This window comes from Gordonia sp. NPDC062954, from assembly GCF_044543825.1.
GTDB lineage: Bacteria > Actinomycetota > Actinomycetes > Mycobacteriales > Mycobacteriaceae > Gordonia > Gordonia tangerina.
Genome location: NZ_JBITWL010000025.1, coordinates 1 through 83,617, shown reverse-complemented (window position 1 = coordinate 83,617; position 83,617 = coordinate 1). Strand labels below are relative to the sequence as shown.

The following is an 83,617-nucleotide window of genomic DNA, read 5'->3' as shown; positions in this document are numbered from 1 at the left end:
CGAATCAGCGACAGTCTTCTCGGTCACCGTCCACCCGTCAGCACGCAGATCCGCATGCAGGCGCGGTGACCCGTGCAGGCCGCGGGCCTTGTCGAACGCCACCGCCACGGCCCGGTCGATGGTGTCCCGGCGATAGTCGCGGGTGGTGTGCAAACCCGTTGCCGCACCCGGCGATTGGGTCCGCTTATGCCATTTGTAGAACCACGCCTCGCTGACCCCGAGCAGCCGGCAGGACACCGCGTGTGGCACCCGATAGCTGGTCCTCTGGTCGGCGATAAAGCGTGCCACGCTCACTTCGTCGCCTCCTTCACCCACAGGACCACTGATCGCTTGAGGACATCACGCTCCATGCGCAGCTCGGCGACCTCGTCACGCAACCGTTTGAGCTCAGCAGCGTCATCAACGGTCAGCTCGCCGCGGCCCTCCCGCTCGGCGCGCGCCCGGTTGACCCAGTTACCCAAGGTGCCCTCGTTGACCCCCAGGTCTCGAGCGACCTGGGCGATCGGCTTACCTGTCTCCTCGACGATCCGGACCGCCCCATCACGAAACTCCCGGTCGTACTTCTTCCGCTTCTCTGGCATCGTGCTCCTCATTATCGATGCCTCTACGGTTCGGGGGGAACCTCACATGTCGCCCAGGAGGTCGGCGATGTCGGCCAGCCCGGTGATCATCCGTTCGCCGTCGAGTAGTCCCACCGCCCAGACGCACACCAGCACCAGGACGCCGACGACGCCCATGGCGGCGCTGTTGCGCCCCCAGCCAATCCACACCCGACGGGAGATGTCCCGGTACTGTTCTTCCCGCCGTTCCTCGACGGGGTCCGGCAAAGTGTCGGCGGTCACTGGTAGTCCGCCAGGTCGATGTCCAGCAGGGGCGCGAGGTCGCGCACCGCGTCGTAGTCTTTATCGGTCACAGGTCCGAAACCGGCGGCCTCGAACGCCTCGAGCACGGCGTCGTCGTCGAGTTCTAAAAACGCCGCCCGCACCTTGTCCTTGAAGTCCTCGGGCAGATTCGTCTGCATAGTCCACGGGTAGTTGTAGTAGGGCTCGGACTCCTGGACGGTCACGACCACCTCAGGGTCAATGGTCCCGTCTCGGACCATGCGCTCGTAGATGGGCAGGCTCATGCCGCCCGCGTCGGCGTTGCCGTTCTGCACTGCCAGCGCCACCGCGTCGTGGGCGCCGACGTGCTGTTCTTCGTAGTCGCCGTCGTCGACGCGCAGGTCCGCTTCCTCGGCGAGCATGGCCTTGGGTATCAGGTGGCTGGAGGTGCTGGCCGGGTCTCCCCACGCGACGGTCTTGCCAGCGACGTCGTCGAGTGTGGTGATGCCGGAGTCGGCATTGGCGAGAAACACCCCTTGGTAGGTGGGGGCAGCGCCTTCTTCCTCCTGCAGCGCGGCGAAGGGCTCGATGTCGGCCTGCTCCTGGGCGAGCACGTAGGACAATGGCCCGAAGTAGGCCAGGTCCAACCGGCCGCGGGTCATCGCCTCGATCATCGAGGAGTAGTCGGTGGTGACGATGAGTTCGACCTCGACGCCCAACTCGTCCTCTAGGTATTCCTTGAGCGGTTCGTTGTCCTGGATCACTTGAGACGCGTTCTCGTCGGGCAGCAGGGCCACGCGGAGGGTCTCAGGCACCTCGCCGGCGGCAGGCTCGGAGGTGGAGCCGGAGCCGCAGCCGGTGAGAACAAGCGCGAAAGAGATCAGCGCCGCCAGGGCGGCAACTGTGGAACGGGCTGGTCTGGTCATTGTGAAGAACTCCAGGATCTGGTGAATGTGATTCGGGTGATGCGAACAGCTTCCGGTCAGCGGACACCAGCAGCGAGGTGGCCGGTGACAGTACTGGTGACGGCGTCGCCGTCGGATTCCCCGTTGGGTTCCTCAGTGACGCCTTCGTAGATGAGTCGGATGGCGTCATCGGTGACATCGGACGCGGGGCTGTCATGCACGATCTCGCCGTGTGCGAGGCCGACGATGCGGTCGGCGTGCTCAAGGGCCAGGTCGACCTGGTGGAGGCTGGCGACGAGTGTGATGCCGTTGTCGTGACAGACACGGCGCAACAGCGCCATCACTCGGCCTGCGGTGGCCGGGTCGAGGCTGGCAACCGGTTCGTCGGCGAGGATCAGCTGCGGCTGTTGGGCGAGTGCGCGGGCGATGCCGACGCGCTGCTGCATGCCGCCGCTGAGATTGTCGACCCGGGTGAGCGCGTTGTCGAGCAGACCCACCTGGTCGAGCGCCTCGAGGGCGATGCGCTCGTCGGCGCGACCAGCGGGCAGGAGACCGTGCCAGAAACTGTGGTAGCCGACTCGGCCGAGCAGCACGTTGCGCAGCGCGGTGTACCGCGGGACCAAATGGTGGTGCTGGAAAACCATGCCAGTGCGCCGGCGATGCCGTCGTAATGCACGGCGCGAGTCCAGTGCCGGGAGACCGGCGGCACGCACAGTCCCGGTGGTGGGCTGCACGAGCAAATTTATGCACCGCAGCAGCGTCGACTTGCCGGCTCCCGAAGGACCGAGCAGCACGGTCACCTGCCCGGCCTCGATCGTCAGGTCGGTTCGGCGCAGCGCCTGCACGCCCCCCTTGTAGGTCTTGCTCACCTCGACGAGCTCGATCATGGAAACCCCTCTATAGGACTTGGTCGAACACCCCGAAACCTATAGAGGACTTACGAACGGGCGATTAGGGTTGAGAGAACGGTGAGTGAACCCCGTCCGACCATCCGATGCCGGTGAACGGCCGATGGCTTCCGCGTTCATGCGACGGCCATAGGGCCCTGTCAGAATGTGTCGTCATGACCTTTGGGAACTCGTGTTGGACGCCGACAGATTTTGTGATCGGCCACGTCACAGCGGTGCTGCCCCATCGGGTGGTGGATAACGCAAGAGTGGTGGTGCGCGAGGGTCGGATCGCCGAGGTGGGCCCACACCCGCCGGGTGCCGGCTGCACCCTGGACGCCCACGGCGCCCACTTGCTGCCGGGCCTGGTCGATGTCCACACCGACATCCTCGCGCGGGAGACCCGGCCGCGACCGGGCGTCGTCCTAGACCCTGCCTTCGCACTGATGTCGGCGGGCGGCCGTCTACGCGCGGCAGGTATCACGACCGCCTTCCATGGCCTTGCGTTCCAGGAGCGCTCCATCGTGGGAACGACGATCGGTTCCCCCGCTGCGGCAGAATTGTCCGATTCGCTGCGTCACGCTGACGACACCCAGGTCGACCACCAAGTCTTGCACCGGTTGGACGCCCGCTGCGAGTACGGCCGGACGCTGCTCGCAACGGAGCTGGCCGCATTCGACGACTCCGCGGATTCTGAAACGCGTCGGAGCATCACCACACCGAATGATCCCCCACACGCACGGGTACCGATCGTCTCTCACGAGGACCACACACCGGGGCAGGGGCAGTTCGCCGACCCCACGACCATGCAGCGGTGGCTGATCACCAACGAGGGCATGGCCGAGGCTGCTGCGGTCGACCACGTCGACCGGTGGCGTTGCACCCGCGCCGAACGTCTCGCCGTGCGCGACCGCACCCTCACGTGGCTGGGCGACCTGGCCCGGACCGGACACATCCGGCTCTTCGGCCACGACCTGGCCACCCCGGAAGACGTCGCGGCTGCCGCCGACCGCGGCTGCACCGTGGCGGAGTTCCCAACGACCCTGGACGCCGCCCGTGCCGCCCGCGACCGAGGCATGCTCGTCGTTGCTGGCGCCCCGAACGTCGTCCGTGGCGGCTCCCACACCGGGAACGTCTCGGCAGCCGAGCTCGTCGTCGCCGGTGTGGCCGACTCCCTGGCCAGCGACTACCTTCCCTCCTCGATGCTCCCAGCCGCAGTGCGACTTGTGCGCGACGGTGTCCTCTCACTCCCGCACGCCGTGCGGCTGATCACCTCAGGCCCGGCCGCCTGTGTCGGTCTCAACGACCGTGGCGTGCTGACCGAAGGCTTCCGAGCCGACCTGGTCCTGACCGACCTCAGCAAGACGTGGCCCGTCGCCCACGTCATTTCGACTCAGTCGCATACCGCTGCCCGCGAGTAGCTCGGATTCAGCGGCAGTAGGCCACGAGGACTGTCACCGCTTCGGCTGTCTCACACCAGTCCGACGGAGGTGAGCACCGATGACCTGATGCAACTCCCCGCCTGACCGCAAGCGAAGGATCAGAAACGAGTTACACCACCACACGGGGCTTGACCGGACTCTCGACTGACCACGGCGTCGAGGGGAGCGAACCTTCCTCGGACGTCACACCGAAAATGACCGCACACGCAGTCCGCGCTGTCAGCGGCAATCGGTCGCCCACTGACCAGCAAGCATGACGGAATATGACATTATCGGCGGAAGTGGACTACTGGACCATGAAGGGTCCAGCTAGCGGGTCTTGAAGGTCATATGTTCCTGCCCTAACGGAAGCGCCAGCGGTTTCTAGTCGATACTTGAGATCGAGCCGACTGTCCCACTTTCCGTCGAGCTTGATCCAGTTGAACCCGGCGATATCTGAAATTTCCCTGGACGGCCCGCTCTTGACAAATATCGTGCGCTCGGGGGCCATGGCGAATGACATTCCAGCTTCCAGAAGTACGTTCGGTCGAGCTTGACCTTGAGGGGTTCGATCCGGATCTCCGGTCTCGGAGAATTCGTCCTTAACTCGGGCGAGGTCGTCTGGGGAGAAAATTACGATCGTGGCTGAGGCATGCAGCATTCCGGCACGGACAATATCGTAAGTGTGCGGTTGGGGTTCCCCGGTCAGTTTTACTGCCTCTGACCACGAGATGTCATGAAGCCCCAGAAACAATAGATATGTTCTAAGGGCAACAAGCGGACGTGCGTCTCGGCCGTGAACTATAAATATCTTGGCGGGATCTCTATTCTCAATTGGCGTGTCAGGGGACTGTATGGCTGTAACCGGCTTAGAGACTGCGGAGCGCTCATTTTCAAGGGCGCCGTTGGATGCACGAAGGTCGTCAACGTCCCGACCATCTGGCAGGGTGTACCCGCTCTCGGTGAGCGATATGCCTCGAGGGTCCAGTACGCGCTTGCGCAAGTTGGCGTATGAAGGATTGCTGTCGGATGTGTCAGCGTAGCTGTTTTCTACGTATAGGAAGTTTAGAAGCTCAATAAGGAGTAGATCAGTGTTCGGACCGTTAAAGATGTGCTGCACTATCTTGTTGCTTCGTTCTCCTTTATTTCCCTCGGTTGTAATGCCAAGTGGCCCCTCGAACGTGTCAATTCCAGAATGGGTTGTGCCCTCGCTTAGGCTGGAAGCGAAGTAGCGGGAATCGGCGCGTTTAAATGTCGCGGAAGGCATCGAGCGATGTTACCGCAGTGGGAGGGGTGAGGCAGGCAGGTGATCCGGCCGTGAACGGGCAACGTCCTGGTGGGGTACACCCGTGCGGGACGATGCGCCGCCGGCAGTCGCTGCTGTGTCACAGGGTCTAGTTTGATACTTATGAAACGTTCTCCCGGGGGGTCTAGGATCTATTGATACAGATTCCGGGCGAAAGGGTCCCCTCATGGCTGATCGGATCGGGACGTTGCTGAATCGTTCGGGTGGCGAGGAGGTGCTCATCGTCAGCCGCGGGAAGGTGCGGACTCGGTTCCGTCGTCGGGATGAGTTGGGTTGGAACTTTCGGGTGGAGTCGACGGACTCGGAGAACGTCATCGAGGTAACGCCAAAGCCGAAGCCAGATCCGAAGCCGGCTCGCCGATCTTCGCATGCGCGTGGGCAGCGGGTGGCGTACGTGCGGGTGTCAGCCGCGGATCAGAACGAGGCGCGTCAGCTCGAGGCGGTGGGGGAGTGCGACCGGGTCTATATCGAGAAACAGTCGGCACGCTCGCGCGCTGATCGCGTAAAGCTCGAAGAGTGCATCAGGTATCTGCGGGACGGTGATGAGCTGGTTGTCGCGTCGATGGACCGACTCGCTCGTTCCCTGGTTGATCTCAAGCAGATCGTCGGCGAGGTCACCGCGAAGGGTGCGAGTGTGCGGTTCGTCCACGAGCGGGCCACCTACGCTGCCGGTGCCCAGGATCCTCGAGCCGACCTGATGCTCTCGCTGCTCGGGGCGTTCGCAGAGTTCGAGCGGGCCATCATTCGCGAACGCCAGGCCGAGGGTATCGCCATCGCCAAGGCGAAGGGCAAGTACAAGGGACGCAAACGCGTCCTGACTGAGGAGCAGATCGACAAGGCCCTTGCCCGTATCGAGGCGGGGGAGGGGCCGTCAGCTATCGCCCGGGATCTCGGGGTGGGTCGATCCACGCTCTACCGCGCACTCCAGCGAGTAAGGAAGTAGGCGCCGCCGACACGTCGCGTTAGCCCGCCCACTGCGCGACGAAGCTGGTGCGACACCCTTACATGACACCGAAGTCGTAGCCCTTGCGTCGAGATGCCGCGTTCGGAGATCCCCGCTACGGCATGGACGACGAGGGTTCGAGCACGCGTCAGTGAGTTCCGGTTGGAATGAGCTCCACCGTCTCGTTCGGCGCGACCTAGTGCGCGCCCGGGTGACCACCACTCGCCAGTGAGACCGCCGCGAAACGTCCGTAGACCACCGCCACCGCCACTTACCCGCGAAAGTCACAATCACAACCCTGCATAGCCACAGGATTTCACGCCAGCCACCACACCGGGCTCCTGCCACGAGGATTGTGCAGCAGTCTCCTAGTAAGCGGGGTGGTCCAGCTCGTCGAGCACGCGCTGGGCGATGCGGTAGGCCGCGTTGGCATCGGGCACGCCGCAGTAGATCGCCGTCTGGAGCAGCAACTCTTTGATCTCGTCGTTGGTCAGCCCATTGGTACGCGCGGCCCGCACGTGCATGGCCAGCTCCTCGTGATGGCCGCGGGCCACCAGGGCGGTCAGCGTGATGAGTGAGCGGCTGCGCCGGTCAAGACCCGGACGCGTCCACACCGACCCCCAGGCGTACTGGGTGATGAAATCCTGGAAGTCGGCGGTCAGATCGGTGATCGCCGCGGTCGCGCGGTCGACATGGGCGTCGCCCAGGACCGCCCGGCGCACCGCCATGCCGGCGTCGCGCACCCCGGCGACGGTCGTGGGAGCGGCAACCGCCTGCCCCGCGTTCGCGTGATCGCGGATGAGTTGGCCGACCTCGGACGGTTGCTCGGCCGGGGGCAGGTGCGCGACGCCGTCGAGGACGACGAGCCGCCCGTTCCGGACTCCGGAGGCGATAGCCGCGAGATCGGCCGGCGGAGTGGGGACGTCGAGCAGACCCGACACCGCCAGCACTCGCGGTTCGATCTCGCCGAGGCGGTCACGGACGTCGAAGCCCGCCAGCGCCTCGCACACCAGCGCATAGCCCTCGTCGTCGGCGTCCCGCAGGTCGTGCAGCAGGGCTGCGCCGATCTCCGGCTCCCGCTCCAGGAATCCGGGTGCGAACCAACGCTGGGCCGACCCTTCGATCATCGACGGGGTGCCCGACGCGCGCACGGACGTGGCCCGTGTCCGCCAGGCATCCGGCTCGCCGATCCGTGCGCCCGTCGACAGCAGGACAGCGGAGTCGATGCGCGCGGGTGCGTCCAGCAGCAGCTGCAGCCCGACGGCGCCTCCCACCGAGTCGCCCGCGTAGGTGAAAGTGCTGGCGAACGTGTCGCGCTGGGCCACCACGTCGTCGACCATCTCGAGGACACCGGCGGCCAGCTCGGCCATCGTGAACGGCTCGGCCGAACCGACATTGGATCCGTGCCCGGGCAGGTCCCACGCGAGGACCTCGAAGCGATCGGTGAGGCCGGCGGCGCAGCGCGCCCACAGTGACTGAGCCGACGTGCCCAACGAGGGCCCGAGGACGAGCAGGGGCATGGCGGGTGAACCGCCGAGCTGGACGGCTGTGATGCGAGGGACGGTCACTCGTTCTCCTCCAAGAAGGTCTGGGCCCGCTCCACGGCGCCCACGATGAGGTCCTCGGAGAACCCGCGGTAGGTGGTCGGGTCGGAATCGGCGGTCTTGTCCAGCAGCCCGGCGATCGTGCGGCGCTCGGCCAGCACGCTGTCGGTCGACCGGTCGAGCGTCGCGCGCATGCGCTCGGCGTCCACGTGCAGACCTTGCAGCAGCTCGGTGGTCTGGGACGCGGCGACGACGCTGCGTCGACCGAGCATGTGCAGGGTCGACCACTCGACGTGCCACGCGCCGTCCGGGCGCTGGTCGCCCGCGGTGGCGGAGGCGAGGTGCATCGTCGCGGCCAGAGCGGGGGCTCCCAGGGCTGCGCGGCGCACCAGTACGGAAAGAATCGGGTTGTTCTTGTGCGGCATCGTCGACGAGCCACCGCGGCCCTCGGCCGTCGGCTCGGCCAGCTCGCCGATCTCGGTCCGCGCCAGCGTCGCGACATCGGTCGCGACGTGTCCCCAGGCGTCCGTGCACGAGACCAGCGCGTCGGACGTCCGGGTGACCGTCGCCCGCGAGGTGTGCCACGGGCGGAGTTCCCGTAGCCCCAGGGCCGCGGCGGTGCTGGCGACCAGGTCGGCGCTGGTCCCCTGGGGATCCTCGTGCCCCCGCAGGTTCGCCAGCTCGGTGGCCGCCGACAGAGTGCCGACCGCCCCGCCGAGCTGCACCGGCAGGAGGGAGCGGGCGTCCTGGACCAGATCGGCGGCGTCGACCAGGCCGTCGAGCCAGCCTGCGGCGACGGCGCCGAACGTCGTGGGGACGGCGTGCTGGGTCAGGGTGCGACCGACCATCGGCGTGTCGGCGTGCTGCGCGGCGAGACGGGCGAGAGCGGTCACCTGGGCGCGCAGCTCGCCGATCAGCCGTTCGAGCGCATCGCGCAGCGCGAGCATGAGGGCGGTGTCGAGGACATCCTGGCTGGTGAGCCCGCGGTGAAGCCAGGTGGCGGCGGGCTGCGGCGCTCGCGAGCGGAGCAGCCCGACGAGCGGGACGACGGGGTTGCCGCTGCCCTCGGCTGCCGCCGCGATGTGCGGCAGATCGTCGGCGGTGACGAGCGGGGCGAGGTCGGTGGCGGCGGCGGACGGCGCGAGCCCGGAGGCCACGAGAGCGTCCAGCCACGCGGACTCCACCCTGACCATGGCGGCGAGCAACGCCTCAGCACTCATCAGGTCGCCGGCGCGCTCGTCGCCGGGCCAGAACAGGTCGGTCATGGCGTTCAGTGTGCCGCCCCGTGGCCCGGGAACGTCAGGAAGACGGTCTCGCCCTGGCCCTGCAGACGGATGTCGAACGCATGTCCCTGCGCATCGGCCTCCGCGACCAGCGTCGCGCGACGGTCCGGCTCGAGGCTGCTGAGAAGGGGGTCCGCAGCGAGGGCGGCCTCGTGTCCCGGCAGATATGCGCGTGTGAAGAGCCGATCGAGCAGGCCACGCGCGAACACCGTGAGCGCGAAGAACGGTGCGCCCCCGTCGACCCCACCCGGCGCGATCGTCGAGAACGAGTAGTGGCCGGCGTTGTCGGTCGACGACCGGCCCCAGCCCGTGAACGTCCAACCGTCGCGGCGCAACGAGCCCGGCTGCTGGACGATCGCGCCGGACGCGTCCGCCTGCCAGAGCTCGACCAGCGCGTCGGGGACCGGCGCACCAGAACCGTCGAGCACGCGGCCGTGGAACCGGATCGCACCCGGGCTGCTCGCAGGCACCAGTTCGGAGTCGCCGTCATAGGGGAGTGCGTAGTGGAAGAACGGGCCCACCGTCTGGCCGGGCGTGGGGTGCAGGCGGGGGCTCATGCGTGGTCCTTGTCGTCGTTGTTCTCGGTCCAGGTGCGGTGGGCGCCGGTGAGCACGATGTCCCACCGGTAGCCGGTCGACCACTCGGGTCGCGTCAGGTCATGGTCGTAGCGGGCGACGAGGCGGTCACGGGAGCCCTGGTCGGTGATCGACTGGTAGATCGGGTCCAGCGCGAACAGGGGATCGCCCGGGAAGTACATCTGCGTGACGATGCGCTGGGTGAACTCGGTGCCAAACAGGGAGAAGTGCACGTGGGCGGGACGCCACGCATTGCGGTGGTTCCGCCACGGGTACGGACCCGGTTTGATCGTCTGGAATGAGTAGCTACCGTCCGCACCGGTCAGGCACCGCCCGGCGCCGGTGAAGTTCGGGTCGAGCGGCGCAGGGTGCTGATCACGCTGGTGGATGTAGCGTCCTCCGGCGTTGGCCTGCCAGATCTCGACCAGCTGGCCCGCGACCGGGCGTCCGTCGCCGTCCACGACCCGGCCGGAGATCGTGATGCGCTCGCCGATCGGCTCGCCCGAGCGCTGAATCGTCAGATCGGCCTCGAGTGGATCGACGTCCCGGTGGCTGAAGCACGGAGACCACAACTCGACGCCTTCCGGATCGACCTGGTGCAGATCCTTGGTCGGATGCCGCAGGAGGCTGCTGCGGTACGGGGAGTAGTCGAGGCGGGGCCGGATAGCGGACGGGTCGGTGCCGGCGGACAGGTCGGCGATCTCGGCGCTGATCTCGGCTTGGGTCGATAGGTCAGGAGTGCTCACCAGCCCGACGGTAGGTGGCCGGGGCGTACGCTTCGAGCTATATCGTTCACTGAGTGAAAGGGGGGCGACGATGGCCGGCAACACCTCCGACCCGGGAGCCAGTGTCGCCTCGCGCCTGCTGACCGTTCTCGGCGCCTTTGACGATGAGCACCGGGCGATGACGCTGAGCCAGATTGCGCGTCGGGCGGGTCTACCGCTGCCGACCACTCACCGATTGGTGGCCGAACTGGCCACCTGGGGCGGCTTGGTGCGGCGGCCGACCGGCGAGTACGTGGTGGGTCGCCGGATCTGGGAGCTCGCACTACTGGCGCCGACCCAGACCGGCCTGCGCCAGATCGCCGAGCCGTTCCTCCACGACGTGTACGGCGCGACGCTGGCCACCGTGCACCTCGCGGTGCGCGAGGGCGCCGAGGTGTTGTACCTCGACCGGCTGTCCGGCACGGCGTCCGTCCCGATCGTCAGCACCGTCGGCTCCCGACTGCCGCTGCACTGCACGGCGGTTGGGAAGGTGCTGCTCGCGCACGCGCCCGACGACGTGCTCGCCGAGACGCTCGGGTCATTGACCCGAATGACGCCGTACACGGTGACCCAGCCCGGGCTCCTGCGCCAGCAGCTGGCCCGGGTGCGGCGCAACGGGTACGCGACAACGGCCGAGGAGATGTCCCTCGGGGCGTGCTCGGTGGCCGTCCCCGTGCTTCGAGACACCGCGGTCGTCGCATCCCTCGGACTGGTGGTTCCCCGCTTGACGAGGGACAGGACCCGCCTCGTCGGAGTCCTCCAGGCCGCGGCGTTCGGTATCGGCCGGGAACTGGCGTCAGGCGGGTGATGGGAAGAAGATCTGACGCGGGCCAGAGGGGAGACAGGGGCCGACGCTGACCCATCTAGACCGATGTCCGGCGAAGTCGTACTTGAGGCATGAGAATTCAAAAAATCGAACCCCACGGAATCCGGGGCACACCAATGTGCCCATCAAACCCGGGGCACACCAATGTGCCCATCAAACCCGGGGCACTTCAGAAGCGGTATTGCTCGCACCACAGCCTTGACCTGGAAGGGCAGGAATGCCAGCCATGAACTTTTTACCGCCCTGCCCACGGGTGCGTAAGCGCAGCGTGCCGGAGATGGATGCGGCATCGGATGCCCCGGTGGCAGGTCACAGCGCGTGAGACATCCGGGCCGTGGATTCGCCGCTTTGGCTGTGGCCGTACTGGTGACTGTCTTAACAAACATGCCGGTGTTTCTCCTTGGGGCGCTGGCCACGGAGATCACCGCAACAATCCGCGTCCCGGCCTACGGGATCGGCCTGGCGGTAGGGGTCTACTGGGCTGCGGCCGCCCTCACCTCCGCGTGCACCGGTGTGATTGGTCGTGTGCTCAGCGAGAAAGGCATGGGCATCGCCGCCTTGCTTCTGGCGGTCGTGAGCCTGACCGGCAGCGCGTCCTGGATCTCTGCGTGGCCGTGGCTAATTGTATGGGCATCCCTGGGGGGACTCGGGAACGGTCTCGGGCACCCTTCCTCCAACCACTTGCTCGTCACGCACATCCCAGCCGCCTCGTGCGGGCTGGCCTTCGGGGTGAAACAGGCCGCGGTCCCTGTGACGGGGTTGGTCGCCGGCGTTTCGATCCCGTTGGTTGCGTTGACTCTGGGATGGTCCATGGCCTTCCTGCTGATGGCTGTACTGGGCATGCTCGTACTGGTCCCCGTGGCCCGGACCCGGACCATGCCGGTCGTTATGGGTACGACCCGGCCGGCGGGGCAATGGGATACCCAGATGCGTTCGGCGTTGGTGCTGATGGCCGCGATGACGATGTTCGCGGGCGGTGCCGTTACGTCCGCCGTGGCCTTTGCCGTGATCGGCGCGCTGGAGCGGGGGATTGCAGTCGGCCCGGCTGGTGTGATTCTGGCCGTCGGCAGCGCCTTAGGAGCCGCGACCCGTATCGTCATTGGCGGAGTCGTCGATCGAGGCGGCGTGTCAGCACTTTCTCTGATCCAGACAGCACTCATCGTCTGCGCCGTCGGGCTTTCACTCATGGCGATCCCCACCACCTGGAGCTACGTGGTAGGTGTCCTGCTAGCGGTGGGCCTGGGGTGGGGGTGGCCAGGTCTGGTGCACTTCCTCATCTCGCACATGGCGCCTGGGGCCACCGCAGCGGCCACCGGCATTGTCCAGACCGGCACGTACATCGGCAATACCATCGGCCCCGTGCTCACCGGGGTGGCCCTTAGCCCCGCTGATTCACGGGCCGGTGTGACTGCTGCTGTCGGGTGACGGCGGGATCGATTTCGTGGGTGGGCGTGCGTGTGTGCCGGCTGGCGCTGCCGGTGGGCGGGTCCCCGGGTGGTGATGTCGTGGGCGGGCATGTGAGGTCAGGCTGGTTTGGGGATCGCGGCGATCGTGTTGAACACAGCGACGATCGCGACGGCCCAGGGCCATGTTTCCGGGATCTTCACTTTTCGCCGTCGGCCGCTGCGGACCAGCCGGGCTGCCACGTGAAGGAAGCGGTAGCGCAGTGCCTTGGGCTCGCACAACGCCAGGACTGCGGCCTCGCCGGTGCAAGCGAGCATCCGCGTCCAGGCAACGAGGTCCGCTGCGATCATCACCGCGACGAGCCAGGCCTGGTTGAGCGCGAACCCCCGCGAAGGTAGCCGCCCGAGCCCGGTGTCCTTGGCGTGGCGTATCCGGTCCTCGACCCGGGCGTGAGCCCGATGCCTGGCCTCGAGGAATTGCAGCTGACCCGTGGCGGTGGTGTTGGTGACAAAAGCCTGGTAGCGCCATCCATCGATCTCCTCGAACATCGACAACTGAGCACCCGGATGGGGCCGCTCGCGGCGCACGATCACCCGCATCCCGTCTGGCCACTTGGCGAGCATCCGTTGGGAGAGGAATCCGGTCAGCTCCGCGATGTCGGCCCCGTCACGAATGTCCCCGTTGGGGTTGAGCGCTGGTCCCCACGCGGCTTCGGGGCAGGTCGCGATGGCCCGGCGAATCGGGGCAGTGATGGAGAAGCCGACCGAGTACTCCACCTGTCGACCACGGACGCGGTTCTGCTCGGTGATCCAGTCGATCAGGTCGTGGGAGGCGCCGGCACCGTCGGAGCGGATCAGCAGATCACGCCGATGACTGGCGGGGATCTGCGCGATTGCCTGGCCCAGGACGTCGATGTGGTCGGCGGCGGTGTTGGACCCGGCGTTGCCTGGGCGCAAGCTCGCGGCGAGGAACTCTTCTGTGTTGTCGCACCACACGCCGATCGGGTGGTACCCGAACGTGCGCTTATACGTCGGCGCAGCAAGCTCCTTCTCGCTGTGAGTGACCACAATGGTGGCGTCCACATCGAGCACGACCGTCGATCCCAGATCCCGCCCCGCACACGCCGATGCGGGCACTCCGCCGGGCAGGTGGGACCACACGTGCCGCCGCGTGCGAGCCCGCGCCACCTGGATCTTCTTGCGCTTGCCGGCAGTGACCTCATCGAGCGTGCGCCACACCGTCGGCGCCGACGCCACTGGGCCCAGGGCGCCGGACTGGTGGCGCAGGACGCCGATGTCGGAGATGGACTCGCCGCCATCGGCGAGCATCACCGCGGTATCGATCAACACCCGGCCGCGATCGTGGATCGGGATGAACCGGCGGCGAGCCATGGCCCCTGACAGCTCGGCGGTCAGACCGACCTGATCAGCCAGAAGTCGAGGCACGATAGCCCCGGCATGCGAGACCACCCCGACACCATCTGCGGGTAAACGACGGTGCACGCAAAGCACTCGTCGACTTCACCTGGCCCGACATCGAGATCGCACGCAGTCTGGACGAAGCCGTGCGAACCACGAAGCCCGATGCGTGGGTCGGTAATCCGCTCAAGGAGAAGGTTGTGAAGCGTGCGCTGCGCCGGACCCTGCCCGACGAGTACAGCGATGACAAACTCGACGAGGTGTTCAACCTAGTGAAGGCTCGCGATGAGTACCGCTAGCGCATACCTCAGCATCCGGGGCATCGATGTCGACGTGATCTACAAAGACATCAAGAACCTCCACATCGGCGTCTACCCACCCCTCGGCCGTGTCCGCGTCGCTGCCCCGAAGCGGCTCGACGATGATCAGGTGCGTCTGGCCGTCATCCAGCGGCTTCCGTGGATCAAGCGGCAGCGCGAACAACTCAAGGCCGCACCCCGTCAGACCGAACGCGAGATGACGACAGGTGAGAGCCACTACATATGGGGTGTTCGTAAGCGTCTGAAGGTTGTTGAACGGCCAGGTCGTGCGCACTTCGAACCAGAAGGTGATCGCCTCGTCCTCTACGTTCCACCTGAGACGGATGCTGAAAAGCGGCGCAACTACCTCGACCAGTGGTACCGCGAACAGCTGCGGCATGCCCTACCTGATCTGATCACTACCTGGGAGAACAAGCTCGGCGTGACCGTCCCCAAGTGGTCGATCCGACGCATGAAGACCAAGTGGGGGTCATGCAACCGCGAAACCAGGCACATATGGTTCAACGTCGAACTTGCCAAGAAACACCCGGATTGCCTCGAGTACATCGTCGTCCACGAGATGACGCACTACTTTGAGCGGAACCATGGGGAGCGGTTCACGACGTTGATGGACCAGCATCTGCCGGACTGGCGGAGTCGTCGAGACCAATTGAATGCTGCACCGCTTGGTACAGAGGAGTGGACAGAGTAGATGCGGCTCACGAAGGCAGAATTTAGCGGCTTCGGGAGATTGGCCGATGCACAGATCAATCTAGACCACAAGGTCGTCGCCATCGTCGGTCCAAACGAGGCTGGCAAGACGACCCTATTGAAGGCCCTCGCCTACATAGACAACGACGAGTCGCTTACCGTGGCTCAACGATCACGCGGCCTGCTGGGTGATGTCGCCGATGATCATGTGGTGGTCAGGATCCAATATCGGCTGAACGAAGAAGATCAGGCTGCTGTCGAGCATCTCGACCTGAATGACAAGCCGACTGAACTCTGGCTCTCCAAAACCGCTGGACCCAGCGACACCCGTACAACAGTTGTGCCAGCCCCTCGTAAGAATCTCGCACCTCTGGTGTCTGCCTTAGAGGCACTGAAGACCGCAGCGACAGACGCTGCAATTGCTGATCTGAAGCCCGCCGAGCGAGAGGAGGGCGAAGAGGTTGACGAGCGACGTGAGTCCTTCACAGACCGCATGAGTGCAGCGCTAGACGTGCTACGCGCTAGTGATGAACACGACGCGGAGAAGCAGGCGAGTGAGCTTGCACCAACTGCTTGGATCGAGGAGTTTGGGGAGTACGGCCTAGATGGCGATATCCGGGCGGCCTTCGAACAAGTTCAGGCGTGGATTGCTAAAACTGATCCCGCTGATGAAGTTGCCCGGGTTCTCTACAATCGCTCGCCGGACATTCTGGCATTCTCTGAGGACGATCGGCTGCTGGCATCCAACTACGAACTGACTCCGGAAAGCGTGAGCGACCCGCCGGCGGCATTGCGCAACATCTCCACGATGGCCGAGCTTTCACTCGAGGAGCTCTGGAAAACAATCAATAACGGAGATGAAGGTGCTCGCGAAACACTGATTGAGGATGCCAACCACACTCTCCTAGCCAAGTTCACGCAGGTCTGGAATCAGTCGAAGATCTCCGCTCACCTCAAGATCAACGGCGTGAGTCTGGAGATCCGCATCAAGCAGGATGGACGAACGATCACGCAGTTCCACGAACGGAGCGCGGGCGTTCAGATGTTCGTGGCATTGGTCGCATTCCTTACCGTCAAAGGTCAGGCTGTGCCGCCGATCCTATTAATCGACGAGGCTGAGACTCACCTGCACATCGATGCGCAGGCCGACCTTGTGAATGAATTCATGACACAGACCCGGGCCGCAAAAATCATCTACACGACCCACTCACCGGCCTGCTTGCCGCCTGATCTAGGAACTAACATCCGCGCTGTCGTGCCCGACCCTCAGAATGGTCAGCGGAGTCTGATCGAGGCAAGCTTCTGGACGAAGGGGGTGGGGTACTCACCATTGATGCTAGCGATGGGCGCAGGCGCTGCCGCTTTCTCAGCGGCACGCAAGGTCGTGCTTGCGGAGGGCGCGACCGAAATGCTGATGTTGCCGTCGCTGATCAAGAAGGCGATCGATGTCGAGGACCTCGAATATCAAGTGGCTCCCGGACTATCTGAAGTTCCCGTCTCCATGTATCCCGAACTCGACCTTGAAGGAGCTCGGGTCGCCTTTCTGGTCGACGGCGACAAAGGTGGCGAGGAACTACGTAAGGCCCTCGTCGAAGCTGGCGTTGCCGAGAATCGCATCATTACCCTCGGAGCCCTGACTCTTGAGAACCTGCTCGACCCAGTCGCCTACAAACGGGTAATTGTCGATCTGGTAAATGAGGCTTCTGACAAAGAGCGCGTGACAGTAGCTGATGTCCCGGACTTTCCGAACGATGAGACCTTGCTTTGGCCAAATGTCATCAGCGAATGGGCCACGGCAAATAACCACACGGTGCCCGGTAAGCGGGTTATCGCTAGTAGGTTGGTCGAGGAGGGGCTTGCAATTCCAAGTACGGAGGGAAGTGTGATTTTGAAGGCTGTGCACGATGCGCTAAGCCGGGCGCTCGATGGAAATGGCGCGTAAACACAGCCATGGCAACAGTTGATCAACAGATCCAGAGCGCCGCAAGTGCGATTTCTTCCAACATCACTGCGCTGAGCCATGATCGCGCGCTCCTAGCCCAGAACATCCTGAGTCAACTCCGCAACCTCGTCGAGGGAGTCGCGGTCAAGCTCCACGCCGGGCGAGGTGACGGCGAGTTTCAATACACAGCCGTAGACGCAGCTATGTCTCACGTCGGTTCGAGAGGGCAACTGAACTTCGTATCGCGGTTCCACAAGCTGCTGCAGATCAGCGCGTCCCACTACACCATGGGCGGTGATCCGTCTGAGCGTCTAATGCTCAAGTACTTCGACTATCTGCTGCGCACCCGTGAACTGGTCGACACCCAGCTTGGTCTCAAGATCTTGGACAATCTCGAAGACTTCCCAGTCGATCTGGACCCGTCGTTGCGGGAGTATCACCAGAAAATTGCGGAACGAATCAAGGTAGCTCAGGTGGGTTGTTCGAGCCAGGGTCGCAAGGACCGCTATTACATCCACTCGGTGCGGCCGTTCTACACCGGCGGCCGCATCTACTACGAGGTCACTTTCTACAACGCGGTCAACAGAGTCAGCAAGTTCGACCGCATCATCGGGTTCACCGACATCGACATCACGGACAAGTATGCCGCGAACCTTGTCCTCGAAAGCGACTCGATCCAGGTACTTGGCGAGACTATGCCGATCACGCTCATCCAGGAGTGGGAGGTGTCGATCCGACCCTGCGAGTTTGATAACTTCGCGCGAATCCTTGATCTGCCTGTGAAGATGTCCACGGGTAGTTCTGAGTACCGAAACTTGATGCAGTACCTGACACGGACGGCCTCGAGTCTGCTCGACATCGTTGACATGCCGGGTGCCACCTACGGGGCTCTGAAGTCCTGGGCGACCAAGCGGTCGAAGCAACCGCAGATCTTCCCGATGCTCGACCGGGTGCGCCAGCTGAATGAGGCGAACGCGCCCGGGATCAACGTGCTGCGCTATCTGATGCTGCGCATGAATAACCAAGTCATCAAGCTGCAGTATGCCTACGACGAGTGCAACGGTTTGTCGAATCTCTGCCTAGAACACGGCTGTCGCCCGTTCGACCGCATGCCTTTCTGCACTTCCTTGTATCGGCACAACCCTCGGTTCGCGGACGTCGTCGCGAGTCTGGAAATGACTGGTCGGATGGACGAACTCCTGGCCCGCCGCGTCAAGCGGAATGTCGAGGACCGAGGCCTCCTCTATACCTCCGAGTCCGAGCTGAAGGATATGGGTGATGTCGACCGGCTGATCGCGACCTACAACGGGAAGATCTACTACAGGCATACCGGTCGCAGGCTCGTGAAGGACAAGGGGCACATCTTCATCAAAGAGTATGAGGACGGCACGGTCTCCATCATCGAGGAACTTCAGAGGCACGCCGCCACCGGCGTGCCCGGACACGACAGTGCGGCACGACAGTGGCTAGCCCAGACCACGACGGCGACCGATGATCCACTCAAGGCCGACGCACTCGAGAGGTTGTTCGTCGACTCTCAAGTGGCGTTGATCTACGGCGCTGCGGGCACCGGAAAATCCACGATAGTCAGCCTCATCGCCCACTACTTCAACACTAAAGAGAAGCTTTTTCTCGCGCACACCAACCCCGCGGTCGACAACCTCAAGCGGCGCGTAAGCGCGCAGAACTCAACGTTCAGCACCATCAGCGGACACATTCATCGCGGGGACGCTACGAACTACGACGTGCTGGTAATCGACGAGTGCAGCACCGTTAGCAACGCCGACCTCCTCAAGGTGCTCGAGCGGACGTCGTTCAAGCTCCTCGTGCTGGTCGGCGATGTCTACCAGATCGAGTCGATCCAGTTCGGGAACTGGTTCTCCCTGGCGCGCTCGTTCATCCCGGCAACCGCCGTGTTCGAACTGACCACGCCGTTCCGGACCACGAATACCGATCTGCTTGACCTTTGGTCAACGGTGCGCGAACTGAAGCCCGACATCGCTGAGACCCTGGCTCGAAACGGATACTCGACGGTGCTTGACCAGAGCCTATTCACGAGACGCCACAGTGATGAGATCGTGCTGTGTTTGAACTACGACGGGCTCTACGGGATCAATAATGTCAACCGCTTCCTGCAGAGTAGCAATCCTGGCGCCGCGACCGTCTGGGGCGCATCGACCTTCAAGGTCGGCGACCCGGTGCTCTTCAATGAGACCGATCGCTTCCGCCCTACGATTTACAACAACCTCAAGGGCACGATCGTCGATATCCAGACCTTCCCCGAACGGCTTCAGTTCGATGTTTCATTGGACACACCGGTGTCCGCGCTCGACGTCGACGGCGTCAACCTGCGCTATGTCAAGGACTCGATCGTGCAGTTTGACGTCTACGAACGCGGCACCGGCGATGATGACGACGATTCAGCGGAGGGTTCGATCCCATTTCAAGTCGCCTACGCGGTGTCGATCCACAAGGCACAGGGCCTGGAGTACGACTCGGTGAAGGTTGTGATCACCGATGCCAACGAGGACGACATCTCGCACAACATCTTCTACACAGCCATCACTAGAGCACGCCAGAATTTGAGCATCTTCTGGACGCCTGAGACAGAGCACGCAGTTCTGGGTAATCTCAGCCGTGTCGCCAACAAGAAGGACATCGCGCTACTGAAGAAGCGTCGCGGGCTGGCTCAGGTCCCGTAGTAGTGACGTGCCTCAATTCAGTACCGGGCTCCGTGTGGCCGGACTATGGCACCGCAGTCTTTGAGGATGTTCAAGACAGTTGTGCGTCCTATCCCAACCTCTGCGGCAACCGCTCGGCTCGTCATGCCTTTCTCGTAAAGCTGCACGACGTCGCGCCGCATCTGCTTAGTGATTCGCGATCGGAGGCGTTTGCGGGTCGATTGTGCCTGGTCAGGGTGTCGGTCGGTGGAAGTTGGGGTGTTGACCTTGGCACCGGCAAGGACTACCACTCGAGAAGGCTCCGGAAGTGTGCTTCCGGAGCCTTCTCGCATGTCTGGGGCACCCGAGAGTCATCAGTCCCGGTAGTCGTGAAGGTAGTGGCCGACCTCGACGGTGGTGTTGTCGGGAACCAGGGCGTCGTGGTGCAACCGCTTGGTCATGACCGTCAGGATCGTCGTCGCAGCCAGGAGGAGGCCGAGTGCGGCAACTCCGGTCACCGCTGCGCCGGTCGTCGCCTCGGCGAGCAGGACGATCCAGATGCCGCCCGCGGCGAAGCCGAGAAGCATGAACAAGTAGGCGAGAACTGCGACCTCGTGATAGCCGTGGTCGGTGTGATGGAGGGTGAACATCGCCATCATCTCCTTTGTGGGAATCCCTTCCGCTCCACTTCCGATAATACCCCTAGGGGTATGAAGTGAACTGTGTTCTGAGACACGTGGCCGGCGGCAGTGACGTGGCTCGGCGCGCATGTCCAGTCGCCGGTCGGGACGCGATTTTCACCCGCGGCGGGAGATGTGTACAGTGGGGTCAGCAACGCGGGGTGGAGCAGCTCGGTAGCTCGCTGGGCTCATAACCCAGAGGTCGCAGGTTCAAATCCTGTCCCCGCTACCATCACGAGAACCCCTGCCGGACAAAGCCTGGCAGGGTTCTTTGTTGTTCGGGTCCGCGGGCTGCAGGCGCCCACGGTGTCAGCGCACCGGCATTCCGCGACGGGGCGTCATCGCGACGAACCACGCCTCGTTGACGCCGAGCACCACGATGAGGCTCAACAACAGCCCTTCGAGTTCGATCGGGGTGAGCGCAAGATTCACCGCGTCGGCGAACCCCGGCCAGACGGCCACCACCACAACGGCGAGATACAGCGGCACACCGGCGCAGACGAAGATCCACGGCAGCACCCGCGCGTCGGTGCGCAGCGCGAACTGGTGGGCCAGCATGGTGATGCCGACAGCGCCCAGGATTCCGGCCACGGTGAACGCCGCTCGCCACACATCGGCGATCTCGGGAGCCACCTGCGCCAGCAGCGACACGGCGGCCGGGATCACGAACTGCAGGGACACCAGATAGGCCATGCGGCGTCCGGCTCTCGTTCCTCCGCCGAGGTCGTCGCGGTCCTTGATCGCCACCCACCACAGCCCGAGCAGGGTGAAATTCGTCGCGGCGACGACCCCGTAGAACGCGGACTGGTCCATGTCCTGACGATAGTCGCCCGGGGGGCTCCGCGTAACCCTGTTTGTACTGCTCACACCATGTTTTTCCGCTATCGGTGGTGCGGTTGGGCGGGGTCAGTCGGAGTGTTCGAGCACTGCCTTGAGCCGGCGCAGATCCTTGGTGTTCGCCCGGCGCATCGCACACGCCATGAACGGGGCGGCGACGGCTCCGAAGCCGGTGGGCTGCCCGCGGTTGCGCAGCGACATCCGCGTCGACTCGGTGTCCAGCCGCTCCCACTCGTAGGTGGTCTCCATCTCGAACGGGCCGTCACTGGTCCGCATCACGAACCGATGCTCGGGCACCATCTCCACGACGTCGTAGGTGTATTCGAGTCGGCGGCCCAGGAAGTGGGCGACGAACGCGATCTGTGAGCCGACCGCCAATGGCGGCGGTGTGCGCATCCGCGACGACTCGATGTTGGCGTACCAGTGCGTGGCGTTCGCCGGATCCTGGGCGTAGGTCGCGACGTCGGCGACCGGCCGTCGGATGGTGATGTGGGTGATGACGTCGACCATGCGCACCTACCTGCTTTCGCGCCGCGTAACCATCAGGCCAACACCATCATGGCAGTGCGCCCGCGGTGTCAGACGTGGATCGCCACGACCGAGTAAACACCGTCGTCGGGCAGGATGGCATCCATGACTCGGACCGAGCGCTTCACCTTCACCGGATCGTCGGGTACGCAATTGGCTGCGCGGCTCGACCGGCCGGAGGACGAGCCCCGCGCCTACGCATTGTTCGCACACTGCTTCACCTGTTCCAAGGACGTGATGGCCGCGTCCCGGATCAGTCGACGCCTGGTGGAGCGAGGTTTCGGGGTGCTGCGGTTCGACTTCACCGGCCTGGGGGCCAGCGACGGGGAGTTCGCGAACACCACGTTCACCTCCAATGTCGAAGACCTCGTCCTCGCGTCGGAGGCGCTCGGCGCCCGCCACGCGGCGCCGCGGCTGCTGATCGGGCACAGCTTCGGTGGGGCGGCCGCGTTGGCCGCGGCCCCGCGTCTGCCCGACATCACCGCCGTCGTCACGATCGCGGCCCCGTTCAACCCGGGGCAGATCCGGCATGTCTTCTCCGACGACGCGCTGCGGCGGATCCGTGAGCAGGGCAAAGCCGAGGTGACCCTGGCCGGGCGGACCTTCACCGTGGGTGCCGATATCCTCGCCGACGCCGATGAACAGCACCTCGAGAAGATCCTGCCCGAACTCGGCCGCGCATTACTGGTGATGCATGCGCCACTCGACAAGGTCGTCGACATCGACAACGCGCGTCGCATCTACACCGCCGCCCGCCATCCGAAGAGCTTCGTCGCGCTCGACGGTGCCGACCATCTGCTCAGCAAACACGCGGACGCCGAGTACGCCGCCGACGTGTTGGCCGCGTGGGCATCCCGATACCTTCCCGCGGTCGTGGCACCCGAATCCGAACCGCCACCCGGCGGGACCGTGCTCGTCGAGGAATCCGACCGCGGGCATCTCACCCAGAGCATTCAGGCCGGGCGGCACTTCTGGGTCGCCGACGAACCGCTCGGGGTGGGCGACGACCTCGGTCCGAATCCCTATGACCTGCTGTTGTCTGCGGTGGGCGCGTGCACGTCGATGACGCTGCGCATGTACGCCGAACGCAAGGGTCTGCCGCTGGAACATGTGGCGGTCCAGTTGCGGCATCGTCGAAGCCACTCGAAGGACTGCGTCGACGCACAGGGTCGTCCCTGTCGGATCGAGTTCGTCGATCGCGAGATCCGCCTGACCGGCCCGCTCGACGACGACCAGATCCGGCGCATGGGTGAGATCGCCGACCGATGCCCGGTGCACCGCACCGTCACCGGCCAGCTCGAGGTACACACCAGCGTCACGATGGCGGACTCGGCGATCCGGTGACTCTGTTGAGTGCGACCATGGTGGGGTGCAGATAACCACCGAGCAGCAGTTGCGCGAGATCGTCGGACACCCGCATCAGAAGGTGATCGACAAGGTTCGGCCCGCCCTGCATCGGGTGCATGTCGAGTGGCTGGCGGCGTGTCCGATGGTGTTTCTGGCCACCTCCGATGCCTCCGGACGGATGGACGTCTCACCGAAAGGGGACCCAGCCGGCAAGATCGTGCACGTCCTCGACGAACACCGCGTCGCGCTGCCCGAACGGCCCGGTAACCGCCGCGTCGACGGGTATCTGAACGTGCTGCAGAATCCGCACGTGGGTCTGGTCGCGCTGATCCCGGGACGGGGAGACACGTTGCGGATCAACGGGACCGCCCGCATCGTCGACGATGGAGACTACTTCGACGCGCTCACCGTCAAGGGAGTGCGTCCGCTGCTGGCGCTGGAAGTCGACGTCGAGGAAGTGTTCTTCCACTGTGCCAAGGCATTTCTCCGCTCCGACCTGTGGCGCCCGGAGACCTGGGAACCCGACGCCGTGCCGAGTACGGCCAAGCTCACCAAGGCGCTGATGCCCGAACTCGACGAGGCCGAACTCGAGAAGGCCTACGCCGAACCCGAGTTCCGCAAGTGGCTGTACTGAGTTCAGCGTAAGGCCGCGTCGAGTGCCGCCTCGAGATGGTCGCTCGGCGACATCGGGAGGGTGTGATGGGTGCCGGCCGGCAACGTGACCACTGCCGCAGTCGGTAGCGCAGCGCGGACATTCGTCGCGACCTGGGCGACATCGTGCACCCGGCTGTCGGGGGCGAGGAGCACAGAGACCCGGTGGGCGTCGAGTGCCCGGAGATCCTGTGGTCGGGGTCGGCGGGGGATGACGGGCCGGGCCGACGGAAATGATCCGACGCCGGTGGTCGTCACGGTGAGCCAATCGGGGTCGAGGTCGGCGCCCTGGGTTTCCCACACCAGTAACCGACGCTGCCGGTCGGCGTCGGGTCGGAGCAGGACGGGCAAGGCCCGGATCAGATAGGCCGCCGACATTCCGGCGAAGCATGAGTTCGGGTCGAGCAGCACCAGACGCCGGACCCGGTGGGGACGCCGAAGTGCATACGCCAGTGCGATCATCGCGCCGTAGGAGTGCGCGACCACGTCGACGGTGGGCGCTGCGCTGTCGTCGAGTACCTCGTCGATCCAGTCACAGAGGTCGTCGGTGCTGCGGAACCGGTCGCCGGTGCTCCGACTCCGCCCGGGCTCACCGATGATGTCGGGCGCGATCACCCGATGGCCGCCGGCGAGGTGGCCGGCCAACGCGGTCCACGCCATCGAGGTGGCGCCACCCCCGTGCAGAAGCAGGAGCGCAGGTGCATCGGCTGCGCCGGTTGTCCTCGGCTGCCCGGCTGTCGTCACGTGCGTGGTGCCGAACCGACCCTCGGTCTCGCTCGTCGTCGTGTCGTCCGGCCAGCGCCGCAAGAGGCGCGCATAGGCATCGTCAAATGCGGCGCCGGCTGCAGACGCGGAAAAGTCCGCGACGGTTTTCGCCTTCGGTTGAGCCATGCGTTGTCCTCCCTGAGGTAGCTTGTTCATCAAGATAATCGCTGATCAAGAGAAACGGTAGGTGGGAGGGTGCCCGATCGATCGACTCCCGACCGGGTCGCAGACTCCGATCTCGAGCTCGTCCACGCCATCCGCGAGCTCACCGTCGCACTCGACCTGGAGGGGGCTGCCTTCGCGGCGGAGCGTGCGATGCACCCGACCGATGTGCGTGCACTCATCGCGTTGCTGGATCGGGAGCGCGAAGGTGGGGTGGCCACCCCCGGGTGGCTGGGGGACCGGTTGCGGCTGAACTCGGCGTCGGTGACCGCCCTCGTCGACCGGATGTCGGCGCGGCGGGAGGGAGTGGGACCGCTCGTCGAGCGGCATCGGGACCCGGTCGATCGGCGCCGGGTGATTCTGCGGGTCACCGACGACGCCCGCGCAATGGGATGGGAGTTCTTCGGCCCGCTCATCGGTCGCGTGATGGGTGTGGTGGCGGACCTCTCTGTCGAACACCGACAGGTGGTCCGGGCATTTCTGCGCGAGGTCACCGAAGCGGTCAGAACGGAGCCCGGCGACGATCGCCACCTTCCGTCGCAGCGCAGCGACCGCTGACCGCGCACTCGGCAATCCAACGTCGTGGCAACGACCACATCGATAGGGTCGTAGTCGACCACGGCACGGTTACGGCGGCCGACAACTCGGAGAGGGATGCGACGGCGATGGGGCATTACAGCGACGCGTTCGCGCGGGCACGCGACGATCAGGACGGCTTCTGGCTCGACGCCGCACAGGCAGTCGAGTGGGTGAACCCACCGACCCGCGCCCTCGACGACTCGGACGCACCGTTCTACCGGTGGTATCCCGATGCCACCCTCAACACCTCCTACAACGCGCTCGATCGGCATGTCGCGGCCGGGCACGGCGACCGCACCGCGATGATCTGGGACTCGGCGATGGTGGGGACGGTGCGTACCTATAGCTATGCCGAGCTCCTCGACGAGGTGTCGCGGTTTGCCGGAGTGCTCGCGGCCAGCGGCGTCGCGGCGGGCAATCGCGTGGTGATCTATCTGCCAATGATCCCCGAGGCGGCCATTGCGATGCTCGCCTGCGCGCGCGTGGGTGCGGTGCATTCGGTGGTGTTCGGCGGATTCGCCGCACCCGAGCTGGCAGCACGCATCGACGACGCCGAACCCGTCGCCATCGTGACGGCGTCGGGCGGCCTGGAACCCGGACGCACGGTCGAGTACCTACCGATGGTGGCCAAGGCCCTCGAACTCTGCGCCTCGCCACCGGCGACGGTGATCGTCAAGGACCGCGAGGAGGTCGCGGGCAGCGCGGCCGACCACGACGGCTGGCTGGACTGGGACGCCCAGATGGCCGATGCCGAACCGACGGGCCCGACAACGGTGGCGGCGACCGACCCGCTCTACATCCTGTACACGTCGGGCACCACCGGAAAACCGAAGGGCGTGGTCCGCGACAACGGGGGCCACGCGGTCGCGCTGACCTGGTCGATGCGCAACATCTACGACATCGGTGCCGGCGACGTGTGGTGGACCGCATCCGATGTGGGCTGGGTGGTCGGGCACTCCTACATCGTGTACGGGCCGCTGCTGGTCGGTGCGACGACCGTGATGTACGAGGGCAAGCCGGTCGGCACCCCGGACGCCGGCGCATTCTGGCGGGTCATCGCCGACCACCAGGTCGCCGCACTGTTCACCGCGCCCACTGCGATCCGGGCCATCCGCAAGGCCGATCCGGACGCCGCCGAACTCGCCAAGTACGACACCTCCACGCTGCGGACGCTGTTCGCTGCCGGGGAGCGTCTGGACCCGGACACCTTCGAGTGGGCCACCGCGACCCTCGGGGTCCCGGTGGTCGACCACTGGTGGCAGACCGAAACCGGGTGGGCGATCGCCGCGAACCTGCGTGGCCTGGAGCCGATGCCGATCAAGGCCGGATCGCCGACGGTGCCCGTGCCCGGTTATCGGGTCGGCATCGTCGACGCCGGTGGGACGAAGCTGGGGCCCGGGGCGGAAGGCAACATCGTCATCGAACTACCGCTACCGCCGGGAACCCTGGCCGGCCTGTGGCACGACGAGGAACGATTCCACAAGTCTTATCTCGCCGCGTTCGACGGGTACTACCTCACCGGTGATTCCGGGTACGTCGACGCCGATGGCTACGTCTTTGTCCTCGGTCGCTCCGACGACGTCATCAACGTTGCCGGACACCGATTGTCGACCGGCAGCATCGAAGCGGTCGTCGCCTCGCATCCGGCCGTGGCCGAATGCGCCGTCATCGGCATCCACGACGACCTCAAGGGGCAACGGCCCAGCGGATATGTCGTACTCAAGGCCGGCGTCGAGATCGAATCCGACACCCTACGCAGCGAGCTGGTCGCCATGGTGCGCAACGAGATCGGGGCCGTCGCAACCTTCCGGGACGTGACCGTGGTGCCCGCCCTGCCGAAGACCCGCTCGGGCAAGATCCTGCGCAAGACGATGCGTCAGATCGCCGACCACGAGGAGTACACCGTGCCGTCGACGATCGAGGACCCCGACGTCTTGGCCGATCTCGCCAAGCAACTCGGCGGCTGAGCCGCGATTCAGGGCGCGAGACGACAGCAGCGTTCTCGGTACCTGTGCGACGTCGGTCAGAACCAGTTGGGTCGATCGGGCGGATGACTGGCGGTGGACGGTAGGGTGTCGGTCGGGTGATGGATCTCGCCCGGACCCGATCGTCGTGGACGACGGGCCCGAACCGCCGCCGCCGGCTGATAGTTCCTGGTCCGACAGACGGATGGGGCTGATGCATGGGTTCTGATCACATCTCGGGTGACACTTCACCCAACGAACTGCCGGCCGACACGCACGCCGAGTTACCAACAGATCCGGACACCGTTCGACCGCTGCATCTGCGGCCGACGGCGATTCTCTGGGTTCTGCTCGGCGGTGCCTGCGGAACGGGATTGCGCTACTGGGTCGAAGACCTGTTGCCCCACCACGACACCGGATGGCCATGGGGGACGTTCGCGGTCAACCTGATCGGGGCGTTCGCGCTCGGGGCCCTCCTCGAGGGGCTGGCGCGGTCCGGTGAGGACGCCGGTTGGCGTCGCCGGTGGCGGCTGCTGCTGGGCACGGGGTTCTGTGGCTCCTTCACCACCTACAGCAGCTTCGCATTGGAGATGTCGCTGCTGTCGCATCGCGGAGCGGTTCCACTGGCGATGGGATACGGACTGGCGAGCGTCGTCGCCGGCATCGTGTGCGCCTGGGCGGGAATCGCGGTGGCCGGAGTGGCACTGCGTCGACAGACAGGGGAGGTGTCGTGATCGTCCTGGCCGTGATGGCCGCCGGGGCGCTGGGCGCGGGTGCGCGATTCGTCCTCGACGGCGCGGTCAAGAGCCGGCGGGCGACGACCTTTCCGTGGGCGACCCTGGCGATCAACGTCAGCGGCTCGTTCCTGCTGGGGCTGATCGCCGGCGCCGTCATGTTCGGCACCCTCGATTCGGATGCGCAAGCGGTGGTCGGTACCGGATTCTGTGGTGGATTCACGACTTTCAGCACGGCGAGCTTCGAAACCGTTCGGCTGGCGGAGAAACGGCGGTCGCTGTCGGCCGCCGCCAACGCCCTGGCCTCGGTCGTGGGCAGCGCAGTGGCATGCGCCGCGGGTCTGGTACTGGCGTGGGCGGTGTGATCACCGCGGCGAGTGAGAGGGATGGCGATGAGCGACGATGACGTCGACTACGGACTGCGGCCCGGGGATGTGCCGCTGCGCAGACGAATCCGAGGGCCCGCCGCGAGGCGTCCCGCGCAGGCGAGTCTGGTGATCGGGTGGGACCGGTCGCCGACCAGCACGGCTGCCGTGCGCTATGCGGTGGATCTGGCCCGTAGGCTCGATGCACATGTCCATGTGGTGCATGTGGTCGACATCGACGACACACCGATCGATCCGGACGCCCCGGACTGGGGTGATCAGCTGCGGGCGACGTTGATGTCCGACGCCGCCGAGGCCAAGGATTTGCTCGACGGTCTCGCAGCGTCGTGGACATACCACAGTGGTCACGGCGACCCGGCGCAGCTGCTGGCCACCGTTGCCGATCGCTACAGCGCGCTGATGGTCGTCATCGGGAGCCCACGCGGCGGATTGCTGTCATATCTGGATTCCCTGGTGGGGCAGTCGGTGTCGCAGCAGCTGATCGGTAACCGGAAGACGCCGCTGTTGGTGGTGCCCGCCGATGTCGAATCGTGACGAACGAGCGAGCAGGTGGCGCGCTCGGACCAGTTGTGGCGCAGGTGGTCTCGATACGCCCTCTCGCCTAGCGGCTCGAGGACTACTCGACCAGCGGAGTGAGGGTCCTCGTCCGGCGGAGGGGGCCTCGACCGGCGCAGGGGGCCTCGTCCGGCGGAGGGGGCCTCGACCGGCCGAGCGAGGGGGCCTCGACCAGCTGAGTGAGGGGCCTCGACCGGCCGAGCGAGGGGGCCTCGACCAGCTGAGTGAGGGGCTTCGACCGGCGGAGGGGGGCCTCGACCGGCGGAGTGAGGGGGCCTCAACTGCCGGAGGGAAGGCTACTCGACCACCGGAGGGCGGCCCGGGACGTTCGTCGTTACTTCAGCTCGGCGCTGCTCTTGTTGAGCACGCGACGGGCGATGATGAGCTGCTGGATCTGCTGGGTGCCCTCGAAGATGTCGAGGATCTTCGAGTCGCGAGCCCACTTCTCCACCAGCAGCCGCTCCGAATAGCCCAGTGTGCCGGTCAGTTCCACCACTTTGTTGGTGATGTCGGTGCCGGTGCGCCCGGCCTTGGCCTTGGACATCGATGCCTCGAGCGAATTCGGTTCTTTGTTGTCGGCCATCCAGGCAGCCCGCATCGTGTGCAGGTATGCGGCCTCGAAATCCGACTCCATCCGAATGAACTCGGCAGCGGCGGCGTGCTGATCGGCGGCAGGGCGGTCGTAGTCAATCTGCACGCCGGCCTCCTCCAGGATGCGACGCAGCTCCTCGAGGGCCGCACGCGCGACGCCGACCGCCATACCCGCGACCATCGGCCGCGTGTTGTCGAAGGTCTGCATGACACCGCCGAAGCCCTTCTTGGTGTCGACCTCCGGTGAGCCGAGCAGGTTGTCCTTGGGGATGCGGCAGTTCTCGAACCGGATCACCGCGGTATCCGAGACTCGGATACCGAGTTTGTGTTCGAGGCGCACCACCTCGACGCCCGGGTGCTCGCGCGGTACGACGAAGCTCTTGATGGCTGCACGTCCGAGGCTCTTGTCGACCGAGGCCCACACCACGATGTGGGTGGCGCGGGATCCGGCGGTGACGAAGATCTTCTCTCCGTTGAGTACGTACTCGTCGCCGTCGAGGGTGGCCGTGGTCGACACGGCTGCGGAGTCGGAACCGAAGCTCGGCTCGGTGATGGCCATGGCGGCCCACACCTTGCCGAAGCTCTTGAGCTGTTCATCTGTGGCCACGGCGGCGATCGCGGCGTTGCCCAGGCCCTGATACGGGATGGTCAGCATCAGGCCGACATCGCCCCACGATGTCTCCATCGTGTTGATGACCGACTGCATGTTGCCGCCGTTGACCACCGCACCTTCGGGGCGGGGCTTGTCCGACTTCTGCTGGCTGCGTCCGCCGTCGGCGCCTGCGCCTGCCTGGCCTGCCTCGGCAAGGCCGTCGTAGAGGCTGGCCAAGGTGTCGAGCTCGACCGGGTAATCGTGCTCGCGCAGATCGTATTTCCGCGAGATCGGACGGAAGATCTCCGCCGCGGCCTGATGGGCCTGATCGATCGTCGCGTTCAGTTTCTTGGGGAGTTCGAGATTGATGCTCATAGTGGTTTCCTCACCGAATCCGTCGCGCCCTTACAGGACGACGATGCCCTCGCCGATGCCGGCGCCCCGCAGGTCGCGGTACCAGCGTTCCACCGGGTGCTCCTTGGTGAAGCCGTGACCGCCCAGGAGCTGGACGCCGTCGAGTCCGATCTGCAGACCCTTGTCGATCGTCAGCTTGCGGGCCAGTGCCGCCTCGCGGGCGAACGACAGGCCCTGCTCGGCGCGGGCGGCGCCACGCAGGGTGACCAGACGGATCGAATCGACCTCGGTGGCGATGTTGGCCACCATGAAGGCGACGGCCTGCCGGTTGGAGATCGGCTCGCCGAATGCCTCGCGCTCGTTCACGTAGGGGATCACGTAGTCGAGTACTGCCTTCGCGGTGCCGGCGGCCAACGCCGACCAGCCCAGACGCGACAGCCGCACCACATCGCGGTAGGCCGAGAACGCGGCCTCACCGTCGGCCCCACCCAGCAGCGCGGACTCGGGGACGGCCACATCCTGCAACAGCAGTCGACCCATGCCGGCCGCACGCACACCCATTCCCGGGTCGGCTTCGACGATCAGGCCCTTGGTGCCGGACTCGACGATGAACAGCGCCGGACGACCGTCGAGCTGTGCACCCACGATGAACAGTTCCGATGACCCGGCCGCCGGGACGAATGACTTGACGCCGTTGAGGCGGTACCCGCTGGGTACGCGGGTGGCCTTGGTGCCCAGGTCGAAGGCGTCGAACAACGGCTTCGGTTCGGCGATCACGACCGACGACTGCGGTACGTCCTCACCGGCGAAGTCGGGCAGGTAGGTGCGCTGCTGCTCGTCGGTGCCGAAATTCGTCAGTGTGGTGGCCACACCGCTCGGCGCGAGCAGCGGCAGTGCCAGCCCCATGTCGCCGTAGGCCATCGCCTCGGACACCAGTGCGTTGGTGACCACGCCGCGCTCGGCGGCGGCGCCCTCGAACTCCTCGGGCACGTTGATCATGGTGATGCCGAGCTCTGCCGAACGCTTGAGGATGTCCTCGGGCGCCGCGGCTGCGTTGTCGGCGTCGTACGCGGCCGGTCGCAGGATCTCGGTGGCGAACTCCCGAACGGTCTCGGCGATCATCTGCTGCTCGTCGTCGGGGGTGAGGTTGAAGTACCCCTTCGGCGAGGTGGTCAGCCGCTTGGCCTGACCCGATCCGCCCTGCGCCGCCTGGAACGCGCGGTTGGCCGCGCCCAGCGTCTGGAAGCCGGTCTTGGTGCCCTGGTAGGCGATACGGTTGAGGGGCTCGCGGATCTTGTACTTCTCGGCGAACTCCGACCCGGTGACCGTCGTCAGCACGCGCATTGCGGTGCCGATGAAATTGCGTGGATGCGGGTTCTTTCCGACGGCGGACGTATCGCGGGGTTCGGTATGCCGCGCTTCGGTTTGTGAGGTCATGGTTCACCAGCCTGTTCTCGGGCGGTCGGGGTCGTGCCGGGTGTGGCGTCGGCCCCTATCTTACTCGATAGTAAGTACAGACCTTACTCCTCGGTAAGTAACTTGTCACGCACTACTCTGGTCGGGTGACTGTTCGCCCCGGCTGTTCATCCCCCGGGTATCGTTTCGCGCCCCCACTGCCGCAGGGGGACGAAGCGATACCCGGGGGACGAACTGAGGCCGGCGGGGGTCGGGGGACCGCCGTCGCGGTTGCGGCGGTCGGGGTCGCGGCGATGGGGGCAGCCGTCGCGGTGTCGCCGACGACTCTGTCGAGCGGTCCGGGAGTGTGTCCCTTCGCGCATCTGACCGGTCTGCCGTGTCCGGGCTGCGGGCTGACCCGCAGCTGGGTGGCCCTCGGACACGGAGACGTCGTCGGAGCGATCGGGTTCAACTGGTTCGGGCCGCTGTCCATGGCAGTGGCGGTGATCGTCACCGCCATCGCGCTGTGGACGGCACTCACCGGCGGTGGTGCTCTGCGGCGGGTGCAGCACGTACTGACCGGCCGGATTGCGATGTCGGTGCTCGTGGTGTGGCTGGGCTATGGACTTGTGCGAATACTCGATGCCGGATTCGGTTGGGGTCTCTTCCCTCTCGTGGTGTGACTCTGCTCGTGGTGTGACACCGACCCGCCGCGGTGACGTGACGTCGGTTGCGCAGGAGAGCAGAGTGGGATGCATGCAGATCACACACTTCGGTCATTCGTGCGTCCTGGTGGAGATCGACGACACCAAGATCCTCTTCGACCCGGGCAACTTCTCCCACGGCTTCGAGGGACTCACCGACCTCGACGCCGTCTTCATCACCCACCAACACCCCGATCATTGCGACGTCAACCGGCTGCCCGACCTGATCGCGGCCAACCCGCAGGCGGTGCGCTTCGCCGATCCGCAGACGGCCACCCAGCTCAACGAGGACAACGTCGCCGGTCCGTGGACCATCGCCAACGCCGGTTCGCACACTCAGGTCGGCCCGGTAACAGCGCGGTTCACCGGCGGTCGGCACGCAGTGATCCATCCGGAGATCCCGGTGGTCGACAACGTCGCCTACGTACTCGACACCAAGTCGATGACCGGCCGCTTCATGCATCCCGGCGACTCGTTCTACATCCCGTTCGAGAAGATCGACGTCCTCGCCCTGCCGTCCGCGGCGCCGTGGATGAAACTCAGCGAATCAGTCGACTACCTGCGTGCCATGGCCCCGCGGGTCGCGGTTCCTATCCACCAGGCCATCCTGTCCGACGCCGGTTCGGGCGTGCACTACGGCCGGCTCGCGGACATGAAGGCGGCTTCCACCGACTTCGTCGTCCTCGACGAGGAGTCGGCAACCGAACTCTGATTCGGTTGCTCCGCCCCCCCGGATCTCAGCTCGGCGGTGCGAAGAACTCGAGGGCGATGTTGTCGGGGTCGCGGAACGAGATCCCCGATCCGTAGTGCGCGTGCTTGATGCCGCTGTGGGCGATCCCGAGCTCGTCGAGCCGCCGTGTCCAGGTCTCGAGATCGTCTGCCGTCACGGTGAACGCGACATGGTCGAGGCCGGGGCGGCGTTCGTCGAATGCACCGCCCGGATCCGCCGATGTGTGCGTGTGCAGCCCGAAGAGCATGCCGCCGTCGAGGGCGAACACCGTGTGGTGGAAGTCGCCAGACTCCTCGTCTTCGTCGAGTACGGGGTCTGCGCCGAACAGCGCCGCGTACCACCGGGTGCTGTTCGCGAGGTCGGTCACTGTGACCGCCACATGCGCGAGTGCGGGAAAAGCCATGGCGCCACTCCTTTGTGTTGCGCTGCTCTGTGCATCTCTCCCGACGTTAGGCCGCGAGTGCGGCGCGCAGAACTCCCCGAACGGACAGGATCACCCGTATGCGCTATCGGGTCGTCGGCCGCAGCGCTTCCACTACCGCGCCGTGCAACGGGCCGTTGGTGGCCACGGCGCTGCCCCCGGACGGGCCGTCGGCGCCCTCGAGTGAGGTGAAGCGTCCACCCGCCTCCCGCACGATGATGTCGAGTGCGGCGAGGTCCCACAGCGAGACCTCGGGTTCGGCCGCGACGTCGACGGCGCCCTCGGCGACCAGGCAGTAGTTGTAGAAGTCGCCGTACCCGCGAACCCGCCAGACGCGGTCGGTGAGTGCGATGAACTCATCGCGTATCCCTCGCTCGGCCCACCCGGACAGGCTCGAGAACGCCAGGCTCGCCGACGACAGTTCCGAGACCGCCGACACCGACAGCCGGCGCGGGAACTCTTGCCCGTCGAACACCGTGAACGCGCCCAGCCCTTCCGCAGCCCACCAACGTCGTCGCAGCGCGGGAGCCGAGACCACCCCGACCCGGGGTCGGCCGTCGATGAGCAGCGCGATGAGGGTGGCCCACACCGGCACGCCGCGGACGAAGTTCTTGGTGCCGTCGATGGGGTCCACCACCCACTGCCGACCGCGCAGCACCGTGTCGCCGCCGAACTCCTCGCCGAGGACCGCGTCGTCGGCGCGACGTGCAGCGAGGCGTTGCCGCACCATCGTCTCGCAGGCCAGATCGGCGTCGGAAACCGGCGTCAGATCGGGTTTGTCGTCCACCCGCAAGTCAATCGCCCCGAAGCGTTGCATTGTCAACGCATCCGCCGAATCGGCCAACGACAACGCGAGCTCGAGATCGTCGGGGAGCCCGTGGCCGGTGGCAGCGCTGTCGTGTGGCATGCCGGTAGGGTAGCGCCACCCGGCTGCCGACCACCCAGCCGTGGACCACTCACTGCGGACCCGGCGAACGTCCGATTTGCCCGACGCCGCCCGGTAGGCTGACGCACATGTTGCTTGCGGTCGGTTTCACGGTGGTCATCGCGGCGGTTCTGGTGGCGCTCGTTGTGCAGTGGCAGCGTGGCCGCAGCCCGCAAGGGCTGTCGGGTGCGCGCGCGGCGCAGTTCGTGCAGGGCACCTTCACGGTCACCGGCGTGAGTGAGCGTCCGGACCAAGGGGACGCCAAAGGTGAGCGGTTCTGCACCGTGTCCGGCACGATCGTAGGTCCGCAGACCGAGCCCGCCGAGGTCTACGGGACGCTGGTGCTCGGTGACGCGGATCCGTGGCCGCAGATCGGTGCGGACCTACCAGTGGTGTACAAGCCCGGCAAGGCGACCTCGTCGTGGCGGTTCGGCGAACTGCCCCCCGCCGATCCGGCGCAGGACCCGGGTCCGATGCCGAACGCCTGAGCGGTTCGGGACAGATCGAGGGCGGGGGGCAGCCCGGCCGGGTTTCGCGACGGTAGTCTTGATGACCGTGCATCCCGACGTAACCGCAGACCTCGAATCCATCGGCACCATCTTGACCACGGTCGAGAAGGTGCTCGACCTCGACGAGCTGCGCCGTCGGATCGACGAGCTGGAGATGCAGGCCTCCGATCCAGACCTGTGGAACGACCAGGACCACGCGCAGCGGGTGACCAGCGAGCTCTCGCACGCCCAGACGGAGTATCGACGGGTCACCGAGTTGCGTCAGCGGCTCGACGACCTGCCGGTGCACTACGAGCTGGCGGAGGCCGAGGAGGGTGACGACCAGACCGCCGCGCTGGCCGATGCGGACGCCGAGCGGGCGTCACTGAAGGCCGACGTCGAGGCCATGGAGGTCAAGACAATGCTGGCCGGCGAGTACGACCAACGTGACGCGTTGGTCAACATCCGATCTGGTGCCGGTGGCGTCGACGCGGCGGACTGGGCGCAGATGCTGATGCGGATGTACATCCGCTGGGCCGAGAAGCACAACTACGGAGTGGAGGTCTACGACACCTCCTACGCCGAAGAAGCCGGCATCAAGAGCGCCACCTTCACGGTGAAGGCGCCGTACATGTATGGCACGCTCTCGGTGGAGCAGGGCACCCACCGGCTGGTGCGCATCAGCCCGTTCGACAACCAGGGCCGCCGGCAGACGTCATTCGCCGAGGTCGAGGTGCTCCCCGTGGTCGAGACGACCGACCACATCGACGTCGACGAGAACGACGTGAAGGTCGACGTGTATCGCTCCTCGGGCCCCGGTGGTCAGTCTGTCAACACCACCGACTCCGCGGTCCGGCTGACCCACATACCCACCGGCATCGTCGTAACCTGTCAGAACGAGAAGAGTCAGCTGCAGAACAAGGCGTCGGCCATGCGCGTGCTGCAGGCCAAACTTCTCGAACGTAAGCGCCAGGAGGAGCGCGCAGAACTCGATGCGCTCAAGGGCGACGGTGGCTCGAGCTGGGGGAATCAGATGCGTTCGTACGTGTTGCATCCGTATCAGATGGTGAAGGACCTGCGCACCAACGTGGAGGACAACAACCCCACCGCCATCCTCGACGGGGAGATCGACAAGTTCATCGAAGCCGGTATCCGCTGGCGTATGGCTGCTGCCGACGCCTGACATGGCGGCCGTTGTGACGCCGTTGGCATTCGCTCCCGGCGCAACCGAAGCGGTGCTCGGGCGCTTCTATGTCTGGGCAGCCACCGACGGTCTGGAGATCCTCATCTGGATTCTCGGTGGACTGCTCGTCATCCGGTGCATCCGGTGGGGTGCCGACGGCTATGCCGCCCGGCTCAAGACCCAATTTGACTCCAGTGACCTCATCGTCCAGACCGAGGACGCCAAACATCGGCGCGCACTGGTGGATGTGGTGGCGTGGACGCTCATCGTGATCGTCGCGATCATCGTGATCGTGCGCATCATGGTGATCTTCGGGGTACCCATCACCGGCCTGGCGGGACCGGGTGCCGTGCTCGGTGCGGCGCTGGGCTTCGGTGCGCAGCGCATCGTGCAGGACATCCTCGCCGGATTCTTCGTCGTCGCCGAGAAGCAGTACGGGTACGGCGACGTGGTGGTTCTCACCGTGTCGGCCAACGGTCAGGCCGAGGGCACGGTCGAGGATGTCACGCTGCGCGTCACCAAACTGCGTACCTCCGAGGGTGAGGTCATCACGGTGCCCAACGGGCAGATCGTCAAGGCCACCAACCTGTCCAAGGATTGGGCGCGCGCCGTGGTCGACGTGCCCGTGCCGGCCGACGCGGACATCGCGATGGTCAACGAGGTCCTCGACCGCGTCGGAGATGCATTCTACGAGCAACCACGCTGGCACGATCTCCTGCTCGACTCGCCGTCACCGCTCGGCGTCATCGACCTCGAACTCGACTCGATCACGGTCCGGATGGTCGCCCGCACGCTACCCGGCAAACAGTTCGACGTCAGCCGGGCGTTGCGCATTGACATCGTGCGCGCGCTGGCAAGCGAGGGCATCACCGTCGCACCCGTGGGTGTCCAGGCCGGCGGCGGACCGCCCGCGACGATGGCCGACGAGGCCGGCAAGGGGCGTGATCGCAATGGCTGATCGGCCCGACGACGAATCCGAGAAAGAGCCCGCGACGCGCGACGGTGCGGGGACCGATCCGGGAGGCAAGCGAGATGGCGCCGACGAGCCCCGCCCCATCATCCCGGAACGCTTCCGGGACTGGGGACACGTCTACAAGACCCGCCTGCGAACGAGCACCGCGGTTCTGCTGATCGCGTTCCTCGGCTCGAGCATCCTGTACGGCTACACCTCGCAGCGCTACGGGGTGGTCCAGCCGCCCGCTGCACCGGCCCGCACGTCGGTGTCCACCACCGTCACCCCTGAGCCGAGCTGGTCCTCGACCCCGTCGAGTACCTCGCTCACCACCACCACCACCACGACAACCGACTCGGTGGACGGCCCCGATGGTGACACAGAGCCCGAACCGGGCTCGGGCACCGGCGATACGGGGACCCAGACGCGCAGCACCGTGCCGGGACTACCCGGTGTGGTGATCCCGAATTTCGGCCGCACGCCGGAGACCACTACAGTTCCGCAGCGCTGACCAGCCGCGACCTGGCCGCGCCGAACCTGAGCGGAGAACTCAGCGGCCGTGGCTACACTGGCTTCTCGTGATCAAGCTGGAGAACGTCACGATGAAGTACAAGGCGTCCAGTCGGCCCGCCTTGACCGACCTCACCCTCGAGGTCGACAAGGGGGAGTTCGCCTTTTTGATCGGTCCGTCGGGTTCGGGAAAGTCGACCTTCTTCCGGTTGCTCCTGAAAGAGGACAAGCCCACCTCGGGCGAGGTGTACGTGGGAGATTTCCACGTCAACACGCTCAAGGGGCGGATGGTGCCCAAGCTGCGACAATCAATCGGCTGCGTCTTCCAGGACTTCCGACTGCTGCAACAGAAGTCGGTGGCCGACAATGTCGCGTTCGCGTTGGAGGTGATCGGCAAGTCACCGTCGACGACTCGGCGCATCGTCCCAGAGGTCCTCGACTACGTCGGACTGTCCGGCAAAGCCGACCGCATGCCCAACGAGCTGTCCGGCGGTGAGATGCAGCGTGTCGCGATCGCGCGGGCCATCGTCAATCGGCCGTTGCTGCTGCTCGCCGACGAACCGACCGGAAACCTCGATCCGGAGACCAGTGAGGAGATCGTCGACGTCCTCGACCGGGTGAACCGGCGTGGCACGACGGTGATCATGGCGACCCACGACCGGCATATCGTCGACGCCATGCGCCGACGGGTGCTCGAGTTCGACAACGGCCACCTGGTCCGCAACGATCCGCAAGGGGTGTACGGCATCGGCTGACCGCCGCTGCCGCGCCCGGCCCCGTGCGCGGCAATGCCCGCACCTCGACTCTCGCACCATCGACTTCGGTAAGGACTGCGCACAGACCCATGCGAGCGAACTTCATCATCAGCGAGGTCCTGAACGGTTTCCGACGCAACGTCACCATGACCATCGCCATGATCCTCACCACGGCGATCACCCTGGGCATGTTCGGCGGTGGCCTGCTGGTCATCCAGATGGCCGACAAAAGTCAGCAGATCTTCCTGGACCGAGTCGAGATGCAGTTCTTCGTCAACGACGCCGTCTCCGACGCCGACCCGAACTGCCAGGAGTCGCCGTGTGCGGAGCTACGTACCGACATCGAGAACGAGCCGGGCGTCGGGTCGGTCACCTTCATCGACCGTGAGGAGGCGTTCGAGGCCGCCAAACAGACCTTCAAGGACAATCCCGACATCGCCAACAACATCCGCGAGGGCACCATCCCTGCGTCGCTCAAGGTACGGATGTCCGACCCGGCCCAGTTCGGCGCGGTGCTCGACAAGTACAAGGACCGCAAGGATCTCGGTGTCGACGGTGCACTCGACCAACGCGAGCTGGTGCAGCGCATCTTCAGCGTGCTCGACGGAACCCGGAACGCCGCGTTCGCGGTCGCCCTGGTCTTGGCGGTGGCGGCGATCCTGTTGATCGTGAACACCGTGCAGATCGCGGCGTTCACCCGCCGCACCGAGGTGTCGATCATGCGCCTGGTCGGTGCCACCCGCTGGTACACGCAGTTGCCGTTCCTGCTCGAGGCGGTGGTCGCCGCGCTGGTGGGTGCGTTCCTCGCGATCGGTGGGTTGTTCGCGGCCAAGGTTTTCTTCTTCGACAACGCCCTACGCGATCTGTACGGTGTGAACATCCTGGCCCGCATCGGGATCTCCGACGTGCTGTTCGTGTCGCCGTGGCTGATCCTGGCCGGAATCCTGCTGTCGGGTGTCACCTCGTATGTGACACTGCGGGTTTATGTGCGCGAATGATCGGGGCCGGCGAGATCGGCAGGAGAGATAGGGACGAGGAGGAGGTGCAGGAATGGCGAAGGAGAAGGGTCGCAACGTGATCGCGACCAACCGCAAGGCGCGTCACAACTACACCATCCTTGACACCTACGAGGCGGGTATCGCGTTGTTGGGGACCGAGGTCAAGAGTCTGCGCGGTGGCAAGGCATCGCTTGCCGATGCCTTCGCGACCGTCGACGACGGCGAGATCTGGCTGCGCGCCGTGCACATCCCCGAATACGGCAGCGGGTCGTGGACCAACCACGCTCCGCGTCGCAACCGGAAACTGCTGTTGCACCGCCGTGAGATCGACAACCTGATCGGCAAGATCCGCGACGGCAATCTCACGTTGGTGCCGCTGTCGATGTACTTCAACGACGGCAAGGTCAAGGTGGAACTGGCACTCGCCCGCGGCAAGCAGGCCCACGACAAGCGCCACGACATCGCGCGCCGGACGGCGCAGCGTGAGGTGGAGCGCGAGATCGGTCGGCGCGTCAAAGGGATGTGAAAGGTGCCCCGAGATCCGGAGCCCGAGGCCCTGTCGCCACGTCGTCGCCACATCGTCGTACTCGCGCTGGTGGTAGTGATGGCGATGCTCGGTCTCCTCGCCTGCACCCCCGATCCGGAGGGCCGCATCGGCGGTGACGGAGTCGCCATCGACGGTGTGCCGGTGACCCCGCCGATGGGGTGGAACAGTTGGAACACCTTCGGCTGCAATATCACCGAACAGATCGTCCGCGAGCAGGCCGACGCGCTGGTGGTGACCGGGCTACGTGACGCCGGGTATCGCTACGTCGTCGTCGACGACTGCTGGGCCGCGCCTGAGCGCGCCGACGACGGGTCGCTGCAGGCCGATCCGCGTCGATTCCCGTCCGGGATGGCGGCACTCGGACAGTATCTGCACGACCGCGGGCTGAAGTTCGGATTGTATGCCGGCGCCGACGACAAGACCTGCACCCAATTCCTGGGTACCTACCCGGGTGCCACCGGTAGTCGCGGCCCCGAGGGCCGCGACGCCCAGACCTTCGCCGACTGGCAGGTCGACTATCTGAAATACGACTGGTGCTCGAGCAATGCCGACCATGACGACCAGGTGTCGGCGTTCACCGCGATGCGCGACGCGATCCGCGACACCGGGCGACCCATGGTGTACAGCATCAACCCCAACAGTGGCGTCGCGGAATCGGTTCCGGGAGCCGAATTCGATTGGGGTGGCGTCGCGACCATGACCCGGGTCACCAACGACATCACCCCTGTGTGGTCGACCAACGCCGACGATTCCGGCGCGCAGGGCGTGATCGACATCGTCGACGCCGTGGCGCCGCTCGCGTCCCGGGTCGGGCCGTCGGCGTTCAACGATCCCGACATGCTCGTCGTGGGCGTGGACGGCAACCCCGGCCTCACCCTGGCCCAGCAGCGTACGCAGATGTCGATGTGGGCGATGATGGCGGCGCCGCTCATCGCCGGTAACGATCTCACGCGGATGTCGACGCAGACGCTCGACCTGCTGGGCAACCGCGCGGTCATCGTGATCGATCAAGACGATCGGGTCAGCGCCGGCGCGCCGGTCGACGACGACGCGGAGATCTGGGCCCGCGCCATCGGTGACAAGGGGCTCGTCGTGTCGTTGACCAACCGGGCCGATCATCCGCGCGCCATGTCGGTCTCACTGGGAAGTCTCGGTCTGGTCGGCGACGCCACCGTCAGCGCCGTCGATGCCTGGACCGGCCGGCAATACCAGGCCGCCAACGGGGAACTCACCGTCGACGTCGCGGTCAACGACACCGTGCTGCTGCAGATCGCCTGACGCCTCGCCGGTTGTCCGAAACAGCCGGTGGGCGCGGCGTTCTCGATATGATCCGATGTGGCCGCGAGGTCAGGGCACTGTGGACCCGCGTCGACACACGCAGACTCATCGATTTCGCCACCCTCAGGAGCTGACGATGACCGACCGCAAACACACCAATGCCCGGCACACGACCAATATCGGCGCGAACCTCACCCTCAACCCGGTGTTCGTCCGCCCCGGTGAATCCACCGAGCTGCCGAAGTTCACGATTCCCGACCAGATGAGTCTGCCCGAGACGGCATACCAGATCGTGCACGACGAGGCCATGCTCGACGGCAACGCGCGGCTGAACCTCGCGACCTTCGTATCGACCTGGATGGACGACGAGGCGCGTCGACTCTACGCCGAGACCTACGACAAGAACATGATCGACAAGGACGAGTATCCGCAGACCGCCGCGATCGAGGATCGGTGTTGGCGGATCATCGCCGATCTGTGGAATGTGCCAGACGTGGAGAACTCGATCGGGACGTCGACGATCGGGTCGTCGGAGGCGGCGATGCTGGGTGGCCTGGCGCTCAAGCGGCATTGGCAGACGCGCCGCAAAGCCGAGGGCAAGTCGATCGAGAGACCGAATCTGGTGCTGTCGACCGCCGTTCAGGTGTGCTGGGAGAAGTTCCTCAACTACTTCGAGGTGGAGCCGCGGTGGGTGCCGGTGAGCGAGGAGCATTTCGTCTTCGACGGCCACGAACTCGAGAAGTACGTGGATGAGAACACAATCGGCGTGGTAGCGATCGTCGGGGTGACCTACAACGGGTTGTATGAGCCGGTGAAAGAGATCTCGGCGAAACTCGACGAGATCCAGGCGTCGACGGGCCTGGACATCAAGATCCACGTCGACGGTGCATCCGGCGCCATGATCGCGCCGTTCTGCCAGCCCGATCTGGAGTGGGACTTCCGCGTGCCGCGGGTGGTGTCGATCAACACCTCCGGCCACAAATACGGTCTCGTGTATCCGGGGCTGGGCTGGATCGTGTGGCGCGATGCCGCGGCGTTGCCGGAGAGCATGGTGTTTCACTGCAGCTATCTCGGCGGCGACATGCCAACGCTCGCGCTGAACTTCTCGCGGCCCGGTGCGCAGGTGTTGTTGCAGTACTACAACTTTCTGCGGTTGGGTCGTGAGGGATATCGGCAGGTGCAGCAGGAGTCGCTCGACGTCGCGCAGTATCTGTCCGCGGCAATCGGCGACATGGGGCCGTTCGACCTCGTCAGCAAGGGTGACACCATCCCGGTGTTCGCGTGGAAGCTCAAGCCCGGTTATACCGACAAGTGGACGCTCTACGATCTGTCGGACCGATTGCGGATGAAGGGGTGGCTGGTGCCGGCCTACCCGATGGCCGATGATCTCGCCGACATGACGTTGCAGCGCATCGTGGTGCGGGCGGGTTTGAGTCGTGATCTCGGTGCCGCGCTGTTGCGGGACATCGAGAGCGAGATCGCCTTCCTCGACAACCTGGAGTCGCCGATGCCGCGGGAGGGCACGGGGTCGCACTTCCACCACTGAGGCGATACCGGGATGAAACCGTCGGCAGCCGTTGTTAGACTGAAGTGCTCGTCGAAATTCGGCGGGTGCTACCTCGGGGCTGATCGGTTTCGACTGCGTGCGTCGAGGTAGGGGAAGCGTGTCGGTGCAGGCTAGAGACCACCGTTAAGCGTCGTAGCAACCAATTAAGCGCCGATAAGAATCAGCGCGACTACGCACTCGCTGCCTGATCAGCGAGGCTAGTCTGTCGGCCCGGGTCTGCTCCCGCACCCGGATGCCGGCATCATCTCAGGGAGCTCACCGCTGTCGTCGGTCGCGGACGGCAGCGGGACATCAAACAGCGACTGGGATCGTCATCTCGGCTTGTTCGCGTGACCGGGAGATCCAAGTAGAGGCATAGCGAACTGCACACGGAGAAGCCCTACCGAAGCGACGGAGGACCCGGGTTCAATTCCCGGCAGCTCCACCGACGAGACCCCCGACCGCCTGGTCGGGGGTCTCGTGCTTTTCTTGGGTTTTGTTTGTGGGCGCGTTTAGGGCCTTTCGTGACCGCCGTGCTGGGCGCGTTTGGGAGGTGAGGTCAGGACTGGTGTGAGCGGCGCAGGACGGTGCCGACGAAATCGAGGGCGGCGTTCTGCCAGAGTCCGATGTGATCGAGCATCGCGTGCTTACCGTCGGGCACGGGGACGAAGGTGGCGTCCACCCCGCGTTCGTCGAGTTCGTGCACACCTCGCTCGGTCCGGCGCGCGAAGGTCCGGGTGTCATCGGTGCCGTGTACCGCGACCACCCGGACGCCGTCGCGGATGTGACGCCAATCGGCATGCTGCCACCACGGTGCCAGTGCGAGCAGTCCGACGACTCGGCTGTCGGCCGCGAGGTGCGCACCCACCCGTCCGCCCATCGAGTGGCCGACGAGGACCACCGGTACGCCCGGATGCTCGCGCGTCAGATCGTCGAGTGCCTTGCGGGCGTCGTGGACCGGACAGTTCTGTGCGCCGTTCCATCCGTAGAAGCGGTAGCGCACCTGGTGCACACGTACCCGGTTGCGAAAGCGCGCCCGGATCGACCACGTGAACGGGTACATCCGCAGCGCTGACGGCTGGCGTGGGCTGAACGGCCGGTAGCTGCGGTCCGTTCCGCCCGGCAACACCAGGACCACCAGCTCGGTGCGGTCCGAACCTGACGTCGCCGGATCACGTTTCAGCACGACGAGCTGCCGGCTCTGGCGGACGACCGGGTGGCCGGTGGGCGCACCTGTGCGACGGTGCGTGCCTCGACGACGTGCATGCCAGACGATCCTCCTGTGTCCGGGCTCTGGGGCGGGCCTGCTGAGTCGGTGCCCACAGTAATCATTCGTACGATGCCGACGTTCGGATCGGTTCCGATGGCAGAATTGCGGCATGGCACATCCGAGAGCAGGAACACCGGCGCTCCCCGAGGACCTGATCGACGTCGCCGCGGTCGAGCGGGCCTACTACGACCGGGTGCCCGACCCCGACGATTCGATGCAGCAGGTGGTGTTCGGCACCTCGGGTCATCGTGGGTCCAGCCTCGACGGGGCGTTCAACGAAGCCCACATCCTGGCCACCACGCAGGCGATCGTGGAGTACCGTCGGTCGGCTGGGATCACCGGGCCGTTGTTCATCGGCTTCGACACCCATGCGCTTTCGATTCCGGCGTGGCGCAGCGCACTCGAGGTACTCACCGCCAACGAGGTCACCGTTTACATCGCCGAGAACGAGAAGTTCACGCCCACCCCGGCAGTGAGTTTCGCCATCCTCCGGTTCAACCAGGCCAACCCCGGTGTGCTTGCCGATGGCATCGTCGTCACCCCGTCGCACAACCCGCCGCGCGACGGTGGGTTCAAATACAACCCACCCAGCGGTGGGCCGGCCGACACGACCATCACCTCAGTGGTGGCGCGCCGTGCCAACGAACTGCTCGCCGACAATCTCTCCGGCGTCAACCGGATTCCGTTCGAACGTGCCCGCAGCAGCGAGTTCATCCGCGAATATCCGTACACCGCAACCTATGTCGATCATCTACAGGAGGTGGTCGACATGTCGGCCATCCGCGATGCCGGCATCCACATCGGTGCCGATCCGTTGGGTGGCGCGTCGGTCGGCTACTGGGCCGAGATCGGGTTCCGGTACAACCTGACGAACTTGACCGTGGTGAACCCGACGGTCGATCCGACGTTCCGGTTCATGACGCTGGACACCGACGGCAAGATCAGGATGGACTGCTCCTCGCCGAACGCGATGGCGTCGCTGATCTCGGCGCGTGAGCGCTACGACATCGCCACCGGCAACGACGCCGACTCCGACCGTCACGGCATCGTGACCCCCGATGGCGGACTGATGAATCCGAATCATTACCTGGCGGTGGCGATCGACTACCTGTTCACACACCGCCCGGGATGGGGTGCGCAGGCGGCGGTGGGCAAGACACTGGTCAGCTCGTCGTTGATCGACCGGGTCGTCGCCGGGATCGACCGCAAACTGCTCGAGGTCCCCGTCGGCTTCAAGTGGTTCGTCGAAGGGCTGCTCGACGGCAGCATCGCTTTCGGCGGCGAGGAGAGCGCGGGCGCATCGTTCCTCACCTTCGACGGCAAGCCGTGGTCGACCGACAAGGACGGGATCATCCTGGCGCTGTTGGCATCGGAGATGCTCGCGACGACCGGCAAGACACCGTCGCAGCGCTATCGGGAACTGGCCGACCGCTACGGCGAAAGCGCCTACGCCCGCGTCGACGCGCCGGCCTCACGGGCACAGAAGGCGCTTCTCGGGAAGCTGTCCGCCGATCAGGTCAGCGCGACCGAACTTGCCGGCGAACCGATCACGGCCGTCCTCACCGAGGCGCCGGGGAACGGGGCGCCGATCGGGGGACTCAAGGTGACCACGGAGAACGCGTGGTTCGCCGCTCGCCCGTCGGGGACCGAGGACGTCTACAAGATCTACGCGGAGTCGTTCAAGGGCGCCGATCACCTCGCGACGGTGCAGGCGCAAGCCCAGGAACTGGTCGACTCGGTACTGGTTTGAGCGTCACCGCCGCGTGCTCAACGCAGTCCTCGAACCAACTCAGACAGCTCTTATCGCTGCCGCATTAGAGTCGGCATGGTGAGCGACAAGCGCAAACCGAAATCCTCGACGGCGAACTCGAAGTACCAGCCGAGCGCGACGTCGAGCCGCACCACCTACATCCTCGGTGGGGTGGCGGTGGCGATCATCGTGGCCCTCATCGTCGGCGGTTTGGTGTGGAACAACAGTCAAGACGACGGCGGCGGCGTCGACGAGGCGGTGCTCAGCGAGAACGCCGCACTGATCATCGGCGAGCCCTCGGCTCCGCAGACGATCGACGTGTTCGAGGACTTCATGTGCCCGGTCTGTCAGGAGTTCGAGGAGCAGTCGGGCACCGCCATCACCGAGGCGATCAACAACGGGTCGCTGCGGGTTCGATACCACATGCTCACCTTCCTCGACGACAGGTCGGCATCCGGCGACTACTCGACGCGGGCCGCCGGGGCCGCCCAATGCGTAGGCACCGGAGAGGACAAAGAAGTCTTCGAGAAATTCCACACTGCGCTGTTCACCAATCAACCGGAAGAAGGCGGGGACAGCGACCTCAGCAACGCGGACATGGCTCGGCTGGCGGGCGCGCAGGGTGCCTCACCACAGACCCAGCAGTGTGTCGCGGACGGCGCCAGGGTGACCGAGGCGACGGAGGCCTCCGAACAGTCGCGGAACCAGCTCGCGAAGGCCACCGGCGGGCAGGTGGCCACGCCGACGGTGCTGTCCGGCGGCGAGCCGGTGAACGGCATCATGGACGGCACGGGCTGGCTGGACCAGCTGCTGAACGAGCAGGGCTGAGGTGGGTGACTCCGGTCCCAGGTAGCCGTCCAGGCGATTTGGTCGGAGTCGGAGCGATGGTGTAATTTCGCCTTTGCCCTTGAAACGGGGTGAACAACAGAAGACGGGGCTATGGCGCAGCTGGTAGCGCACCACACTGGCAGTGTGGGGGTCAGGGGTTCGAGTCCCCTTAGCTCCACTAACAGGGAGAAGCCCGCTTCATCGTCGAAGCGGGCTTCTCCCTGTCTTGGCCTATGTGCCCGACCCGCGCCGCCGACGGTGACCAGATCGGAGTGGTCAGCCATCCACACCTACCAAGAGATCTCGATTTCGATCTCGGACTCGTCGCCACGCTCGATTTCGACCGTCAACCGCACCGTCGGCGGGATGTCGACCCGCACGGTCTTGTTGTTCTCGACGTAGGAGACCTCGTTGTGGCGCGAAATCGCATCGGCGAGGTCGCGCAGACGTTGTGCGGCTTCTTCGCGCGTCATCTCGGTCGTGGTCTCGTGTTCGAACAACTCGTCGCTCATGCATCCATCCGAATCGAGCGGGACGGCAAGGGCAAGGGGGTTCACCGACTGTTCAGTCGTTCGCAGCCGATCCCGTCGGGGTCTCGATGTTCGACGACGAGTGCGACGATGGTGCCCATGACCGCCACTCTCGTCGCCAAGGATCTCTCCGGCGGCTACGCCCACCGCGTACTGTTCGACCACCTCGATCTCACGGTCGCGCCGGGTGACGTGGTGGGGGTCGTCGGCGCCAACGGCGCCGGCAAGTCGACGCTGCTACGGGTGCTGGCCGGCGACCTGGCGCCCCTCGCGGGTTCGGTGACGAGATCACCGGCCGACGCCTTCGTCGGCTGGTTGCCGCAAGAGCATGAGCGCGTCCCGGGGGAGACCGTCGCGCAGTACGTCGCGCGCCGAACCGGGTGCGCCGCGGCCACCGCGGCGATGGACGTCGCGGCGGCTGCGCTCGCCGACGATCCGGCAGCATCATCCGGACCCGACGATCCAGCCGACGTCTACGCCGCCGCACTCGATCACTGGCTCGCGACCGGCGCCGCCGATCTCGACGACCGGTTGCCCGGCGTACTGGCCGATCTGGGCCTCGACGTCGACGCCGTCGAACCAGGCGCAGTCCTGATGGACGTCCTGTCGGGTGGGCAGGCCGCCCGGGTCGGCTTGGCTGCGCTGCTGTGCTCACGGTTCGACATCGTCCTGCTCGACGAACCGACCAACGATCTCGATCTCGACGGGCTCGCGAGGCTGGAGGACCTGGTCGGCGGCATGCGGGGTGGGGTGGTGCTGGTCAGTCACGATCGGGAATTCCTGGCGCGCAGCGTGACCCGGGTCGTCGAACTCGATCTGGCACAGCACACCAACACTGTCTACGGCGGCGGATACGAGAGCTACCTGGAAGAGCGTGAGGTCGCACGGCGGCATCGGCGCGAGGAGTACGAGGAGTACGCCGAGAAGAAGGCGGACCTGGTGGCGCGCGCGAGGACCCAACGTGAGTGGTCCTCCCAGGGCACCCGGAACGCGATACGCAAGGCGCCCGACAACGACAAGATCCGACGCCGCGCGGCGACCGAGTCGAGTGAGAAGCAGGCACAGAAGGTCCGGCAGATGGAGAGTCGGATCGCACGTCTCGAGGAGGTCGTCGAGCCGCGTAAGGAATGGGTTCTCGAATTCACGATCGGGGCCGCACCCCGGTCGAGTTCAGTGGTGGCGACGCTGAACGATGCGGTCGTCAGACACGGCGATTTCACGCTCGGGCCAGTGTCGTTGCAAGTCGATGCCGGCGACCGCATCGGAATCACGGGACCCAACGGCGCGGGCAAATCGACCCTGCTGAGACTGCTGCTCGGCGTGATCGGCCCCGACGTGGGCACCGCGCAGCTCGGCACCAATGTCGCGATCGGCGAGATCGACCAGGCGCGGGGCCGATTCGCCGGCGCCGCACCGCTCGTCGATCGATTCGGCGAGCTCGTGCCGGAGTACACCTCGGCCGAGGTCCGCACGCTGCTGGCGAAGTTCGGACTGCGAGCCGACCATGTCGGGCGGAGCGTGGACGATCTGTCGCCGGGGGAGCGCACCCGGGCGGCGCTGGCGTTGCTTCAGGCCCGCGGCACCAATGTCCTGGTGCTCGACGAGCCCACCAACCACCTCGACCTCCCGGCAATCGAACAGTTGGAGTCCGCGCTCGAGTCGTACGACGGGGCGCTGCTGTTGGTCACCCACGATCGGCGCATGCTCTCCACAGTGCGTACGAATCGCGTGTGGCATGTCGCTGGAGGCGTTGTCACCGAGCGCTGAGCCGGCTGCGTCCGCCGACGGATGCGCGCTGTGCGGGACCACGAGTTGTGCGGGGAACTCGGCATTGTTTCCTCAGTGATCCGGCGAGCCGTCCGGGTCTGTCTCGGTCGGTGGCTGCCCGGCGGTGAACGACAACAGCCCGGGAAGTGTGTGCTGCACGTCCTGCGCAGAAATGCGCGGGAGCCCCTCGTGGCCGTGGATGTAGCCGATTCCGGCGTACACCAGCAGCCCGGCCAACACGCGGGCTCGGCGCGGGCTCAGCTGGAGTTCGCGCAGGGTGGCATCGACCGCGGCGAAGATTTCCTCGTCGATGCTGCGAACCGTGTGCGCGACCTCGTCGTTGCTGCGCGCCCAACTCCGGATGGCGCGCTCCACCGTCAGATGGTCGTCGCCGACCAGCATCGTCGACAGCGCGGCGAGACGCTCGTCGGGCGGCAGCTCGGACAAGGCTTCGAGGTCGGCGACGCGTTGACGGTTCATTGTCTGCCAGCGCACCGCCATGGCCTCTCGCAGTGCGTCGAGGTCGTCGAAGTGCCAGTAGAAGCTGCCCTTCGTGACCTTCAGCGTCGTGCACAGACGGGCGATGGTGACCGCATGCGCACCGTCGGAGGTGACCAGTGCCAACGCAGCGTCCACCCAGTCGGTGGCGCTGAGACGTCTGGTGCGGCGGGAGCTGGTCATCGGTCGGTCGATTCTCTCAGACCGACGCGGGTGATGGTCGCGACCGAGGCAACGCCCGGGCGGACCGGACACGGGATGGCGCCACACCATACCGATGGTATGGTTCATCGGTCTCGACGTGGCCGAGCAGGGGGGAACCGAATGGGCCAGAGGATGAATCGTCGTCGATTCCTGTGGGGGGCAGCGTCGGCCGCTGCCTCGGGGGTGTTGGTGGGGCGCGTCGGTGCCGGGCCGGCAGGTGCCGATCCGGCGCCACCGATCAAGCTGCCCACCATCTTCCATTCGCCGGAGATGGTCAAGTACGTCGACGAAATGTCGGTGCCGAGCACCATCACCTCATCGCCGACGCAGCCGATCGAGATCGTCGCGCGCACCACGAGCACCAGATTCCACCGGGATCAGCCGAGGGTGCCGACGATGGCCTACAACGACGAGCCATACCTGGGCCCCACCGTCGAGGCGCATGTCGGTGAGCAGACCACTGTGCACTATCGCAGCGAACTCGCCGAACACATCTTCGCGGCGGATCTGGACACCTCGCTGCACGGAGTGACCGAACGCTATCGAGGCCAACCCGTCACCTCGATGCACCTGCACGGCGGGGTCACTCCGCCGGAGTTCGACGGTAACCCGGAGCGCCTGATGCTGCCCCACCACGGCACCGCAGTGTTCGAGTTCCCCAACCGCCAGGAAGCCGGGCACCTCTGGTATCACGACCACGCGATGGCGATCACGCGTGCCAACGTCTACGCCGGCCTGGCCGGGATGTATTTACTGCGCGACGGCCACGACACGGGGACATCGGGCAATCCGCTGGGCCTGCCGGCCGGCGAACACGAGATCCCGTTGATTCTGCAGGAGAAGATCTTCCGCGTGGACGGGCATCAGTCATTGCGCTCGACACCGGTTGTGCCGCAGGGTATGTGGGAGGGTGGCGCGGTCGGTGACCGCGGTCTGGTGAACGGCAAGGTGTGGCCGACGATGACGGTCGATCGCGGGCTGTACCGGTTCCGACTGATCAACGCGGCGTCGTTCTCGGTCTGGAATCTGTTCTTCTCCAACCGCATGCCGTTCTGGGTGATCGGCAACGAGGGCGGTCTGCTCAATGCGCCGGTTCGGACTCGCTCATTCGCCGCGGCGCCGGCGGAGCGTTTTGATCTGCTCGTCGATTTCAGCTCGCTGGCGCCAGGGGAGACGGTGGAACTGTGCAACGACCTGGCACCACCGTTTCAGGCGGCCATGCTCGGTGAGGTCGTGATGTCCCGGTTCTGCCGGTTCGTAGCAGGCGCCGACCGCGGTGACCGACGGCCGGTACCGACGACGCTGCGCGGCGGTCGGGGACAACCGGCCCGCATCCCGCCGATCGCGACACCACAGCGGGTCCGGCACGTCAGCGTCTCGCAGCCCTACGAGCTGCGCGTCCCGCCGGCCATCATGTCGTTGAACAATCTGCGCTACGCCGATCCGCAGATCGAGAAGCCGCGCGCGGGCACAACGGAGCGCTGGGACATCATCAACATCACCCCGGACCCTCATCCGATTCATCTGCACCTGGTCATGTTCCGCATCCTGGGGCGTCGGCCGTTGCGCACTGTCGCGTATCAAGCCGCGAATCCGCAACCTCCGATCGGTACTCGCTGGGCTCCGGATCCGAGCGCGTTCTACGCCGGACCGATGCGCGGTCCGGCCGCGTGGGAGGCCGGCTGGAAGGACACGGTGCACGCCGTCGGTGGCCACGTCACCTCGATTGTCGTGCGGTTCCCGACGGCCGACGAGCTCGGGTTCGATCCGGACGCGATCTTCTCCTCCGATCCGACACAATCGTGGACCCGGCCGTCGGGTGGACATGCGGTGGCGCCATCCGCATCGGGACAGCACCGCCACGCCGCAGCCACGCCGGTGCACGGCATGGTGACCAAGGACCTACAGGGATATGTCTGGCACTGCCACATCCTCGATCACGAAGACCACGACATGATGCTGCGCTACCGAGTGGTGTCGTGAGGTTCGCGCTCACGCGAGGGCGGGTGGATCGTACTTCGGTTCGTAGATCGTGATCTGCCCTGCGCCGGGCACCGTGACGCCGATGGTCACACCCCACGGTTCGTCGACGGGTTCGCCGACGAACTGTGCGCCTTTCGCCGTCAGATCGGCCATGGTCGTGACGAGGTCGTCGCACATGAAGGAGACGTCGAAACGTTGATCGGTGCCGCCGGTCGTGCCCTGGTACTCCCACGAGCTCGGATGTGCGCCCAACTCGCTGGGGCCGGTCCGGAAGATCAACCAGCCCCCGCCGGTGTCGGCGTAGGGGAATCCGAGCACATCGCGGAAGAAGGCGCGTGCGGCCTCGGGGTCATCGCAGTAGATCAACGTGTGCATGGCGGTGATCATGGGTTCAGGTTAGGCCGTACGCGCGGTGCGGGCAGCTGATTGCCTGCGGCGAGACGGGAGCGGCCGGTCTCGCTGCGGGGGTACCATGTGACCGTTGGCATTCGAGGCCAACTCAGCATCGGGAGTGCCCCATGGATACCGACGGCTCCGGCCACTGGTGACCCGAGTTGGGACGCGATGGTGCGACGAAGGTGGTGGCGAGCCGTCGCGGGTGTGGTGGTCGCGACGTTGACCTTGGCCGCATGCGGTGGCGGTCCGGAAGACGATGTGGCAAGCAGGTTCTCGTCGTGCTCGGTGTCCGACCGCATCGCCGATGCGACTGCGGAGCCGGTGGGGGATCGCGACATCATCATCGGCGCGTTCGTCGGTTGGGACGAATCTGCCGCTGCCGCTTACCTGATGAAAAATGTCCTCGCGACGAACGGCTACGGCGTACAGGTGAAGACAGTGGACGTGCAGGCCGGGTTCTCGGCGACGGCACACGGGGACATCGACGTCATCCCCGACGTCTGGTTGCCCACGACGCATAGTTCCTATGTCAATCGACACGGAGCCCAGCTGGAATCGCTGGGCTGCTGGTACGACGACGCGACCTTGACCATCGCGGTGAACAGTTCGTCTCCGGCCCGGTCGATTGCCGATCTGAAGGACCTGAGCGATGCCTACGACGACACGTTGGTCGGCATCGAGCCAGGCGCCGGTGAGACATTGCTGGTCACCGACCGGGTCATCCCGGAATACGGTCTGGGCGATCTGACCTTTCGCAATTCCTCGACGGCGGACATGCTCGGGTCCCTGCAGCAGGCGATCGTCGATGAACGCAACATAGCGGTGACGCTCTGGCGGCCGCACTGGGCCTACGCGGAGTTCGACATCCGCGACCTCGATGATCCACTGGGCGCGTTGGGCGGCACCGAGGGAATCTGGAGCTTCGCCACGGAGGGATTCGCAGGCGCCGCACCGAAGGCCGCGCAGATGTTCGCCAATCTCATCCTGTCGGATGCCGAACTCGCCGATCTCGAGTACCTGATGGTCGCACGTCACGATCGGTCCGACCCCGACGGCGCCGTCGTCGAATGGCTCGGCGCGCACCCCGACTTCGCCGATCGACTCGTCCGCGGGACCTTGGGGTGAGGACCGTCGGACTCAGCCCTGGCGAGCCTTGAACCGGGGTTCCTTCTTGTTGATGACGAACACTCGTCCCCGTCGGCGGACCACCTGGGCCCCGGGGCGCTTCTTGAGGGATCGGACTGAGTTGCGTACCTTCATAGCTCTATCGTAAACGATAATCGTTGTCATTTAGAATCCGAGGGTGGTGCTGCTCGCGGCGAGTCGGACCTCAACGCACTACCGCCGACGCCCCATCGGTGGCGCCGGCGGTAGTGCGGGTCGGGATAAGTCAGTGCGCGGCTTCGAAAGCCTCGATGACATTGAGCGGGATGCGGCCGCGATCGCTGACCTCGTATCCATTCTGGGTTGCCCAATCACGGATTGCCTTCGTCTGCTCTTTGCTGCGTCCGGCCGACACCGGAGCTGCACGTTTTACGCCGCGTGCTGCCGAGGTGACCCGGGAAACCGAGATGTATTTGGCCAGCGAATCACGGAACTGTGCCGCGTGCTTTGCCGATGTGTCGAATTCGTAGGTCTTTCCATCGAGTGACCACCGCACGGTCTCGTACTCCTCGAGAACCTTACCGTCGATGTCGTCGATGACCTGGACGATTTCTTTCTTCGCCATAGTGAACTCCGTCTTTCCTCGTCGTGACAATGTGTTCTCGGGTGGATTGGATGACCAACGTGCCGATGGCTGTCCCGCGCAGCATTGTTGCGAATTCTTCGATGGTCACATACTAGCGGTCAGAAAATAAGCGGTCCCTGAGAAACGCCCACATTCTCAGATGTATGTGAATAATCGCTGCGGACATTACCACCGGCGCGGTCAGGGGGTCGGGACCACGCGGGGCGACGTCGTCGAGTCCATCGGTGTATCACCGTCCGTGTCAGGTGTGGCCGACGCGGACCCGGCGCGTGATTCGGGTATACCGAGAAGTTCTGCAGGCGCTCGATCTGACGCCTCGATTTCCGTCAAACCCGTTGGAGTGACTGCGAATCCATTGTCCGAGCGGGACTCGACGCAGAACATGCCCGCGGTCTCGACGAGACAGGAAAATCTCGAAATCGAAATCGTGTGACCGTAGTCGACAATTGTGCTCCGGTAGAGAACCGGATTGCGGTCGGAACAGGCTGCCAGGTCTGTTCCTTGTGAAGTCAGAGCGATCAGGTTGTTCTCGCCGTCGCACCCGTCAGGAGTGACCGCTGCGGCCGAGTTCGGGATTTCTGTGTTCAGTCGGCACGCCAACGTCGCGGTGTCCGCGGCTATCGTCGAGCAGTTCACACTGCGGTCCGGGGGTGAGAAGTGAAAGCCGGAAGTGTCCTCGAGTGCGGAATCCGGTGTTTGGGACCCTTGGTGATACTTGGCATTGTCCACGCGGGGCGCAAGGGCTATCAGTCGACCGATCGTCCAATCGGGCAGCGGCGGGCCGGCGGTGTCCTCGACAAGAGGCGTGGCACTTGTGGTCGCGATGCTGGTTTCCGATTGGGTCGACAACACGTCGGTCGGTGGCAAGACGATCTCCGACGGACCGGTGTCGGCAGAGATTTCGCATCCGGTGGCCGATGCAAGCATGAATGCGCCGAGAACGAGGGTGCCGGGCAGCTGTAGCGAGCTGCGGCGCAGGTGTCCGTACCCTTGCATTGTGTCGACCCCCAAGATCGTGTTGTTCTACCAATTCACCCCGCTGGCCGACCCGGAGGCGATTCGTCTCTGGCAGCAGGCGCTGTGTGAGCAACACGGCCTGCGCGGCAGGATCATCGTGTCACCTCACGGCATCAACGGCACCGTCGGTGGCGACATCAGGCAGGTCAAACGCTACGTGAGGGCCACCCGCTCCTATCCGGCCTTCGCTGCCGCGGACATGAAATGGTCCGACGGCACCGGCGAGGACTTTCCCCGTCTGAGCGTCCGGGTTCGGCCGGAGATCGTCACCTTCGGTGTGCCCGAGGAGGTCAGGGTGACCGCCGAGGACGGGGTGGTCGACGGTGGGGCGCGCTTGTCCCCGCGCGACGTCCACGACCTGGTGGCCGCACGTGGCGAGGACGTCGTGTTCTTCGACGGTCGAAATCGCATCGAGGCCGAGATCGGACGCTTTTCCGGTGCGGTGGTCACTGACGCCCAGACGACCCGCGACTTCGTCCCCTTGCTCGACAGCGGGCGGTTCGATCACCTCAAGGACCGTCCCGTCGTCACCTACTGCACCGGTGGCGTGCGCTGTGAGGTGCTCAGCGGATTGATGCGGGCGCGTGGGTTTCGCGAGGTCTATCAGCTCGACGGCGGCATCGTGCGCTACGGCGAGGAGTTCGGTGACGACGGCCTCTGGGAGGGTTCCCTCTACGTCTTCGACAGCCGGATGACCGTCGAGTTCTCCGAGCACGCCGCCATCGTCGGTACCTGCGCGCGATGTGCGTCGCCGACCAACGAGGTGGCGAACTATCCCGACATCCTGGGGCGAGAGCTCGCGGTCCTGTGTGCCGATTGCCGACAGGAGATGGGCACCGTCGCGGTGGAGCGATCGGCCCCGTGACCCGCTCGACGGTGCCTGTGATCGTGGTCGCGGGCTTTCTCGGTTCGGGTAAGACCACGCTGCTCAATCACCTGCTGCGCAGCTCCGGCGGCGCTCGCATCGGGGTACTGGTCAACGATTTCGGGTCGATCAACGTCGACGCGATGTTGATCGCGGGTCAGGCCGACAGCACTGTGAGTCTGTCGAACGGGTGTATGTGCTGTGCCGTCGATGCCGACGGTGTGCAGGATGCGTTGGCGCGGCTGCTACGGCCGCGGGCAGCCATCGATGCGATCGTGATCGAGGCCAGTGGCATTGCAGAACCCCGCACGCTGGTTCGGATGGTGACCGAACTCGACGACCCGCGACTGCGTTATGGCGGACTGGTGTATCTCGTCGATGCCGCCTCCGGGAGTTCGCTCCGCACCCGGCATCCGGAGATCGACCGGCACGTGGAGATCGCCGACCTGGTGGTGGTCAACAAGTCCGACCTGGTCGGTGACGACGAACTCACCCGGATCCGGGCCGACATACGGGCTGTCAACGACACCGCACCGCTGGTGGTGACCACCGACGGCGGGATTGACCCGACCGCGTTGTTCGACGTGCTCCCGCGAGACGTCGAGGACGACCGGGTGCGCAGTCGGCAACTGACCCTCGACGAACTGCTCGACGAGTGTGCACACGAGCCACGTGCCCATGACGACGCTGGCCGGCACGGACACCTTCACGACGCGTTCACCTCGGTGGAGTTCACTTCCGAGGCGCCGTTGCAGCCGCGTCGGCTCGCCGAATTCCTGGAACGACCACCGGCCGGCTGCTACCGGATCAAAGGGGTGGTGTCGTTCGACGTTCCCGGTCACCGACAGCGGTTCGTCGTGCACGCGGTGGGCGGATTCGTCCGCGTGCAGCGCGAGACCTGGGGTGGTCGGCCGAGGGTGTCGACCCTGGTCGCCATCGGTACCGACATGGACGCCGACCTGGTCGATCGTCGTCTGCAAGCACTCGTCGACGACGGGCAACCCGACCCCAACGGCATCCTCAGTGTCACCCGGCACCTGGTCACAGCTCACTAACGGTTTGCGGTCAGCCCAGGTCGCGGATTTCCCATCTGGACGACAGACTGTTTCACTTGTTACAACTGTGACTGATGTGGCCAGTGTTGCGTCTTGGAAGGAGTGTGGCGGCGGTTCCCGGTCTCGGCTGGCCGACGCCCGATGTAGCGATGACCCAGCAACGCATGACATACCCCGAGATCACGTCCCGCCCGACCGCCGTCCGGCGGGCCACACCGCGTCGTCGGCGTCGACTCGTCGTCGCCGCGATGTCGGCGCTGGCACTGACCGCCGGCGCCGTGTCGGCGACGACCCCAGTGGCTTCGGCAGCGCCTGCTCCCGCGCCGACCGGCAACGCGCTGGCCGGCAAAACGGTCTTCCTCGATCCGGGGCACCAGGGCAGCGCTGCCGGACACGACCTGAACGCGCAGGTGCCCGACGGCAGGGGCGGTAAGAAGGACTGCCAGACCAGCGGCGCCACCGGGGTGAACGGCGCCCGAGAGCACACCGTCAACTGGGATATCGGGCAGCTCGTCAAGGCTGGTCTGGAGAGCCAGGGGGCGCGGGTCGTGCTGAGCCGGCCCGACGACACCGGGTGGGGCGGCTGTATCGACGAGCGTGCTGATGCCGCGAGTCGGTCGGGTGCGGCCGTCGCGGTCAGTCTCCACGCCGACTCGACCACCGCCGGCGCGGACGCCTCGAAAAAAGGCTTCCACATGATCGTGCCGTCACTGCCGGTGCCGGATGCCACCGTCAACCGGGTTCAGGGCGGTGAAGGGCGCAAGGCGTCGGAAATCATGCGTGACGCCTTCGTCAAGGCAGGTTTCCCGGCCGCGAACTACGCCGGGGTCGACAACGGCCTGCAGACGCGGTCGGACATTGCGGCGGTCAACCTGACCAAGGTGCCCGCGGTCTTCGTCGAGATGGGCAATCTGTCCAATCCCCAAGAGGCTGCGGCGCTGTCGGGCAAGGACGGCCAGCTCAAGTACGCGATGGCCATCACCGACGGCATCCTCAACTATGTGCGCGGCGCCGCCACCACACCGGCCGATCCGCCGGCGGCGACCGGTGCTGCGCCCGGGGCCACGGCCTCGCCGACCAGCACCACCCCGGAGCCGACCGACGGCGAGCAGGGACTGGAGATCGTCATCCCGTTCGTGCAGCAGCTGCTCGCCACCGAGGACCCCGCCGAGGTGGTGCAGTTGCTGCTCGGCGAGGGACAGGACGTCTCCGCGCAGGTCCTCAAGGCGATGCTGACGATCGTCTACGGCCTCTTCGACGGCGATCTGCCGGTCGGCTGACGCCCCGCAGCCAGATCCTCGCAGGTCCCACCCGCGACGGCGCACCGCAACTATGGTGGGGCCATGGGGATCAAGGACCTGCTTGTGATGAAGACGCCGGTACCCACGCTCGGCGGCCGGACGGTCCTGATCACCGGCGCCGCCAGCGGGATCGGGCGCGCCACCGCCGAAGCGGCCGCCCGCGACGGTGCACAGCTGGTGCTGACCGACCTGCACGCCGATGCGCTCGACGACGTGGTCAAGCGCATCAACACCTCCGGTGGCGAGGTCGTCTATCACCAGGCCGGTGACATCTCCGATCATCAGTGGGTCTCGGCATTCGCTCGTCAGGTCGACGCGGAGGTTGGCGTGATGGACGTCGTGATGAACATCGCCGGCGTCTCCGCGTGGGGCACGGTCGACAACCTCGAGCACCGACACTGGCGCACGATGGTCGACGTCAACCTGATGGGTCCCATTCACGTCATCGAGAGCTTTGTGCCACAGATGATCCGGCGAGGTGCCGGTGGGCACCTGGTCAACGTGTCGTCGGCGGCGGGGCTGTTGGCCTTCCCGTGGCATGCGGCGTACAGCGCCAGCAAGTTCGGGGTGCGGGGCATGTCGGAGGTCTTGCGTTTCGACCTGCGACGTCACGGCATCGGCGTGTCACTGGTCTGCCCGGGCGGTGTCGACACACCGTTGGTGGACACCGTGGACATCGTGGGCGTCGACCGCACCGATCCTCGTGTCAAGGCTGCGGTGGCGAATTTCCACAAGGTCGCGGTGAGTCCGGAAAAGGCCGCCCAGGCGATCCTGGCCGGCGTGCAGCACAACCGTTTCCTCGTCTACACCTCGTTCGATGTCCGCTTCGGCTACTGGTGGGCACGCAAGTTCGCGTTGCCCTACGAGATCGTCATGCGTGTGGCCAACGCCCGCTTCGACCGTCTGGCCCGGATCAGCTCGCCCGAGTCGAGCTCCCGTACCAGCGCCCCCGACGGCTCCGACGCGACACCGTAGATGCCGACGACACACCGCAAGCAACGTACCGACGTCGATCGCGACTTCTTCCGCGCCGAGGCGGCCGGCCTGCGATGGTTACGCGAGGGCGGCGGTCCGGTCGTCGACGTCCTCGATGTGGGCGACGACTTCATCGCGTTGGCCCACCTCGACTCCTCCCCACCGACCGTGCACGCCGCCCGAGAATTCGGCGCCGCGCTGGCCGGCATGCATGACGCGGGGGCACCCCGGTTCGGCACGCCGCCCGCCGGGCATACCGGCAAGCAGTACATCGGTGAGCGCCGACTGAGTTCGCACACCCATGATCGGTGGGGGGAGTTCTACGCCGCGGAACGAGTGCTGCCGTACCTGGCGCCGGCCATCGATGCCGGCAATCTGCGATCCGACGATGCCGCAGCCACGCGGCGCGCCTGCGAGTTGATCGCCACCGGTGCCTTCGACGACACGGATCCGCCGGCCCGTATCCATGGCGATCTGTGGAACGGGAATGTCCTCTGGACTCCGTCGGGTGTGGTGCTGATCGATCCGGCTGCGCACGGCGGCCACCGCGAAACCGATCTGGCGATGCTGGCGCTCTTCGGTTGTCCGCATCTCGACGTCGTCATCACCGGCTACCAGGACACACATGCATTGCGGCCGGGATGGGAGCAGCGCGTGCCAGTGCATCAACTGCACCCGCTCGCCGTGCACGCGGCCGGTCACGGTCCCTCCTACGGCACCGCGTTGGGCCGCGCCGCCCGCACCTGTGTCGCGCTCGCCCAGCGGGCCCGCTAAGTTCTGCTGCGTGACGACAGACCCCTTCGATCGTTCGACCCTGCTGGTGGCCGCCACGCGCGCCGAGGCGCACCACCTACCGGCCGACGCCCGCGTGCTCGTCACCGGAATCGGCAAGGTGCGCGCGGCGACCACGCTGACCCGGGCGCTGGTAGAGGCCGAGCGCGACGGCCGACCACCGATTCGGCAACTGATCAGCATCGGCACGGCAGGTGCGCTGCGCGCCCAGCACACCGGCATCTTCTTCCCATCGGTCGTGATCGAACACGACATATCCGCAACGGAGTTGCGCGCGATGGGCTACCCGCTGGTCGACCGGTGGGAGCTGCCCGACGGGGACGGCACGGTGCTGGCCTCGGGCGACACATTCGTGGCCGATCCGGTGCGCCGCGACGTCCTCGCCCGCCACGCCGACCTCGTGGACATGGAGGGTGCTGCGGTGGCACATGTCGCCGCCGATTTCGGCATCCCATGTCGCATGGTCAAGATCGTCAGCGATGCCGCCGACGAGTCGGCGATGGACTGGCCGTCGGTGGTCGACGCGGCGGCGCGCCGACTCGGCGAGTGGTGTGCGGGGGCTGCTGCGATCGGCTGATCGCAGACCCGGCGATCAGCCGCGGTTGCGGGCGCGCGTGGACCGATATTGCGCGGTCGAGGCTCGGCCGGTGGCCGATTCGTACCGTGGATACTCGTCCGCGGCCGGGCGGACGCGTCCGCGCGCGGCGACCTCGCCTGCCGTCGCGGTGGTTGCGGGCGCGGGTGCGGCCACCGGCGCGACCACCTCGTCGACCGCGTCGATCTGCTCGCCCGCGCCGGCCCGGAAGACCGCGCCGGCGGTCGAACGCCGTCCGTTCGGGACGGCGCCGTTGCGTGCGTGGCCGTTGCGTGTGGGGCCGGTAGCGCTGACCCGGCTCTGTTCGGTGCGCGCGGTGGCGTCGGGTCGGCTGACGCTGTCACGGGTGGGGTCGTCCGGACGCAAGCTGGGCTTTGCCGATCGCGACGCCTTGGCAGCCGCTGAACGTTGCGACCGGTCGGCGCCTTCCGGCGGAGTGCCTGGTCGAGACGCACGAGATTGCGCCGCACGCGATTGCGTGGTGTTCGACGTGCCGGGGGCCGGTCGGCTCGACTCGGGAGCCCCCGGCTTCGACGCTGCCGACTTCGACGCTGCCGACTTCGATGTTCCGGACTGCGACGGGGCTGTGTCCTTCGCTGCCCTCGCGCTGCTCCGCCTCTGACCGGCGGTCCGGGTGGATGACCTCTTCGCGCCGTTGGCAGCAGCGGGCCGCGCCGGGCCGCTGGGTCGTTTCTTGTCGCCTGCGGCTCGATCTCGGGTGAGGTACCAGCGGGCCACCACCAGACCCAACGTGACGAGGAAGGTCAGCGCCATCCACGGGAAGTCGTTCGCGATCGGCAGCAGCACCTGGAAGATCAGGCTCTTGAGGCCCGACGACGCCTGTTCGGCGTTCAACCCGTAGAGGGTGATGACCCCGACGAGGAATGCGATCAACGGAGGCTGCGCCGCGGCGGTGAACAGGGCCCGGCGCCGGACGGCCAGTGCGGCACTCACACATCCGACCAGGTAGCAGAACTTGAACACGGCACCGAGCCCGTCGGTATTGCTCGCGTCGATCGCTGCTCCGATGCCGGCAATGACCGTGGCCACCAACACGGCGCCCCACCAGGGAACTCCGCGGACCGTGGGCAGCACGGACTGCTGATCCAGCGGCACCGCTGAACGCTGTTGGGCGGAAGACACATCTAGACGGTACCGGGTCGACCGCAGAAATCCGTTAACCGCCGGGTGATGTTGCCCATTGGTCGTCGTTGGGGGAGTCTGCGCTGGTCCGCACGCCTCCAGCGCTGCGAATCGTGATGTCGATGGGCGTCGGTCCGGTGTGTTCGGCCTCACCCTGCAGAGCGTCGAGTTCGGCCAATTTGCGGGCTGTGACCCCTACTCGTGCGTCCACCGCGCCGACGGTGGAGTTGAACGATTCCACCGCACGACGCAGCGAGCCGCCCAGCCGGTCGAGGTGGCCGAGCACCCCGCCGAGTCGATGGTGCAGTTCGGTCCCGAGTTGGTGGATGGTCGCCGCGTCGCGGGCCATCGCGTCGTGGCGCCAACCGAGGGCGACGGTGCGCAGAAGCGCGACGAGGGTGGCAGGCGTGGTCAGCACCACGTTCTTGGTGAAGCCGAACTCGATCAGGTCCCCCTCGGCCCGGACCGCGGCCTCCAGGACCGGGTCGCTCGGCACGAACAGCACCACCATCTCCGGCGTGTTGTCGAAGGCCGACCAGTAGGCCTTGGACGCCAGCTGGGTGATGTGGTTGCGCAACGCGCGGCCGTGTTCGGTGTGCAGCCGCGCGATCTCGTCCGGATCGTCGGTGTCGACAGCGCGGAGATATGCGTGCAGCGGAACTTTCGCGTCCACCACGATGGTGCGCCCTCCGGCGAGGTGGACCACCATATCCGGCCGGACCGAGCCTGCGGTGCCGTCGGCACCCACCTGCGTGGCGAAGTCGCAATGTCGGGACATGCCTGCGAGCTCCACCACACGTTCGAGCTGGACCTCACCCCACCGCCCTCGGATCTGCGGCGTGTGCAGGGCATTCGTCAACGCCCGGGTCTGGTCGGTGAGTTGTGCCGACGCTGCATGCATACCGCGCACCTGTTCGCTGAGACCTGCGTAGGCGTTGATCCGGTGATGCTCGGTTCGGCGCAGTTCCTCGGACATTTGTGCCAGCAGACCGCGCAGTGGGTCGATGATGTGAGCCACCTGCCCGCCGATGGCCGAGGACTGACGTCGGGCGGCGTCCTCGGAGGCCGAAGACAGCGCGCGCGCCGTCAGATCCTGCGCGGACCGCACGGAATCGAGTTCGGCGCGGGCGGCGGCGAGTGCGGCGGTGGAACGTGACGCACTCGCCAACCATCCGATCACCAGCCCGACCATCAGTCCGGCGATGACGCCGGCGACCACAGAGATGTTCATGGCCGCCATCGTGGCCGACGGGTACGACAAACCGCTCAGGCCGTCGCGTATCCCTCGCGCGTGAGCAACGACCGCTTGACGGGGAGCCCGTACCGGAACCCGCCGAGCGAGCCGTCGCTGCGCAGCACCCGGTGACACGGGACGAACAATGCCGCGGCGTTGCGCGAACAGGCGGCCGCCGCGCCGCGTATCGCGGTGGGTGTGCCGGCGAGTTCGGCCAGTTGTGCATAACTGACCGGTTTGCCGGGGGCGACCGTCCGCAGCACGGGCCAGGCCCGACCCAGAAACGGCCCCGATCGCTGGTGGACCTCGATGGCATCGAGTTGCGTCGGCTCACCGGCGTAATAGGCGTCGACGGCGTCGGTGACGGTTCCGAGGGACTCGGTGTGCAGTACAGCGATGGGGCGGATCGATCGATGGACGAGGTCGATCAGGTAATCCGCATCCTCGGTCCAGCCCGAGGCCAAGACACGGTCGGCGTCGTCGGCGATCACCGTGAAGGTGCCATCGGGGGTCGAGACCGAGGCCCGGCGTGCCGTCGTCGTCGCGGAGTGGGTGGGACAGATGGTTGCGGTCATGGTGCTCCTTCGAGAGTGCCGACCGGTTGGCCCGGCCGAGCGGGTATCGATCGCGTCATCCGCGATCTCGGTGAGGGGGCCCGCATGGAATCCTTCGGCAACATCGACGTGTCCGCTGTCTGGTCACCCAGTATCGGCTCAGACACCGACAATCGGGATCGCCACAGATGCATCGACGCATACGAACGCCACGGCGACCATGCGGTGTGGCCGTGCTGGAGGTCCAGGTCGAGGTCGGCGGCGGCGCGTCGCACCACGAGGTCGTGGTCGAGCATGATGTCGGGGTTCCCGGTCACGCGCATTGTCACGTAGTCGGCGGTCCACGGGCCGATTCCGGGCAGCGTCAACAGCTCGGCGCGGAGGTCGGCGGCACCGCGGCCCGGGTGCAGATCGATCCGGTTGTCGGCGAGCACGGCTGCAGTCGACACAATCGCGTCGATGCGGCGACGTGGGCCGGCCAGGACTGTGTGACCGTGCTCGGCGATCGCCGCCGGCGTGGGGAACAACCTGCGGGCGTCACCTGGTCCCGGAGGAGCGGGCGTGCGAGCGTCATCTGGTCGCTGAGGAGTGAGCGTGCGGGCGTCGTCTGGTCCTGGAGGAGCGAGCTTGCGAGCGTCACGAAGGTCCACCCCCGTAAGCGAGTCGTCTCGCAATGTCCACGGCGCGGGGCGGCCGAGCTCGTCGACCAACCGATCCACATGACGGCGCGCCGCCGCCACACTGATCTGTTGCCCGATCATCGTGCGTATCAGAGTTTCGGCGGAGTCCATGGTTCCCGGGACGCGCAGCCCCGGAGCAGTACGTACCAGGCGGGCCAGGTCGGGATCGGCGCCGAGTGCCTCGTCGGTACTGAGCGGGTCGGCATCGAGGTCGAGCAGTCGTCGAACCCGGTTGACTGCGACGCCCAGGTCCCGCATGTCGAGATGCTCGATGCGCACGTTGACATGTGCGGGGGCGGGTTCGATGGTGGCCAGAGCGGGGCCGTGTGGAAGGTCGACTGCGCGACTGTGCCGCCACTCGTACGGGTCACTGCCGGTCCACATGGTCTCGAGACCGGCGACCAGGTGGGCACCGAGAAACCAACGTAACCACGGCAGGTGCAGTGGGGGTCGATATGCAAGCCGGAGCGACACCTCGCCGATGGCGCACGGGCGGCCGGCGGCCGCGGGCGCGCCCAGTGACCGCATGCGCGACGGAGTGAGACCGAAAACGTCGCGGATGGTGTCGTTGAACTGCCGCACACTGCGGAAGCCGGACGCGAACGCGATGTCGGCCATCGACATTGCGGTGCGCTGGATCAGCACGCGCGCGGTGCCCGCACGGTGGGCGCGGGCCAGCGCGAGCGGGCCGGCGCCGAGCTCGGCCGTGAGCACTCGGGTGAGGTGACGGGATGTGTAGCCCAGACGGGCGGCCAGTTCCTCTACGCCGCCGCGTTCGAGGGCGCCGTCGGCGATGAGCCGCATGGCCCGCGCGGAGAGGTCGGCGTGGGTGTTCCATCGCGGTGAGCCGGGCACGGCATCGGGTGCGCAGCGGCGACACGCGCGATATCCCTGCTGTTGAGCGGCTGCTGCGGTCAACACGAAGTGCACGTTCTGTCGGTGCGGGGTCCGGGCGGGACACGACGGCCGGCAGTAGATCCCGGTTGTGTGCACGGCGATGAAGAACTGGCCGTCGAACCGGCTGTCGCGTGCGGAGACCGCGCGATAGCAGCTGTCGAAATCGAGAGCGCCGGCACAGTCGATCGTGGTGGTCACGCATCCACTCTGACACGGTCGGCGGTGCGATCCTGGCGGGAATCAGACATGGCGATCTGGTGCATCGTAATAACCAGAAAATAGTGACGCAGATAACAAATGCTGGCACGATATGGCTCATGACCGCTCTGTTCGGTGGCCGTCAACGACGACGTGACCACGAACCCGCCTTGGCTGAACTACCTGCGTGGGGGCTCGAGATCATGATGGCTCTTTACGGGCCCGAGACCATCCAACGCGAATGTGCACGGGAGGAGGTATCACACGAGCGGGTGCGCCCTCAACGGGCACGACGTGATCAGTCCCGGGTAAGCATGCCGGAGCGGCGTGAACCGGCGATCGATGGACAGTGTGTTGACGACGCTGCCCGTTGCGACACGGCCCGTTCCGATTCTGCCCGCCGCGACGATGCACTCCCACCGCCGTCGCCGCTCATCGTGGAACTCGAGGCGATGAACGAACTCGTCAAGTACCTCGAGCGCAAACTGAAGCGACACTGATCGACCCGCCCGGGTACGCGGCGCGGTGCGACTCGTCGTCATCGGTTCATGTCGTGCGCCCGGCAAGTATGTGACCATTTGGGCGTGACAGATGAATCGGGTGCGCCCGATCCCGACGCAACGCGCTCCGCCGGCTCGACGCCACCGGCGCAGTCGCATCCCACTCGGGTCCAGGTCGTGTTGGCTGGACTGCGCTCCACGTCGATCGTGAGCCTGCAGTTCGTGTTGGTCGTCGCGGCGTTCTGGGTACTGCTCTGGGTGATCGGCAAGCTCTGGGTGATCCTGCTGCCGGTGCTCTTCGCGATCATCGTCTCCACGGTGCTGTGGCCGCCGGCGCGGTGGATGCGCAATCGCGGTGTTCCGGGAGTGGTTGCCGCGCTGGTGATGATGTTGCTGGGATTCGGGGTGCTGGCCGGCGTGGTCAGTCTGATCGTGCCGTCGATCGTGGATCAGGCGCCCGAGTTCGCATCTCGCGCCACCGACGGTGTGCGGCAGCTGCAGGACTGGGTTCAGGGTCCGCCGTTCAACGTCCAGGACGAGCAACTCAACAACATCGTCGACACGGTGGTCCAGCGGTTGCAGTCCAGCGCGTCGACGATCGCTGCCGGTGTGTTCAGCGGCGTCGGGACCGCGACGTCGATTCTCGTCACCCTGTTCACCACGTTGATCCTGGTGTTCTTCTTCCTCAAAGACGGCCCGAAGTTCCTCCCGTGGCTCGACCGGACCGTCGGCAGGCCCTCGGGCGCGCACATCGGCGAGGTGCTGCTGCGGATGTGGACCACCCTCGGCGGTTTCATCCGTACGCAGGCGATCGTCAGTTTCGTCGACGCGGCCCTGATCGGTGCCGGGTTGTTCATCCTCGGCGTGCCACTGGCCGCGGTGCTGATGGTGATCACGTTCCTCGGCGGTTTCATTCCGATCGTCGGTGCGTTCGTCGCGGGGGCGCTGGCGGTGTTGATCGCGTTGGTGTCCAACGGCTTGACCACTGCGCTCATCGTGCTCGGCATCATCCTGGCGGTGCAGCAGCTCGAGGGGAATGTGCTGCAGCCGTGGCTGCAGTCGAAGTCGATGGATCTGCATGCGGTGATCGTGCTGCTGTCGGTGACCCTGGGCGGCACCCTCTTCGGTATCACTGGCGCGTTTCTCGCGGTGCCCGCCGCCGCAGCACTGGCTGTGGTGTTGCGCTATCTCAACGAGCAGATCGCCGAACGTGCCGGCGAGGCCCTGGCGCCGCACAGCACGCCGGTCACCGCGCACATCGGCGTCCCCGACGACGAACCCGCCGATGACGCGCCGGTCGACGATCCGGGCACCTCCACCGAGAAGTAGCGCCGACAGAACCCGCAATCCCGCCGACGGAACCCCGAATGTCGCCGACAGATCGCGGTGCGAGCGCGGACCCGTCCATGCCCTCGCCGACGCTCGATCCCGATGCCGATAGACTGGACGCCCGTGAGTCTCACCCTCGGAATCGTCGGGCTTCCCAACGTCGGCAAGTCGACCCTGTTCAATGCACTGACCCGTAACGACGTGCTGGCGGCCAACTATCCGTTCGCCACCATCGAACCCAACGTCGGCGTGGTCGAACTGCCCGATCCGCGCCTCAATCGGCTGGCCGAGATCCATTCCAGCGAGCGCATCCTGCCCGCCACGGTGTCGTTCGTCGACATCGCCGGCATCGTCAAGGGGGCGTCTGAGGGGGAGGGGATGGGCAACCAGTTCCTCGCCAACATCCGCGAGGCCGACGCCATCTGCCAAGTGGTGCGCGTCTTCGCCGACGATGACGTCGTGCACGTGGACGGCCGCGTCGATCCGCTCGCCGACATCGGCATCATCGAGACCGAACTGATCCTCGCCGACCTGCAGACGATCGAGAAGGCGCTGCCGCGGATGGAGAAGGATGCCCGCAAAAACAAGGACCTCGCCGAGACGGTCGCGGCTGCGCAGAAGGCCCAGGAGATCCTGAACGAGGGCAAGACGCTGTTCTCCCAGAAGGATTCGTTCGACCTGGCCGCGGTCCGGGAACTGCATCTGATGACCGCCAAGCCGTTCCTCTACGTCTTCAACGCCGACGAGTCCGTCCTCACCGACGACGCGCGCAAACAGGAACTCCGTGATTCGGTGGCCCCGGCGGACGCGGTGTTCCTCGACGCCAAGGTGGAGAGCGAACTCCTCGAACTCGACGAGGAAGACGCGCAGGAACTGCTCGACTCCATCGGGCAGGACGAACCCGGCCTGCGTTCGCTGGCCCGCGCCGGTTTCCACACCCTCGGGCTGCAGACCTACCTGACGGCGGGGCCCAAGGAGTCGCGTGCCTGGACCATCCACCGTGGCGACACCGCACCGAAGGCGGCCGGCGTGATCCACACCGACTTCGAGAAGGGCTTCATCAAGGCCGAGATCGTGTCCTTCGACGACCTCGATGCCGCCGGCACGATGGCTGCCGCCAAGGCCGCCGGCAGGGTGCGTATGGAGGGCAAGGACTACGTGATGGCCGACGGAGACGTGGTCGAGTTCAGATTTAACGTCTAGCGTTATTAACGCATAGCGGTATATTCTGATCGCGTGATCCGGTCGTTCGGCAACCAAGGACACCGAACGCCTGTGGCGTCGTGAACGCGCTCGCTCGCTCGATCCGCGGATTCATCGGGTCGCGCTGCGCAAACTTCGTCAGGTGGGATCGGCAGAGTCGCTCGACGACCTCAGGGTCCCACCCGGGAACCGGCTCGAAGCGCTGAAAGGTGATCGGGCGGGACAACACAGCATCAGAATCAATGACCAGTGGCGAATCTGCTTCGTCTGGGCGGACACTGTGCCGGAGGAGGTGGAGATCGTTGACTACCACTGACAAGATCGCGCCGATCCATCCAGGGAAAGTCCTCATGGAGGACTTCATCGAGGGTTTCGGCATCACGCAGAACAGGTTGGCAGTGTCAATCGGTGTGCCTCCGCGCCGCATCAACGAGATCGTGCACGGCAAGCGTGCGATCACCGCTGACACGGCCTTGCGACTCGGGAAGTACTTTGGCACGTCGGCTCAATTCTGGCTCAATTTGCAGTCGCATTACGACCTTGACCTCGCCGAGGACCGTGCCGCCGAGCAGATTGATGCGATCATTCCGCTGCAGTCGGCATGACGGGCGAGGTCGTCCTTACGGGTCATCTCGTCTGTGCGAACTCCAACGAGGCTGACGTTGTCGAACGGCACTTGCGCCGTCACCTCGAACTGACCCGATGCGAGCCGGGTTGCTTGTCCTTCGATGTCGATCGGACCAACGATCCATTGGTCTGGCGGGTTGCCGAGAGATTTGCCGACGAGTCCGCGTTTGCCTTCCACTAGGGTCGAGATGCGGAGAGCGAGTGGGGCCGCGCCACGGTCGGCATAGAACGCCGGTACTCGGTCACGCTCGGGGAGAGTGGCTGACGCACGTTCATCGGTCGCGCAAACCGGTCGAGTTTCGGTTCAATGTCTAAGATCGCTCGCCACCTGCGGTTATGAATCGCCCCTAGATGTCTTGGCGGGTGGATCGAGTTTCGTTCCCGCAGTAGGCGCAGCGCACTTGTGGAATCCGGCCCGATCGAGCGTCTCGCACCTTCCGCTTCGGAGGGACCGGGCGATGTGCGAGTGACGCCGTCGGACGCCGTGCTTCTGATCGACGACAATTTTGGCGAGGCGCTGCAACTCCCGGCCGACATGGTGGTCTGAAGCGTCATTGAAGGTCCCCGGCACAGCATCGACTCTGCGGCCGCTACCGAGCGCGGACGGCGAGTGCCGCATGTGCACGCGCCGTATCGGTGCCGGCCCGGCGCGTGCGCTCGATCTCGACGAACCCGGCCGCAGCCAGCACCGCTGACATGTCGTCGACCGGTCGCCGGTAGGCGGTCGCGACCTTGTGGTCGAACGGTTCCACCACGGCTCCTTCGAAGAATCCGACGACGAGTACGCCGCCACCGACCATGGCTCTGCGGAACTCGGTGGCGATCTCGGCGACCTCGTGCGGATCGTGGTGGATCAGCGAGTACCAGGCCAGGATTCCGCTCAGCGATCCGTCCGGCACATCGAGCGCGCGCACCGATCCGACGGTGAAATCGAGGTCGGGTCGGGTGGACCGGGCATTGTGTACGAAGCCCGGCACCAGATCGATACCGCGTGCCGCGACACCGAGATCGGCGAGGTAGGCCGTGAGATGTCCCGGTCCGCACCCGACGTCGAGGACCGGACCGCTGACGTCACCGAGATGCCGGGCGATGAAGGCACGGTCGGCGGCGTCCACGCGGTCCGGGCTGCCGAACATGTCGATGTAGAGGTCGGCGACCTGGGCATAGCGTGAGCCGATCTTGTCATCTTGCATGCGGTGGCTCCGGCCATCGATGAACCGTTCTCGTCAGGACGATTTTCCGCGCACCTATCCCGAAAGTTGTGCATGGTGCAGGTGTCGTCGTCGATACTGCACCAGTGACGCGTACCAGGCGAACAGTGTTCTCCCTCATGACGATCGTGCTGACTGCCGCGGGACTGCTGGTCTCGGCGCAGGGCACCGGCAACGCCGCGCCGTCCGGCTGGCGCTACACCATGGTCGGCTTCAGCAACGCCACCGACCGCGACATGGACGTCTACACGTCGACCGACGCCACGAACTTCCGGCTGTTGCGGAAGTCGGCCTACCGGCCGCCGGCCGGTCGTGTGCGCGACGCCAGCATGTTCCGCAACACCGACGGCTGGTACTACATCACCTACACGACGGTCGACGGCGCGAACATCGGTTTCGCGCGCAGCCGGGACCGGGTGTCGTGGACGCCCATCGGCAACTGGCCGGTCCCGCTGTGTTGCGCACTGTTGCCCGGCACCGGCGACGGCAAGGGCCTGTTCGGTTCGAGCGGATCCGACTCGTCGGGGTCGGCCGGCTCCAGTGAACTCCCGTCGTTGTCGCCGTTCACCACCAAGGCATGGGCGCCGGAGTTCTTCGTCGACGGCGGCCGGGTCAACGTGATCCTGTCGATGTCGACCGGCGGCGGCTTTGTGCCCTACGTGATGACCGCGCTCGATCCGTCGCTGCGGGTGTGGAGTCCACCGGTACCGATCGTCGGGATCGGCGCCGACCACATCGACACCACCGTGGTGAAGACCGGCGCCACCTATCACGCGTTCACCAAGAACGAGACGACGAAGGTCATCGAGCATGCGGTGGCCCCGTCGCTGGCCGGACCGTATCGATTTGTGCCCACCCGCAACTGGGGTCGCTTCGTGGAGGGGCCAGTGCTCACCCAGCTGCCCAACGGAGCCTGGCGGATCTATCTGGACGCCTATAAAAGTGGGCGTTATCTGTACTCCGACAGCACAGACGGGCTGCGGTCGTGGTCTCCGCCGAAAACACTGCCGCGCCTGTCCGGGACGGTGCGCCACATCGGCATCCTGCGCGAGCCCGCCTGATCTCGGGACCAGGCCGGGAGTGGGGCGTCGATCTCCTCGATGTCATTCGACGGACCGGTTCCTCGTCCTGACCTGCGGACTTAAAATGACCAGGTGAGCTTTGCCGTCCCGTCGGAGGCATACGCCCGATTCATGGGGCGTTATGCGGAGCCGCTGGCGGGCGTCTTCGCGGCGTTCGCCGGCGTCCGCGCCGGCCAACGGGTACTCGACGTCGGCTGTGGCCCAGGAGCTTTGGCAGCGCACCTGGGTCCAATTGGGGCCGAGGTGTCGGCGATAGACCCGTCGCCGCCGTTCGTCGCGGCGATCCGGCAGCGGCTCCCCGACGTCGATGTCCGGACCGGTACGGCCGAGGAACTGCCCTACGGCGACGCCGAATTCGATGCCGCGATGGCACAGTTAGTGGTTCATTTCATGACCGATCCGGTCCGCGGCATCCGGCAGATGGCCCGCGTCACGCGGCCGGGCGGGGTGGTCGCGGCGTGTGTCTGGGACGGGCCGACCGGTGCGCTGGCGCCGTTCTGGGATGCGGTGCACGTGCTCGATCCCGACGCCGAAGATGAGGCGCTGTTGTCCGGAGCGCACCGGGGGCATCTGACCGAGCTGTTCGTGGACGCCGGTCTACGCGCGGTAGTCGAGGAGCCCATCGCGGTCGACATCGAACACCCCGCCTTCGAGGAATGGTGGGAGCCCTACACGTTCGGCGTGGGCCCGGCCGGTGAATACGTCCAGCGACTGGATGCCGACGCACGCGCACGCCTCGAGGGTGTCGCGCGGGATCGTCTGGGGCCGGGACCGTTTCGGGTGGTTGCCACCGCCTGGGCGGCGCGCGGGACGGTGTGAGGCGGACTCTGTCCGACGACGGCGGAGGTGTCCGTCTCGCCTTGTCCGGTGGGTCACAACGCGGTGCGGCAACTTCTGTCGGATAGATCACGTGATCGTGGGGCGGGGGAGGACGTGGGCGAATTTCTGTGTTCGGACTGCTTGGCGTGCCGTCGGCGCCGCGCTGATCGTATTGAGTCTGGCTGCGGCAGGAACGGCTCAGGCTGCGCCGCCGCGGGCGCACATCTGACTGGCTCCGGGCCGGTGGTGCAGAGGAGTTCTTTGCCGACAAAGACGTAACGGTGGTGCTCCCGACCGGCGCGTACGGCACCTTCTACACCGACTGGGAACGTCGCGACCCATCAGTCGGCAAACCCACGTGGGAGACATTCCTGATCCAGGAACTGCCGCCACTGATCGATGCGGGTTTCGATTGCCGACGGCAAACGGGCGATCGCGGCGCGACGCTCTCGCTCACCGGTGCGAACGCCGACAACAGGTGGGGTCCCGTCGGGTCCGGCGGTTGGCGCGATCACGACCCGGCTCGTCGTCTGGACCAGCTCCGCGGAAAGACGTTGTTCCTCTATGCCGGTGCCGGTCAGCTCGGGCCCGCGGACATCAAGCGTGACGTAACCCCGGACGAGGGGCTCTATCAGGTCGTGCTCGCTGGCCAAGGAATCGCCGCACTTATGGCAGGCCCTGTCACCCCCGCTCTGACCTGCAGTTGCAGACGTCCGCCTGCCGTTTTCGACACGGTCATCGGCCCGATCGGCGCGTACCCGGTGGAGGCCGCTGGGCGTCCTCTGTAGGTTGGGTTCAGGAAGAAGCAGCATGAACCGCGCACGAATTGCAGCGAAAGGACATGCATGACCGCGCCTGCCACAGCAACACATGACGCACCCGCGAAGGCACCCAAGAACCCCGACAAAGGCTATGTGGCCTTGCTGGGCTGGAGTCTTGGCGCCATCGAGGCGGTCGACTCATTCGACCGCCGCTACGTGGTGGTGGCCCCCGACTGGGCCGAAGAATATTGCGCCGAACACAACATCCCGTATCTCTCCTGGAACTTCGAGCGCCTCAACGACCGCTCGATGGAGATCGCCGAGACGTTGCAGGATATGGGTGTCGACGTCGCGATCCCGCTCTTCGAGGAAACCGTCGAGTGGGCGGGCGCCATCAATTCGGTCTTGATGAACAAGCCGCGGCTGTTCGGCCAGGCGATGCTGTTGCGTGACAAAGCGCTGATGAAGCGCCGCGCCCAGCTCGGTGGTATCCGGGTCGGCATCTTCGAAGAAGCGCACGACCGTGATGACGTAGTGCGCTTTCTGCGCCGGGTGAATCAGACCCTGCTCAAACTCGACGGTGATCCCAACGACCCGATCCATCTCAAGGCCTTCGACAAGGCCGGCTGCCTCGGACACCGGGTGATCCGTACCCCCGACGAGGTCGACACCATTCCGGAAGAAGAGTTCCCGGTCCTGATGGAGTCGCACCTCGATGGCTGGGAGTTCGCAGTCGAGGCGTGGATTCACAACGGCAAGATCAAGTTTCTCAACATCTCCGAATACGTGACGTTGGGTTATTCGGTCTTCGTGCCCGCCACCCCGGAACTGGAGAAGTACCGTCCGGCGATCACCGCACAGATCGAAAAGCTGATCAAGACCTTCGACATCGATTTCGGATTCGTGCACCCCGAATACTTCGTGACCAACGACGGTGAGATGTACTTTGGCGAAGTCGCTTATCGGCCACCGGGTTTCAAGGTGTTTGAGCTGCTGGAACGTGCGTACGGATTCAATGCCTACCAAGCGCTGGTGCTGTCTTTCGACCCGAAGACCACCGAGGAGGAGATCGATGCCTTCTTCCCGCGTGAGGTGGTCGACGCCAGCGGCGTCGCGGGATGTTTCGGTGTGTATCCACGCCGCCGGGTGGTCTCCAATCTCGAGATCCCGGAGGAGACCGCCGACGACGACTACTACGAGACCAACGATCTCTCCGAGCCACTCGAGGAGACCGTCACCAAGCGCACTGCCTTCGGCACGCACTGGGGTCTGCTGTACTTCTTCGGTGAGGATCCCTATCGGATGCGTGATCTGCTCAAGCGTCAGGAAGAACTCGATTTCTACGTGTGAGACGTCGCCGCGGTCCGCCGAGGTGCGCGGCACGCGGCACCGCGAGAACCACAAAAGGTGCCCTTGCCAGTGACATCAATCGACCATCCCGACACCGGCCGTGCGTTGGTGTCTCGGATCGAACAACTCGACCACGCCACGACGGCCATGGACGAGGCGCCCGAGTTCACCAAGCCGGGCAAACTGCGACGAGTCCTCGACGCACTGCGCCGGGTGCTGACCCAACCCGGTGGATGCGCGGCTGTCCGCGCGCGGGCCGCGGCGCTGGAACGTGCCGGTGTGTTCGCCGGCTCCGACTGGGATCAACCCGACATCCTGGTGCCGGCGCTGGCCGGTCCGAGCCTGCGAGGCGACAACACTGACACCGTGATCCTCGAGGCCACGAGTGAGTTGCGGCTGGTGGCGATCGCCGCCGGTGAGCACACGCGTCCGGACATGACCGCCGACGATGCCCGACGATTCTTGTCGCAGGTACTGGCACTGAACCTGGATCTGCTGCTCGCGCCGATGTCGGAAGCCGACCGCGCACGGCAAAACGGCGGCGCGCGGGTGGCCCGCGCCGTGTTCGACTATGTGGTCGACGAGATCGGCTACGACAGCGTGCTCGACGAACTGGTCGAGGAGATCTGGCGAATTCTGCGTCAGCGACCGATCCAGGTCGATCACGTGAAGGCGATGGTCACCCGGATCGCCGTCCATCGCAACAACCCCGACGTCGACCTGGGCGCCGCGGGGCAGGGACTCGATCGTCTGACGACCGCGCTGTTCGGTCCCACCGAGGCCTGCCGCGAGGACCCCGGCATCGACGTGTACCTGTCGCGGTTGTCGGCGATGGACGCCGAGGGGCTGGAGTTCGAGGCGCGCGGATTCGCTCGCGCCATGCACGACACCGGTCTGGTGTCCGGATACCACGCCGCCCTGGTGCGGTTCCTGGTGGACGACAACATCTTTCTCCTGCCCGAGGCCCTCGGACTCTCGGAGGTGGGACGCAATTGTCTGCTCCGCTACACCGACCTGGTGCAGGAGCTGATCCTGCGCACCGTGGAACCGCAGCATGCGCAATGCCTGTACGGACTGGCCTTGCTGCTCGACCGCGGGATACTGCACCAGCCGCCGGTGGTGCCGTCGCTGTGGCGTCAGGTGTCGCTGAAACTCGCACCAGCAGTTCGGGAGCGTCTGCACTCGGCCTTCGGGCCGGCGGTGGAACCCGAGGGACTGTTGCTGGGCGGTCTCCTGTCGATGCTGGGCCAGCCACTCGGGGTGGGCCAGGGTGACAACCCGACGTGCCAGTCGGCGCGTGCGTTGTCGATGTGGGCTTACAACGATCCCGACTACCTGCTGCAGGTGGTGGCGTGGGCGGCCCGCGACGACGAGGTGATCGCCCACTTCGAGGGCCAGCGCATCTCCTCGGCCGAGAGTGTCGGCGGCGTCGCGACAGCTGACCCGATCGATCTCGATCCGGTGTCGCTGCTGGTGGTTCCGCACCTTGATCGCATCTACGCCGAGATGGTGCGCCGTTGTGCCGACCGTCCCGGCGACCCGCACCGGTGGGTGAACCCGGAATTCCACGGCTGGTGGTCGGCTCGGGGATTTCGGATCAACGTGGATGTGGCGACCGGCGACATCGTGGACCTCGACGACTTCATCCGCCAGTTCTATGCCGCATATCACCCGCGCTACAACGGCAATCAACCGCTGATCCACCCTCAACCGGCCGGGATCGCGTTCACCGACAGTGCAGCGCGCTACGTCGGCTGGCACGCCATCACAATCCTGCGGGTCGCCGCGGACCCCAACGGTGACATCCGCGTCTACTTCTTCAACCCCAACAATGACAGTGGCCAGGACTGGGGCGACTCGGTGGTGGTGGGCACCGCCGGCAACGGTGAACGACCGGGGGAAGGCTCACTGCCGTTCGCCCAGTTTGCCTCCCGGCTCTACATCTTCCACGCCGATCCGCTCGAGGACGGCACCCTCACCGATGTCCCGGCCGTCGATGTCGCCGAAGTGGTCGGCTACGTCGAACGCAGCTGGGGGGCCGATCGCACGCTGCGACCTCGCGACGGCCAGGTCGATCACGGCTCGCCGTGACGGGCTGAACCGAACATCTACGCATCCGCGTTTCGGGGTCCGTGCCGCGGGGAATCATTCCCGTGCGGGGTGGTCATCTCCCGCATGGCATGGCCGGAAGGTGAGGCGTGAGGTTGATCGCAGGAGACACCGTAGTCCAATTCGCGAGAGCGATCCGTCCCCGGCCGTGGTCGCATCACCGCGGACCGGAGGTCAGGTCATGACGACGGTGTCGCCGGCCTCGGCCGGCGAGCCGGCGATCGGCACCGACGTGTATTTGCCCCAGGAGGACACTGCGCTGCTGATCGATGCGATGGATACACATGGAGTGCGCGGAGCACGTGTGCTCGATCTGTGCACGGGCACCGGTGCCGTCGCAATCGCTGCAGCCGCGGGCGGAGCCCGCGAGGCGGTGGCGGTGGATTCCTCGCACAGCGCCGTGGAGCATGCACGGGCAGCGGCCTGCGCCGCAGGCCGACCGGTCACGGTGAGACACGCTGACCTGGCCGCCGAGCACGGCCGGTTCGAGGTTGTGACCTGCAATCCGCCGTATGTACCGACGCCGACACTTTCGCATCCTGCATTCCATCCGGCCGGACCGGCGCATGCCTGGGATGCCGGGGTCGACGGGCGTGCGGTGCTCGACCCCCTGTGTCGCCACGCGCCGACGTTGTTGACGCCCGGCGGCACGCTACTGGTGGTGCAGTCGGAGTTCGCCGGCGTCGACGCCTCCATCGTCGCCCTGGAGGGTGCGGGCCTCGCCGCGCAGGTGATCGCTGAACGCTGGATCCCGTTCGGCCCGGTGCTGACTGCCCGGGCTCGATGGCTCGAGCACCGCGGATTACTGGAATACGGTCGTCGGATCGAACGGCTGGTGGTGATCGCGGCGAGGGCCCCGGACGCAACGGCGCAGGCGAGAGGGCGACACAGATGACCGCCCAGCGGCGGACAGTTCGGGTGGTTCGCGGCGGCCCGGTGCTGGTCGAGGGCCCGATCGACATCGAACTTCCCGACGGCACCTGTGTCGAGTCGGATCGGTTCATGGTCGCGATCTGCGCGTGCGGCCGCAGCAAGAACTACCCGCTGTGCGACACCAGCCATCGCAAGCGCCGGCGGCGCTGATCGGATTCGGACAGCTACAGCTCCCCGACGAGGGCACTGCGGCCCGCCCGCCAGGCGGTCATCACGTGCGCATCCAGCGCGTCTTCGACGAACAGAAACGCGCGGATGCCGAAGACGATGTCGGTCTCGCACTCGGGCTCGGTGCGGATCAGGTCGCCGACCACGTCGGTGCGCAGGATCTGTTCGTGCACCGCGTCGGCCTCGACGTGCTCGCGATAGAAATGCCGGCAGGGCTCTGGTGCCTGCAGCCGGTCGAGCCCCGACAGCAGACGCGCCGAACCCGGCGGTGAGGTGATCTCGGTGGCCGCCAGGTGACCGACGGCGGCGCCGCGGTAGCGCCGGTGCAGACCGAACAGCGACATCAGATTGACCGGTGTCAGAGCCGCGGCGGGGACGATGTCGAGGTAGCCGAGGTAGTCCTCGCGCAGATGCGCAGCCCGCAGCAGCTCGGCGAACAGCTCCTGGTGGACAGCATCACCGTGTCCGCCGCCGAACTCATCGAACTCGACCGCGACAAATGCGGCTTTGGCGTGGCCGCGCAGCCGCGGAATCGCCCAGGCGTGCGGATCGGCTTCCTTCAGGTGATAGACGGAGCGCAGCGCGAACATCTGGCGGTACTGGTCCCACGTGCCCGCGTCACGCAGGTGATAGGAGGCGCCGTCACCGTCGGGTGACTCGACGCTCAACTCGTCCATGGCGTGCCCGGCGGTCTCGCCACCGGTGACCGGAACGTCACGATGCAGCGCGGCGCGGAAGTGTCGTTCGAGCTCGCCGCGCAGGGCCAGCAGGCCGGGCTGCCATTCCCACTCGGTGTCGACTTCGGCGAAGCCGCGGTAGTGCAACTCGTAACAGAGGTAGAGGGCCAGCTGCAGATCATCGCCGTACGGGTCGACCTCCGTCAGCGCGGCCGGGGATACCGCCTCCGGTGCCGCGATGCCGTGCGGGGCCGTCGGATCGGCCCGGAGGTGATCGATCACCAGCGCCGAGAGCGGCCCGCGCGCAGAGGGCAGCGTCGGCGCGGGTGCGTTGGTCACTGCGGGTCTGTTCAGCTGGCTGGTCATTGACATCGCGCCTCTCATCGATATGCCCTAATCCGGACGTCGTCCCCAGGGTAGAACCTGGAGTATCCGGTGTACGCCGTGCCGAAACGATGCCGTGGGCGCCGGCAGGCGAGCCGCAGCGGTGCCGACACTGGGCCATGTCCTCGCTGGGCAGGCTGCTCTTGGGTACCGTTGCCCCCGATGCGCGCGGTGTGGAGACGGTTCAGGGCGCGGCTGCCGTCGCGTGTGCGCTCGGTCGTCGACCTCGCCGTCGCCACGGTCAAGGACTCGGGTGATGACCGCATCACCGGACTCGCCAGCGAGATCGCGTTCTGGGTGCTGCTGAGCCTGCCGGCCGTGTCCATCGCCATGGTCTCGTTGGCCGGACTGCTCGACCCGGTGCTGGGTTCGGATGCCCGGGCTCAACTCATCGAACGCATCGAAGAGATCGCCGCGCAAGTATTCCGGCAGCAGACCGTCGACGATGTCATCGCGGCAATGCTCGACCGGCTGTTGGTCGAGGGGTCCCCGTCGGTGTTCTCGATCTCGTTTCTGGTCGCGGTCTTCACCGCCAGCCGTATCCTGCGCGTGGTGGTTCTGGCGGTCACGATCGCCTACGACCTGGACGAGGAACGTCCCACCTGGATGGCGCGCGTGTTGGGACTGGTGTTCTCCGTGATCGGCCTGATCCTCGGAGTGGTGCTGGTGCCGCTGGTGGTGGCCGGCCCGCAGCTGGGCTACATCGTCGAACGGCGGTGGGGTCTGGCGGCGCTGCCTCTCGGCGAGATCTGGACAATCGCTTACTGGCCGGTGGCGGTGGTGGTGTTGACTCTGGTCGTGGCGGCGCTGTTCCACTGGGCCACACCACGGCGGACCCCGTTTTATCGGGATCTGCCCGGCGCCGTACTGGCCACCGGCGGGGGTCTCGCGGTCAGCGCGCTCCTGCGGCTCTACACCGACACCGCGTTCGGCGGCGATGCGGTGTACGCCCCGCTCGCCGCGCCCCTGGCGATCCTGGTGTGGGTGTGGTCGGTGGCCATCGTGCTGCTCTTCGGGGCCGAACTCAACGCCGAGATCGAGAAGGCCCACCCCAGTAACGGCTGGCCACCGCCGCGTCGGCGTTCCCCGGCGGAGCTCGGCGCGAGCGGCCTCGCCCGGGTCCGCCGGTTCACCGGTCCCGCCCGCCGCGAGTAAGCCGGCACAACAGTTCGTCCCCCGGTTATCGCCACACCTACCGCGAGTTCGGCGGGGAGTTGCGAGTGTCGGGGGACGAACGTTGTGCAGGATCTGGCCTGAGGCGACGATCAGGAATCGGCGACGACCGCGCGCTCCTTGGCGTCGGACTTCTTCGCCTGCACCTCCTGGGCGACGTCGATCTCGGTGGTGCCCTCCGGAACGCGTCGCGACGGTCCCGTGCGGCCGTGAGTGGCGTAGAGCATCAATCCGACGAAGGTGAGGCCACCGACGAGATTGCCGAGCACCGTCGGGATCTCGTTCCAGACCAGGTAGTCGCCGATCGAGAAGTCACCGCCCAGCATCAGTCCCGACGGGAAGAGGAACATGTTGACGATGGAATGCTCGAAACCCATGTAGAAGAACAGCATGATCGGCATCCACATCGCGATCACCTTGCCCGGCACCGACGTCGACATCATCGCCGCGACCACACCGGTGGACACCATCCAGTTGCACAGCACGCCGCGGATGAACAGGGTCAGCATGCCCGCGGCGCCGTGCTCGGCGTAGCCGACGGTCCGGGAATGACCGATCTCGCCGAGCTGCTGCCCGACGGCATCGGGATCGGTACTGAACCCGTAGGTGACGATGATCGCCATGAACACCGCGACGGTGAACGCACCCAGGAAGTTGCCGACGAACACCAGGCCGAAGTTGCGCAACATGCTCTTGAACGTCACGCCTCGCCGTTTGTCGATCAACGCCAGCGGTACCAGCGTGAACACCCCGGTCAGCAGGTCGAATCCCATCAGGTAGAGCAAACAGAATCCGACGGGGAACAACACCGCACCGAGCAGCGGTTCACCCGTTCGGACGGTGATGGTGACGGCGAACGCCGCGGCGAGCGCGAGAATCGCGCCCGCCATGTACGCGCGTATCAGCGTATCCCGGGTGGACAGGAACGTTTTCGCCTCGCCGGCATCGACCATCTGTTTCACGAACTCGGCAGGCTTCACGTACGACATGAGACTCCTCAGGTTGACGGTGAATGTGCGTCAGTCAATCGAGTCGGAATGTCGGTTTTGTGTCATGAAGACGAATCGGTGTTACGTCCTCCTCACGGCAACCCGCGGCGAGTGTGAGTTCTCGATGGGCAAGTGACATGAGACACCGGCCTGGTGTCACGGATCACCGAATCACATCAGGCCGTGCTCGTAGGCGTAAGCCGTTGCCGCGGTCCTGGTGTTGACGTCGAGCTTGGCGAAGATGTTGGAGAGATGCCGCGACACCGTCTTCTCACTCAGGGTCAGCGTTTCGGCGACCTGACCGTTGCTCCGTCCGGTGGCGACCAGGCGTAACACCTCGACCTCGCGATCGGACAGGCCCGCCGGGTGAGCGTCGGGACCGAGTAGGTCGGCGACGGCCTCGGCGTCCGGTCGGGCGCCCAGAGCGTCGAAGATGCGACCGGCGGCGGCCAATTCGGCTCGGGCCGAATCGGAGTCCGACAGGGCGAGCAGACCGCGGCCGATCGCTGCCTGGCAGCGCGCTGCCTCGTACGGACAGTGCAACTCCATCCATTGCTGACGTGCCTTGCGCAGGTAGGGTAGGGCACCGGCCGGATCGTCGTCGGCGAGTTCGACCGTGCCCGACGCGAACGCCGCCTTGGCCTGCAACGCAACGCACCCGAACCGATCGCCGATCTCGGCGAGTTCGGCTGCCAGCGGCCGCGATTGCGCCACCGCCCCGGTCGCCAGCAGGATCTCCACTGCGCCGGGCAGGATGCGGGCCCGCAACACCGGTTCGGTGGACTCCAGCAACAGACGTTGGGCCGCGCCCGCCGCGGCCTGCGCTCGCCCGCGGGCCAGCCACAGCCGGGCCAGGGCCGGCTGCGGATCATAGCCATGTGCTCCTGCCTGCGAGAACGACAGTTCCGCATTGTCCAGATCGCCGAGAATGCGGTACACCTCACCGCGCTCGGCGAAGGCCAGACCTGCTGCGGACGCTGACGTGTCGAGGTATCGCGCCAGCGCCGCATCGAATTCGGCGATCGCATCGCGAAACGCACCCGACAACGTGCACATCTGCCCGCGGTGCACGGCGCACTGTCCGGTGAACGGCACCAGTCCCGGTTGGCGGTCACACCATCGGGTCAGCGCCGCGGTCCAGGTGGCGGCCCGGCCGACATCCAACACTCGTTGGCAGCCCTCGATCATGGTGCAGTACACCTGGCCGGCGAACACCGCGGACACCTCGCCGGCGGCCACCCTCGTCATCGCCTCGTCGAACAGCGCCAGGCCCTCGGGTACCCGGCCTCCTTCCAGGGTGAGCCGTCCCTGCGACGCGATACCGACGGCGACGAGATCCGGATCGTGGTGTCGGTGGCCGGTCTCGGCGACGGCACGTGCGCAGTCGAACGCCTGTGGCCATCGGGCGGCATCGATGTGTGCGTACATGCGCACGATTTCGATGTATCCGCGCTCCACCACGTCGGCGTCGTGATCGGCGAGCAGCCGGTTGGCGCGCGCGGTCCAGCCCTGGCCGACGACGGGGTCGCCGGCCATCGTGGCGATCATCGCCATCCAGAACGCGCACCGCACGGCGGCGGGGACGTTCGCGTTGTCGAGTTCGGCTGCGAAGGCGTGGTGCAGCGCGTCGAGAGCGGTCTGATCGTGACCACCGAGATACGCGGCGACACCGAGCCTGCCGAGATCGTCCGGACGGAGTTCGGCCGGATCGATGTCCATCCAGCGCCGCAGAGCCGTCGACCAGTCGCCGGCCTCGAACTCCGGTCGGGCCCGTTCGAGTTCGCCGGCGAGCGTCATCGATCCGCCACCTCCTGCCTCGAGCGTAAGACCGGCCGGGGCCGACGTGCATTGGCTCAGGCCAATTGATGCTCCGGCTGGGCGGCTCGCTGTGCGATCCGGTCGGCGATGTAGGCCGCGTCGCGTCCGACGCCGGGCAGCACCATGGAGCTGAAGGCGTATTGGAACGACAGGCCGCAGAAGTACAGGCCAGGGGCGGTTTCCACCACACCGCGCATCTCGTCGGGCCAGCCGTCGGGGCCGAACACCGGCAGATGAATCCAGTCGAAGACCTGGCGGAATCCGGTGCACCAGATGACGTTGGCGACGTCGAGCACCTCACCGTCGGCGGTCTGCGGGAGACCGTCACGGGCGCCCACCACTCGCTGCTCGATCCGCGTCACATCGCGTTCGCGCAGGTCGGCGGCCTTCACGCGCAACGCGGGTGCCCCATGGAACCGCACCTTCGGAAGCTCTCTGCGGCCCACCGGGGTGCGTCGGGTCAGGATGTGACGCCACGCGAAGATCATCATCGGGAACAGCACGCGTGCCTGCCAGGACTCCGGATAGAACGGGATCGATCCGCAGTCGCGTCCACACAGCGTCGTCGGACGGGTCGCCGCAACCTCGTAGGCGATGTCGGCGCCGGAGTGCGATGCGCCGACCACCAGTGTCGGGCCGTCGCGCAATTGCTCGGGCCGCCGATACTCACTGGAGTGCAATTGCAGGATCGCGGGATCGAGTTCGGCCGCGCAGTCCGGAATCGCGGGAGTGCGCCCGAAGGTTCCGGTGGCGACCACCACGGTGCGCGATGCGAGTGTGCCGGCGTCGGTGTCGACCACGAAGCCGCCTCGCGGATCGGGGTCCAGTGAGCGTACCCGGGTCGACAACCGAACCGGCAACCCGAAGCGTTGGGCGTAGGTCTCCAGATAATCGGCGACGTCGTCCTAGCCGGGAAACGACCAGCCGTCGGCGGGAAACGGCATGCCGGGCAGGCCGTCGTATCGGGCGGGGGAGTACAGGCGAAGGCTGTCCCATTGGCGGCGCCAGTTGTCGCCGATTCGGTGGTTGGCGTCGATCACCACGCAGGGTTGTTCGTGTTTGCGGAGATGATACGCCGTGGCCAGGCCGGCCTGGCCCGCGCCGACGATGACGGTGTCGATCTGTTCGATGTTCATGGCGTCCTCCTGCGTCGGCCGACATCGGTGTCGGCTTGGCCGACCGGCTCGGACCGGTCGACTCTGACGCTAGGCAGCCACAGTCGCCGCCACATCGGACATCAACCGTTGCCTTCTGGTGAGCAAACGTGAGCATTGCTGCTGTGTCTGCGGTGTCATCAGGCAGCCTCGCCTTGCGGTGAGGCGGTCCCCGTCTGACC

General features: G+C 66.0%; 83 protein-coding genes, 2 tRNA genes, 1 other RNA gene, 3 pseudogenes and 1 riboswitch. Of the genes and pseudogenes, 54 read left to right on the top strand and 35 right to left on the bottom strand.

Annotated elements, in window-relative coordinates; genetic code table 11:
• From ACIGKQ_RS20640 to phnC, 5 genes and pseudogenes are all read right to left on the bottom strand, one after another.
• A pseudogene (locus tag ACIGKQ_RS20640) lies at positions 1 to 294 on the bottom strand (IS3 family transposase); the annotation flags it as partial.
• Positions 291 to 581 (bottom strand): transposase, encoded by a 291-nt coding sequence (locus ACIGKQ_RS20635; RefSeq protein ID WP_005195137.1) that lies wholly within the window; start codon positions 579 to 581, stop codon positions 291 to 293. The pseudogene ACIGKQ_RS20640 and the gene ACIGKQ_RS20635, both read right to left, overlap by 4 nt.
• Before the next feature lie 42 nt (positions 582 to 623).
• Complete coding sequence (locus tag ACIGKQ_RS20630) at positions 624 to 842, bottom strand: hypothetical protein (protein ID WP_396574797.1); 219 nt, start codon at positions 840 to 842, stop codon at positions 624 to 626.
• Entirely contained in the window at positions 839 to 1,747 is a 909-nt protein-coding gene (gene phnD / locus ACIGKQ_RS20625; RefSeq protein WP_055476442.1) for a phosphate/phosphite/phosphonate ABC transporter substrate-binding protein, read from the bottom strand. Before phnD ends, ACIGKQ_RS20630 begins: the two co-directional genes overlap by 4 nt.
• Before the next feature lie 56 nt (positions 1,748 to 1,803).
• Positions 1,804 to 2,613: a phosphonate ABC transporter ATP-binding protein gene (gene phnC, locus ACIGKQ_RS20620; protein WP_055476443.1), complete on the bottom strand. Its 810-nt coding sequence runs from the start codon at positions 2,611 to 2,613 to the stop codon at positions 1,804 to 1,806.
• A gap of 176 nt (positions 2,614 to 2,789) precedes the next feature.
• Here phnC and ACIGKQ_RS20615 point away from each other — a divergent pair, with 176 nt between their 5' ends.
• Positions 2,790 to 4,034, top strand: a complete 1,245-nt coding sequence (locus ACIGKQ_RS20615) for an alpha-D-ribose 1-methylphosphonate 5-triphosphate diphosphatase (protein WP_055476444.1) — start codon at positions 2,790 to 2,792, stop codon at positions 4,032 to 4,034.
• Between the two features lie 307 nt (positions 4,035 to 4,341).
• On the opposite strand, the gene ACIGKQ_RS20610 is transcribed toward ACIGKQ_RS20615, so the two are convergent.
• The gene (locus tag ACIGKQ_RS20610; RefSeq protein ID WP_083229418.1) at positions 4,342 to 5,301 is read right to left on the bottom strand and encodes a TIR domain-containing protein; all 960 of its coding nucleotides are present in this window, start codon (positions 5,299 to 5,301) and stop codon (positions 4,342 to 4,344) included.
• A 205-nt stretch (positions 5,302 to 5,506) separates the two neighbouring features.
• Here ACIGKQ_RS20610 and ACIGKQ_RS20605 point away from each other — a divergent pair, with 205 nt between their 5' ends.
• A complete protein-coding gene (locus tag ACIGKQ_RS20605) occupies positions 5,507 to 6,283 on the top strand; it encodes a recombinase family protein (protein WP_020171242.1) in 777 nt (258 codons plus the stop codon).
• A gap of 368 nt (positions 6,284 to 6,651) precedes the next feature.
• Here ACIGKQ_RS20605 and pcaC read toward each other — a convergent pair whose 3' ends face one another.
• From pcaC to pcaH, 4 genes are read right to left on the bottom strand one after another with little or no spacing between them, the layout of a single operon-like run.
• The gene (pcaC, locus tag ACIGKQ_RS20600; protein ID WP_016895384.1) at positions 6,652 to 7,851 is read right to left on the bottom strand and encodes a 4-carboxymuconolactone decarboxylase; all 1,200 of its coding nucleotides are present in this window, start codon (positions 7,849 to 7,851) and stop codon (positions 6,652 to 6,654) included.
• Positions 7,848 to 9,092 carry a lyase family protein gene (locus ACIGKQ_RS20595; protein ID WP_396574796.1) on the bottom strand — a complete coding sequence of 415 codons (1,245 nt, stop codon included), beginning with the start codon at positions 9,090 to 9,092 and terminating at the stop codon, positions 7,848 to 7,850. Before ACIGKQ_RS20595 ends, pcaC begins: the two co-directional genes overlap by 4 nt.
• A 5-nt stretch (positions 9,093 to 9,097) precedes the next feature.
• On the bottom strand, positions 9,098 to 9,667 hold the full coding sequence (gene pcaG, locus ACIGKQ_RS20590) for a protocatechuate 3,4-dioxygenase subunit alpha (protein WP_006898355.1): 570 nt from the start codon (positions 9,665 to 9,667) through the stop codon (positions 9,098 to 9,100).
• Positions 9,664 to 10,431: a protocatechuate 3,4-dioxygenase subunit beta gene (gene pcaH / locus ACIGKQ_RS20585; RefSeq protein ID WP_006898356.1), complete on the bottom strand. Its 768-nt coding sequence runs from the start codon at positions 10,429 to 10,431 to the stop codon at positions 9,664 to 9,666. Before pcaH ends, pcaG begins: the two co-directional genes overlap by 4 nt.
• 70 nt (positions 10,432 to 10,501) lie before the next feature.
• Between pcaH and ACIGKQ_RS20580 the strand changes: the two genes are divergently transcribed.
• Both ACIGKQ_RS20580 and ACIGKQ_RS20575 read left to right on the top strand, forming a co-directional pair.
• Positions 10,502 to 11,257, top strand: a complete 756-nt coding sequence (locus ACIGKQ_RS20580) for an IclR family transcriptional regulator (protein WP_119699246.1) — start codon at positions 10,502 to 10,504, stop codon at positions 11,255 to 11,257.
• A 336-nt stretch (positions 11,258 to 11,593) separates the two neighbouring features.
• A complete protein-coding gene (locus ACIGKQ_RS20575; RefSeq protein WP_327037320.1) occupies positions 11,594 to 12,700 on the top strand; it encodes an MFS transporter in 1,107 nt (368 codons plus the stop codon).
• 98 nt (positions 12,701 to 12,798) lie between these two features.
• Here ACIGKQ_RS20575 and ACIGKQ_RS20570 read toward each other — a convergent pair whose 3' ends face one another.
• Positions 12,799 to 14,148, bottom strand: a complete 1,350-nt coding sequence (locus ACIGKQ_RS20570) for an IS1380 family transposase (protein ID WP_016895388.1) — start codon at positions 14,146 to 14,148, stop codon at positions 12,799 to 12,801.
• Between the two features lie 95 nt (positions 14,149 to 14,243).
• Here ACIGKQ_RS20570 and ACIGKQ_RS20565 point away from each other — a divergent pair, with 95 nt between their 5' ends.
• The 4 genes from ACIGKQ_RS20565 to ACIGKQ_RS20550 are packed head-to-tail and all read left to right on the top strand — an operon-like array spanning position 14,244 to position 19,751.
• Positions 14,244 to 14,396, top strand: coding sequence for a hypothetical protein (locus ACIGKQ_RS20565; RefSeq protein ID WP_396574795.1), 153 nt, complete (start codon positions 14,244 to 14,246; stop codon positions 14,394 to 14,396).
• Positions 14,383 to 15,108, top strand: a complete 726-nt coding sequence (locus ACIGKQ_RS20560) for a M48 family metallopeptidase (protein WP_396574794.1) — start codon at positions 14,383 to 14,385, stop codon at positions 15,106 to 15,108. The genes ACIGKQ_RS20565 and ACIGKQ_RS20560 overlap by 14 nt, the downstream gene beginning before the upstream one ends.
• Positions 15,109 to 17,049, top strand: coding sequence for an AAA family ATPase (locus ACIGKQ_RS20555; RefSeq protein ID WP_396574793.1), 1,941 nt, complete (start codon positions 15,109 to 15,111; stop codon positions 17,047 to 17,049).
• Positions 17,050 to 17,057: 8 nt separating this feature from the next.
• Complete coding sequence (locus ACIGKQ_RS20550; protein ID WP_396574792.1) at positions 17,058 to 19,751, top strand: ATP-dependent RecD-like DNA helicase; 2,694 nt, start codon at positions 17,058 to 17,060, stop codon at positions 19,749 to 19,751.
• A 17-nt stretch (positions 19,752 to 19,768) separates the two neighbouring features.
• Here the strand turns inward: ACIGKQ_RS20550 and ACIGKQ_RS20545 are convergent, their stop codons facing one another.
• Both ACIGKQ_RS20545 and ACIGKQ_RS20540 read right to left on the bottom strand, forming a co-directional pair.
• The gene (locus tag ACIGKQ_RS20545; protein ID WP_396574791.1) at positions 19,769 to 19,912 is read right to left on the bottom strand and encodes a helix-turn-helix domain-containing protein; all 144 of its coding nucleotides are present in this window, start codon (positions 19,910 to 19,912) and stop codon (positions 19,769 to 19,771) included.
• A gap of 171 nt (positions 19,913 to 20,083) precedes the next feature.
• Positions 20,084 to 20,359, bottom strand: coding sequence for a hypothetical protein (locus tag ACIGKQ_RS20540; protein ID WP_235724576.1), 276 nt, complete (start codon positions 20,357 to 20,359; stop codon positions 20,084 to 20,086).
• Positions 20,360 to 20,544: 185 nt separating this feature from the next.
• On the opposite strand from ACIGKQ_RS20540, the gene ACIGKQ_RS20535 reads away from it, so the two are divergent.
• Positions 20,545 to 20,621 (top strand) — tRNA-Met (locus ACIGKQ_RS20535).
• A 77-nt stretch (positions 20,622 to 20,698) separates the two neighbouring features.
• Here ACIGKQ_RS20535 and ACIGKQ_RS20530 read toward each other — a convergent pair.
• The gene (locus tag ACIGKQ_RS20530) at positions 20,699 to 21,202 is read right to left on the bottom strand and encodes a hypothetical protein (protein WP_396574790.1); all 504 of its coding nucleotides are present in this window, start codon (positions 21,200 to 21,202) and stop codon (positions 20,699 to 20,701) included.
• A gap of 93 nt (positions 21,203 to 21,295) precedes the next feature.
• Positions 21,296 to 21,736 (bottom strand): SRPBCC family protein, encoded by a 441-nt coding sequence (locus ACIGKQ_RS20525; protein ID WP_235724574.1) that lies wholly within the window; start codon positions 21,734 to 21,736, stop codon positions 21,296 to 21,298.
• Between the two features lie 123 nt (positions 21,737 to 21,859).
• Here ACIGKQ_RS20525 and ACIGKQ_RS20520 point away from each other — a divergent pair, with 123 nt between their 5' ends.
• Together ACIGKQ_RS20520 and ACIGKQ_RS20515 are read left to right on the top strand one after the other, a co-directional pair.
• Positions 21,860 to 23,098 carry an alpha/beta fold hydrolase gene (locus ACIGKQ_RS20520; protein WP_396574789.1) on the top strand — a complete coding sequence of 413 codons (1,239 nt, stop codon included), beginning with the start codon at positions 21,860 to 21,862 and terminating at the stop codon, positions 23,096 to 23,098.
• A gap of 25 nt (positions 23,099 to 23,123) precedes the next feature.
• Positions 23,124 to 23,735 (top strand): MSMEG_1061 family FMN-dependent PPOX-type flavoprotein, encoded by a 612-nt coding sequence (locus ACIGKQ_RS20515; protein ID WP_235724572.1) that lies wholly within the window; start codon positions 23,124 to 23,126, stop codon positions 23,733 to 23,735.
• Positions 23,736 to 23,737: 2 nt separating this feature from the next.
• On the opposite strand, the gene ACIGKQ_RS20510 is transcribed toward ACIGKQ_RS20515, so the two are convergent.
• A complete protein-coding gene (locus tag ACIGKQ_RS20510; RefSeq protein WP_235724571.1) occupies positions 23,738 to 24,643 on the bottom strand; it encodes an alpha/beta fold hydrolase in 906 nt (301 codons plus the stop codon).
• Positions 24,644 to 24,712: 69 nt separating this feature from the next.
• Here ACIGKQ_RS20510 and ACIGKQ_RS20505 point away from each other — a divergent pair, with 69 nt between their 5' ends.
• From ACIGKQ_RS20505 to ACIGKQ_RS20485, 5 genes are all read left to right on the top strand, one after another.
• Positions 24,713 to 25,237: a MarR family winged helix-turn-helix transcriptional regulator gene (locus ACIGKQ_RS20505; protein WP_235724570.1), complete on the top strand. Its 525-nt coding sequence runs from the start codon at positions 24,713 to 24,715 to the stop codon at positions 25,235 to 25,237.
• The gene (locus ACIGKQ_RS20500) at positions 25,156 to 27,225 is read left to right on the top strand and encodes a propionyl-CoA synthetase (RefSeq protein ID WP_396574800.1); all 2,070 of its coding nucleotides are present in this window, start codon (positions 25,156 to 25,158) and stop codon (positions 27,223 to 27,225) included. Before ACIGKQ_RS20505 ends, ACIGKQ_RS20500 begins: the two co-directional genes overlap by 82 nt.
• A gap of 106 nt (positions 27,226 to 27,331) precedes the next feature.
• Positions 27,332 to 27,421: riboswitch (Fluoride riboswitch) on the top strand.
• Between the two features lie 19 nt (positions 27,422 to 27,440).
• Positions 27,441 to 27,956 (top strand): fluoride efflux transporter CrcB, encoded by a 516-nt coding sequence (crcB, locus tag ACIGKQ_RS20495; RefSeq protein ID WP_235724568.1) that lies wholly within the window; start codon positions 27,441 to 27,443, stop codon positions 27,954 to 27,956.
• The gene (gene crcB / locus ACIGKQ_RS20490; RefSeq protein ID WP_396574788.1) at positions 27,953 to 28,321 is read left to right on the top strand and encodes a fluoride efflux transporter CrcB; all 369 of its coding nucleotides are present in this window, start codon (positions 27,953 to 27,955) and stop codon (positions 28,319 to 28,321) included. Before crcB (ACIGKQ_RS20495) ends, crcB (ACIGKQ_RS20490) begins: the two co-directional genes overlap by 4 nt.
• 27 nt (positions 28,322 to 28,348) lie before the next feature.
• Positions 28,349 to 28,876, top strand: coding sequence for a universal stress protein (locus tag ACIGKQ_RS20485; RefSeq protein WP_396574787.1), 528 nt, complete (start codon positions 28,349 to 28,351; stop codon positions 28,874 to 28,876).
• 355 nt (positions 28,877 to 29,231) lie between these two features.
• Here the strand turns inward: ACIGKQ_RS20485 and ACIGKQ_RS20480 are convergent, their stop codons facing one another.
• Positions 29,232 to 30,455 (bottom strand): acyl-CoA dehydrogenase family protein, encoded by a 1,224-nt coding sequence (locus ACIGKQ_RS20480; protein ID WP_235724565.1) that lies wholly within the window; start codon positions 30,453 to 30,455, stop codon positions 29,232 to 29,234.
• A gap of 30 nt (positions 30,456 to 30,485) precedes the next feature.
• Positions 30,486 to 31,871: an acyl-CoA dehydrogenase family protein gene (locus ACIGKQ_RS20475; RefSeq protein ID WP_235724564.1), complete on the bottom strand. Its 1,386-nt coding sequence runs from the start codon at positions 31,869 to 31,871 to the stop codon at positions 30,486 to 30,488.
• Between the two features lie 272 nt (positions 31,872 to 32,143).
• Between ACIGKQ_RS20475 and ACIGKQ_RS20470 the strand changes: the two genes are divergently transcribed.
• Both ACIGKQ_RS20470 and ACIGKQ_RS20465 read left to right on the top strand, forming a co-directional pair.
• The gene (locus ACIGKQ_RS20470) at positions 32,144 to 32,512 is read left to right on the top strand and encodes a DUF2752 domain-containing protein (protein WP_235724563.1); all 369 of its coding nucleotides are present in this window, start codon (positions 32,144 to 32,146) and stop codon (positions 32,510 to 32,512) included.
• A gap of 73 nt (positions 32,513 to 32,585) precedes the next feature.
• Entirely contained in the window at positions 32,586 to 33,245 is a 660-nt protein-coding gene (locus ACIGKQ_RS20465; protein WP_235724562.1) for an MBL fold metallo-hydrolase, read from the top strand.
• 25 nt (positions 33,246 to 33,270) lie between these two features.
• On the opposite strand, the gene ACIGKQ_RS20460 is transcribed toward ACIGKQ_RS20465, so the two are convergent.
• Entirely contained in the window at positions 33,271 to 33,666 is a 396-nt protein-coding gene (locus ACIGKQ_RS20460) for a VOC family protein (RefSeq protein ID WP_396574786.1), read from the bottom strand.
• A 103-nt stretch (positions 33,667 to 33,769) separates the two neighbouring features.
• On the bottom strand, positions 33,770 to 34,591 hold the full coding sequence (gene hisN / locus ACIGKQ_RS20455) for a histidinol-phosphatase (protein ID WP_396574785.1): 822 nt from the start codon (positions 34,589 to 34,591) through the stop codon (positions 33,770 to 33,772).
• Positions 34,592 to 34,698: 107 nt separating this feature from the next.
• Between hisN and ACIGKQ_RS20450 the strand changes: the two genes are divergently transcribed.
• From ACIGKQ_RS20450 to ssrA, 10 genes are all read left to right on the top strand, one after another.
• On the top strand, positions 34,699 to 35,097 hold the full coding sequence (locus ACIGKQ_RS20450; protein ID WP_235724559.1) for a hypothetical protein: 399 nt from the start codon (positions 34,699 to 34,701) through the stop codon (positions 35,095 to 35,097).
• Positions 35,098 to 35,164: 67 nt separating this feature from the next.
• On the top strand, positions 35,165 to 36,280 hold the full coding sequence (gene prfB, locus ACIGKQ_RS20445) for a peptide chain release factor 2 (protein ID WP_235724623.1): 1,116 nt from the start codon (positions 35,165 to 35,167) through the stop codon (positions 36,278 to 36,280).
• Between the two features lies 1 nt (position 36,281).
• Positions 36,282 to 37,238, top strand: a complete 957-nt coding sequence (locus tag ACIGKQ_RS20440) for a mechanosensitive ion channel family protein (RefSeq protein WP_235724558.1) — start codon at positions 36,282 to 36,284, stop codon at positions 37,236 to 37,238.
• Positions 37,231 to 37,743, top strand: a complete 513-nt coding sequence (locus ACIGKQ_RS20435) for a hypothetical protein (RefSeq protein ID WP_235724557.1) — start codon at positions 37,231 to 37,233, stop codon at positions 37,741 to 37,743. The genes ACIGKQ_RS20440 and ACIGKQ_RS20435 overlap by 8 nt, the downstream gene beginning before the upstream one ends.
• A 67-nt stretch (positions 37,744 to 37,810) precedes the next feature.
• Positions 37,811 to 38,497 (top strand): cell division ATP-binding protein FtsE, encoded by a 687-nt coding sequence (gene ftsE / locus ACIGKQ_RS20430; protein WP_235724556.1) that lies wholly within the window; start codon positions 37,811 to 37,813, stop codon positions 38,495 to 38,497.
• 89 nt (positions 38,498 to 38,586) lie between these two features.
• Positions 38,587 to 39,495, top strand: coding sequence for a permease-like cell division protein FtsX (gene ftsX / locus ACIGKQ_RS20425; protein WP_235724555.1), 909 nt, complete (start codon positions 38,587 to 38,589; stop codon positions 39,493 to 39,495).
• A 52-nt stretch (positions 39,496 to 39,547) separates the two neighbouring features.
• Complete coding sequence (smpB, locus tag ACIGKQ_RS20420; RefSeq protein ID WP_235724554.1) at positions 39,548 to 40,021, top strand: SsrA-binding protein SmpB; 474 nt, start codon at positions 39,548 to 39,550, stop codon at positions 40,019 to 40,021.
• A gap of 78 nt (positions 40,022 to 40,099) precedes the next feature.
• Entirely contained in the window at positions 40,100 to 41,320 is a 1,221-nt protein-coding gene (locus tag ACIGKQ_RS20415; protein WP_396574799.1) for a glycoside hydrolase family 27 protein, read from the top strand.
• Positions 41,321 to 41,456: 136 nt separating this feature from the next.
• Entirely contained in the window at positions 41,457 to 42,866 is a 1,410-nt protein-coding gene (locus ACIGKQ_RS20410) for a glutamate decarboxylase (protein WP_396574784.1), read from the top strand.
• Between the two features lie 75 nt (positions 42,867 to 42,941).
• Positions 42,942 to 43,314: a transfer-messenger RNA gene (gene ssrA, locus ACIGKQ_RS20405) on the top strand.
• 111 nt (positions 43,315 to 43,425) lie between these two features.
• Here ssrA and ACIGKQ_RS20400 read toward each other — a convergent pair.
• Entirely contained in the window at positions 43,426 to 44,052 is a 627-nt protein-coding gene (locus ACIGKQ_RS20400; protein WP_396574783.1) for an alpha/beta hydrolase, read from the bottom strand.
• Between the two features lie 193 nt (positions 44,053 to 44,245).
• On the opposite strand from ACIGKQ_RS20400, the gene pgm reads away from it, so the two are divergent.
• The 3 genes from pgm to ACIGKQ_RS20385 all read left to right on the top strand — a co-directional run bounded on the left by pgm (position 44,246) and on the right by ACIGKQ_RS20385 (position 46,892).
• Complete coding sequence (gene pgm / locus ACIGKQ_RS20395; protein WP_396574782.1) at positions 44,246 to 45,886, top strand: phosphoglucomutase (alpha-D-glucose-1,6-bisphosphate-dependent); 1,641 nt, start codon at positions 44,246 to 44,248, stop codon at positions 45,884 to 45,886.
• Positions 45,887 to 45,964: 78 nt separating this feature from the next.
• A complete protein-coding gene (locus ACIGKQ_RS20390) occupies positions 45,965 to 46,714 on the top strand; it encodes a thioredoxin domain-containing protein (protein ID WP_235724621.1) in 750 nt (249 codons plus the stop codon).
• A gap of 105 nt (positions 46,715 to 46,819) precedes the next feature.
• Positions 46,820 to 46,892, top strand: a tRNA-Ala gene (locus ACIGKQ_RS20385).
• A 112-nt stretch (positions 46,893 to 47,004) separates the two neighbouring features.
• Here the strand turns inward: ACIGKQ_RS20385 and ACIGKQ_RS20380 are convergent.
• On the bottom strand, positions 47,005 to 47,226 hold the full coding sequence (locus ACIGKQ_RS20380; RefSeq protein ID WP_287015500.1) for an amphi-Trp domain-containing protein: 222 nt from the start codon (positions 47,224 to 47,226) through the stop codon (positions 47,005 to 47,007).
• Between the two features lie 117 nt (positions 47,227 to 47,343).
• Here ACIGKQ_RS20380 and ACIGKQ_RS20375 point away from each other — a divergent pair, with 117 nt between their 5' ends.
• Complete coding sequence (locus ACIGKQ_RS20375) at positions 47,344 to 49,011, top strand: ABC-F family ATP-binding cassette domain-containing protein (protein ID WP_396574781.1); 1,668 nt, start codon at positions 47,344 to 47,346, stop codon at positions 49,009 to 49,011.
• Between the two features lie 72 nt (positions 49,012 to 49,083).
• Here ACIGKQ_RS20375 and ACIGKQ_RS20370 read toward each other — a convergent pair whose 3' ends face one another.
• Positions 49,084 to 49,692: a TetR/AcrR family transcriptional regulator gene (locus tag ACIGKQ_RS20370; protein ID WP_235724548.1), complete on the bottom strand. Its 609-nt coding sequence runs from the start codon at positions 49,690 to 49,692 to the stop codon at positions 49,084 to 49,086.
• A 141-nt stretch (positions 49,693 to 49,833) separates the two neighbouring features.
• On the opposite strand from ACIGKQ_RS20370, the gene ACIGKQ_RS20365 reads away from it, so the two are divergent.
• Entirely contained in the window at positions 49,834 to 51,696 is a 1,863-nt protein-coding gene (locus ACIGKQ_RS20365) for a multicopper oxidase family protein (RefSeq protein WP_235724547.1), read from the top strand.
• Positions 51,697 to 51,705: 9 nt separating this feature from the next.
• On the opposite strand, the gene ACIGKQ_RS20360 is transcribed toward ACIGKQ_RS20365, so the two are convergent.
• Positions 51,706 to 52,083, bottom strand: coding sequence for a VOC family protein (locus ACIGKQ_RS20360; protein ID WP_235724546.1), 378 nt, complete (start codon positions 52,081 to 52,083; stop codon positions 51,706 to 51,708).
• 177 nt (positions 52,084 to 52,260) lie between these two features.
• On the opposite strand from ACIGKQ_RS20360, the gene ACIGKQ_RS20355 reads away from it, so the two are divergent.
• Entirely contained in the window at positions 52,261 to 53,217 is a 957-nt protein-coding gene (locus tag ACIGKQ_RS20355; protein ID WP_396574780.1) for a glycine betaine ABC transporter substrate-binding protein, read from the top strand.
• Positions 53,218 to 53,229: 12 nt separating this feature from the next.
• On the opposite strand, the gene ykgO is transcribed toward ACIGKQ_RS20355, so the two are convergent.
• Together ykgO and ACIGKQ_RS20345 are read right to left on the bottom strand one after the other, a co-directional pair.
• A complete protein-coding gene (gene ykgO / locus ACIGKQ_RS20350) occupies positions 53,230 to 53,352 on the bottom strand; it encodes a type B 50S ribosomal protein L36 (RefSeq protein ID WP_235724544.1) in 123 nt (40 codons plus the stop codon).
• Positions 53,353 to 53,482: 130 nt separating this feature from the next.
• Positions 53,483 to 53,821 (bottom strand): Lsr2 family protein, encoded by a 339-nt coding sequence (locus ACIGKQ_RS20345; protein ID WP_235724543.1) that lies wholly within the window; start codon positions 53,819 to 53,821, stop codon positions 53,483 to 53,485.
• Between the two features lie 1,018 nt (positions 53,822 to 54,839).
• On the opposite strand from ACIGKQ_RS20345, the gene ACIGKQ_RS20340 reads away from it, so the two are divergent.
• The 6 genes from ACIGKQ_RS20340 (at position 54,840) to ACIGKQ_RS20315 (ending at position 60,424) form a co-directional block, all read left to right on the top strand.
• A complete protein-coding gene (locus tag ACIGKQ_RS20340) occupies positions 54,840 to 55,724 on the top strand; it encodes a rhodanese-related sulfurtransferase (RefSeq protein WP_266063382.1) in 885 nt (294 codons plus the stop codon).
• Positions 55,721 to 56,779, top strand: coding sequence for a GTP-binding protein (locus ACIGKQ_RS20335; protein ID WP_235724541.1), 1,059 nt, complete (start codon positions 55,721 to 55,723; stop codon positions 56,777 to 56,779). The genes ACIGKQ_RS20340 and ACIGKQ_RS20335 overlap by 4 nt, the downstream gene beginning before the upstream one ends.
• A gap of 164 nt (positions 56,780 to 56,943) precedes the next feature.
• Entirely contained in the window at positions 56,944 to 58,059 is a 1,116-nt protein-coding gene (locus ACIGKQ_RS20330; protein WP_396574779.1) for an N-acetylmuramoyl-L-alanine amidase, read from the top strand.
• 63 nt (positions 58,060 to 58,122) lie between these two features.
• A complete protein-coding gene (locus ACIGKQ_RS20325; RefSeq protein ID WP_396574778.1) occupies positions 58,123 to 59,055 on the top strand; it encodes an SDR family oxidoreductase in 933 nt (310 codons plus the stop codon).
• On the top strand, positions 59,056 to 59,829 hold the full coding sequence (locus tag ACIGKQ_RS20320; protein WP_396574777.1) for a fructosamine kinase family protein: 774 nt from the start codon (positions 59,056 to 59,058) through the stop codon (positions 59,827 to 59,829).
• A gap of 10 nt (positions 59,830 to 59,839) precedes the next feature.
• A complete protein-coding gene (locus ACIGKQ_RS20315) occupies positions 59,840 to 60,424 on the top strand; it encodes a nucleosidase (RefSeq protein WP_396574776.1) in 585 nt (194 codons plus the stop codon).
• Positions 60,425 to 60,439: 15 nt separating this feature from the next.
• Here the strand turns inward: ACIGKQ_RS20315 and ACIGKQ_RS20310 are convergent, their stop codons facing one another.
• Genes ACIGKQ_RS20310 through ACIGKQ_RS20295 form a run of 4 tightly spaced genes read right to left on the bottom strand, consistent with a single transcriptional unit; the run spans position 60,440 to position 65,148 of the window.
• Complete coding sequence (locus ACIGKQ_RS20310) at positions 60,440 to 61,585, bottom strand: DUF6542 domain-containing protein (RefSeq protein ID WP_396574775.1); 1,146 nt, start codon at positions 61,583 to 61,585, stop codon at positions 60,440 to 60,442.
• A 34-nt stretch (positions 61,586 to 61,619) separates the two neighbouring features.
• Positions 61,620 to 62,825 carry a DNA recombination protein RmuC gene (locus ACIGKQ_RS20305; protein ID WP_235724536.1) on the bottom strand — a complete coding sequence of 402 codons (1,206 nt, stop codon included), beginning with the start codon at positions 62,823 to 62,825 and terminating at the stop codon, positions 61,620 to 61,622.
• A 26-nt stretch (positions 62,826 to 62,851) separates the two neighbouring features.
• Positions 62,852 to 63,394 carry a methylated-DNA--[protein]-cysteine S-methyltransferase gene (locus tag ACIGKQ_RS20300; RefSeq protein ID WP_396574774.1) on the bottom strand — a complete coding sequence of 181 codons (543 nt, stop codon included), beginning with the start codon at positions 63,392 to 63,394 and terminating at the stop codon, positions 62,852 to 62,854.
• Positions 63,391 to 65,148, bottom strand: coding sequence for an Ada metal-binding domain-containing protein (locus ACIGKQ_RS20295; protein WP_396574773.1), 1,758 nt, complete (start codon positions 65,146 to 65,148; stop codon positions 63,391 to 63,393). Before ACIGKQ_RS20295 ends, ACIGKQ_RS20300 begins: the two co-directional genes overlap by 4 nt.
• A gap of 119 nt (positions 65,149 to 65,267) precedes the next feature.
• Here ACIGKQ_RS20295 and ACIGKQ_RS20290 point away from each other — a divergent pair, with 119 nt between their 5' ends.
• From ACIGKQ_RS20290 to ACIGKQ_RS20265, 6 genes and pseudogenes are all read left to right on the top strand, one after another.
• The gene (locus ACIGKQ_RS20290; RefSeq protein WP_396574772.1) at positions 65,268 to 65,648 is read left to right on the top strand and encodes a hypothetical protein; all 381 of its coding nucleotides are present in this window, start codon (positions 65,268 to 65,270) and stop codon (positions 65,646 to 65,648) included.
• 48 nt (positions 65,649 to 65,696) lie between these two features.
• Positions 65,697 to 66,977 carry an AI-2E family transporter gene (locus ACIGKQ_RS20285; RefSeq protein WP_396574771.1) on the top strand — a complete coding sequence of 427 codons (1,281 nt, stop codon included), beginning with the start codon at positions 65,697 to 65,699 and terminating at the stop codon, positions 66,975 to 66,977.
• 123 nt (positions 66,978 to 67,100) lie between these two features.
• A complete protein-coding gene (gene ychF, locus ACIGKQ_RS20280) occupies positions 67,101 to 68,180 on the top strand; it encodes a redox-regulated ATPase YchF (RefSeq protein WP_396574770.1) in 1,080 nt (359 codons plus the stop codon).
• A gap of 33 nt (positions 68,181 to 68,213) precedes the next feature.
• Positions 68,214 to 68,496: pseudogene (locus ACIGKQ_RS20275) on the top strand (type II toxin-antitoxin system RelE/ParE family toxin).
• Positions 68,483 to 68,785: a HigA family addiction module antitoxin gene (locus ACIGKQ_RS20270; RefSeq protein WP_266063372.1), complete on the top strand. Its 303-nt coding sequence runs from the start codon at positions 68,483 to 68,485 to the stop codon at positions 68,783 to 68,785. The pseudogene ACIGKQ_RS20275 and the gene ACIGKQ_RS20270 overlap by 14 nt, the downstream one beginning before the upstream one ends.
• Positions 68,782 to 68,988, top strand: coding sequence for a putative quinol monooxygenase (locus tag ACIGKQ_RS20265; RefSeq protein ID WP_396574769.1), 207 nt, complete (start codon positions 68,782 to 68,784; stop codon positions 68,986 to 68,988). The genes ACIGKQ_RS20270 and ACIGKQ_RS20265 overlap by 4 nt, the downstream gene beginning before the upstream one ends.
• Before the next feature lie 409 nt (positions 68,989 to 69,397).
• Here ACIGKQ_RS20265 and ACIGKQ_RS20260 read toward each other — a convergent pair whose 3' ends face one another.
• Positions 69,398 to 70,000, bottom strand: a complete 603-nt coding sequence (locus tag ACIGKQ_RS20260; RefSeq protein WP_396574768.1) for a class I SAM-dependent methyltransferase — start codon at positions 69,998 to 70,000, stop codon at positions 69,398 to 69,400.
• A gap of 137 nt (positions 70,001 to 70,137) precedes the next feature.
• Here ACIGKQ_RS20260 and ACIGKQ_RS20255 point away from each other — a divergent pair, with 137 nt between their 5' ends.
• The 7 genes from ACIGKQ_RS20255 to ACIGKQ_RS20225 all read left to right on the top strand — a co-directional run bounded on the left by ACIGKQ_RS20255 (position 70,138) and on the right by ACIGKQ_RS20225 (position 77,222).
• A complete protein-coding gene (locus ACIGKQ_RS20255) occupies positions 70,138 to 71,079 on the top strand; it encodes an arabinofuranosidase (protein WP_396574767.1) in 942 nt (313 codons plus the stop codon).
• A 93-nt stretch (positions 71,080 to 71,172) separates the two neighbouring features.
• Positions 71,173 to 71,919, top strand: a complete 747-nt coding sequence (locus ACIGKQ_RS20250) for a class I SAM-dependent methyltransferase (RefSeq protein ID WP_396574766.1) — start codon at positions 71,173 to 71,175, stop codon at positions 71,917 to 71,919.
• Positions 71,920 to 72,200: 281 nt separating this feature from the next.
• Positions 72,201 to 72,707, top strand: a complete 507-nt coding sequence (locus ACIGKQ_RS20245) for a hypothetical protein (RefSeq protein ID WP_396574765.1) — start codon at positions 72,201 to 72,203, stop codon at positions 72,705 to 72,707.
• A 57-nt stretch (positions 72,708 to 72,764) separates the two neighbouring features.
• On the top strand, positions 72,765 to 74,030 hold the full coding sequence (locus ACIGKQ_RS20240; protein WP_396574764.1) for an acetyl-CoA carboxylase biotin carboxylase subunit family protein: 1,266 nt from the start codon (positions 72,765 to 72,767) through the stop codon (positions 74,028 to 74,030).
• A gap of 147 nt (positions 74,031 to 74,177) precedes the next feature.
• Complete coding sequence (locus tag ACIGKQ_RS20235) at positions 74,178 to 76,121, top strand: hypothetical protein (protein WP_396574798.1); 1,944 nt, start codon at positions 74,178 to 74,180, stop codon at positions 76,119 to 76,121.
• Between the two features lie 199 nt (positions 76,122 to 76,320).
• Positions 76,321 to 77,034, top strand: a complete 714-nt coding sequence (locus ACIGKQ_RS20230; protein WP_396574763.1) for a methyltransferase — start codon at positions 76,321 to 76,323, stop codon at positions 77,032 to 77,034.
• Positions 77,031 to 77,222, top strand: coding sequence for a CDGSH iron-sulfur domain-containing protein (locus tag ACIGKQ_RS20225; protein ID WP_266063362.1), 192 nt, complete (start codon positions 77,031 to 77,033; stop codon positions 77,220 to 77,222). Before ACIGKQ_RS20230 ends, ACIGKQ_RS20225 begins: the two co-directional genes overlap by 4 nt.
• A gap of 14 nt (positions 77,223 to 77,236) precedes the next feature.
• Here ACIGKQ_RS20225 and ACIGKQ_RS20220 read toward each other — a convergent pair whose 3' ends face one another.
• On the bottom strand, positions 77,237 to 78,289 hold the full coding sequence (locus ACIGKQ_RS20220; RefSeq protein ID WP_372512458.1) for an iron-containing redox enzyme family protein: 1,053 nt from the start codon (positions 78,287 to 78,289) through the stop codon (positions 77,237 to 77,239).
• 174 nt (positions 78,290 to 78,463) lie between these two features.
• On the opposite strand from ACIGKQ_RS20220, the gene ACIGKQ_RS20215 reads away from it, so the two are divergent.
• Positions 78,464 to 79,456 (top strand): YihY/virulence factor BrkB family protein, encoded by a 993-nt coding sequence (locus tag ACIGKQ_RS20215; protein ID WP_266063360.1) that lies wholly within the window; start codon positions 78,464 to 78,466, stop codon positions 79,454 to 79,456.
• Positions 79,457 to 79,566: 110 nt separating this feature from the next.
• On the opposite strand, the gene ACIGKQ_RS20210 is transcribed toward ACIGKQ_RS20215, so the two are convergent.
• The 3 genes and pseudogenes from ACIGKQ_RS20210 to ACIGKQ_RS20200 form a co-directional block, all read right to left on the bottom strand.
• The gene (locus tag ACIGKQ_RS20210) at positions 79,567 to 80,463 is read right to left on the bottom strand and encodes a formate/nitrite transporter family protein (RefSeq protein WP_235724513.1); all 897 of its coding nucleotides are present in this window, start codon (positions 80,461 to 80,463) and stop codon (positions 79,567 to 79,569) included.
• A gap of 171 nt (positions 80,464 to 80,634) precedes the next feature.
• Positions 80,635 to 82,260 (bottom strand): LuxR C-terminal-related transcriptional regulator, encoded by a 1,626-nt coding sequence (locus ACIGKQ_RS20205; RefSeq protein WP_396574762.1) that lies wholly within the window; start codon positions 82,258 to 82,260, stop codon positions 80,635 to 80,637.
• A gap of 56 nt (positions 82,261 to 82,316) precedes the next feature.
• Positions 82,317 to 83,417, bottom strand: a pseudogene (locus ACIGKQ_RS20200) (flavin-containing monooxygenase).
• Positions 83,418 to 83,617 lie beyond the last annotated feature (200 nt).

Excerpts from the sequence above, each read along its gene's own strand:
- ACIGKQ_RS20635 (WP_005195137.1), bottom strand. The coding sequence starts at position 581 with ATGCCAGAGAAGCGGAAGAAGTACGACCGGGAGTTTCGTGATGGGGCG.
- phnD (WP_055476442.1), bottom strand. The coding sequence starts at position 1,747 with ATGACCAGACCAGCCCGTTCCACAGTTGCCGCCCTGGCGGCGCTGATC.
- phnC (WP_055476443.1), bottom strand. The coding sequence starts at position 2,613 with ATGATCGAGCTCGTCGAGGTGAGCAAGACCTACAAGGGGGGCGTGCAG.
- ACIGKQ_RS20615 (WP_055476444.1), top strand. The coding sequence starts at position 2,790 with ATGACCTTTGGGAACTCGTGTTGGACGCCGACAGATTTTGTGATCGGC.
- ACIGKQ_RS20610 (WP_083229418.1), bottom strand. The coding sequence starts at position 5,301 with ATGCCTTCCGCGACATTTAAACGCGCCGATTCCCGCTACTTCGCTTCC.
- ACIGKQ_RS20605 (WP_020171242.1), top strand. The coding sequence starts at position 5,507 with ATGGCTGATCGGATCGGGACGTTGCTGAATCGTTCGGGTGGCGAGGAG.
- ACIGKQ_RS20595 (WP_396574796.1), bottom strand. The coding sequence starts at position 9,092 with ATGACCGACCTGTTCTGGCCCGGCGACGAGCGCGCCGGCGACCTGATG.
- pcaG (WP_006898355.1), bottom strand. The coding sequence starts at position 9,667 with ATGAGCCCCCGCCTGCACCCCACGCCCGGCCAGACGGTGGGCCCGTTC.
- ACIGKQ_RS20580 (WP_119699246.1), top strand. The coding sequence starts at position 10,502 with ATGGCCGGCAACACCTCCGACCCGGGAGCCAGTGTCGCCTCGCGCCTG.
- ACIGKQ_RS20560 (WP_396574794.1), top strand. The coding sequence starts at position 14,383 with ATGAGTACCGCTAGCGCATACCTCAGCATCCGGGGCATCGATGTCGAC.
- ACIGKQ_RS20555 (WP_396574793.1), top strand. The coding sequence starts at position 15,109 with ATGCGGCTCACGAAGGCAGAATTTAGCGGCTTCGGGAGATTGGCCGAT.
- ACIGKQ_RS20550 (WP_396574792.1), top strand. The coding sequence starts at position 17,058 with ATGGCAACAGTTGATCAACAGATCCAGAGCGCCGCAAGTGCGATTTCT.
- ACIGKQ_RS20545 (WP_396574791.1), bottom strand. The coding sequence starts at position 19,912 with ATGCGGCGCGACGTCGTGCAGCTTTACGAGAAAGGCATGACGAGCCGA.
- ACIGKQ_RS20540 (WP_235724576.1), bottom strand. The coding sequence starts at position 20,359 with ATGTTCACCCTCCATCACACCGACCACGGCTATCACGAGGTCGCAGTT.
- ACIGKQ_RS20530 (WP_396574790.1), bottom strand. The coding sequence starts at position 21,202 with ATGGACCAGTCCGCGTTCTACGGGGTCGTCGCCGCGACGAATTTCACC.
- ACIGKQ_RS20525 (WP_235724574.1), bottom strand. The coding sequence starts at position 21,736 with ATGGTCGACGTCATCACCCACATCACCATCCGACGGCCGGTCGCCGAC.
- ACIGKQ_RS20520 (WP_396574789.1), top strand. The coding sequence starts at position 21,860 with ATGACTCGGACCGAGCGCTTCACCTTCACCGGATCGTCGGGTACGCAA.
- ACIGKQ_RS20510 (WP_235724571.1), bottom strand. The coding sequence starts at position 24,643 with ATGGCTCAACCGAAGGCGAAAACCGTCGCGGACTTTTCCGCGTCTGCA.
- crcB (WP_235724568.1), top strand. The coding sequence starts at position 27,441 with ATGGGTTCTGATCACATCTCGGGTGACACTTCACCCAACGAACTGCCG.
- ACIGKQ_RS20485 (WP_396574787.1), top strand. The coding sequence starts at position 28,349 with ATGAGCGACGATGACGTCGACTACGGACTGCGGCCCGGGGATGTGCCG.
- ACIGKQ_RS20480 (WP_235724565.1), bottom strand. The coding sequence starts at position 30,455 with ATGAGCATCAATCTCGAACTCCCCAAGAAACTGAACGCGACGATCGAT.
- ACIGKQ_RS20475 (WP_235724564.1), bottom strand. The coding sequence starts at position 31,871 with ATGACCTCACAAACCGAAGCGCGGCATACCGAACCCCGCGATACGTCC.
- ACIGKQ_RS20470 (WP_235724563.1), top strand. The coding sequence starts at position 32,144 with ATGGGGGCAGCCGTCGCGGTGTCGCCGACGACTCTGTCGAGCGGTCCG.
- ACIGKQ_RS20465 (WP_235724562.1), top strand. The coding sequence starts at position 32,586 with ATGCAGATCACACACTTCGGTCATTCGTGCGTCCTGGTGGAGATCGAC.
- ACIGKQ_RS20460 (WP_396574786.1), bottom strand. The coding sequence starts at position 33,666 with ATGGCTTTTCCCGCACTCGCGCATGTGGCGGTCACAGTGACCGACCTC.
- hisN (WP_396574785.1), bottom strand. The coding sequence starts at position 34,591 with ATGCCACACGACAGCGCTGCCACCGGCCACGGGCTCCCCGACGATCTC.
- ACIGKQ_RS20450 (WP_235724559.1), top strand. The coding sequence starts at position 34,699 with ATGTTGCTTGCGGTCGGTTTCACGGTGGTCATCGCGGCGGTTCTGGTG.
- ACIGKQ_RS20440 (WP_235724558.1), top strand. The coding sequence starts at position 36,282 with ATGGCGGCCGTTGTGACGCCGTTGGCATTCGCTCCCGGCGCAACCGAA.
- ACIGKQ_RS20435 (WP_235724557.1), top strand. The coding sequence starts at position 37,231 with ATGGCTGATCGGCCCGACGACGAATCCGAGAAAGAGCCCGCGACGCGC.
- ftsX (WP_235724555.1), top strand. The coding sequence starts at position 38,587 with ATGCGAGCGAACTTCATCATCAGCGAGGTCCTGAACGGTTTCCGACGC.
- smpB (WP_235724554.1), top strand. The coding sequence starts at position 39,548 with ATGGCGAAGGAGAAGGGTCGCAACGTGATCGCGACCAACCGCAAGGCG.
- ACIGKQ_RS20415 (WP_396574799.1), top strand. The coding sequence starts at position 40,100 with ATGGCGATGCTCGGTCTCCTCGCCTGCACCCCCGATCCGGAGGGCCGC.
- ACIGKQ_RS20410 (WP_396574784.1), top strand. The coding sequence starts at position 41,457 with ATGACCGACCGCAAACACACCAATGCCCGGCACACGACCAATATCGGC.
- pgm (WP_396574782.1), top strand. The coding sequence starts at position 44,246 with ATGGCACATCCGAGAGCAGGAACACCGGCGCTCCCCGAGGACCTGATC.
- ACIGKQ_RS20380 (WP_287015500.1), bottom strand. The coding sequence starts at position 47,226 with ATGAGCGACGAGTTGTTCGAACACGAGACCACGACCGAGATGACGCGC.
- ACIGKQ_RS20375 (WP_396574781.1), top strand. The coding sequence starts at position 47,344 with ATGACCGCCACTCTCGTCGCCAAGGATCTCTCCGGCGGCTACGCCCAC.
- ACIGKQ_RS20370 (WP_235724548.1), bottom strand. The coding sequence starts at position 49,692 with ATGACCAGCTCCCGCCGCACCAGACGTCTCAGCGCCACCGACTGGGTG.
- ACIGKQ_RS20365 (WP_235724547.1), top strand. The coding sequence starts at position 49,834 with ATGGGCCAGAGGATGAATCGTCGTCGATTCCTGTGGGGGGCAGCGTCG.
- ACIGKQ_RS20360 (WP_235724546.1), bottom strand. The coding sequence starts at position 52,083 with ATGATCACCGCCATGCACACGTTGATCTACTGCGATGACCCCGAGGCC.
- ACIGKQ_RS20355 (WP_396574780.1), top strand. The coding sequence starts at position 52,261 with ATGGTGCGACGAAGGTGGTGGCGAGCCGTCGCGGGTGTGGTGGTCGCG.
- ykgO (WP_235724544.1), bottom strand. The coding sequence starts at position 53,352 with ATGAAGGTACGCAACTCAGTCCGATCCCTCAAGAAGCGCCCCGGGGCC.
- ACIGKQ_RS20345 (WP_235724543.1), bottom strand. The coding sequence starts at position 53,821 with ATGGCGAAGAAAGAAATCGTCCAGGTCATCGACGACATCGACGGTAAG.
- ACIGKQ_RS20330 (WP_396574779.1), top strand. The coding sequence starts at position 56,944 with ATGACATACCCCGAGATCACGTCCCGCCCGACCGCCGTCCGGCGGGCC.
- ACIGKQ_RS20325 (WP_396574778.1), top strand. The coding sequence starts at position 58,123 with ATGGGGATCAAGGACCTGCTTGTGATGAAGACGCCGGTACCCACGCTC.
- ACIGKQ_RS20320 (WP_396574777.1), top strand. The coding sequence starts at position 59,056 with ATGCCGACGACACACCGCAAGCAACGTACCGACGTCGATCGCGACTTC.
- ACIGKQ_RS20305 (WP_235724536.1), bottom strand. The coding sequence starts at position 62,825 with ATGGCGGCCATGAACATCTCTGTGGTCGCCGGCGTCATCGCCGGACTG.
- ACIGKQ_RS20300 (WP_396574774.1), bottom strand. The coding sequence starts at position 63,394 with ATGACCGCAACCATCTGTCCCACCCACTCCGCGACGACGACGGCACGC.
- ACIGKQ_RS20290 (WP_396574772.1), top strand. The coding sequence starts at position 65,268 with ATGACCGCTCTGTTCGGTGGCCGTCAACGACGACGTGACCACGAACCC.
- ACIGKQ_RS20285 (WP_396574771.1), top strand. The coding sequence starts at position 65,697 with ATGTCGTGCGCCCGGCAAGTATGTGACCATTTGGGCGTGACAGATGAA.
- ACIGKQ_RS20265 (WP_396574769.1), top strand. The coding sequence starts at position 68,782 with ATGACGGGCGAGGTCGTCCTTACGGGTCATCTCGTCTGTGCGAACTCC.
- ACIGKQ_RS20260 (WP_396574768.1), bottom strand. The coding sequence starts at position 70,000 with ATGCAAGATGACAAGATCGGCTCACGCTATGCCCAGGTCGCCGACCTC.
- ACIGKQ_RS20255 (WP_396574767.1), top strand. The coding sequence starts at position 70,138 with ATGACGATCGTGCTGACTGCCGCGGGACTGCTGGTCTCGGCGCAGGGC.
- ACIGKQ_RS20240 (WP_396574764.1), top strand. The coding sequence starts at position 72,765 with ATGACCGCGCCTGCCACAGCAACACATGACGCACCCGCGAAGGCACCC.
- ACIGKQ_RS20235 (WP_396574798.1), top strand. The coding sequence starts at position 74,178 with ATGGACGAGGCGCCCGAGTTCACCAAGCCGGGCAAACTGCGACGAGTC.
- ACIGKQ_RS20230 (WP_396574763.1), top strand. The coding sequence starts at position 76,321 with ATGACGACGGTGTCGCCGGCCTCGGCCGGCGAGCCGGCGATCGGCACC.
- ACIGKQ_RS20225 (WP_266063362.1), top strand. The coding sequence starts at position 77,031 with ATGACCGCCCAGCGGCGGACAGTTCGGGTGGTTCGCGGCGGCCCGGTG.
- ACIGKQ_RS20220 (WP_372512458.1), bottom strand. The coding sequence starts at position 78,289 with ATGTCAATGACCAGCCAGCTGAACAGACCCGCAGTGACCAACGCACCC.
- ACIGKQ_RS20215 (WP_266063360.1), top strand. The coding sequence starts at position 78,464 with ATGCGCGCGGTGTGGAGACGGTTCAGGGCGCGGCTGCCGTCGCGTGTG.
- ACIGKQ_RS20210 (WP_235724513.1), bottom strand. The coding sequence starts at position 80,463 with ATGTCGTACGTGAAGCCTGCCGAGTTCGTGAAACAGATGGTCGATGCC.
- ACIGKQ_RS20205 (WP_396574762.1), bottom strand. The coding sequence starts at position 82,260 with ATGACGCTCGCCGGCGAACTCGAACGGGCCCGACCGGAGTTCGAGGCC.